Below are 115,343 nucleotides of genomic sequence, written 5' to 3' on the forward strand. Positions count from 1 at the left end.
CCGGGGTCGTTCTCCCAAACCACAGGCGTGCGTTGCACCCAAGTTTTCAGTTCAGTCTGGATGGCCGTATCACCGACCTTGCGCTCGATCTTCTCGACTTTGCCATTTTCCCATTTCAGATTGCCCGTGCCTTGCGAGCCATAACCCGTGCAGCGGCGATATTCGGCATTGATGGCTTTGAAATAATGCTTTTCCCAGAGCAACAGTGGGCCAGTGGCAGAACCTTGGTGCGCTTCAACAGTAGCCCCGCTGTATTTCCAGACAACATCTACGTTCGTGCCATCCGTCAGAATGCGGCGCTCCCTGACCGGGCCAGGAATTTCAGCCCCAAATGGCGAGGGCACATTCTCACACCAAAAATTCAATGGCTCGAAATCGTAATCAATCTGTGATTTTCCTCCATCGGGATAAACGATCTCAGCCAGTTCTGCATAGATATTATATCGAAAGCGAAAACCGCGCCCATCCGGGAAATTGAGTTGTGTCGGGGCTAATAAATCGTCAATCAAGATTGGCGCTTCGCCATGTGTAAATAGGTCGGTGTGTGGCTGTGGTTGCGTATGTTCAATTATCCCTGTCGTGGTACCGTCCATGTATTTGTAATAGTCGCCGGAATAGATTGGCCTTTGAACATTATGATAATCGGCACGTAAATTAATTGGGTTGTTCCCACTTTCCACCATGTGTCCTGTCACCACACTAATCGTTCGATCTGCCACACCTTGATAGCCTTTGATAGTGACTGACGCTCCACTTGTTCCACCTTGCAAAATGTATTGCCGCCCTAGTTGATCAGTGTAAGTTACGGCTCCGTCACTGGGCGTGTTGTAGGCAATACTGATCCGGTTGCCATTGCGATCAATAATCTCGGTACATCTTCCGTTGTCCATCCTGAATTTGGTTCCATCGGCCAAAAGCACCCAGCCAGTCAGTTGTCCGTTTACCACACCATTAGCAGCGTCGGTAATATAAGTGATGGCCGAGCCATCCACGCTGCGCCAGACCTTACCTCGGTCACGATCATTACCACTGAACCCACAACCAATGCTTGTTGCATAGGGTGCTCCCTTTGTTTCGACATCTCGTAACTCAATCTCCGAGCCATCCGGCATCAATAACCAAATCCTGGTGAATACAAAGCCAGCACAACTAAAGACATCCGATTCCAGCTTCTTCCATTTAATGGCTGGCCCTTTTGAGATAAACCAGCCACTGCCAAGCATAATCACATTCGGAGTCGTGCCAATGGCGAGCAAATTGTTTGGTTGAAAGTGTTCGATAACGACTGGAGGCTGACCTGACACTGGGCCAACAAAGGTTTCGTGATAACTCGACCAGACTTTACCGCGATAAGAGAGCGCGATGGGGAAAGCCGCGCCACCGCGTCCGCCAACAGTCACCAGCGGAATCTGCACGTTAAAATTGCCGTTCGCCAAATTGACAGTCTCGATCTTGTCAGGCGCGTAAGAAGAAGTGTTTAACACCCCAGCTTTAGCCGCCGCCGGTGTGCCGCGATCATAGGCACTCTGAGCTAAAGACACATCGAAAGAAAACAGGATAACCAGTGCCGGGAACAGGTAATTCGCAGCTTTCATAAATGGCATGATTTTGTGCATGGCAATTTTTCCTTTCCAAATAAGCCCGCTTAAACGTCCGGCAAACGATGAGTCCGAAGGGGTGGTTAGCGTGCGACAACAATTAAGCGTCCTTTGAGTTGCGGTAACACGGCAGAGAAATACACGTATTCGCCCGGTTGCAAAACCACTTCCTGGCTGGCGCGTTTTGCTTTGTTGACCGTCCGAATGCTCGCCTGCGGCGTGTTGGCCTGGTTCTGATTAAGGCGTTCAACCAAAAGCTCAATATCACCACCGGTCTCGTTCTCTGCGCGCAGCAAAGCTCTGCCCGGCCTGGCATAAATCAAATCCGGCATGATTTCATTTCTGTGTACCCAGACCTGGAAAAACTGGCTTGGCCCTTGTGGTTGTGCCTGAGGTTTTGACGGCAAGGACGTAACAGGAGTTCGCTTCGGTAAAACCCAACTGCGCGTGCTCAAAGTTAGCGCAGCGGCCACAACGCTCGTGCAGACAATCGCCGCACCTAACATGAAAACGGATGAGGACCTGGATTTAGGCATATAAGGTGTACCTCCGTTGATGCGTTCAACAAAGCATTTAGACTGCTTAACTGTTAGTGTCCCAAATGTTGCGGATGACTTCTATCACTGTTTCAGCAAAATACCTTGCGCGTCTCGCGCCAACCACGCGTACTGCGTCAAATGCGCGAAATGCGTGTTCATTCTTTTTCCCGCAATCAAACACACCTCTTCCCACCCACCACAGTCAGCATCTGCTGCGGGCGTCTACCATCATCTTCCTGTCGTCATTCAAGCAGGCAGCCGCGTCAGATCACTCGCGCTGCTGGGCGCACCGTTGTAGGTACGCCGCAACCGAAGGCGCGTCTACGTGATACTTTTTGCCGACCTTGACGGCGGCGATCAGACCGTTGCTGATCCAGTCTTGCACGGTACGTTGGGCGATGCCGTATTGGGTGGCGATGTCTGCCGTGCTGAAAAAACGCTGCTGGCGTTGCCGGGGCGGGAGCGCGCAATAAACCGTTATGAGGTCTGTGGGTGTGGCTTCAGGCTTGCAGGGGGGGGGCAAAGATGATTGCGTGGAGAGAAGTGGTGCGTGGGTTTGCTGAACGATCATCGGGAAACTCCTCCGGACGAAAAGCTGGGCTGTCTTTTGCGGGGCCGACAGGGCAAGCTGTCGGCCTTTGGGTGTAACGAACGCCGGATTGCCGTTATCCGGCGCGGAATAACGGGTTGATTGAATCACGCGTGGTGCGTTGGCTTGGGTCTGGCGGAATGCAATCAACCGGCGCAACCTTAAACCAGGAGCTACGAACAGACAATGGATGCGCGCGTTCAGCAAATTAAGAACCAGCGCTTGCCAAACGCCCCCTGGCGCGCGGTGCTCTTCGATTTCAACGGCGTCATCATTGACGATGAGCCATTGCATTTGGAATTGATTCAGCGCGTTTTGGGTGAAGAGGGCGTGCGCCTCAGCAAGGCCGAGTGCCGCAACAAATGCCTGGGCGTGCCCGACCGCGCCGGGTTTAAGGCGCTATTACACGAAGCTGGTCGTCAGGTAACCGAGGCTGCAGTAACAGCGCTGATTGCTCGCAAAGCAGATTACTACCTGCAAGCTATCCGTGAACGCGATTTGTTGTTTCCCGGTGTGGGGGCGTTGGTGCAACGGCTGGCGGCGCAGTTTCCGCTGGCGCTGGTTTCGGGCGCGTTGCGGCCAGAGGTGGATTTCACGCTCGGACGTGCTGGTTTGCATGAGCATTTCAACGTCATCGTAACGGCGGAAGATGTGAGCGCAGGCAAGCCGCATCCGGCTGGCTTCCTGAAAGCGCTGGCATGTTTGAACGAAACACAGCCGCAGCTTATTCAACCACACGAATGCCTGGTGATCGAAGACTCGATTGCGGGTGTGGAAGCGGCCAAACGGGCGGGGATGTTTTGTGTGGCCGTCACCAACAGCTTTGCGGCTGAGGCATTGCAAGAGGCCGACTTGGTGGTGGCGAACCTGGCTGAGCGCGAGTTCGAACAATGCCTCATCAGTAATTAACCCGCGTGCCGATCAGGCCGTCTTCCAACGCTTCTTTGAGCAAATCCAAAGCGCCGATGGTCTTTTCACGGTCTACGGTGGGGTAATCTTTGAGGAAATCGTCGAGCGTTTCACCGGTCGCCATGTAATCGAGCAAAACGCTCACGGGCACACGACTAAGCCCGATGACGGGCGTGCCGCCTTGGCGTTCTGGATTGATCGTAATGGCAGGAGCATCAGGGGCATGGCTGCGAATCGCTTCGATTTCGCGTTGCAAATCGGGATTGAGTTGAACAACCGCTGTTGGCATAACGTCACCTCCGCGCAGGAGTTTATCACACAAGAGTGTCGCGCTTAGGTTTACAAAACCTTGATCGCCACAAGCGTCAGATCGTCTTGCAACTCTTCGCTGCCAGTGAAGTCGCGCACCTGTTTGACAGCGGCATCAACGATTACCGAAGCCTTCTGATGCCGGTTGGCGACGAGGAAATCCACCAGCCGTTGCTCGCCGAATTCGTGGCGGTCGTGGCGGCGCGCTTCATTCAAACCGTCGGTGAAAAAGAAAAGCAGGTCGCCTTTTTCCAGTTGCAGCGTTTCGGTTTTGTATTGCTGTTTGTCAAAGACGCCGACCAGCAGGCCGCCGACTTTGAGCGGCTTCCATTTGCCAGAGGCGCGCACCAGATAGGGCGGATTGTGGCCGGCATTGCAGTATTGAAAGGTCTTTTCCTCAATGTCGAGCACGCCGTAAATCAGCGTCAGCAAGAGATTGCCTTTGAGGTCGCGGTGCAGGCGCGTGTTGGCGTCGCGCAAGACGCGCGAGGGGCCGCCGCCCCGCCGGGCGGCGCTGCGCAAATGGCTGCGCGAGGCGGCCATGCCCATCGCGGCGCGCACGCCTTTGCCTGCGACATCGCCGAGCAGGATGCCGATGCGGGTGTCGGTCAGCGGGATGTAATCGTAAAAATCGCCGCTCAGGTTCAAGGCCGGTTCCAGCCGCGCGGCAATTTCAAAGCCTTTCAAATTCAGCGGATCAGGAATCATCGCGCGTTGCACATCGCGCGCCATCAGCATTTCGTTTTCCAGGCTCTTCTCGTGGGCGACGTGCTGGGCGTAAAGCTTGGCGTTGACCAACGCGATGGCGAGCGGGTTGGCGATGTTTTCCAGAATGCGGGCCTGGTATTCGTTAAAGGCGCCGGTGCGGCTGTGTTCGAGCGCGACGACGCCGATGACTTTCTCTTCGTAAATCAGCGGCACGGCGATTTCGGAACGCTGCCCTTGATCGCGCCAAAGATCAGTCACGAAATAATCGGGATCGCGCAGCACGTCGCAAACGATCTGCGTGCGGCGTTCACGCACGGCGCGCCCAACGACACCTTGTGCCAGTGGCGAACGGCTGGCGCGCTCGCGTTTCGGCACGCCGTAACCGTATTCGACATGCCAGACAAATTCCTGGCGCTCTTCGTCAATCAGGCCGACCAACAAAAATTCGTAGTTGATGACGCGATCCAGAAGCGGCGCGATGGATTTCAGCAAGCGATCCAGATCGAGGATCGAAGTAATCTCGTGGCCGATTTCGATCAACGTGCGCAATTCGCGCGTGCGCTGGCGCAATTCGTCATAGACGCGCGCGTGTTCCAGGGCGATGGCAAGGTGATTGCCCAGCACGCCCAAGACGCGTTCGTGTTCGCGCGTGAAATAGTCGGGTTCGGCGCTCTCGATAGTCAGCACGCCGACGATTTTGCTTTCGCGCGCGACGGTCAGCGGGACGGCAATTTCAGAGCGCGGCACATCATCGCCGTCAATGGCGACCTGCAAATAACGGGCGTCGCGTTGCACATCGCCGACGTTGATGGTTTGGCCTTCGCGCCAGGCGGCAGAGGCGATGCTGCGGTCAAAGGGAATGACCTGATAACGCTCGACGGCGTCGGGGTGATAGCCGATGGCCTTTTTCCAAACCAGCCCGCCGCGCACTTCGTCCACCAAAAAGAGGTTGAAAAATTTGTAGTCAATGACTTCTTTCAAGCGCTGCGCCACGCGTTCGATCAAATCATCGAGATCGAGGATCGAGATGAATTCGATGCTCAACTCCTTGATGAGTTGTTGCAGGCGTTGGGCGGAACTGGCGTCGTCTGTGCCGGAGGCGGTCGGTTCAATGGTTGCGTACATGTCAGTGGACATAAAACTTGGATGCGTGATGAGCCGCGCCGCTTATTGCATCACGGCGTTGATGGCCGCCAGCACTTCGTCATCGGTCGGGCGGAAGATGGGCAAAACGGTCTGGCGATAACGAATGACGCCCGCGCGATCAATGACGATGACGCCGCGTTTGGTGCCGAACAGGTTTTTCATGTCGTAAGCGCGCACGACACTGCCCTCGGCATCGGAAAGCAGCCGTAAGGGCAAGGCGTGGTGCGCGGCGAACCGCTCGTGCTTTTCGACCGAGTCGGTGTTGAGGCCGACGACTTCGGCGCCCGCCGCGCGATACCGTTCCCAGTTGTCGCGCACGCTGCACATCTGTTTGGTGCACACGGGCGTTTCATCCGCCGGATAAAACAGCAAGACAACGACTTTGCCGCGCTGGTCTTGCAAACGCCAGCGCTGGCCGTGTTGATCGGGCAAATCAATCGGCGGCGCGGGCTGTCCTGTTTGTGCTCCGGTGTTGGTCATGACGGATCATTCGCTCTCTTTTTCGCTATTTTTGAGGATGCTAGTGCGAGACGGACTTTAGCTCAAATCCACGGCTAGCCTGGTACAGCAGACTGCCAGTCTGCTGTGGTCTCGGCAAAAGGGCGACTGGCAATGATTACAGCAGACTGGCAGTCTGCTGTGCCAGCATGCCATTGCACCCCACAGGTGCAGCGCCAAGCTGATGAAACAATCTGCTAGGCTTGGTCAAAACTGCGATTTCACCGGCTTAACCGTGGATTTAGGCTTTAGTCTGTCCGCCAGGATGAAACAGACTAAAGTCCGTCTCACCCTCATCAAGTGACTTCAAATCAAGTCACGCATTCTGCAATAGCAACCTTGATTTTGCCAGCGCCGGTTTCTGGCAGCTTTTTAACGCGGGAAATCCCTGCGCCGGATTGCACGCTTTGTCTTTTTTGACGTTCCATGCCGAGACGTTTGCAGGCGCGGCTTGGGTTCCGGCCCGCACGCCAATGTGACGAAAGGCAACGCAACGCATATACTCTCCGTCAAAGGCCAGCTTTTTTTGACGGACTTACGCGGGATTCTGAAGGGAGATAATAGCGATGAAACGATTTGTTTTGGCTTTGACCATAGTAATGGGCCTGGTTTGGCTGGCAGCGCGCGGCACGGCGCTGGCCCAGACACAAAGCAAACCGGCGGCGAATAAAGCGCTCACGCCGGACGAGGTCATCAAGCAATTCACGCAACGGGAAAGCGAGTTGTTTGAGACCTGGAAAGATTACGCCTACAAACAGGAATCCCGGATGCAGGTGCTGGGACCGGCCAATACCGTGTCCGGCGAGTTTTACCAGGTTTCGGAATTTGTCTTTAACGATTCAGGCAAACGCATCGAACGCATTCTCAAAGCGCCGCCGTCCACGCTCGACCAAGCCGGTCTGACGATGACCGCCGAAGACAAAAACGCGCTCGTCAATTTGCAGCCTTTCGCGCTGACGGCGCAAGAATTGCCGAACTACACCATCACCTATGTCGGCAAGGAAAAGGTGGATGACTTGAACGCGTATGTCTTCGATGTGATGCCCAAAGTGCTGGGCAATCAGAGCGAGTTGCGCCGGCTGAAATCGCAGAAGATCGAAGGCAAATACTTCCAGGGGCGCATCTGGGTGGATGACCAGGACCTGCAAGTCGTCAAATCGCAAGGCAAGGTCGTGCCCGAATTCAAACAACGCTTCCCGAAGTTCGAGACCTATCGCGAAAACATTGACGGGCGGTATTGGTTTCCGACCTACACCTACAGCGATGACACGCTGTATTTCGAGGAAGGCGGCTCGGCGCACGTGCGCATGGTGGTCAAATACAAAGACTATCGCCAGTTCCAATCTGACGTGAAAATCACCGGCGTCGAAGAGGTCAAAGACGAGCCGAAAGCCGAAGTCAATAAGGCCGGTGACAAGGCGACGGACAAAACAGGCAGCAAGCCTGCGGACAAAAAGGACGAAAAGAAACCGGAAGAGCCTGCGGCTAAACCGAAACGTCCGCGGCCTTAGGCGGCGCGGCTCGCTGGCGACGCCAGCGCTCCCAAACGATCAGACACAACAACCCCAGGGCGGTCGTGAGCGTCACGACTGCCCCGTTTTTCACCATCTGGGGTTGATAGACAAATTCAACACGGTGCTTCCCTGTCGCCACTGGCACACCACACAGGATGTAATTCACGCGCTGCCATTCGACTTCCTGCCCATCCACGCGCGCGTGCCAACCGGGATAAGCCATCTCGCTCAGCACCAGGAGCGTCTCCGCCTTGGCTTCCGTTTCAATCAGCAACCGATCATGTGAACGCTCAATAATGCGCGCTGTGCCCGTGCCGCCGTTCGCCCGTGTCAGTTGTTGTGCCCACGGCTGCGCTGCCGCGCCTGGTTCAAGCAAGGCCGTTTGGAGCGGATCGAAAGCTTTGCCTTGCGCAGCTTTCAACTCGCCGCGAATCAGCCGCAATTGGTCGTATTCAGTCGCCACCACTTGCGCCTGACCGACCAGCCACGCACGCGGCTGGGCGCGCAGGTTTTCATAAACCTTCATGTCTTTGTACCAATTGACGGTGCTGTCGTTGGGCACTTCGCGCCAGTGCGCGGGATCGCTCAAGCCAACTGTGGCGGCAGTCGCGGGCGGCGTCAGGAAGTTGGGCGCGACGAGGATATAGCGCACGTTGAGCAAATCCAGCGTGCGGTCTTGCGGCTGTAGCAGCGTCGGCAAGTAGCTGCGCCCGGCTTCGTCAATGCCGCTGAAAGTCTTGTAGCGCGTATTCAGAATCGGATCGTAACCGCTCGCCAATTCGTGGCCGTAAAGCCAAAACGGATTGAACTCGCCCGTCGTGGGATTCAACATCTGCTGGTAACGAAACGGTTCCAACACGCTTTCTTGCGCGGCCAATGACGGCGGCATGGCGCGTCCTATACGTCGCTCCAAGTGCGGTTCATCGTTATTGATCGGCCCGAAATAGGCGTACAAGTGATAATCGCCGAGCATGGCCACAAACAGCATCACGAACCAGCGCCCACGTTGCGGCGCGCGCAGAAAGAGCAACAGCGCCGCGCACAGCACAACCGCCGTCAGCATCGGTACATAAAATTCCGGCCCGCCCTTTTGAAAAAAGCCCGGCGGCACCCAATTCATATCGCGCAAGGGCAAGAGCAGCCGTTCCGCCGCCGTGCGGTTCCACAGCACGAACCCGCCGACCGTCGCGCACAACAGCGTCAACGACACGGCCAGAAGTTGCGCCACTTGCGCCAATCGCTTTTGCTGAACGACATCATCTGCGCGCAACAACAAGTCAACGGCGAATCCTGCTAACACGGCAACGGCAAAAACGACTTCCATCCAATGACGATTGGGGCTGCGAAAATGGCCGATGATGGGGATGGGGTGAAGCAGTCGCGCCAACGGCTCTATGTAACGGCCCAGAGAAAGCAGCACGCCCACCACAGCTACCATGCTCCAAAAGCGGGCGACATTCCACGGGTGCAACCGTCCGCGCCAAGCGGCATAAGCGCCCGCACCTGCCAATGACATTGCCACTACGCCCAGATAAATCTGCGCTTCGTAATGGTGCCAATAGGCGCCCCAATAGCCCATCGCATAAATCCCGCGCCCCTGCCCGTGCCAAAACGGAAAGAGCGTCACCAACAGCGACGCCGGATGCAGCGAATTGAGCGTGAACAATTCAAAGGGCCAATCCTGCCGCACCGATTGCCGCGCCGTTTCCGCCGCCGGCAACACTTGGATTGCCGCCAACGCCACGCCGCCCAGATAAACCAAAGCGCTTTGGCGCAAAAACAAGAAGGCAGCTTGCCGATTATGAATTGTGGGTTGAACGTCCGTAGTCCGCAATCCGCAATCCGCAATCCGCAATCGGAAGAGCGCATACGCGCCCGCCAGCAGCGCGCCGTAAGCGAACGGTTGCGGATGCGCGGCGAAAAGCTGCCAGGCCACCAACACTGCGCCGAGCGCCGCCATACGCCAGGAAGGGCGTTGCCGCAGGTCTTCGATGACATAAAGCACCCAGGGCGTGAGCGCGAAAATGTGCAGGAAGCCGGGATAGATGACGCGGGCCACCGCGAAGCCGCTGAGTGCATAAATGACGGCGGCCATGACGCAGGCGCGCCGCTTCAGCCCCAGGCAGCGCGTGTAACGAAACATTCCCAATAGGCCGACGGCGTAAGCCAACTCCTGCACGATGGTCATCATCCGCGAAGTCACCCCAAACGGCAGAAAGAGCCAGTTCAACGGGTCGAATACGCCCGCCTGCCACTGGGCAAAGAGCGGCGTGCCGCTATACATAAACGGATTCCACAGCGGCAGTTTGCCCGCGCGCAGTTGTTCGGCGACGAATTGATAGGCGGGATAGAACCAGAAGAGCGCATCACCATCCGACAAGGTTTTCCAGCCCAGCGTTTCGCGCCAGAAAAAAAGCGCAGGTAAGCAGAAGAGAAAAAGTTGCGCCAGGCGTTCTTGCGCACGGTCATCGTATCGGAGGGATTGGAGCCAATGCGGCTGCGGATCGTCGGGGCTTTGCATTGAAGAGATTCAACTAGATCGGTTTCACTTCGGTTTACGGGAAAAGCCGCGCAGCGCGCGCGGTACCGCGCGCGTCAGCAAGCGGAGTCTGTGCGACTCGGCCAAGTGCGGAAGCTTGACGCGCCACTTGCTGACGCGCGCGGTACCGTCCCGGCACAAGCCGCTCCCATAAACGCGATTGCAAACTGCTCTAAAACAACGGCGGAGCACACAGGCAGGCAAATTGAAAGGCAGAACAAAGTTTGGTACGACCAGCCGCAGATCAACGCGGAGCACGCAGATCAATCCAAATAAGCCAATTCGGTCGGGGGGTTAATCAGCGTTTTCAGCGTTCCTCTGCGGCCACATGTCTTTTCTTTCAGCTACTACTCAAAGCTTTTGGGGTTTGCTCAACTCTTTGCACGCGCTCAATGCGCCGCTGGCGTTGCAGGCACGGTCGCGCCCCAAGCCGGGCGGTTCGTGGGATCACCCAAATCAAGCACGCGGAAACTCATGCCGCTGCGTGACTGGTAAATGGTTTTGTAATTCGCCTCCGCCGGATCAGGCGGCTCCGGATAAATCGAAGCCTGCACCATATACCGCACACCGACCTTATTCCAGTTCTCCCAACTCAGGGCGGGCGCATCGAGCGCCACCGTTTTATGACCCGTGTACAGATAAAGTAGCGGCGGATTTGACGTCGTGATGATGCCCTCATCAGGCCCGGTGCGTGGTACGGATTGTTTGATCCAGGTCATCATTCTTTCGGCTTCGTCAAAGATTTGCAACCACTGCGGGCGCTCCAGCGGCGAGGCGCTGTTGGCGTTGATGATGTAATGCGTGTGCCCCACCAAACTGATCGCGGCCAGCAACAACGCGCAGCCTGTCATCACTTTGGTTTGCGCGGCGCTGGAAGCCGCCCGCGCCAGACGCTGAAACAGCCACCCCACGCCCAGCGCAAAATAAAACGCAATGAACGCCACCAGCGGCAACACGAAGCGATAGGTTTCCCACGGCCACAACAAGGTAATGCCCAATGAACAAACCACGACCACCTCAGCCAGCGTCAGACGTTCGCGCGCGGCGCTGATAAAGCCGAGCAACACAATGGCACTGAGCAAGAACGAGAAAAACCAATTGCTCCCGTGACTCGCGCCGTACTTGACTTCGCTTTTTTGCGCCTCTTTGTACGGATCAATCAACGACTCGAAAATCGGCGTTACCAGAATGCGCCCGATGTCACGCCCGATGATGTCTTGCGCATTCCACGCAATCCGCGCGGGCAAGCCGCCGATGCCGATGGTGCCGAGTTCGGGCACGCTGGCGCGCTTCTGCCAGAATTGCGTGGTGTAACTGAGCGTGACATGTCCGCCCTGTTCGGCGCGTTGCGCCGGTGTCGGCACGTGCAAGTGCGTGTAAAGCAACCACGGCGCAATCAGCAACACGACGGTGAGGCTGAATAAGACAGCCTGTCGCCACAAGCGCGCATTGAGCAAGTACAGCACGATGGCCGCAATGATCGAAATCGCAATCGCGCGAATCAAAAAACCGAAGCTCGCCAGCATTGCGCCAAGCAGAATGAATTTGAGCGCGTGTCGTTTGGCGTTGCTGTTTTCTTTAGCAGCTCGCACGCCGCTTTCGATCACCAAGATGGTCGCCAACAAGTTGCAGGTAAACACCGCTTCGGCCATCACCGTCGAAGTCGCCAACATCACCAGCGACGGACAAAGCAGCGTCACGGCAGTAATGCTCAGGGCGACGGCCGTCGGCGTCTGGCGCACCTGCGTGAAAAAGCGGTACACCAGCGCGCCCGCACCTAGCAGCGCCGCGATGGAAAGCGCTTTGAAGAGCCAAACATTTTCGGGAAACTGCGGGTAAAGGCGGTACAGCAGCGAGAGCAAAAACGGAAAACCCGGCGGATAAAGCGGCAGGATGCCCGGCGAAGGTGAGTTGATCAACGTGTAGCCTTGCCCGGTCGCCAGGGCCTTCGCCAGCATGATGTACCAGCCGTCATCAACAAACAGACCCGCCACACGATCCAGTCGCAAAAGATAAATTGCCAGGCTGAGCAAAAATACTCCTGCCCCAGCGATCCTTATGCTCCGCGCTGTTTTCTGTTCAGTAGTTTCCACCGCTTTGACGCTGGTGTTGATGCGCGCATTCGGCTGCTCTCCTAGAAATTGGCTAACAGGAAGGGGATGGCTTTGATCTAACATAGGTACAACTCGATCGGTATGCAGGGCAAGTTCATGCCACCTGCGGTTACGGCTACGGCAATTTCAAAACAAGTTGAAGAACTTCAATTTCGGGGCAATAACTTGCTGTAGTGATGTAACAAGTGCTGGCGCAACTTCCGCAGGCTTTCTGGCAGTCACGCGCGTTCTCAGCAGGAAAACAATCTCAACTCCATTGATGCACTTGCGGCGGTAAGATACGCATTCGGACCTGGCTGTTGCCTCTTTAGCTTGGCAGGCGGAATTTTAATGTGCCGAGTGGCGCAAACTAGGCGGAAAAGCAGATGGCGCGGTCACGGGGTAAGCGTAACGATCCAGATTTGATGCGGGTAACGGCGCGATTGATAAACTACGCGATAACCAGTCTGCGTGGGGTCATCGCCACGCTCAAAGAGATTGACATTCATGATGTAGCGAATGCCCAGTTGCTTCCATAACCCTTCCACCTTTGACGACTCGCCCACCCCAATCGTTTTGTGACCCGTGAAGAGGAACGTCAGTGGCGGATTGGCGGAAGCGACGACCTCGCCCGGCTTCAGTTGCCGGTTCAGAAATTTGAACTGGTTTTCTACTTCAGTGAAGATGCCGGGCAAGCCTCCGCTGGCGACGACAGAGGTGTCGTACTGTTTTGCGAGATAGCTGAGGTTGCCAAAAAATCCGAGCGCCACAAAAACCGCGAGCGCGCCATTCATCACCCAGGCCTGCCGTGGTGAGCCTGCGGCCAAAGAGTCGCCGTCAACCGACGGCGCGGGAAAAAACCGCTGGGCAAGTTGGCGCAACCCCAGCAGGAAATAGTAATACCAGAATGGCAGCAACGGCAGAATCAGTCTGAACGGGGGCCAAGGCCATAAAACAATCACGAAGATCAAACATGGTACGAGCAATTCCGCATACGTCACTTTGTTGCGGCAAGCGCTTGCATAACCCAACAGCGTGAGCGCCGTCAGCAACAACGAGAGCAATAGCATGCTCCACGGCGTGGCGGTGGCGCCTTCGGGGTCAGCCTGCCCATAAAAGAGTTCGACCAAGGGCGCCGCCATGCTGCGCAGTAAATCCACGCGCGCAATCAGGCCCAGGTTCCGGGCCATGCGTCCGGGCAAATCGCGCCACGTCTCTTCGCCGGAATCCACATCGCCCGCGCGCTTTTGCCAAAATTGTTTGAGATAGGGTTGAACGATATGACCCTGTTCTTGCGTTTCCTGGGTCAAGGCGGGCGCGTGCGCATTGGAATAGAGCACCCACGGCCCGCAAATCAGGGCCACCGTCAAGGTGAAGACCGACGCAGCACGCGGCAACCGTTCTTTGAGCAAATAGAAAAAGGCGGCGGCCAACGCTCCCAGCGCAATCGAGCGCGTCAAAAACGTAACCGAAGCCGCCAGCCCGGCCAAAACAGCCCAACGCCACTGTTGTTGCGGCTCCGCCTCCCGGCAGCGTTCAACCAGCCAAACGGTCAGCAAGAGCGCGCAGGTAAAAAAGCATTCCGACATCAAAGTCGAAGTCGCCAGAAACACCAACGGCGGCGCGACCACGGTGGCGACCGCAATGCCCAAGGCGGCGTAAGGCGTCAGACTTTTCACCTTGACGAAGTAGCGAAAGGTCAGCACGCCAGCCCCTAGCATTGCGCTGATCGAAACCGCTTTCAGCAGCCACAAATTCTCAGGGAAAGTCGGCGAGAGGCGATAAACCAGCGACAGAAAAAACGGAAAGGCGGGCGGATAAAGCGGCAGTAATCCTGGTGTCGGGCAATTGATTAGCGAATAGCCCTGTCCGGTCGCCAGGGCTTGGGCCAGCACCACATACCAGGCATCATCCACAAAGGTCCCAACCACCCGATCCAGCCGCAAGACGTAAACGACCAAACAGGCGATCAGGCTAACCAGACCGATGAGGGCAAACTGGCGTTGTGCGGCCAATGGCTGTGCCGCTCCGCTGGCGGCAGGAGTTGACGGTTGCACCGCCGCGCCTGTCACTGCGACATCCAGATCGTCGAGTTCTTCAGACATAACTGTTCAACTCCCGTCTTCGACTTCCGACTTCAACTCCCGTCACGGACTACTGATTCGCCAGAAAAGGCGGTGATTGATGTGTGCAGGCTGAATCGCGAGAACCCTTTGGCCAAAGGCGGGGTGAACCAGAGTCAAGCAAACCCTGGTTCACCCCACAGGACACTTATTTTTTGCCAGCCCCAGCGGCATGGGTACGCGTATCGCGCTCGCGGATGCGAGCCGCTTTGCCACGCAATTCGCGCAGGAAATACAGCTTGGCGCGGCGCACACGGCCCCGTTTCACCACGTCAATATGGTCAACGATGGTCGCGTGCAGCGGAAAGATGCGTTCGACGCCAATGCCGAACGAAGTCTTGCGCACGGTGATGGTTTCGCGAATGCCGAAGCCCTTGCGCGCGATGACCACGCCTTCAAAAGCCTGCAACCGTTCCTTGGTTTCGCTTTCCTTGATGCGCACGTGGACGCGGACGGTATCGCCGGGAATGAATTCGGGGATAGTGGTCTTGATCTGCGCCGCATCGAATTGATCTAAAGTATTCATGATTCGTTCACCTCTTCAATAATTTGGCAACCTCGCGGTTTGCCCGGCCTCAACGTGCCTGTCGTTTTGTTTTGCTTAGCCTCGAATTTTCAGGCTCAAACTCATTGCGCCGTGTCTGACGCTTGTTCCGCCAGCCAGCGCCGTTCCTGGTCGGTCAACTCGGCTTGGTCAAGTAATTCAGGCCGCCGTTGCCAGGTTTTCAGCAGCGCCGCGCGCCGCCGCCATTTCGCCACTTCGCCGTGATGGCCGCCAATCAAAACGTCTGGCACCTGCCAGCCACGAAACTCTGCCGGGCGCGTGTAATGCGGATAATCCAGCAGACCAGCAACAAATGAATCATGCACGGCGGATGTTTCACTGCCCAGCACATGCGGCAGCAGCCGCGTCACGGCATCCACCACCACCATCGCCGGGATTTCACCGCCCGTCAGCACGTAATCGCCAATCGAAATTTCATCGGTGACCAGATGCTCAACCACGCGTTCGTCTACGCCTTCGTAGCGGCCACACAACAAAATCAAGCGGTCGCACTCATCCGCCAAGCGCTGCGCTTCGTGTTGATTGAACACGCGGCCTTGGGGCGACATCAGCACGATGGCGGTGCGTTTGGCTTCGACGGCTGTGTCAGTTGGTGCGCTACCCGCCAACAAACTTTCGACCGCGCGAAAGAGCGGTTCCGGCTTCAGTACCATCCCGTCGCCGCCGCCAAACGGGCGATCATCCACGATGTGGTGTTTGTCGAATGTAAAAGAACGAAGATCGTGGACAGCGATTTCGATCTGCCCTTGCTGTTGCGCCCGGCGCAGGATGCCGTGTTCAAACGGCCCGGTAAAAAACTCCGGGAAGATGGTCAGCAGGTCGAAGCGCATTTTCAGACCTCAGACTTCAGACCACAGACCTCAGACTTTGCCTGGTCTGAAGTCTGAGGTCTGTGGTCTGAAGTCTGTGTTCATAAATCCAACAAGCCTTCCGGCGGCTCGATCACAATCCGTTTCCTGGCGACATCAACCTCGGTGCAAATGCTGCTGGCGAGCGGAATCAGCCGCTCTCGTTGCTCGTCATCTCTCACCACCAACAGCGGCGCCGCACCGAAATTCTGAACGCCGACGACTTTGCCAATGACCAACCCGGCAGCCGTGCTGACCACGCAATCCACCAAATCAAAATCGTAATAGCTATCCGCAGGCAAGGCGACCAATTGCTCGCGCATCACCAGCACACGCACATCCCGCAGAGTTTCAGCCGCGTCGCGCGAATCGTAGCCTTTGAGCTTCAGCAGGATGCGACCCAAATGTGGCCTGGCTCGTTCCAATCCGATGATGGCAGCTTTGCCGTTCGGCCAGCCTAAACGCAACTCCGTAAGCTTGGCGAAGCGTTCCGGGAAATCGGTCAGCAGATCAGCGATCACTTCGCCGCGAATCCCCTGCGGACGGGCGATGCGCGCGATGGTGATCAGATCATCTAACGGTTCAGCCACTGCCGTGCCTCGCCCTGCCCACGGGCTGTTCGTTGCCGGACTATTCAAGGATTTCCAGCACGAAGCGCCGCTTCAGCTTGATGCCCGAAGCATTGAGAATCGTGCGGATGGCGCGGGCCGTGCGGCCTTGCTTGCCGATGATCTTGCCCAGATCGCCGTCGGCCACGCGCAATTCGATGACGTTCGCCTGGTGCCCTTCGATCTCTTTGACTTTGACCTGTTCAGGATGGTCAACCAAGGCAGCCGCGATCAGTTCGACAAGTTCTTTCATGGCTCCTCGCCCTTTCTTAATTAAGCCGCGACCGGTTGTTCTGCCGCCGCTGCTGCCGCCGCTTCGCTCTTGCGAATCAGCGAACGCACCGTGTCGGACGGTTGCGCGCCGCACTTAATCCAGTGATTGACGCGGTCATGATCGAGTTTGATCTGCGCCGGATTCGAGAGCGGGTTGTAATGCCCAACGATTTCCACAAATTTGCCATCGCGCTTGCTGCGCTTTTCGGTCACGATCACGCGATAGAACGGTTTCTTCTTCGCGCCCATTCTGGTCAATCTGATTGTTAACAAGGTTCGCTACCTCCGACAAAGGCAGTTGGCAGTTGGCAGTTGGCAGTTGGCAGTGTTGATTGCGCGTTTGCAACTAAGCACTAACCCCTAGCCCCTAGCCCCTAGCCTCACCGCCGTTTCTTTTTCTTCTGTTTCGGTTTCTGTTTCTTGCGCCCGCCGCCAACGCCTGTCAGCTTGCGCACCACTTTGTTGCGAATGCCGCCGAACATGCCGCCGCCACCGCCAAACGGGTCGCCGCCAGCGCCGCCCATCAACTGCTGCATCATCATCTTCATCTCGACGTACTGTTTGATCAGCGCTTTGACATCGGTGACGGTCGTGCCGCTGCCTTTGGCGATGCGCATCTGGCGCGAAGCATTGATGATGATGTGATTTTCGCGTTCGGCCTGCGTCATCGAATTGATGATCGCCTCGGTTTTCTTCAGTTCGCCTTCCATCTGCGCGGTCATCTCCGGCGTCAATTTCGGCATCATGCCGCCGAACATATCGCCGGGCAGCATCTCAAAGATGTTTTGCAGCGAACCGATTTTCTTGACCTGCCCCAGTTGGTCGCGGAAATCTTCGAGCGTAAACGAATTGCGCGCCAGCTTTTCTTCCAGTTCCGCTGCCTTCTCTTCGTCCACTTCAGTCTGGACTTTTTCGATCAGCGACATCACATCGCCCATGCCCAGAATGCGCGAGACAATGCGATCCGGATAAAACGGATCAAGCGCATCGTACTTTTCGCCCACGCCGACGAACTTGATTGGCTGGCCGATGACTTCCTTGATCGAGAGCGCCGCGCCGCCGCGCGCATCGCCATCCATCTTGGTCAGGATGACGCCGCTGATGCCGATGCGTTTGTGGAATTCCTGCGCGCTCTTGACCGCGTCCTGGCCCGTCATCGCGTCGGCCACAAACAGCGTTTCAATCGGCTGCATCTCAGCCTTGATGCGCTGCAATTCATCCATCAACGCATCATCAATGTGCAGCCGGCCCGCCGTGTCAATCATCAGCGTGTCGAAGCCGATCTGCTCGCAATGCAAGCGCGCCGCCCGGCACAATTCCAACGGATCATTGATGCCCGCGCCGTCAAAAACCGGAATGCCGATCGCCTTGCCAATGACAGCCAACTGGTCGCGCGCCGCCGGGCGATAAACGTCCACCGACAGCAACAGCGGATTGCGATTCTGATTGGCCGCCAGCCACTTCGACAGCTTGCCCGTCGAAGTCGTCTTGCCCGACCCTTGTAAGCCCACGATCATCACCGCATTGGGCCGCCGCGAAGTGAACAACAAACGGCTGGACGTGCCGCCCAGCATCTCGACCATCTCGTCATTGACGATCTTGATGACCTGCTGCCCCGGCGTCAGCGAACCAATCACTTCCGCTCCGACGGCTTTGGCCTTGACCCGCTCGATGAAGTCTTTGACGACCTTGAAATTGACGTCGGCTTCGAGCAAGGCAATACGAATCTCACGCATCGCCAAATCAAGATGCTCCGGCGTCAGACGGCCCTGGCCGCGCAAGTCCTTGAGGACTTTCTTCAGTTTGTCGGAAAGTGCTTCAAACATGGGGTTTCGGTCACACTAGCAGCGTCTGGACGCCAAACGCAAAGCGTGCAGGATACGGACAGGCGTAGGGCGTGTCAAGACGAAGCTGCCCGCTGTATGGTCGCCCCGCAAATTTGCTCGCGCTGCTGCCCTGTTCCAGCGCCCAGTTCTCCTCACGAAATTCCGTCTGTGTCTACCCAGGCTTCGTCGTCTCATCCTGCCTGTCGAAACTGCGGTCAATCGAAAACCGAACCTCATCCGTGATCGCCTGAATATGCGGCGGCCGACCGGTAAGGTGGCGAGATAAATTACAGGAGCACATATCAGCGGCTGCCTGGTTGCTGCGGTTGTGCCGGGCTTTGATAAAGAAAGCGCTGGAAGCTGGTGAAGACCTTGCGAATCTGCCGCGCCTCGCCCAAATCGTTGACGGCATAAGGGATGGAGTTGTTGTATTTCAGCCTGAGCAACGGCGTCAGCTTTTCCGGCGCGAGTTCCTCCACACCGACGCTCACGTAATGTGAAAGCACGAAATCCAGAAAGACCTGCTGCTTGGTGGTAAAGCGCGTGCTGATTTCGACGCGGGCTTTTTCTGACCGTTCAGCGCGGGTGAGTGGCGCCAGCGCATAGGCCACATGTGCCAGCACGTCGAACAAATCGCTTTTTTCAGCGTCAATCACCTTTTGCATTTCGGCCATTTGCTCTGGGCCGAATCCCTTTTCGGCCAAACCTTCCAGCAAGCGAGCGCGGGTTTCCGGCTCGCTCCAAATCTCGCGCAACTCCTGTTCGTTTTTGAAGTATTCAGGCAGTCTGCCATACAGCATTTCCAGGAATTGCTGCGCCGACATCGGCGTGCCATCGGGATGCCAGAAACTCGTGACCATCATGTGCTGGATGTTGCGCTCTTTGCCGTCGGCCAGCCTGACCTTGATCTTGGGTGGACGCGGACGAGGTTCGCCATCGCCGCCGTCTGATGGCTGGCGCTCTCCGCCACGCGGACGCTCGCCGATTTCCCCTTCGTCTTCGCCTTCAATCGTGTTGTCTTCCGGTTCGCCATCCCATTCCGGATCGCTGAAATGCTGGTGCGCCCGCACAAAGTCATAAATCGTAAAATAAGCCTTGCCGTCAAAGAGCCGCGTGCCGCGTCCGATGATCTGCTTGAATTCGATCATCGAATTGATCGGACGCAGCAGCACGATGTTGCGAATGTTGCGCGCATCCACGCCGGTCGAGAGTTTTTGCGAAGTCGTCAAAATCGTCGGAATGGTTTTCTCGTTGTCCTGAAAATCGCGCAGGTGCTGTTCGCCCAATGCGCCGTCGTTCGCCGTCACGCGATGGCAATAGTTCGGGTCTTTGCTGGTTTTGAGCTGCCGAATCTGATTGATGTAATCGCGCACGGCCAGCGCGTGGTCTTGCGTAGCGCAAAAGACCAGCGTCTTTTCCTGCTGGTTGATCTGCTCCATGAAAATCTGGATGCGTTTCTTTTCGCGTTCGGGGATTTCGATGACGCGGTTGAAATCGCTTTCGACAAAGCGCCGCCCGGTTTCGATCTCGCCTTCGATCAAGCGGTCGTCCGGCGTGTAAACGTATTCGTCCAGCGTGGTCGAAATCTGTTTGACCTTGAACGGCGTCAGAAAGCCGTCGTTGATGCCATCTTTCAGCGAATAGACATAAACCGGCTCGCCGAAATAAGCATAGGTGTCAATGTTGTCCTTGCGTTTGGGCGTCGCCGTCAAACCAAGCTGCACCGCCGGGGCGAAGTAAGTCAGGATGTCGCGCCACGTGCTTTCGTCGTTCGCGCCGCCGCGATGGCATTCGTCAATGACGATGAAGTCGAAAAAGTCCGGCGGGTATTCGCCAAAATACGGCGAAGGCTGCCCATCAACTATCGGCCCGCTCATGAAGGTTTGAAAGATCGTGAAGAAGAGACTGCCGTTTTTGGGTACGCGACCTTTCTTTTTGATGTCGCTCGGTTCGATACGCACCAGCGCGTCTTCGGGAAAAGCCGAGAAAGCGTTGTATGCCTGATTCGCCAGAATGTTGCGGTCAGCCAGAAACAGAATGCGCGGACGGCGCGACGCTTCGCGGCTCAAGTTCCAGCGGCTGTGAAAGAGCTTCCACGCCAGTTGAAAGGCGATGAAAGTTTTGCCCGTGCCCGTCGCCAGCGTCAGCAAGATGCGTTCGCGATTGTCGCTGACGGCTTCCAGCACGCGCTCGACGGCGATGTCCTGATAATAGCGCCCCTGAAAATATCCGCCGCGATCTTCAAACGGAACCGCTGCGAACCGATCGCGCCAGTTGTTTTCGGTGGCAAAGGTCATCTGCCACAACTCTTCCGGCGTCGGGTAATGCGGCTGCTCGCCTTCTGTCCCCTCGTGCATGTCTACGGCGTAAATGCCCTGGCCGTTGGTCGCGTAGCTGAACCGGACAGCCAGTTTGCCCGCGTAATCTTTGGCCTGGGCGACGCCTTCGGTCAGCAACGAGTCCCAGGCTTTGGCTTCGATAACGGCCAGTTTGTGGTTGCGGAATTCCAGCACGTAATCGGCACAAAGCGCTTTGCCGCGCCGCCCGTGGCCTTCGATACGACCCAGCGTGATGGGGTATTCGCGGCGAATGCGGCTGCCCGCGACAACGCCCCAACCGGCAGTTTTCAGCGCCGGGTCAATGTGTTCGGCTCTGGTTTCGGCTTCGTTCATAACGTCTTTGAGTTATGTTCCAACGGGGCATTGGCACATGGGTTCAGCGCGCAGATTGCGCCACGTCTTCATTCAAAGCTCCAACGGGGCAAGAGCCAATAGCCAGGGGCAGAGGCACAGCCGCCGCCCCCGAAAACAAGAGTCGTTATCCCGCCAAGCCCTGAAAGGGCGCAAGCGCAAGCCAATGGATGTGGCTCAAGCCCCTTCAGGGCTAGGTATATTTCTCGCCCTGTTTCCCAGGGCTTCGCTTTGCTTCGCCCTGGGCTATAGGCTTGTCGCCCCGTTGGGGCTTGACTCCAGGCTGTTAGCTTGTCGCTCCGGCCTTGCCAACCAACACGCGCGGTTCAATCCCAAACATACCGCTCATCAATCTCAATGCCGTGTTTCTGGCACAACAACCGGTACTCATCCTGAAACGCTGTTTGGCCGTGATGTTGTTTCTGGTTGGCAATATAACTTTTCACTTTCTCAAGTCCGGATTGGCTTACCGAAAACGCGCCATATCCCGCCTGCCATTGAAAGGCTTGCCACGCCGCGCCTTTGGTCTTGATCCATTTTGACGAACTGCTTTTCACATCTTCGACAATACTGGCAACGGTTTTGGTGCGCGACAGAACAACCAAAGCATGAATGTGATCCGCTGTTCCGCCAATTAACAGCGAAGGGCATTCACAGCGCCGAAAAATGCCACCCAGGTAATCGTGCAAATCCAGTTCAATGTCCGCCGTAATGAATGGTTCACGATGCTTCGTGCTGAACACCAGATGAATCAGAATCGAAGACAAGGATTGTGGCATGTCTGCTCCTTCGTGAAAGGATTCTTGTTTGGTGATGAGGGGCGGGCGCAGAATAACACAAGTTCCAACACCTCAACCGTCCCAAAGTCCCAATGCCCCAACCAACGCCCCAACCAACGCCCCCACCGTCCCAGAATTCCAATGCCCCAACCAACGCCTCCACCGTCCCAGAATTCCAATGCCCCAACGAACGCCCCCGTCGTCCCAGAATTCCAATGCCCCAACGGGGCATCAGCCAACAGCCAGGGGCAAAGGCGAAGCCGACGCCCCTGGGGAAGGCCAACAAAATTCCCTCAAGCCCTGAAAGGGCGCAAGCCTACCGTTGTGCTGACGCCCTTTCAGGGCTTGGCGTTCGCATTCGCCGATGTCCCAGGGCTACGCGTTGCTCCGCCCTGGGCTGTAGGCTGTGGCCCCGTTGGGGCAGGCAGCGTAGTTTCAAAGCTGCCCCGTGAACGCTTGATGCAGCGCGATCTTTTCAATTCGTCCAGCGCCGCGAGCTTTTGTTGGTAGATGGATTCAAGGTGTATGCCACGCATCCACGCCACGACTGTTCTGCCCCAACGGGGCACCAGCCAATAGCCAGGGGCAAAGGCGAAGCCGACGCCCCTGGAAAGAAAACCAACGAAATTCCCCAAGCCCTGAAAGGGCGCAAGCGCAAGCCAACGGTTGTGCTGACGCCCTTTCAGGGCTTTGTCTGTCGCTCTGCCATGTCCCAGGGCTGCGCGTTGCTCCGCCCTGGGCTGTAGGCTGGTCGCCCCGTTGGGGCTTTACAACTGCCCCGTGAACGCCTGATGCAGCAGCGATTTTTTCAACGCGTCCAGCGCCGCGAGTTTTTGTTGGTAGATGGATTCGAAGCAGTGGCAACGCCATCCACGTTAGCACTTCTTTGCCCCAACGGGGCCTGAGCTAATAGCCAGGGGCGGAGCAACGCGTAGCCCCTGGCATGACGACGCCTCATTTACCCAAGCCCTGAAAGGGCGCAAGCCTACGGTTGTGCTGACGCCCTTGCAGGGCTTGGCGTTCTCTTTCGCCGCTCCGCTGTCCCAGGGCTTCGCATCCGCTCCGCCCTGGGCTGTAGGCTGTGGCCCCGTTGGGGCGGGGAGCGTGGCCTTCATAGTTCCCCCGTGAAGGCTTGATGCAATAACGATTTTTTCAATTCGTCCAGCGCCGCGAGCTTTTGCTGGTAGATAGATTCGAGGCGTTGGGTTTCTTCGCGTAGAGCGTCAAGTTTAGCGACAACATCTCTCTGGGCTGGAAGTGGTGGCAAGGGCACGGTGAGTTGCGAGAAGAAGCCAAGACTTAAATTGGCTCTTGCACTATCAACCTCGTTGTCATGCAGAATATCCCGAAAGACCGGAGAATTTAACAAATAGGTCAGATAGAAGTTGCTGAGCAACATCGGTTCACAACGAATCAGGCAAACCGCTTGATTGATATTAGCGATTTCCTCCAAATCAAAGATTGCCGTTCGTCCTATAGACGCGCCAACGATGTTGGTTAGGACGTCGCCTTTTTGAAGAATTGACTTTTTATCCTTCGCATTGAACTTCTCTTCAACATACTTTGGCTTGGTCATCAGCAATTGATACTCACCGACGTTCTCACTGGTGACAAACAGCACGCCGGGCTTTTCGACGTAATCTATTCCTTGCCATTTTGGCGATGAACCTTTGGTGATGCGTTCGCACAAGTCTCCCAATCGTTTCTCCACCCATCCCTCACCGCGCATCGTGAAGACGGATTGCAGGTGGCTTTCAAACAGCGCACGCGCGTTCTGGCGGTTCTGTTCGGCATTGGCTTTGGCGGTGCCGATGCCGTCAAACGCTTCGTCGAGGATGCCGACAATCCGCTGCTGTTCGGAGAGTGGCGGAAGCGGTATCTCAAACTGACTCAGTGTCTCGCCGGTGAAGTGCTGAATGCCTGCGCCATTGAAATGCTGCTTCAACGTTCCATCAAGATCGCAAGCGTACAGGTAGTAAAGCATCCACTTGCTGTGCTCAGCCTGATAGAAGCGAACTCGATGGAGCGCCTTTTGAAAGTAGATCGGCTCATCCTGATCCCAAATCGCCGCGCGTCCCGGATAGCCGCCTTCGCAAATCAGCAAATCGCCTTTGATGGCGGTGTATTTGGCTGTTTCTTCGGGCAAGAAACGCATCTCAGACACATCCGATAGATCAAACCCAAACCAGCGGACATTGAGGTTTCGCAGATACGGCTTTGGCTCACCTTTGTTCTTCGCTTTGTCGAGCATCTTGCCAAGTGAGTGCTGGGCGATTTCGCTGACCTTCTTACGTTGCCAACCCGCTTTCATAACAACCCCCGAATCGTTTCCAACACTTCCGCACTCTCCACATCCAATGCTGCAATCTCATCCATAATTTCCTGCGGGCTGCGGTGCGCGACTGCTTCGCCGCCGTTGGGGCTCTTGACCGAAAGATCAAAGGTCGCCGAGTCAATGCTGGCGGCGTCCACGCTCCACGATTTGGGCGAATCGGCAAAGCTCTGTTGCAGCGCGACGAATTCCTGCAAATCGTCATCATTAAGCGGATTGGTCTTGCCCAGATTGCGGCCCGGTTCAAGCTGATAAAACCAGACCTTGCGCGTCGGTGCGCCTTTCTCAAAAAACAGCACGACGGTTTTGACGCCTGCGCCCTGGAACGTGCCGCCGGGGCAATCCAGCACCGTGTGCAGGTGGCAGCTTTCCAGCAGCAGCTTGCGCAAGCTGACCGAAGCGTTGTCCGTATTCGACAGAAAGGTGTTTTTGATGACGATGCCGCCGCGTCCGCCCGCGCGCAAAATCTTGATGAAATGTTGCAGGAAGAGGAACGCCGTTTCGCCCGTGCGGATGGGGAAGTTCTGCTGCACTTCCTTGCGCTCTTTGCCGCCGAAGGGCGGATTGGCCAGCACCACGTCGTAGCGGTCTTTTTCCTGAATGTCGGCGATGTTTTCGGTCAGCGTGTTGGTGTGGATGATGTTGGGCGCTTCGATGCCGTGCAGGATCATGTTCATGATCGCAATGACATACGCCAGCGACTTTTTCTCTTTGCCGAAAAAGGTGTTGGTTTGCAGCGTTTCCAACTCGCTGGTTTTCAGGTTCGGCTTGGCTTTCAGGTAATCAAAGGCTTCGCACAAAAAGCCCGCCGAACCGCACGCGCCGTCATAAATGCGTTCGCCGAGGCGCGGCTGTGTCACCTGAATCATCGCGCGAATCAGCGGACGCGGCGTGTAATATTCGCCGCCATTGCGTCCGGCGTTGCCCATGTTTTTGATCTTGGCTTCATAGAGGTGCGACAGTTCGTGTTTTTCGGTCTGCGAACGAAAGCGCAATTCGTCAATGTGATCAATGATCTCGCGCAGGTTGTACCCGCTCTGAATCTTGTTTTTGATCTCGCCGAAAATCTCGCCGATCTTGTATTCCAGCGTGTTCGGCCCGGTGGCTTTCTGCTTGAAGCCGTGCAGGTACGGGAACAGCTTCAGGTTGACGAAATCGCGCAAATCATCGCCTGACAATGCCGCGTTGTGATCGAGCTTGCCGCTGGCATCTTTCGGTGCAGCCCAACTTTCCCAACGATAGGCATCGTCGAGGATGAAGCTGTAAGGCTTGCCTTCCAGTTCGGCTTCGGTGGCTTTGTCCTGTTCCAGCCCGTCCAGATATTTCAGGAACAGCAGCCACGAGGTCTGTTCGGTGTAATCAAGTTCGGTGGTGCAACCCGCTTCTTTGCGCAGGGTATCGTCAATGTTTTTGAATGCTTGTTCGAACATGAGTTGTAGAGTTCAGCCTCTTATTTTCAAGGCATGACTTGGGTGCCGCTGATTTTGAAACCAAACGTGTGCGGGCTTGTTCCCGTGAAAGGGTTTGGGATTACGCTTGGCTAACGCCGATCAAGTTGAGCAGCAGCGCTTCCGTCGCCAATTGCCGGTTGACGTTGAAGCGCAACCGCGCGCGCAATTCGTTGAACTGCTCCGCCCAGTTCGTCAGCTTGGGAATCCCGGTCGCGGCGGCCAGTGGCTCCAGCTTGTCGGCAACATCTATGTTGACGATGGTATCGCGGGCGCTGCCTGCCGCCAGCAGGAAGAGGTCGCGCAGCAGGCGGTTAAGCAAATCCAGTTCGCGCTCGAACTCTTCGCGCTCTTTTTTGCCGAGGTATTCCGCCGCTTTCATCAGCCGGAAGCGGTTCTCGCCCGTTGCCAGCAGTTCCAACAGGTTGATGAGCACGTTGCGTTCCTGGCGATAAACTCCCAAATCAAAGGCCGTGGCCTGGCCGATGCGCCCTTCGGTCAGACGCGCGAGCAAGAGCGTGTCGGGTTTGGGGCGGCGGAAGTTGGCGGTCAGGTATTCTTCCATTTCTGCTGTCGTCAGTGGAGCGAAGTTGATGCGTTGGGCGCGCGAGCGGATGGTTTGCAGCAAGGCATGCGGTTTGGCGGTCAGCAAAATCAGCGTCGAGGTCGGCGGCGGTTCTTCCAGCGTTTTGAGCAACGAATTGGCGGCCTCATCGCGCAAGCGGTCGGCGTCGTCAATGAGGAAGAAGCGCTGCTTGCCTTCGCGCGGGCGGTACTGCACTTCGTGGGCGATTTGGCGGGTCTGGACGATTTTGATGAATTGGCCGTCGGGTTTGATCGTCGTCACGTCGCCGTACACGCCTGCATTAATGCGCTGGCAGACCGGGCAAGTGTCGCAGCTATCGTAACGGCCCTGGGCGGCGTCAATCACCGGCTGATGGCAATTGAGCGCCTTCGCCATCGCTAAGGCGAATTGGCGTTTGCCGATGCCATCAGGCCCGGCAAAGATCAGCGTCGCGCCAATACGTCCGCCCAACAGCAAACGCTGCAAGACGGCTTTGTTGCGTTCGTTGCCGATCAGCTTGGCGAAAGACATGGTTATTGCAGATGGTAGATTGCGGATTGCGGATTTAGGAGTTTTGTAACTTCGACGAGGGTGAGCGCCGCGACTTCTTCGATGGAACCAGCGGCGGGGATGATATGAAACCGTTCCGGTTCGCGCGCCGCCAGCAGGTGATAGCCGCGCCGCACGCGCTCGTGAAATTCCAGCGGTTCCAGGTCTAAACGGTCGGGCTGTTCGGCGACGGTTGGGTTGAGGTCAACAGAAGCCGGCGCTTTGCCGCGACCATGCACACGGCTCAAACCGAGTTGCACCTCCAGGTCAAACAGCAGGGTCGCATCGGGTTTCAAGCCGCCCGTCGCCAAATCCATCAAGTGTTCGACCATCGGCAAGTCAAAGCCGCGCCCATAGCCTTGATAGGCAATCGTAGCGTCGGCATAACGGTCGCTCAGCACGATCATGCCGGCGGCCAGCGCGGGCATGATCAATTGCCGCACGTGCTGGGCGCGATCTGCGGCATAGAGCAACAGCTCGGTCAACGGCTCGACCGGCGCGTCCTGTTCGGCGGGCACATCGAGCAGGACGGCGCGAATGCGTTTGCCAATAGCGGTGCCGCCCGGTTCGCGGGTGGCAAGGCAAGGAATGCCCTGCTCCGCCAAATGGCGAGCGAGCAACGGCAATTGTGTCGTCTTGCCGCAACCGTCAATGCCTTCGAAGGTGATGAATTTGCCGCGTTGCATGAAATGGCGTAGGCGGCGCGCTCCGCTTTACCAGCCAAGCGCGCCTGCCAGAGCGACGCGTTTAATCGCCTGAAGGAGCGGCGCCACCAGAGGGAGCCGGTTCTCTAGGGGCTTCTCTGGTAACCAGCGGAGGACGCTCAGCACTCACAGGCCGATCTCCCAGAGGAGGTCTGTCAGCGCCGACTCTGTCAGCCCCAACGCTTGGGGTGTGATGATCGCGCGTGTGCGTCATGCTGCCGCGCGGCACTGAGATCGTGGAAATGGCGTGCTTGAAAATCAGTTGCTCTAGATTTCCCGATTCCAGCACCACCGAGAACTTATCGAAGCTACGAATCTTACCCGTCAGTTTGACACCGCCGACCAAATAGATCGTCACATTGATGCGATCCCGGCGGAGAGTATTGAGGAAGCCGTCTTGTACGTTTTGACTATTTTGCGTTTCCATATTTCCCAAATCGGTAACCCGAATTGCCCCTCTCTGAAAATTTATTTGTTGTTGTTGTTATTGGCTTGTTCAGCCAGGGTCTAACCAGCGGCAATACTAACCGAAACGGCACGCCCTTGCCAGATCAAATCTTGTCGGAAACATATTGCCGCAACTTCTCGCAGCCAGGGTTGCTCTCAGCCATTCAATGTTGGTAGAAGGCTACAAGCACATCGTCACCGCTTTTCCAGGAGCTTCCGGAGGAAATTCAGAATGCCGTTTCAACGCCGTCACCACCATTCGTTCCGCACTTTTTTCAGTCTCGCGCTGCTGTTGCTCGCCGCCGCCAGCGCTAGCGCACAAAGCAAGGTCGAATACGAGATCGCCTTTCCCAACGCCGTGCACCACGAGGCCGAAGTCACTGTGACTTTCACAGGCGTGCCGGCCAACAAACCGCTCGAAGCCCGCATGAGCCGCTCGTCGCCGGGCCGCTATGCGTTGCAAGAGTTTTCCAAGAACGTATACAACGTGCGCGCCACCGATGACAAAGGCGCGCCGCTCGCCTTCACGCGGCCCAACTCAACCCAATGGAACGTCGTCAGTAAGGGCGGCAAGGTGCGCATCAGTTACACGCTGTTTGGCGATCTGGGTTCGGGCACCTTCACCGGCATTGATCACACGATGGCGCACCTGAGCATACCCGCGACGTTTATGTGGGCGCGCGGGTTTGAAAACGCGCCGATCACGGTGCGTTGCCGCCGTCCCAATCCGAATTGGAAGATCGCCACGCAACTGGCGCCGACCGCCGATGCCGAAGTCTTCACCGCGCCGCACATGCAATACTTCATGGATTCGCCAACCATGCTGGGCGACTTGAAATTCCGTGAATGGCCGGTGCAATCGAACGGCAAGACCTACACCATACGCCTCGCGCTCAATGACAACTGCGAAGAAAAGGATGTGGACGAGTTCGCTGAGATGATCAAAAAAGTCGTCAACGAACAGATCGCCGTCTTTGGCGAGACACCCGATTTCGATTTCGGCACTTATACCTTCATCGCCAATTATGTGCCGCAAATCGGCGGCGATGGCATGGAGCATCGCAACTCGACCAGCCTGACCGCGCCGCGTTCGATCAGAGGGAATCCACGCGCCAATCTGGGCACCGTCTCGCACGAGTTCTTTCATTGCTGGAATGTCGAACGGTTGCGCCCGCGCACGCTCGAACCGTTCAGTTTTGAAGACGCCAATGTCGCGGATGGTCTTTGGGTAGGTGAAGGCTTCACGCAGTATTACGGCAACCTGCTGATGAAACGCGCGGGCTTCGGCGGTGACGATGCCAACTTTGGGCGCGGCCTTGGCTTCACAATTAACGCGGTCGTCAATTCGCCTGGCCGCCGCTTGCATGGCCCCATCGAAATGAGCCAGCAGGCTGTGCACGAAGACGGCGCTAACAGTGACTTCCCGACCAACAGCCGCAATCTGTTCGTGTCGTATTACACCTATGGCGCGGCGGTCGCCCTCGGCCTTGACTTGACGCTGCGCACCAAATTCCCCGGCAAGACGCTAGACAGTTACATGCCCGAACTTTGGCAAAGTTACGGCAAGCATCAGAAAAACTATAATCCCGCTAAACCCTACACCATTGCCGATCTGAAAGCTGCGCTCGCCAGGCTGACCGGCGATGCGGCGTTTGCCAATGACTACTTCGCCCGTTATATCGAAGGCCGCGACGTGGTGGATTATGGCCCGCTGCTCGCCCAAGCCGGGTTTGTATACCGCCAGGCGCGCCCTGGCAAAGTCTGGCTCGATGCGCAATTGCGCGAACAGAACGGCGCGTTGACGATTGGCGGGCCGACATTGACGACGGGGCCGCTGTATCAAGCTGGTTTGGATCGCGGCGACAAGATTTTGAGCTTTGACGGTCAGGCGGTGAAAACGCCTTCGGATGTGCAAGCAATTCTCGAAAAGCACAAACCCGGCGACACCATCGCTATCGAAGCCGACCAGCGCGGCGTCAAACGCACCGTGCAATTGACCTTCACCGAAGACCCGAATGTCGAAGTCGTGTCATACGAAAGCCTCAACAAAGAGGTCACACCCGCAATGAAGAAGTTGCGGGCCGAATGGCTCGGTTCACAACGTTAAAGAACCGCCCACTAAGACACACGAAGGAGCACGAAGAAGATTCAATTGGGTTGGCTTTCTTCGTGCCCCTTCGTGTGTCTTAGTGGGCGGCCTTGGTCACTCGCACGCCTGGCATAGCGCGGCACCCCACGTAAACCCAGCCCCAAACGCCAGCACCAACACATACTCACCCGCCGCAAAGCGCTTTTCTTCCTGCGCCTGTTGCAACGCCAGAAAAGCCGACGCGCCGCTGGTGTTGCCGTAACGGTCAAGGTTGATGACGATGCGCTCCGGCGCAAGGCCCAGCCGTTTGCCCAGCGCTTGCAGCAGATTCAAATTGGCTTGATGCGGCACGACGAGATCAATCTGTGCCAGTGTGAGACCGTTGCGCGCGGTGATTTCCAGCGCGGCTTCGCTGAGTTTGCGCACCGCCTGCAAGATCACCGTGCGCCCGTTCATTACACCAAAGAGAGATTGCGTTTCGTCAAACCAGCGCGCGCCATTCGCCGTACCCGGCGCGCGCACAATCAGGTCTTCGGCATAATTGCCATCCGTGGCGATGAGCACGTCCAACAGCCGCAATGACAGTCCGTCAGGTTTTGGCGCGCGGCTGACGATCACCGCGCCCGCACCATCGCCAAACAACATGCTCAGTTCGGCGGCGCGCGGGTGTATGTCCAAGCCCTTCGATTGCGCCTCAGCGCCAAAGCAGGCGATGTGCTGCGCCGTGCCCGCCGCCAGCAAGCCTTGCGCGACTTGCAGACTGTAGAGAATCGCCGCGCACGCCGCGCGCACATCCAACGCCGGTACTGGGCGGCAACCCACCAGGCGGTGTTGCACCAACGGCGCGATGCCCGGCACCTGGTAATCGGGCGACAGCGTGCCGCCGATCAGATAATCGAGTTGTGCGGCCTCCAAGCCAGCATCGCGCAAGGCGGCCTGCACCGCGTCCGCCGCCAGTTCAGAAGCGGACTGGTCAGTATTCGCCCAGCGTCGCGCACGTATGCCGGAACTAGCTTCGATCCATTCCGAGGTGACGCCGAGTTGCGGCGCAAGTTCGGCATTGGTCACTTCACGTTCGGGCAGCGCCGCGCCAAAGCCAGTCAGGTAACAAGTCATCACTTCACCTCATACGTTGCTGGGCAAGGCCATAAGGTTTGCAAAACGGTACCGCGCGCGTCAGCCAGCGGCGCGTCAGGTCTGACGGATGGGTGCAGCAGCGCAAGTCTCCGCTTGCTCACGCGCGCGGTACCGCAGCAGTGCATTCTTACCGCGCCAGTTGCAAGCTGCGCAGCACCTGTTCAAAGGCCGCTTTGTAAACCTGCTGTTCGTCTTCCGGCGCGATGGTGATCAGATAAAACAGCCGTCCATCCGCCGTCACCGTTGTGTAAGTCACATCCACTTCGGCCACGCCCGTGTTGGCGGAAGGCCCGGCGATGGCGGCGACGTAGCCTTGCTGGCCGCCGAAATTGATGGGCTGGGGCTGTTTGACGATTTGGAAATCGGGATTGTCATTGATCTGTTGCTGGATTAACGCGCTCGTCGCACGGCCCAAATCGCCGCCTTGCGGATTCAGCACGCCGACGAACACGCCGTGCGTGACGATGAAGGACTCGTTGAATTTTCCATAGCCGCCGTGCGGCGCAAAGATCAGCGTCGAAGCGCCGCCTTCGATGGCGTCCCAATTCGCGGGCACCTGCACGGCGAACGAGCCGTCTTTGGCCTGTTGGGCTTTGAGCTGACCGGAGGGGCGCGGCGGACGCTGGCCCATTTCCATGTTCGTGGGGTCTTTCGGCCCGACACGTTTCAACTGGCTGTTCTCGGCCAATGGCTGCGGCGCGCGTCCGGTCAACCGCGCTTTGACGGCCTGGAACTCAGGGCTATCGTGTTTGGGGCTGGAAGACACGTGCAATTGCTGCGTAGCTTCGAGAATGTACTTGATGCGATTGCCGGGGTCGGGATGATCGCTGAGCAATTCGGGCGCGCGTTGGCCGCCTTCGGACTCCAGCGTTTTGAAGAAATTCGCCATATCGCGCGGATCGTAGCCCGCCTCGGCCAGTATGCGCGCGCCTTCCAGGTCGGCTTGTTTCTCAGCGGTGCGCCCGAATTTCAGGAAGAGCATATTTGCGCCAAAACCGCCCACCTGGCTGATGATCTGGCCGAGTTCGGGCCGTTCGCCCGCGCCTGCGATCACGCCCAAGATACCCAAACCACCCTCGGCCAGTTTGGCTTTGGAAGCTTGGGCTGTACCGTGGCGCAAGGTGGCGTGCGAAATCTCGTGCGCCATCACGCCCGCCAGTTCGCCTTCGTTTTTGGCGGCGGCAATCGCGCCCGCGTTGACAAAGAGAAAGCCGCCGGGCAGCGCAAAGGCGTTGATCTCTTTGGTCGCCACGACCCAGGACTGGAAATTGAACCGTTCGCCTTCGGCTTTGGTGGCAAGTTTCTGCGTGAGTTGCTGCACGTAATTGACGATCTGCGCGTCTTTCACCATCGGCGTTTCGTGCATGACCTGCTCGGCGGATTGGCGGCCCAGTTGCACGTCCTGCTCCGGACTGAACAAGTTAAAGGCGGCGGGTTTGAAATGCGGCCCTGGCCCGCCGGACGTTTGCACGGAATCGCCGCCACCGCCGCGACAAGCCAATTGTCCGGCCAAGGCTGCCAACAAAACCCAACTCGCCAATTTCTTTTTGCGCATCAATATCTCTCTAGTACTCCATCAAGCTGAAAATGAGGGATGTAGGGCGGGATTTAATCCCGCCCTACATCCCGGATGCGCTCTCAGCATCCATCACTTACAGCTTGATGGAGTACTAGCTCCTTCATTAGATCGGTTTTCACTTCGATGTATGGGAAAACCGCGCAGCGGGACAATACCGCGCGCGTGAGCAAGCGGCGCGTCGGCAGTTCAGCCAAGGGGGCAAGCTTGACACGCCGCTTGCTCACACGCGCGGTACTGTCCCAGCATCAACTGACTTCTGTAAACGCACTTGCAACCCGCCCTAGTCGTATACGCGGCTAAAGGTCGGGCCACGGACACGTATTTAATCACGAATCGCAAACTGCTTAAACAACCGCTCTGCCGCGCTAACCGCCGTTTTGCGCGAGGCGAGGCGTTCGAGTTGTACCATCAGCTTATTATTCCAGCCCGTCACAACGTGGCTGCGGCCTTCTGCCAGCGCGTCCAAAGCCTCGGCCACGACTTCTTCCGCCGTTTGCACCTTGCCGCGCAGCTTGCGCTTTGAAGTCCCGGCGACGGCCTGAAAGTTCGATTCGGTCGCGCCCGGACAGAGCGCCGACACACGCACGCCCTGGTCGCGGCATTCGGCCCAGAGGGCTTCGCTAAAAATGAGGATGAAACTTTTGGTGGCGGAATAGACGGCAAAATACGGCACGCCTTGAAAGGCCGCGGTCGAACTAACGTTGAGAATCGCGCCTGCCCGGCGTTGCAACATCGGTTGCACAAACAGATGCGCCAGGGCGACCAGCGCCGTTACGTTGACCTGGATCATTTCCAACTGCCGGTCGAGCGACAGCTTGGCGAAATCGCCCGCCGCGCCAAACCCCGCGTTGTTGATGAGCACGTCAACGCGCAAGCCTTGCCGTTGCACTTCGTCAAAGATTAATTGCGGGGCTTCGTGCTGGGCGAGGTCGGCTTCGATCGAAGTGACGTGGATGCCGTATTGGCGGCGCAATTCATCCGCCAGCGCTTCCAAACGGTCGCGCGAACGCGCCGTCAAAATCAGATGCGCGCCGTCCGCCGCCAACTTGTGTGCAAACGCCGTCCCGATGCCATACGACGCGCCGGTCACCAGCGCTGTTTGGCCTTGCCATTCTGCCATCGCCGTTTCCTTTCGTGTTCACCGATGATGTGGTGGGGTGGCGGTCACGATAGACGAAGGGGAAAGAGAAAGCAAAAACCCTGGGTACGCACGCTTCCCAGCGTGCGGCTTGGCATGAGACGGATAGATGCTGAAAGGAAACCCCACCGGCATTTGTCTGTCTCATGCCAAGCCGCACGCTGGGAAGCGTGCGTACCCAGGCTATGCCAGGCTATTTCGGATAGTAGCCAAAGCGCGTGGCGGTCTGGCAATTGGGGCGTTTGACCTTGACGCGAATCGCGCGGTATTTGCCATCACGTTCGGCGCGGGTGGGCGAATAGAAAATCACATATTGGCTGCGCAATTCTTCGGCGACTTGCTGATAAGCGGCGCCTAGATCATCGAACTGTTCCGGCAAAAAGATGCGCCCGCCGGTTTCTTCGGCGATGTGAGTCAGATTTTGCTCGCTCTCAGAGAGTGTTTTCAGGTGCAGCTTGATGCCGTCGAGGCGGATTTTGTTGAGCGAATTATTGCCCTCGCGTTGATAAAATTCCAAGTCCTCGCGCTCTTTGTTCGCATCCAGCCGCGTCTTGCTGACGACGTAGGTGGCGACCTCGGCTTCCTGCAGGGCACGGAAGGCGCGTTCGTTGGTGATGCGCCCGAAGCCGCTGTCAATGCCGTCGGTCAGCACGATGATGGCTTTGCGGCCCTTGATCTTGTCGAGTTGTTCGTTGGCCGCCAGCCAGAGGGCTTCGTTGAAGCGCGTGAACATGCCCGATTGCAACCGGTTGAGCGCGCGTTTGAGCAACAGGCGGTTGGCCGTCCAATCCTGAATCAATTCGACTTTGTCGTGAAAGCTGATGAGCGAGATTTGATCGGCGGGGTCGAGTTGCGAGATGAAGTTATAGGCGACCGTTCTGAAGCTCTCCAATTCGTGGGCCGCGCTGCTGCTCGTGTCTACCAACAGGACGACGTGCACGGGCAGCCGCTTGAGCGCGAAGGAACTGATCGGCTGCGGCTGGCCGTCTTCATACACGAGAAAATCGTCGGCCTTGAGATCGGTGACGAATTGGCCGCTCGTGCGGTCGCGCACGGTGACGGGCAAGAGCACTTCGAGCGTGTCAATCGAGATGGTCGAACCGGGGTCAGGCTCAGGTGGGCGCTGTTTATCCTGTTTGTCGCGGGTTTGAGCGGCCAGTGGCGCAGTGGCGAGCAAACAAACAAGCGAAAGAAAAAAAACGCGAAAAGCTGGATTGCACATCTTGATCACGGCGGGAGGCATGTTTGTAATTCCGCTTTCAGGCGGTCGTTGGGCAAACTGAAACCCGCCCAAAGGCGGAACTACAAACGGCTACTTCATTTCGATCCCCATCGCTTCAGCCATCGCTTTGATGACGGACTCGCTGACGCGGTTCTTGCGCAACTCGGCCAGCGCTTTGGTCGAAACATCGAAATCCACCTGCGAGCTTTCGATCTTGCGCAGGATGCTGCCTTCCGAAAAACCCGCCTCGATTAAATCCAGAATCGCTTTGTTGTCGAGTTTGGGCGCGCGCTCCAACTTCGGCGCGCTGGGGCCGCCATTTTCGCTGGGCGGGCGAATAATTCTGACCGAGGCCGAACCCAAGGTTTCGCCTTCATTCGAGGCGCTGCCATTGGGGCCGCCCAAGCCCCGCGAGCGGCTCTGACTCTTGCCGCCAGAGCGCGAACCGAAGATCGGATTTTCGGATTCATCCATGCGGGAATCGCCGCGCGGATTGATTTGCGGGGGCGCTTCTTTTTGGCCTGGGTTATTGGATGAATTCGGATTGGCGCCGCGAAAGAAAGCGTCATCGTCCTGTTTGAAAAACTCATCGTCGGCCAGCGAACCGCCGCCCAGCCCGCCGCCCAACGTCTGGCGTTCGATCATGGCGGTGATGATCTTTTCGCTGACGTTATTCTTTTTGAGCGTGACCAGTTTGGCGGTGGTGATGTCGAACGAGACGGGCGAGGTGCGAATGAGCGCAATGATCGTGTTCTCTTTGAAGCCGGCTTTGGCTAGATTGATGATCGAATCGTTGGAAAGCACTTCGCGCACGGGCGCGCCCTGGGCGCGGGTGGTTTGAACCAAACCGCTGGTGAGCAAGAGTGCAAGAACGACTGGGATGAACGCTTTCATAACAAACCTCCTCTGCTTAACTGACATTCCGGCAAGGAAGGCGATCTCGTGGATGGTCGCGTTGAGTTGTGCGGCGCGGGGATTTTCGGCGAAGCGGGCGGCAAACTCAAGCGGGAGAGTTGGACAAGAACGTGTTTGCCATTCGACCTCAGCGATTCGCCGTCGTCACGCGCCGCTGTTTTGACTTCAGTTTCGGCGGTGTCTGTTGCGCCAGCATTTGCCGCTGCAACTCCGCGGGCGTCACAACCAGCCCCTGCGCCACGGCGCGCCGGTACGCGACGTTGATGCTGTACACGTAATTTTGCGTCTCGCGATAGGGCGGCACGCGATAGCCGTAGCGGATCACCGCGTTCTCGCCGGCGTTGTAGCCCGCCAGCGCAAGGTTCACGTCGCCGTTGAACATCTGAATTAAGGTCTTCAAGTAGCGCGTGCCCGCGTCTACGTTTTCTATCGGATCATTGATGTTGCGCACGCCCAGCCGCAGTGCTGTTTCCGGCATCAATTGCATCAGGCCGCGCGCGCCCACCGGCGAGATAGCGCGATGATTGAAGTTCGATTCCTGCTTCATCAACAGGTAAATCAGCAGCGGGTTGACATCATATCGGATCGCGTTATGCACGATCAGTTGATCCAGCCCGCGATGCCCGGTGGTGAATTTCATGTCGGGCAGTTGCAAATCGGGCAGCGGCTCATCCTCAGCGATGTCATAGAGAATTTTCTCAACCGCCAGGCGATCTACAAACGTTTGAATCTTGCCCAGCCGATAGCCGATGCGCGCTGGCTCTTCCCAAACAGCATCTGCGTCAATTTTGACGCCGCCTTTGAGCATGATGCGCGTAATTTTGGGCGCGGGTTCTTCAGGCTTGGTGTCGGCTTTATTGGCGGAGACGTTGGCGGATTTGATTTCAGCGGCGGCTTCTACTTTTTTGGCGGCGACGGTCTCGGCGCGTTTGGTTTCGGCCTTCTTGACTGCGTCTTTCTTAATCGCGGTGATGGTACCGGGAATGCTGCTGTAACCCGGCTGGCGCGCACGCAAACGGGCGGCTTCGGCTTGGGCGGCTTCGGCGTCGAGTTGGGCTTTGACTTCTTCAGGGGTGCCGTGAATCACGCGCGCGACGTTATCTTTGCGCAAAGCGTGCATCACCTTCCCTTGCCGGTACCAAAGATCATCGCCGACTTCCCACACCTCATCGGCCTCGAAGGTGCGCCCGTCTTTTAAGCGTACCTGGTCGGCATAAACAGCGACGCCCGCCAGGATGTGACATGCCATCGCGACGAGCACTCCGAACGAAACGGATTTTTTACGGAAGTTCATCCGCAGGGTTGTCCCCATGATCATTGGTTGGCACCAAACCTTTCCCTGACTAATTGTGAATTGCGGATGGGCCAGTTCAATCCGCATTCCACAATCTGCAATCCGCAAGCACTTTACACGTGCGCCATACCGAAGTAATTGCTCCAGGCAATATCCAGCAAATCGGGCGTCAGATGCGGCGCCAGACTTTGGTAGGTGCAAATATCAATGAACCGGTTGAGCAAATCGCGCGGTTCGCAGGATTTCATCACCTTGCTCTCGACGCGATACTTGGCGATCAGATAATCGAGCACCGAATTTTCGTAACTGATGCCCAGCACATCGGCCCGCTTCTCAAAAATCTTGCGATAGGTCTTCTCGTTCGGCGGTTCGATCATCACGCGGTAACCGAGGCGGCGCAGGAACGCTTCGTCCACCAGGTCTTTCGGATTGATGTTGGTTGAGAAAACCACCAACTGCTCAAAGGGCACGGCAATCTTTTTGCCGGTGTGCAGCGTCAGGAAGTCCACTTTGCGTTCGAGCGGGACGATCCAGCGGTTGAGCAATTCTTCCGGCTCGACGCGTTGACGGCCAAAGTCGTCAATCACCAGCGTGCCGCAATTGGCTTTGACCTGGAACGGCGCTTCGTAATAACGCGAGGCGCGGTTGTAAATCAGATCGGTCGTTTCCAGCGTCATTTCGCCGCCGACGATGATCAACGGGCGCATGATGCGCAACCAGCGCCGGTCATAAGAATCATAGCCGTCTTCGTCAAACGTGCGTTCGTGGTTGTGCGCGTCATAGATGTTGATGACGTGTTCGTCCACCGCGACTGAATAGGGAATCCACACCGGTTTCGGCAAGGCGTTGTTCATGCGTTCGGCGACCGCCGTTTTGCCCAAGCCCGGCAAGCCCGACAGAAATAGACTGCGCCGCGAATTGAGCGCAAACCCGATGGTTTGCAACAGCGAATCCGGCAGCACGAGATCGTGAAACGCATCGGCGACGGCGGGCGGCCCAATGACTTCTTCGGGCTTGGCTTGCGAACGCACCATTGCGCTGTAGGCGGCCAACGAAACCGGCGCGGGGCCGACATAGCCGGAAATTTCCGCCAGGCGTTTGATCTGATCCCAGCCGCGATCCAGCACCGCATAGCGGTTGTTGTTGAAACTCACGCGCCCGCGCACCTCGACCAGCTTTTCACGGTAAAGATGCTGCATCAGGTCTTCGGCAATATGCAGCGGCAGACAAATGCGTTCGGAAACCGCCAGCGTGGTCATGCTACTTTCGGTGCCTGCTGTCTTGAGCGCCAGATCAGCCAGAAATTGAAAGGACATGCCGGTGGCTTCGACGGTTTCCGGCATCGGCGGGATAAAATCCTGCTCGACCATCACATCTTCATACATCATCGCGTTCCACTCCTCACACCCGTCCAAATGCGGAAAATGGAAGGCGGGGTACGAACTAAAAATGCCAAGCGTTTTCTTCCGTACTCCGCCTTCCGCATTTCTATTGATCCACCGTGGTCGCTTCTTTTGACTGATTGGTCACGGCCAATTTCTTGTACTGCTCGTTGAGCGAAGCAGCCTCGCGCGCCCGGCCCGTGCGTTCATAAAGCTGGGCCAGATTGCTCAGCGCGGGCAACGAAGAGGGCTGTGTTTGCAGCGCGGCTTCATACGCCTGTATCGCCTGCTCATATTTGCCGTGCTGGCTAAACACATAACCCAGATTCAAATAGGCGCCAAATTCACCCACGGCTTGCGTGAAATGATAGCGCGCCTTCTCGAACTCGCCTTTGCGCCCGTAGGCCAAGCCAATGTTGTTGTGCAGGCGTTTGTCTTCAGGCGAGACCTGTAAGCCTTTGCCGTACCATTTGACCGATTCGCCGTAATTCCCCGCCAGATAAAACGAATAACCGAGATTGTTCAGGAAGCGCGTATTGTTGGGTTCCACACGCAGCGCTTTTTTGTACTCATTCTGCGCGTTCTTGTACTGGCCTTTCTCGTCGTAACAGACGGCCAGCATGTTGTACGCCTCGGAATTATTCGGATCGAGCACCAGCGAGCCGACCAATTTCTCGATGGCCGAATCAACCCGCCCTTTGCTGTGCTGTTCCATGGCGTCGTCGTAAAGCTTCGCCGCCGCCGCCGCCACCGAACTGGCCTCGACATTGAGCGGCGCGGTTTCTGTTGGAACACTATTGGCTGTGCGGTTCACCGGGGTGATCTTCACTTTCTGCGCATCTTTCTCTTTGGCCCGTGCGACATCTTCATTCGCCCCATCGCCACCCCGGAAAATGCGCGCCACCAACCGCACGGGCGCGCTGATGATTTTTTTGAACGTGCCCGGCTTGCCCGCAGTCGTCGTCGTCGGTTTGACATTGCCGGGCGTATCATCTCCGTAGCCATACAGGAAGATTTCGGTCGCCGTCAGGTGATCGGCCAGGCGCAGCCGCACACCGGGCATGGCCACCAAAAAACCGAGCACCAAGGCCATCGTTAACGCCGCGGCGACGGCGGGTTCTTTCAACCAGCGCCGCCAACCGGGTGCGGTCTGTTTGTTATTTTGCGGGTTGATCAATCGTTCGTCTGTCATTGGGTCTCACCTTTCAATGCGCTGACGCTTGCGAGAGTCCGAGGGAGGAATGACGGGGGTTTGAACCCGCACCGTCAAACATTCGGAAGAGCCTCGCCAGGCCGCGCTGAATCGGGTTGATTTGGGGCACCGACCATTTCAACCAATCGCTTCACCAACACCATTACTCCCAAGAAAAGCTGTCACCTGCGAAGGGAATCGGTAAATCGTAAGTTCGTAATCGTCTCGTTATGTTGCGCCAGTCCGGCAGAACCGAAGTGGGGAAAATCTATTCGGCGGACAGGCCGCCGTGTGGTGTCACACGCCTGGGGCGGGCAACGCGCCGCAAACTAATTTTCAAACTCTTATCAAATCATCATTAACCCATTGAGTAACCCATTGAGAGGGTACGTCCAGCACCTGTCATCTATGGATACTTTTTACGGGGATGCCACAGCGGGCTTCTGCGGGGCAACGCGGCGGCGCTGAAACAAATTGCGCGGCCTGTTCAGAAGAAGTGGGCGGCGATAACCTGAGAGAGCAGCCTTGGGGCGGTTACGCCGGGGCGATTGTCATCTCCTCGGCGCTACTTTTCAACTAAAAAGATCACATTCTGCAATTTGCGGGGTTAAAGATCCCATTCTTCATCGCGTTCGCGCACCCGGCGCTTTCCCACCACCACGCTTAAAAAAGCGACAATCACCAATAAAACGACAATGATGATGTAATTGAGGGTCAAATCAGGCCGTGGCTCGTCTTCCATCTGCAAGAGCCGTCCGGCCCACAAAATCATCGAATTGAGAAAAATCATGGGGCATTACTCCTAAACGCTGCGCATCAACCAAGCGGCAGGCAAGCGGCGGGAGCCACTTGGTCAATTCGAATTCAGCGTACCAGCACCGCCAACAAAACGGCCACCAGCGGCGTGCTCATTCCGCCCAGTGTCATGGCTAAAGCCACCAGACCCGAACCTGAAAAGAGCAACGCCACTATCCCGGCCACCAAACCGACCGACAGGCTCACCAGCACGAACCGATTGATCACCAACCGCATTTCCGCCTGCCGTAAAAACCGCTGCAAATGCGTCAACACCTCCAAGCGACTCACCAGCCGCTGTAAAACTGGCAACCCCGGCTTTAGGTGCAGCGCCGTTCCTTGTCCGGCGCCCGCTTGCGCGATCTCATTCAAGCGCCGGTCAATGACACGCCGGTAACGCGCCGTCTCGCGCGTCAGAAAGAAATAAACCGCCGCCGTACCGCACAGCAACGTCAACCAAAGCGACAAATAAACTAACGTCATAACACCGGCGGCTTGCAGCCTCGTGATGTTTCAGCCGCAATCCGCATCCTCCCTTACACCGACACCGTGAAATCAATATGCTTCGAATAGATGCGCGGGCATGCGGAAGCCATACGCTTCCAGTTTGTCTGAACAACGCGGGCGGATGCCGGTCGCTTTGAACGAACCCAGCACTTCGCCTTTCGGCCCCATGCCAGTGCGCGTGAACTTGAAAATATCCTGCATGGTGATGATCTCGCCTTCCATACCGATGATCTCGGTCACGTGCGTGATCTTGCGCGAACCGTCGTTCAAGCGCGCGCACTGCACGATCAGGTTGATGGCCGAACTGATCTGCTGGCGCATGGCTTTTTCGCCCAGGCGCAGGTTGCCCATCGCAATCAGGGTTTCGAGACGCGACAGCGAATCGCGCGGCGTGTTGGCGTGGATGGTCGCCAGCGCGCCGTCGTGACCGGTGTTCATGGCCTGCAACATATCCATCGCTTCATCGGAACGCACTTCGCCGATGATGATGCGTTCGGGGCGCATACGCAGCGAGTTTTTGACCAGATTGCGGATGGTGATTTCGCCCTTGCCTTCGATGTTGGGCGGGCGCGTTTCCAAGCGGACGACGTGCGGCTGTTGGATCGTCAATTCAGCCGAGTCCTCAATCGTCACGATACGTTCATCGTGTGGAATGAACCCGGAGAGGCAATTCAACATCGTCGTCTTACCGGCACCGGTACCGCCGGACACGAGGATGTTCAAACGCGATTTGACGCAGGCTTCGAGAAATTGGGCCAGGGCCGGGGTCAGGGCTTTGAACTCAATCAGATCGCTGATCTTGAGCGGGTCTTTGCCGAAGCGGCGGATCGAGAGCGAGGGGCCGTCAATCGCCAGCGGCGGGATGATCGCATTGACGCGCGAACCGTCGGGCAAGCGAGCGTCGCAGAGCGGCGTCGTTTCGTCCACGCGGCGGCCAATGCGCGAAACGATGCGGTCAATGATGGACATCAGGTGCGCGTCATCACGGAAAACAATGTCGGTCAGTTCCAGCTTGCCACGCCGCTCGACATAAACCTGTTTGGAGCCGTTGACCAAAATGTCAGAGACCGTTTTGTCTTCGAGCAAGGGTTCCAGCGGCCCCAGGCCGAACAACTCATTGATGACGTCGGTTTGGACACGCTCGCGTTCGAGGCCGGAGATCGGGATATTCTCTTCATCCAAAATGCGATCCACCGCGCGCCGCACGTCGGCTTGCATCAGCATGGGATCCATCTTTTCCAGCTTCGACATGTCGAGCCGGTTGACGAGAATGCGCCCGATGCGCAAGCGCAATTCCTGCATCTCTGCCGTATTCTCGCGCAAACCGCCCGTTGTCGGCGGCATCGCTCCGGGACGATAGGATGGCGTGCCAAATTGATTGCCGGTGGCGTCGCCATACTGCCCGCCATTCGCGGGCGGCTGCGCCCCACCGGGACGAAACGTCGTGGCCTGCTCCAATCTGGTTCTTAAATCCGACATAGAGGAATCTTCCTTTCCGAGGTCATGTTGCTTAACTGATGTCCGGCCTTTGCCAGCGTTTGTCTGCGTTCTGCCAGCGGTTCTGCCAGCGGTTCTGCCAGCGGCGCCTCTAGTTCGAATACGGCAGGGCGCACTGCCACGAACTGTGAGGAACATGTTCAATACGCGGCCAACGAAGTTCCTTGCTGGTTGCGACCTCACCTTGTAGTAACGAATTTATTCGTTACGTCCCACGCGTAACGAATAAATTCGTTACTACAAGGTGAGGCTCAAACCGCCAAAGAACCTGGGTGCCGGTGTAGTCAACGGCGTCCGAATAAAAACCAACTGCTATGACCGCTGCGCGCGGCCTGTGCGTTGTGCTCCGGCAGCAGCTCTTTACCGCTCAACCGGCCCGCCAACTGATAAAAATCCTGGGTCAGGAGCGGCTGGGTTTTGCTCAACACCAGCGGTTCACCCATGTTGATCGAAGCGATGGCCGCCGGGTAATCATTTGCCAGCGTCGCATAAATCCTGGTCTCCAAGACTTTCTCGACCTGCTTCAGATCGAATTCCGGCGCTTTCTCGTAGCGGTTGACCACCAGCTTGATGCGTTCGCGGTCATAACCCAGCCGCTTGAAAAGATCGAGCGCACGTTTGGCGCTGCGAATCGTGGGGATGTCAAAGGTCAAAAGCAAAACCCGTTCATCGGCGCTGTCCAGCGCGCCGATGGTGGTTTCATCCAAGCCGCGCGGCAAATCCAGGACAACGTATTCCATGCGTGATCGAAGCAGATTCAGCACGCGCATTACGTGAGCCACTTTCACTTCCTCTTCGCGCCCACTCTCAGTGGGGGCAGCCAGTAAGGAAAGCCGGTCGGTGCGCGGCGTCAGGTACTTTGCCAGCAATTGCTCATCCAGCCGGTCAAAGTTCTGCACCACGTCGGACAACGTCGCCACCGGCTCCAGGCCCAGATAAAGCGGTTGGTCGCCGGCTTGCAGATTCAAATCCACCAAACAAGTGCGCGCTTGCGCCACGCGCGCCAGACTCGCCGCGAGATTGGCCGCGACGAATGTCGTGCCGCAGCCGCCTTTGCTCGAATAAACCGCAATCACTTTGCCGGGCCGGGCTTCGGGGGGACGCTGGAATTGCTGTTCGAGTTTGGCGAAAGCCGCCATGACTTCTTCCAAATTGAGCGGCTGACTCAAACACTCCAACGCACCCGCGCGCAACGTTTTCACAATCACTTCTGCCGAGGCGTTCTCGCTCGCACAGAGCACGGCGGCGTCAGGCAATTCCTGATGTAGGCGTCCGACCAGCCGGAACGACTGTTGCAACTCAGCGTCGAGAAATAGCAAGACGGCTTGCGGACACAGCCGCTGCAACTCTTCAAAGATCTGGGTGGGCGTCAATGTGGCGCGAGGCAATTCCGCCAGAATCACCAGCGGCGTTTGGCAGGCATTGCGCAGCAACACGCGCTCCTGCAAATTCAGGGTGCGCCCGACCACAACAACGGAGAGGGTCTTTAACACAGGCTCCTCGGCTCAAACTGTGACGACAAAGGGATACGCGAACTGTCTGTTCAATCAACGGCCCTCACGCGGCTCCGTTCCTGTCTCCGGGTCTAAACCTGTGGCCTTTACCGTTGGCCTTCTTAATGGGATGCTCTGCGAGCTTTTTCCTCTCAGCAGGTGGGATGCGCGGGCGGCACTTTGGATAATCACGTTCGGGAGACTACTACTGAAAAACTGCGGGCTGGATTATATGCGCATCCAGCGCCAAACTCCATTGAAAATTTCACCCGCACCCATCACCTGCGCCTAGCTTTCGCTAGCACATCTCACTTTTCCGGCGCCTTCGCGCTGGCGTGGAGGTATCACGGTTTATCTTTTTTCGGTGGTTTGGGGGGCGCTTTTTCCGTCTTCGTTTCCGGTTTGTCTTCTGGCTTGCCTTCCGATTTGCTTGGCCCGCTCACGCCCGCTTGCACCAAAATTTCCGGCCCCTGTTTGCCGGAAAGCGCATGCCCGGCCTGTCCTTCGATACTTTCCACCGGCAGTTTAGACACCTCGGGTTTGGTAGCGGCGACCTGCGGCAATTGATCGGCATTGAGCGCCGCGACGGTTTTGACCGTCACGATAAAGATCAATTCCGTTTCGTGGCGCTGGAAACTGCGGCTCTTGAATAACTCGCCTAAAATCGGGACCTGGCTCAAGACCGGGACTTTCGCCAAATTGGCTTGCTCGACACTATCAATCAACCCGGCCAGCACAAAGCTTTGCCCATCGCGTAATTCCAGCGTCGTCTTGGCGCGGCGAATGCGCAGCCCCGGAATCACCAGCCCCTGCACGGTTACGCCCGCACTGAAATCCAGACTCGAAACCTCGGGTTCCAGCGCCAACCGGATATGATTCTCGTCCAAAATGGTCGGCTGGAAATTGAGCTTGATGCCAAACTCTTTGAACAGCACCGTGATGGGCGGCGCGCCTGTTGGTCCGGCAGGTTGTAACACCGGCACCGGGAATTCGCCGCCCGCTTGAAAGCTCGCCTGCTGCCTGTCCAAGGCAATCAGCGTCGGCTCAGCCAATTCACGCAACGCGCCACGCGCCCGCAAGGTGCGGATAAACGCCGGTGCCCCTGCCGTACCCAGACCGCTCAACCAAACATTGACCGACGAATTGGCCAGCCCAAACCCTTGCGGGCGCTTCGGATCAACGCCACCGCCCAGCCCTGACCCGCTGGGGCCGCCTGCGGCGCGCGTATTCACGATGGCCGGCACGGTGTTACTGACCAGCCCATTGGCGACGCCCAAATCGCGCACCAAGCGGCGCTCCACTTCGACGATGCGCAATTGCAATTGCACTTGGGCCGTATCCAGCACAGGCGCTTTGAGCAGGTTGTTGACCTTCAGGCCGGTCGCCTCAACGATCTTTTGCACCTGCTCCGCCATTTCGGGTTTGCTCACGCTGCCGGAAAGCACCACGCCGTTGGGCACCTGGCTGAGTTGGATGTTTTCGTTGGGAAAGAGCAGCCGAATTTGATTGTCAATGAGCGTCAGATTGACCTGCACATACACATCGAAAATCAACAAGCGCGCGGGTTCACCCGCCTGCGCTTCGGTAGCTGGGCGCTTGGCCCAAGCCACGACATTGACCTGACCGAAGGCCAGTCCATTGAGCAGAAATTGCTTTTCCGAAACCGGCACGACTTCAGCAATGTTGCTGTCCGAAACCGCCACACGTTCATAAGGCTGATCAAAATCCACCACGCGCGTTTGCCCGACCAGCACATCCAGTTTCAGCGGCAACGCATTGTTGGCAAAGGATGCCTGCAAGGTCAGGCGTTCTTGTGCCTGCGCCTGCACGGCATTCCGCCCAACCAGCAAGACCAGCAGCAGCCAAAGCAGCCGGGCGACCTGTCTGTTTTTTTGGTGCTGAAATTTCATAACGCTACCTATTGAATCGCGACGCGCGTGCGCTTGCGGCCTTCGATCAGTTCAATGGAAGGGCCTTTCTTTTCGCCGGGCGTCCCGCTGTCGGAAGCAGCCGGAGCAGGCGTCGCTGCCGGCAGAGTATGCCGCTGAGAAAGGGGACGCAATCCTGCCGGTTTCCGCAACAAATCATTGGCGGCGCGCGCTTCGAGCGCCGCATCTGCCAGCACATCGCGCCGTGTCGCGCCGGGCGTCGTTTCCACCAGCCGGTCGGTGGCGTTGCGTATCGAAAGCTGCAAGCGGCCCTCAGCTTCGGCCAATTTCAATTTTTCGGCCTGCGACGGCGTAACCTCCAACCAAACCACCTTGCCCCAAACTGTTTTGCGCGTTTGCGCAACGTCGCCGCCCGCCAGCACGCGGATGTTTTGCAGGATCACTTTTGAGACCGGCTTCGCGTTCTCAAGGGGCGGCGGCATAATCGCAATCACGTCCACATAACTGCCCAGATAATCATTCGTCTTGGTTGATTCGCTATTGCCACTGGTTTCATCCACGCGCACGGCCACGGCGCGCAAGCCTGGTTTCAATAAGCCACTTAAGCCAACCGGCGTGCCCAGCGCAGCCAATTGGCGTTTGAGCACAGGCGTCAGCGCAGGAATCTCAGTCAAAGCGACGCGGTGAACCACGGCGTGGCGCTCAAATACCGATTCAGGCGAGAGCAGGCTTTTTGGATATTTCGCCAAACCTATTTGTTGCGGATTGATTTCACTGCCCAACGGAATGTCCGACAACGCGACAACAACTTCAGTCAATTCTTCGGCACTGCGGGCTTGAATGCTGGTTTGCAAGTAACGCCGGACTGCTTGCGTCAGAAGCAATCCAAAGCACAGCGCACCGATCACTGCAATCCAAAACCGTCTATCCATCACCACTTGCTCCTCACCTCGGATGCCGCGCATCCGAAACCAAACGCCGCAGGCCTTGCTGGAACACCGGCCTGCGTGGGCACACGCACGAAGCCCAAGTTCGCGCCAATTTAAGGATGCTGTGCGTCTGTAAATTCCTGGCAAGGGGATGTGCGAACGATCGGCCGATCTACCAAGTTCGCTGTGTTTGGGACGTATTCAGGGGATGATATTTTGGCGCGTTTCCGGTTTGAATGCTTGTCGCTGATGCAACCCTTAATCTTTTTGCCAACGCGAAAGCACTGGATGACGCGGGGCATTCTATGCATGCCCTGCCAGCCAAGCAACATAAAAATTTTGACCCGTCGTGCGCAAGACTCCGTCAAGCATCTTTTTGCTACCGGCCACGCGCGCGCTTGTGGTAAGAAATGCGCCCGTAGTTTCCTAGCATCCCACCATATCTTTCGCGCATCCCCGCGAGGTTTCCCGCATGTCCGAATCCATCTCCCTGCCGCTCGCAAAGGCTGGCGCCAGTTTCAGTGCGCAACGTTTGAAAGAAGGGCTGACGCTGGTTTGCTTCTTTCTGCTCGTTGCCGTTTGGGTGTCGTATGCGCGGTTGAACAATCCGACCTTTGGCGCGCAAGGCGATCTGCCCGCGCATTACCAACTCACCCGCGCCTATGCCCAAAGCCTGGCCGAAGGCGCTTGGCTGCCACGCTGGGCTGGCATTCTGGATGGCGGACGCGGCGATGCGTTTTTCACGTTCTATCCGCCGCTCTTTTATGGACTGACCGCGCTGGCGGCGAAGCTGCTGCAAACCGATTTCATCAATGCGCTGAAAGTCAGCACGCTGGTTTGTCTGCTGCTGGCGCAAATCAATGCCTATTTGTTGGCGCGCAACTTCTTTCCCAAAACGGCGAGCGTGCTGGCAGCGGCGCTCTATGTGCTGTTGCCCGCGTATGCGCTGCTGACCTTGCACCGCGCCTTTTTGCCAAATGGCCTGGCGCTGGCGTTCGTGCCGCTGGCCTTGCTGGCCACACACCGTTTGTTGCTGGGCGAGCAAGTCAAACACGCCACGGCGCTCTTCGCCTTCAGCCTCAGCCTGATTGTCTTGACGCACGTCATCACCACGTTTCTGTGCGCCATCGCCGTGGGCTTGCTGGCGCTGTGTTATTTGCCTGAAGCGGGTTGGCGCGGCTGGAAAAACCTGCTGCTGGCCGGGCTGCTGGCCCTGGCGTTGACCGTCTTCTTCCTGCTGCCGCAACAACTGGAAATGAGTTGGGTGCAGGTGAAACTGCAAACCGCACAGCAAGATTTTCGCAATTACTTTCTGTTCGCCGCCGCGCCAGATAGCCAACAGTTTCACCAAGCCTGGGCCGAACTCAATAGGGCGGCGAGTTGGATCACCGTGCTGCAAACGGCGCTGATTGCAATCATTGGATTGGCCTTCTGGCGCAAGTCCCAACCACAGCCGCAACGCTTGCTGCTGCGGTTTTGCCTCGCGCTCGCGGCCTTTGGGTTACTGATTTCCCTGCCCGTTTCGTTGCTGCTTTGGGAACGTTTGCCCGGACTCGCATACATCCAATTCCCCTGGCGCTTGCAACCCATCGTCGGTTTATGCGGCGGTTTATTGCTGGCCGCTTTCCTCGCCTGCCGCACGGAGTTTTCTGCCAACAGCCGCAAGCTGCTAACGGGCGCGCTGGCCCTGTTGCTGCTCGGCAATTTCCTCTTTACCTACGTCATTGCCAAACACACCAAGGCCGAAATCGCGCGCGCCGAATTGATCAAGCACCTGGAAAATCCAGCCCGCCCGCCCATCACCATCGAACAATTGCGCGAACTGGAATATCAGGAAGAGTTCACCTATCTGGCTGCTCTCGCCAACCAAATCTATTTCCGCCCGCTCAGCGCCGATGCGTTGTTGTATGCGGCCAGCAAAGAATATGGCGGACTGAGCTTCGTCAACGGGCGCGGGCAGATCGTGGCGCAACAGTTGACCAATCAACACCGCGAATTCCGTTTGGACAATACCGAGCCTGTGCGCGTGCGGCTCAACACATACGCCTATCCGCATTGGGCCGCGCGGCTGGATGGCAACGCCGTCACACTCAACACCGAAACCGGCAGCGGCTTGCTGCTGCTTGATCTGCCCGCCGGACAACACACGCTGACGCTCGCTTACGAAATCCGCCAGCCTGCGCAAGTTTGGGCGCGGCGCATTTCGGCTGTGGCCTGGCTCCTATTCGTCGTTTGGGTGTTGTGGCTTGTCACCCTACGCCTAAAGTCCGGCGCGGGCCGCGTGCTATACTCGCCATCGGCATGACAGACCTTGCGGGCATCTACATTCACATTCCGTTTTGCGCCGCGCGCTGCCATTACTGCAACTTCGCCACCGGTGGCTATGAAGCAGAATTGGCCGAGCGTTACGTCCAAGCCTTGTTGGCTGAAATCAGCAACACCGATTTCAGCCGGCGCGCCGCAATGCGCGCCGCAGACACGCTCTATTTCGGCGGCGGCACACCCACCACACTCGGCATCGAACAGTTCGACCGTCTCATCACACGCTGCCGCACGCAATTCGACCTCGCGCCCAACACCGAAATCACTGCCGAAGCCAACCCCGGTTCCGTTTCGCTCGAATACCTGCAAGACCTGCGCGCGCTCGGCGTCAATCGTCTGAGCTTCGGCGTGCAATCGTTTGCCGATGACGAATTGCAAATGATCGGGCGCATCCACGATGCGCAGGCGGCGCGTGACGCGATTCAACTGGCGCGCCAAGCCGGTTTCGACAACGTCAGCCTGGATTTGATCGCGGGATTGCCCGAACAACAGGCCGCCACCTGGCAGCGTAATTTGCAGGAAGCCTTTGCCATCGCGCCCGACCACCTGTCGGTCTATCTGCTAGAACTCTATCAAGACGCACCGCTGCTGCATCGCATCAAGCGTGGCGAGTTGCGCGCGATTGACGAAGATTTGACCGTGGCGATGTATTACGCGCTGCTGGATGAGGCCGAAAAACACGGCTTCGCGCATTACGAACTTTCGAACTGGGCGCGGCCCGGGCGCGAATCGCGGCACAACCTGAAATACTGGACAGGCGCGCCGTACTGGGCCTTCGGCGTTTCGGCGGCGGGCTACGACGGCCAATCGCGCTGGTCGAACACGCGCAACATCCACGAATATCTGGCGAAGCTGGAAAGCGGCGCGTCACCCGTGGCTGAAACCAGCGTGCTCAATGATGAAGACCGGCAGAGCGAACATCTTTTCCTGCGGCTGCGCTTGCAAGACGGCGTCAACCTGCGCGAGCATCAGCAACGCTTCGGCGTGAATGCGCGCGAACGTTATCGCGAAGACCTGGCCCGGCTGGATGAAGCCGGGTTGATCGAATGGCAAGCCGACACGCTGAAGATTTCACGCAAAGGCAAGGTGCTGGCGAACGAAGTCTTTGCGGCATTTGTTTAAGCAGCGCGCAACATTGCCAACCACGGGGCGCACCGGGATCACGGGGACATTGATTGACCGGTGATTTTCCCCGTGTCCCACGTGCGCCCCGTGGTTTCAACGGCTTGATTCGATTTAACTCAATCTCAAATTCCAAATCTCAAATCCACCATGATTGATTTACGCAGCGACACCGTCACCAAACCCACTCCCGCCATGCGCCGCGCGATGACCGACGCCGCAGTCGGCGACGACGTTTACGGCGAAGACCCGACCGTCAACCGCTTGCAAGAACGCGCGGCGGAACTGCTGGGCAAAGAGGCCGCGCTCTTTGTCCCCTCCGGCACGATGGGCAATCAGATTTGCGTCCGGCTGCACACGCGCCCCGGCAGCGAAGTCGTGCTGGAAGAGCGCAGCCACATTTTCAATTACGAAATGGGCGCGGCGGCCGTGCTCTCAGGCGTCATCCTGCGCCCGGTGCGCGGCGAGGAAGGCTTGCTTAATTGGGATTTGATAAGCACTGCGATTCATCACAGCGCGCCCTATTACGTCACGCCGACATCGTTGGTCGCGCTCGAAAACACGCACAACATGGCCGGCGGCGCGCCGCTTTCGCTCAATGCCAGCCGCGCGATTTGTGACGGCGCGCACGCGCTGGGCTTGCCCGTGCATCTGGATGGCGCGCGCATATTCAACGCGGCGCTGGCGCTGAATACGACTGTCGCTGAGATTGCGCAGCCTTTCGATTCGGTGATGTTCTGTTTGTCAAAAGGCCTGGGCGCGCCGGTCGGCTCGCTGATTGCCGGCAGCCAGGCGTTTATCAAAGAAGCCGTCAGCGTGCGCAAACTGCTCGGCGGCGGCATGCGGCAGGTCGGCGTGTTGGCGGCGGCAGGATTGCTGGCGCTGGAAGAATCACCCAAGCTTTTGATCGAAGATCACGCCAACGCCAAACGGCTGGCGCAAGGCTTGGCCGAACTGCCCAGCGTCGCGCTCGACCCAGAACGCGTGCAGACCAACATCGTGATCTTCGACATCAGCGGCACCGGCCTGACAACGGCGCAATGCACACAGGAACTGAAAGCGCGCGGCGTGCTGGCCAATGGCATTAACGCGCGCGAGATGCGCATGGTCACGCATTACGACGTGAGCCGCGCCGACATTGAACAGACGCTGACATTCGCGCGCGAAATTTTGAGTGCGTGAGCTGAAAGAGAGATTACGGAACAGACTGAAATAACGGAACAGACTGAAAAGAGGGGCTGGGTTAAGGATTTTTTCCGTGTGTTCCGTTATTTCCGTCTGTTCCGTAATCTCTTTCCCCATTCGTGACCAAATTTTTCCAACCATCAATGACTGACCGCAAACTCATCATCGCCATTGACGGCCCGGCAGGCGCGGGCAAAAGCACGATTGCCAAAGAACTGGCGCGCCGCCTGGATTATCTCTTCATCAATACGGGCTCGATGTACCGCGCCGTGGCCTGGAAAGCCTTGCAGCAAGGTCTCTCACCTGAAGACGCTGAGCGCGTCGGCCCGCTGGCCCAAACCGCGCGCATCGAATTAACTGGTGCCGTAGACGCCATGCGCGTGCGCTTGGACGGACGTGACATCACTGCCGAAATCGCCGCGCCGGAAATCAGCCAGGCGGCCTCGCAGGTCTCAACCATCCCGGCAGTGCGCCGCGCGCTGGTCGCGCAACAACAGGCGCTGGGCCGCGCGGGCGGCGTCGTGATGGAAGGGCGCGACATCGGCACCCAGGTTTTCCCCAACGCCGAAATCAAAATCTATCTGGACGCCAGTGCCGCAGCACGCGCCGAGCGGCGCTACACCGACGAGCTGGCAAAAGGCTTCGACACCGGCCCGCTTGCCGTGACGCAAGCTGAGATCGAAGCGCGCGACCACCGTGACAAAACGCGCGCCGATTCGCCGTTGGCGCAGGCGGCGGATGCGATCTACATTGATTCGTCAGGACTGACGATTGAGGAAGTAGTCGAAAAGATTTTGGCGCTCATCGCAACGAAAGCTGAACGCTGATTGTTATGTTCACGGGCATTGTCGAAGAACTCGGACACATCCGCCGCCTCGCGCACAGCCCCAACGGCGCGCGGCTCGAAATCGCCGCGCAAGCTGTGCTGACCGGCGCCAAACTCGGCGACAGCATCGCTATCAATGGCGTCTGCCTGACCGTCGTCGAACAAGGCGCGGATTGGTTCGCCGCTGATTTGTCGGCGGAAACGCTGAACCGCACCAGCTTGCAACAGGCACGCACCGGCACGCGCGTGAATCTGGAACGCGCGTTGTTGCCGACGACGCGGCTGGGCGGCCACCTGATGCAAGGCCACGTGGACGGCACGGGCCGCTTCAGCGAAGCCCAGCCCGTTGGCGCAGGCTGGACGGTACGCATCGGCTTCCCTGCCGAACTGGCGCGTTACATCGTCGAGAAAGGCTCAATTGCGGTGGACGGCATTAGCCTGACTGTGGCGGCGCTCGGTGATGACTGGTTCGAGATTGCGGTGATTCCGCATACGTGGAAGATGACGAACCTGAGCGCACTCGAACGCGGCGCGCTGGTAAATCTGGAAGTGGACGTCATCGCCAAATACGTTGAAAAAATGCTGCAACCACACTCACCGCAACGCAAAGAAACCTTGACGCTGGAAAAGCTGACCGAACTTGGCTACTGAACCAGCTCGCGGTTGAGCATGCGCAGAGAACCAACTGCCAACTGCCAACTGCCAACTGCACTATGCCTTTCGCACCTATCGCACAAGCTATCGAAGAGTTCCGCGCCGGACGCCTCGTCATCATCGTGGATGACGAAGACCGCGAGAATGAAGGCGACCTGTGTTGCGCCGCCGAAAAGGTCACGCCCGAAATCATCAACTACATGGCGCGCGAAGGGCGCGGCTTGATCTGTTTGCCGCTGACCGAAGCGCGTTGCGATTTCCTGAATTTGCCGTTGCAAGTTTCGGAAGCTGAGAACGGCACCGGCTTCGGTACGGCGTTCACGGTTTCGATTGAGGCACGCACCGGCGTGACAACCGGCATCTCGGCGGCGGATCGCGCGCGCACGATTTTGACGGCGGTTGATCCGGCGTCAAAACCTGCGGACATCGTGCGGCCCGGCCACGTTTTTCCGCTGCGCGCGCGCAATGGCGGCGTGTTGATGCGGCCAGGCCAAACCGAGGCCAGCGTAGATTTGGCGCGGCTGGCGGGGCTGACGCCAGCGGGCGTTATCTGCGAAATCATGAATGATGACGGCACGATGGCGCGCTTGCCCGAGTTGGAAGTCTTCGCGGCTAAACACGGCCTGAGCATTATTTCGGTCGCCGATTTGATTCGCTATCGGATGAGCAACGAGGTCTGCGTGCGCCGCGTCGCCGCGGCCCGTGTGCCAACGATTCACGGGCAATTCAACGCGGTCGCCTTTGAAAACATGCTCAACGGCGAAGTGCATCTGGCGATGGTCTTGGGCGAGATCAAACCTGATGAGCCGACGCTGGTGCGTGTGCATACGCAATCAGTGTTAGGCGATGTGTTTGGCAGTTTGCGCGACGATTACGGCGCGCAGTTGCAAACGGCGCTGCAACACATCCGCGCGGCGGGTTGCGGCGTGGTGCTCTATTTGAAACAGGAAATGCGCGGCGTCGGGCTGGCCGATCAATTGCGCGGCTATCAGGCGTTGGATGAAGCGGGCGAGCCGACAATAGCCCGCCGCGACCCGCTGCGCGAGGTGCGCGATTACGGCACGGGCGCACAGATTTTGCACGAACTGGGCATTCGGAAATTAAAGCTGTTGTCGAATCGTCCGCCGAAACTGCACGCGTTGGAAGGCTTCGATCTGGAGATAGTCGGGCACGTGCCGCTGACGCAATGACGTTCACGCGGGCTTGGCCTCTTGCGTTTCAAAACGCTTCGTCTCGTCTTCAACTACGCTGATTGGCTGTTTGGCCGCCGGAATCGAATTGGCGTCGCGTTCGAGTTCGTTGGTTGAAATGACGCTGGGCGTTTCGACGGCGGATGGCATCGCTGACGGTTGTGGCTGATAGTTGAAACTCGATGCTTGATACTCTTGCCATTGCGGCTCCGGCGCTTCCTGTAACTCCTCTGGCTTGGGCGCGAAAAAGACGCCGTTGATCACATGCGCCACGCCTTTCGCCACCGGGATCAGACCCAGCACCCACAAACTCGCCAAGACCTGCGGAATCCCGACCACCGGAAAATGCACATTGCCGCTGGTATTGATGGCCGTTTCAATGTTGTTGAGGAAACCGGAAAGCAGCGCCCTTTGCAGTATTTCATGCCAGGCAAACATCAACGCCCCGCCGCCAAAAATCGAAAGCATGCCTTGTTGCAAACTGTGTTTGCGCGTGTTGGCGAGTTTGACCTTGTTGTACATCCGCCGCAGGTCTTTGAGCGTCTTGCGCATTTCGCGGACGACTTGAGGCGGGAGAGTAGCCGCTGGCGCTGTGGGCGTCGCTGGCGTTGCGGCAGTCGCAAGCGAAACAGGCGGTTGCGCTTGCCCCGCAACCCACCAATTCTGCTGCCCGCTTTGGTTAGGCTGGTTGAGTTTGTTCGTCTGTGCTTTGAGATTCTCTTTGACTTGCTTATACCCTACGCTCAAATTCTTACCCAATTCCTTCAAATCGGCCTTGAGCGTCTCGAAATCAATCTGCCCGCCTTTGCCTTCCATCGCATCCACAATCGCGCCTAAGTTGGCGCCGCAACTGCGGCAATAACGCTGGCCGGGCACGGCTTTGGTCGAACAGTTCGGACAATACATAACGGGTCGCTCGCTTTCGTTGGGGTTTTGAATGCGGTCGTGACTACGTCTTGCCGCGCCGTTTTGTTCCGCCGAGCTTGACGTATGCGGCGCGCACGACGGTCTTGATGTTGCCGCGCACGTGAAAATCGCCTTCGATGTGGCATTCGAGCGGGTCACAGGCGGCAACGAAATCGGCCAGGATTTTATTGACCACGTGCTCGTGGAAGATTTTCACTTCGCGGAACGAATTGATGTAGAGCTTCAGCGATTTCAATTCGAGGCAGCGCAGGTTCGGCACATACGTCAGTTGAATCGTTGCAAAGTCCGGGAAGTCTGAGAACGGACAAATCGCCGTGAATTCCGGCATGGTGAATTCGATCTCGATGCGCTTGCCGGGATATTCGTAGGCAAACGTGTCGAGCGGTACCAGATTCATCTCGGCTTCCGGCGTCGAGCGGATTTCGAGATGCTGTTCGGGCGAAATCTCGCGCAAGGGCAGCAGTGATCTCTGGTCTTTTGCTTTCTTTTTAGCCAACTCAATTACTCCTCAATAACAAACATCATGAGGAGCGTAAGCAAGTGAGCTTCAAGCCCTGAAAGGGCGACATTCAATAGCCCAGGGCAACGCCCTGGGTTCCGTTTACCAAATAATTCAAGCCCTGAAAGGGCGTAATTCATACGCCTATTTCGCCCTTTCAGGGCTTGAGAAATTCCGGCTCTCCTCACCAGGGGCGTTGCCCCTGGTTATTAAATTTCGCCCCGTTGGGGCTTTTCAGCATGACACGATGCCACTTGCTCACACTCTCTATGCTGATTACTTCTGCAACTCTTCCACAATCCCCGCCGCAATCGTCCGCGCCTCTTCCAACTGCTCCGGCGCGAGCGAGATGGCGGCGACAACCGCGTGGCCGCCGCCGCCGTAGCGTTCGCAAATCGCGGCCAGGTCGTGCGTGCGCGGGCGCGGCGCCCAGGGACTCGATCCGACCGAAATCTTTGAGCGAAACACCGACTGGCTAACGCTCACGCTGTAGGTCACTTCGGGGTGCAAATAATACGGGATGAATTTGCTGTAGCCTTCCATGTCGTAGCCGGCTACGTCGAAAAACACGACCGGGCCGATGACGCGCGCATGCTCGGCAATGATCTTTTGCGCGAGCAAGTGGCGTTCATAGAGCGGTTCGATGCGCGCGACGACATAAGACAACCGCACGACTTCGCTTATGGGCCGCACCTGCAAGTCGCGGATGATCTGTTCGGCCAGCGCGGTGTCACGGTCGTTCTCGATGACCAACCCCAGCCGCAGCGCGTCCTCTTTCATTTCGACCGGCACGGCGGGACTGTCATACAACGCGCCGTCAATGATGTTGGCCCAGTGGATCAGTTCGCCGACGGGCGTGGGATCAAACCCGAATTTCTGTTGTGCGGTGTCGGCGATGAATTTGGTGCACGATTTATAACTGGCGTCCACAAATTTTTTGCCGCTCGTGTCGGCGCGAAACTGGGCTTCGTCGGCGGGCGTCAGGAAGGCGCTTTTGTGATGATCGAACCACCAGGTGAGGCGCGCCGAGTTGCTGAATTTGAAATCCACGATGGCGTTTTCGTCGCCGTCAAACCCGGCTTCGTCAAACAGCGCACCGGCGCGGTGCATCATGGGCATGAAGGTCTGCGCCCAATCCGGGTGAATCTTTTCGCGGTAAAAGCGGCCAAAGACGGCAGCGGATGAGACTCCGTCAAAGCAGTTGCCGTGGTAACAAATCTTGAGCGTTTTCATGGGTAGTGTCTGCAAATTCCTTTTTGTTTGGGCCTGTGGCTGGTCTCGGAAGTATGCGACAGCTTACGCGCTGGCAACCGCTGGATGCAAGCGCTACTGCTCTACGGCGCGTTCCTCACCAGGGCTTTTGCATCGTCGCCAGCGCGAGAGCACGTGAACGGCTTGACCGAATCCTGACCCCTGATTCCCGATGCCTGCCAGCCTGAAAATACCGGCTGATTTTCAATTTGTCAGGAATCAGGAGTCGGGAGTCAGGATTCGGCGCAATGTCTTTAGCTGGTGATTTGAGGACTTTGCAAAAACCTACTTTCCTCACGCAGCGTTTGCAACGAGGCGCGGATGCGTTGCTGCGTTTTCTCGCCCAGGCGCGGCACACTGTCGAGGCCGCCACCCGCGACAAATTTGGCGAAGTCCGCCAGGTTGGTGAGCTGAAATTGGTGATAGAGGATTTGCAGCGTCTTCATGCCGACGCCATCAACCTGCAACAAATCAAGCACGCTGGCGGGAATCTCGCGTTTGACCTCTTCGTAGGCTTTGAACGTGCCGGTCGTGAGCAGGTCAACGATTTTTTGGCTGATGGCCGCGCCGATGCCGGGCAATTCGCGCAGGCGGGCCACACCGCTCGCCGCATACAAATCAGCGAGCGGCGTGACCAGGTCGGCGATCAGGTCAGCGGCGTTGCGGTAAGCGCGCAACTTGAATTCGTTGTCGCCGCGCAATTCCAGCAAATCAGCCAGACGGCGAAAGACATTGGCAATCTCAGCATTGGTCATCGCGGAACTGTCAGTTACCCCATCATACTGGCGAAGAATGAACCCACCAGCGCCGCTAAAACATACAACACAACATGCGGGATCGCCGCTGTACCCGCCTTCATCTTGTGCGTCACCGCCGCACAGCCAATCGCCAGCAAGACGATGCGCCAGATGCTGAACACGTCAATGAACGACGCCAGCCCGGTGACGAATTTCGGCAAACCCGCGCCCGCCATCGTCAAAATCGCGCCCAGATTCGAAGCGACCGGGTTCATTACATCAATGTCTTCGGGGCTTTTCAGATAAATTGAAATCAGGGTCACGACCAAATGCACAAGCCCCACCGCGAGATAAGCAAAACATACGGCAGAAAGCACGCCTTTGAACGTATTGCTGGCGCCCATAATGGCCGTGAAAAGTTTGAACACGCCCGCGACGATCAAGACCATCACCAGAAAACCGAAAGCCGCGCCCGCCGCGCCACGCACTTTGCCGCGCGTGACGTTTTCCGGCTTGAGTTGCGCCTCAGCTTGTTTCTTGGCCTCTTCGATCCGGTCTTCCGGCACATTCATCTTCTGCATGATCTCGCCTTGCATCTCGATCTGCTTCTTGACGATGTTTTCGTAACCGAAACGGTTTGTGACCGAAAACTGGATCACCCCGCCTAAAATCGCCAGGCAAATCAGCGGAATCAAAACACGCGGCGCGCGGCCAATCTCGGCAAAGGTTTCGCCCGGCGAAAACAGCACGCCGGTCAAGCGTGCAAAGAAATTTTGGGGTTTGGGTTCAGTTTCGGGCGCGGCTGCGCCTGCCACAGGTGAAGCGAGGTTCTGTCCGGCTTCCATAAATCCTCCTCGGATAGGGCAATGAAAAGGGGTTGTTTCAGAGGCTTCGCGCACGCGCCCAACTACACGCGCGCGTAAAGCGGACTGGATTGTTGGTGGACTGCTTCAAGTACGCTGTCAGTCTTGGCCGGGTTCGTGGAGAAAGCAAGCCGTCCAGTGTCCAGACTCAATTTGGACAAAGGCGGGTTCTTCAAGTTTGCAACGTTCCGTGGCGTGCGGACAGCGCGTGTGAAAGCGGCAACCGGGCGGCGGCGCGAGCGGCGTGGGCACGTCGCCGGTTAAACGCGGCGCGCTGGCTGAACGCGCGGCGGGGTCAGGTTGCGGAATGGCGGCGAGCAAGGCTTGCGTGTACGGGTGCAGCGGCTTGGCGTAAATCGCGTCGGCGGGCGCAAGTTCGACCAGCTTGCCCAGATACATCACGCCCACGCGCGTCGAGATGTGTTCGACCACCGCCAAGCCGTGCGAGATGAACAGGTATGTCAGGCCGAATTGCTCCTGCAAATCCTGCAACAGATTGACGACTTGCGCCTGCACCGAGACGTCCAGCGCCGAAACGGGTTCATCGGCGACGATGAAATCAGGGTTGAGCGCCAGCGCCCGCGCGATGCCGATGCGCTGGCGTTGACCGCCGCTGAATTGATGCGGATAGCGGTTGGCGTAATCAGGATCAAGCCCAACGACGCGCAACAATTCGGCCACGCGGGCGCGGCGTTCCGGCTTAGTGCCGAGGCCGTGGATTTCGAGCGGTTCGCCGACGATGCTGCCAACCGTTAGGCGCGGATTGAGTGACGAATACGGGTCTTGAAAAATGATTTGCATGCGCCGCCGCAAGCCGCGCAATTCGCGTTTGCCGAGTTCGGTCAATTCCTGCCCGTCGAATTTCACCGAGCCTTCTGTCGGTTCAAGCAAGCGCAACAAACAGCGCCCGACTGTCGTTTTGCCGCAGCCCGATTCACCCACCAACCCCAATGTTTCGCCGCGTTCGATGGTGAACGAAACGCCATCCACCGCGCGCACGAGTTGTTTGCCAGCGGCGGGGAAATGTTTTTTGAGGCCGGTGATTTCGACGAGGGTCATCGTGTTTTGCGCGGCAGAGTCTGACAGATTTCGGCGACCGAAGGCGTAAAGCCCGGCAGCACTTGCGAGACGACGCGCTCCTGGCCTGTGAAGGATTGTCCGCTGTTGTAGGCGCGCGGTTGCCCTGTGCGGCGGGGTTTCAGGTTGCGCACTTCGATGAGGTTATTGGCTGGGTCTACCAGCCACAACTCGCGCACGCCGAGCGCGGCGTAAGTGTCGGCTTTGGTGTTGCGGTCATAGATCGCGGTGCCCGGCGAAATGATCTCCACCACTAAATCAGCAGTGGCGGGATGTTGCAAGTCGAGCTTTTTCAGCAAGCGCGCTGAAACATAAAACAGGTCTGGCTCGATGTAAGTATCGGGGTTGAGCCAAAGCGCGGCGCGGGGCGCAAAGATCACGCCCGCGTCCCCGATTTTAGATAGATGCAGGATGAACAATTGATTGAGCGTGGCCCAGGCCAGATTGTGCAGCGCGGTTGGCGGAGGACTCATATACAAAACCCCCGCGATCAACTCGAACCTGGAGCTGTCCTTTGGCGCGGGCAAGCTCCAGAACTCTTCGAGCGTGTACCTTTTAATCAGTGGCGAAGTTGACAACATAACAGCCTCACAATAACAGCCTCACAAACTTGTTTTCGGAATGCGCTGTGATTCTACGGCTGACGGCTAATTTTGGCTATTGATAAAGCTCATGCACACGCACACAGCGCGAGGCGTGATTCGCGCTTACTTCTTCCAACGCAATCTCGCCCACAGTGCATTGCGCTTGCTCGTGCGGACAGCGCGGCGCGAAACGGCAGCCCGGCGGCAAGTCGAGCGGATTGGGCACGACGCCTTCGATGGTTTGCAAACGCGCGTGCCCGGCTTGCCTGCTACCCAGCTTCGGCACCGCGCGCAACAAACCTTCAGCGTAAGGATGACGCGGGTTGGCGAACAATTCGCGCACAGGAGCTTCTTCGACAATCTGGCCCGCATACATCACGGCGACGCGATCCGCCGTTTCGGCCACGACGCCGAGGTCGTGCGTGATGAGTAACAGCGCCAGCTTACGGCGTTCGCGCAATTCGTTTAGCAAATCCAGTATCTGCGCCTGAATCGTCACGTCCAGCGCGGTCGTCGGCTCGTCGGCAATCAACAGTTTCGGATCACAGGCCAGCGCCATTGCGATCATCACGCGCTGGCGCATGCCGCCGGACATTTCGTGCGGATAGGTTTTGGCGCGCGCTTCAGGCGCGGGGATGGCGACGTCGCGCATGCCTTCGACGGCCTGGTTCCAGGCTTCGCGTTTCGAGACGCCGCGATGCAAGCGGATGGCTTCGGCAATCTGTTCGCCGACCGTGAAAACTGGGTTGAGCGAAGTCAGCGGGTCTTGAAAGATCATGGCGATGTCATCGCCGCGCATGGCGCGCATTTCAGCCTCGCGAAGCTTCAACAAGTCGCGCCCCTCGAACCGGATTTCGCCGCCAATAATGCGCCCCGGCGCCGCGATCAGCCGCAAGACCGAGAGCGCCGTCACCGATTTGCCGCAACCCGATTCGCCGACCAGACACAGGACTTCGCCCGCCCGCAAACTGAAGCTCACGTCATCCACCGCGCGCACCTCGCCCCGCTCGGTCGAGAAATGCGTTTGCAGATGACTGACCGCCAGCAGCGGCGCGGTTTGATCCGGTTGCATAGCGGCCTTATTTGACAGGCTTTTTCGGCGCGAGCAGGAACGGTTTGAGCGCCGCGTAGGTCTCATCCACCGCCGCCGAAATCTGATCGAGGTTGGCGTTGAATTCCTGCTGGTCAACGACGCGCAAGCTCAGATCAATGCGCACAAAGATGTCGCCGTCTTTGTTGTCCAGCCCGACTTTGACGCGGTCGAGGTCGTCATTGAGGGTCAACAATTTTTGCAGCAGTTCCGGCGAAGTCTTGATCTCAGCCTTTTCCGCCGCCGTCGAAACGAAGATGAGCATGCCCTGCGAATAAATGGTGACGACCGAAATTTCGGGCAATTGATTGCCTTTGAATTTCACCACCCAAACGCCCTCTTTGGCCTTGGCATAGGCCTGACCAGAGGCTTCGAGCAGTTGCACGACTTTGGCTTGCGCAGCCTTGTCCGCTGCTGTGGCAGTTGCAGTTTGCGAGTTGGTTTGCGCTGGCACGGCGACAGCACAAACCAACGTCAGCAGTAAGGCGAGTGAGAGGGAACCTGTTTTTTTCATCAAGGCGACTCCTAAAAGATGATCTTGCTGGATTAGTTCAACAAGTTGACAGAGTAAGCGGAAAACACCGGATCAACGCTGACCAATGTCAAGTTTTCGGCGATTGCTTGTGCAATCAGCAGCCGGTCAAACGGGTCTTTGTGATGAAACGGCAAATTTTCCAGGGCGAGAACGTTGGGTAATTGAATCGGCAAAAGCTGTAAGCGATTGGTTTGTTGCTGGCTCGCCAGCAACAGCGGCAACGGGTTCTGTAAATGTAGCTTGCCAATTTGCGTTTTGATCTGCAACTCCCAAACGCTGGCGATGCTCAACACCCATTGATTCAGGCCGGGCTGTAAAACCGCTCGCAAATGGCCGGGAATGCGCTGGGGTTGTTCGTCCGCCCAGATCAGGATTTGCGTGTCTAACAGCAGTTTCATGCTTCTCCTAACCAGAACTCGTCCGGCAACGGAGCATTGAAATCCTCGCTCATCCAACTCTGGCCGTTCTGATGAAGTCCCAGAATGTGCGCGGGCGGCTCACCATTTTTGGCTGGTGCTTCCTCAAGCATCGGCACTAACCGCGCCACTGGCTTGTCGGCTTCCGTCAGAATGATCTCTTCGCCATTCCGCGCCAAAGCGAGTAAGGCGCTCAATTGCGTTTGTGCTTCTTGTACGTTGATCGTGCGCGTCATTTTCGCCACCTCACTTGGTTGAAAATTTCTGCAACATCTGCGGAAAAATCTGAATGCCTTTCGGCGTGCGCGCTTTGCCTTCGAGCAACACCTCGCGCGTGCTCACTTGCTTGCCATAAACCTCTTCATTCGCCTGCTTGTCGGGCGCGATGACCGCGCCTTTGAGTTCCAAACCGGCAAACAGCCCACGGCTGCGCGAATACGAGAGAATCTGTGCGCGCAACAGTGCATCGGTCGAGGCCGAGGCGTTGCGTCCCACCGGCCCCGCCGAAGCCGCCGCGCCCGCACCAATTTCAAATTTGTCTTTGAGCAGGCCTTCGACGCCGCCCTGATTCATAATCACCAGCACCAAATCCACCGCCTGCCCGCCAATTTGCAAGCCGAAGCTGCCCCCGCCGATGGTGAAAAACACGGGCGCGCCCCACGAACCGCCGTCGTCGCGCCGGCAACTAATCAGGCCTTTGCCGTACTGGCCGCCGATGACGAAGCCGGCCTTTTTGACCGAGGGGAAAACAGCGACGCATTTGGCACGTTCGAGAATTTCATAAGGGATGGCTTGATCGGGCGCGGACATGATTTCCTGAAACGCCTTGGCGGCTTTTTGCGTGCGTTCGCGTTCCTCATAGGTTGAGAGTTGCGCCAACGCCGTGGCCGTGCTGAGTGAAACGCCAAGCAAAATGACGAGCAAATAGACGATTCGGTTCAAGTGCATAAATCCTCCGCCAAGGCTTCCTGCGCCTTGCGTCACGAAACAGCCAACGTTTGGGAGCGCGCCCTTTCTACCTTGCAGCAGGTTGATTTTCAAGCACCGCTTCGTTTTCCCAAGCGCGGGTTGCGGGATGTGCGTTAGCAGATCAACGCGAATTTGGCTAAGATGCGCGCGAGCACTTCGGCTCATCACCACGGCAATGAAACAAGTAAAAGGGCGGGCGCATGGCGGCAGTCTTGACTCCCCAGACACAACACTTCGACCAGACCCAGGCGGCGCGCACCGCTACCGCATCTGAAGACCGTCTGCACGCCTTTGAGCAGTTCACGCTCGTGCCCATGACCGCTGGCGACATCATTGATCGCGCCGTGCGGCTGTACCGGCAACATTTTCTGGTCTTCCTGCGCATCGTGTTGGCGCCTAGCCTGATCGCCTATGCGGGCGGCATTCTGTGGGCCATCGGCCTGCGCAATTTTTCGTTTGAACGCGGCGACCAGCGCATTTTGTTGTCGCTGGCGCTGCTCGGCGGCGGCGGCGTATTGTGGCTGATTGGCAAGGCGCTGTTTCTGATGTTGCTAGGCGGCGCTTCGCGGATCTTGGTTTGGCACTTTTTTGACGGAACGCCGTTGCGCGCACGCGACGCTTTTCAGGCGGTGCGCGAACGCCGCTGGAGCCTGTTGGGCGCGACGGTGCTGGTGGCGATCTTGCTGCTGACGGTGCTGATGCTGGTTTACACGGTGGGTTCGTTCGCGCTGTTCTTTTACATCATGTTCGCGCTGTGGCTGCTCAGCGGCTTGCCGCAGTGGGTGCAGGGTGTCTTTCATTTTCTGTTCGGCACCGTGATCGTGGCGGGCGGTGTGCTGCTGCTGTTGCTGACTTACGCGCGCGTGGTTTGCGTGCCGCAAGCGATGATGGTCGAGGGCAAGAACGTTTTCGCCGCCATCACGCGCAGCTTTCAACTGGCGGGCGGCGAAACCAAACGCATCGCCGCGCTCGTGTTGTTTCAGTTTTGCGTGGCGGCTTCGTTGTACTGGCTGCTAATGATTCCACTGGGCTGGTATGGCTATTGGCACGGCGTGGAAATCAGCCTATTCAACGCGCACGCGCCGCTCTGGTTCAGCATCGCGCAGCAGACGCTGGCACAAGTGGGCGAAATCCTCATCGCGCCGATTGTCCTGCTGGGCTTCACGCTGTTGTATCTGGACACGCGCGTGCGCAAGGAAGGTTTTGATGTCGAACTGCTGGCCAATCGCGTGTTGCCAGCGGCGGACTACACGCCCAAGCCGGTGCCCGTGACTGAACATCAGGTGCGGGAAATCACCTGGGACGAAACACTGCCAGTGACCGAACCACCGTTGGCGACGGAAAGCGCGTTTGACTACCCGTCAGGCGAATTTGCCGAAGTCGTACCACTGACCAACGCGCTGGGCGAAGCCCTGGCCCAGCCTGTTTCCGTGGTGGCAGAAGAACCGCGCGGGCTGCGTTTCTGCCCAGCCTGTGGCACACCGGCTGAGCCGCAACGGTTGTTCTGTTCAAGTTGTGGCATACGTTTTTGAAGCGATGCATCCTTTGACCCGAAAACTACAACGCATCACGGCTTGGCTGGTTTGCCTCTGTGCACTTTCACTGTTGACGCACGCCAACACGCCGTTGACTGACTACCGCCAGCGTGTCGCCCGCGCCGCTGAACTTGCCCAGACCATCGCCAAGCAGGCGCCCGCCACCGACGCACAGCTCGCGCAGTTGCAAACGCTCAAACAATGGCTGCCCGCGCAGGAAGAGATCGAAGCGTCCGGCCAATCCGTGCGCGTGGACAACGCCTGGGTGCACGCAGCGCTGAACACGCTGCGCACGGAACCCGCCGCGCAAGCCGCGCAACTGGCCGAACTGGCTGACCGGCTGGCGGCCTTGCAACAACGCCTGGCCGATCCCGACAGCGGCGGCAACCTTGCTGCCCAAGCACCGCACGACCGGCTCACCCGCATCCTGTCGCAACCGGAATACCGGCAGGAACAGCAGCAGCAGGAATCCACGATCAAACAATGGATTACCAAGATATTGCGCAAAGTACAGGCGTGGTTCCGCAAACTGTTCAGCGCCAGCCCCAAAGCACAGCCGAGCCAGTTCACGCTCAACCTGACGCGGCTGCTGATCGGCGGTCTATTTTTGTTGGCCTTGCTTTATGCCCTGTACAAATTCTTCCGCTGGTTCGGCACGCGCAAACGCCGCCAAGCGACCGAATCCAGCCCGCGCGAAATTCTGGGCGAAGTGATCGGCGAAACCGCGACCACCGAAGATTTGCTGGACGCGGCCCGCGCCCTGGCCGCGCAAGGCGATTATCGCGGCGCGATTCGGCGCGCTTACATCGCGCTGCTGTTCGAACTGGAACAGCGCGGCAAGCTGCGGCTGCACCGTGCCCACACCAATCGCGACTACCTCGACGCGCTGCGCTACGAAGCGTTGCTTTATCCCACCTTCGTCGCGCTCACGCGCATGTTCGAGCGCATCTGGTACGGCCACGCCAACGCCACCGAATTCGATTTTGAAGGCTTCCTGACAGGTTATCGGGAAGCGGTTGGGGGAGAGTAGTCAGCAGTCAGTAGTCAGTAGTCGGTAATTCGGACTAACCGCTCAGACTAACTGCCCGCTACACACTGCTTACTAGCTTCCGGCTACTGACTACTGACTACTGACTACTGACTACTGACTACTGTTTCCTATGCGTCAATATCTAAGCTTGATTCTCACGTTCGGCTTGGTGCTGCTGGTGCTCATTGGCTTGAGCGCGGCGGGCAGCCTGGAATTCGACCGCCAGGATGAGAACGAGCTGGCGCCGGTGCGTTCCAGTTACAACCCCGGCCCGACGGGGACGCGGGCGTTGTATCAGTTGCTCGAAGAAACGAATTACCCGGTGGCGCGTTGGCGCGAACGGTTCGGCGAATTGAAGCACAAGGCTGCTGGCGGGTTGCTGATTCTGGTGGGGCCATTTGCGGCGGCGGATGAATTGGAAGAACCTGAAGTGAAAGCGTTGCAAGCCTGGCTGAACGCGGGCGGACGCACGCTGGTCATCAGCCGCGCACCGGCGGAGCAGTTCGGCGATTACACCATCCAGGCGAAGATGCCGGACAAATTGCCTGCCGCCAGCGCGCCGCCCGAACAGATCGTCAATCCCAAGAGCGATGAATTGATCACGCAACCAACCGCATTGACGCGCGACTTGCACGGCCTGGCCCTGTCGGAATTTGCCGCGCGCCTGAAATTCCACGCGCCTGACAATCAGCCTGACAATCAGCCTGACAATCAGCCTGACAACCAGAAGGACGAACAAGCTGTGCCGGAAAGCACGCCGAAAAAGGCTGCCCAGGCTGAAACCAAAACGGAAGAAGATCAGATTGCGGAAAAACGTATGGCCGAGCTAAAGGCCGTGCATTTCAACGGCAGGCTACGGGCGCCCGTCATTCACTTGGGCGACAAAGAGGGCGCGCTGTTGGCCGATTTCAATTACGGCGCGGGGCGCGTCGTGTTTTTGTCCGATCCTTTCGTCGTCGCCAATCACGGGCTGGCGCGCGGGGCGAATCTGCAACTGGCGCTCAACCTGATCAACGCGCTGCGCCAGGCCGGCCGCCCGATCCTGTTTGACGAATATCACCACGGCTATCGCAGCGAAGAGAATGCACTGGTGCGCTACTTTCACGGCACGCCGTTCTGGTGGGTGCTGGGGCAGTTGCTGCTGTTGGGCTTGCTGCTGGTTTACAGCCAAGGCAAGCGCTTTGCCCGCCCGCTGCCCTTGCCGCAAGTAGACCGTCATTCGCCGCTCGAATTTGTCGGCTCGATGGCCAGCTTGCAGCAGGCTGCGCAGGCCCGCGATCTGGCGATTGAAAACATCTACCCGCGTTTCAAAACGCGTTTGTGCCGCCGCCTGGGTTTGTCCGGCAAAGCCGGGCCGACCGAAATTGCCGCAGCCATGCGCGAGCGCCCCCAATTCGCCGCCGTGGCCAATGAGTTGGAACTGGCGTTGCGCGAGAGCGAATACGTGTTGCAGGGCGACCGCATTGACGATCAGCGGCTGGTGGAATTAGTGGCGACGTTGCGGCGGGTTGGCGCTGAGTTGGCGCGATAGCAGCGGGCATAAATTGCCGCAACAACCCGTCCGCAGCCTTCGTATCCTGAGTTCGCATCAACGAACTTTCACTCATCATCAACGGAGACGCTTATGTTTTGTCCAGGCTGTGCCATTCCAGTTACCGACGAGACGAAATTCTGCAAAAGCTGCGGCGCAAACTTGCGCGGCGTGCGCGAAGCGATGACGGGGCGCGACGAGCCATTCGACTGGTCGAAAACCTGGGTCGCCGAGATTTTCATGACCGAAGAAGAGCGGGCGCGGCGGCGCGGCGTCACGCCTGAACAAAAACGCCTGAATGAAATCAAGGCCGGGGTTATCACGACACTGGCCGGTGTTGGGGCGATGATCTTTTTGTATTTTTTTCTGGGCGCAGTGGCGAACCATGAACCGGACAAAGACGCCGAAATCGTCCGCCGCATCTGGCTGGCGGGCGTCGTTCCCTTCCTCGTCGGCATCGGCCTGCTCATTAACGGCATCTTCCTGACCAAGCACCCAGTGCGGCAGGCAACGTCACCGCCGCTGCCCACGCCACTGCCAGCACCTACGACCAATCAACTCGAAGCGCCGCGCACGAATGCCAGCGTCGTCGAACACACCACCGCCCATTTGCCCGAACGGCGCGCAGCCGTTTCAGCAGTGCGCGGTGAAGATGGGCGCTGAAATGGATTGCCACAGAGGCACAGAGCGAGGGCTTTGGGGACTGGCAACCCAATGCTATTACTCTATGCCTCTGTGGCTCTGTGGCAAAGCTTCCGTTTATTTCTTCGGCTTCGCGCCCTCTTCAAATACAACCTCGCCATTCACCACGGTCAACGCACAGCGCGTTTTCAAAATTTCAGATTCGGGAATCGTCATGATGTCCGCCGACAGCACCGTCAAATCAGCCAGCTTGCCAATTTCAATCGTGCCGCGCGACTTCTCTTCAAAGGCCGCAAAGGCCGCCCAGAGCGTGAACATTTTCAACGCCTGTTCGCGTGTGACTTTTTCTTCGGGATGCCAGCCTGCGCCCGAAAAGCCCTTGGCGTCCTTGCGCGCGACCGCCGCATAAAACTCGATCATGGGTTCGCCGCGTTCAACCGGCGCATCCGAACCGCCCGCGATGACGTTGCCCTGTTTCAGAAACGTCTGCCAGGCATACGCGCCCTTCAACCGTTCCATCCCCAGCCGCGCCGGCGCGAAGTGCAAATCGCCGATGGCGTGCGAGGGTTGCATCGAAGGGATGATTTTCAGTTTGGCAAAGCGTGGGATGTCATCGGGATGCACGATCTGGGCGTGTTCGATGCGCCAGCGCGGATCGTCGCGCGTGGTGCGTTCGATGGGCGCGACCTCGTTGAAGGCGCGTTCGTACCAATCCAGGATCGTGCGATTGGCGCGGTCGCCGATGGCGTGGACTTCGACTTGAATGCCTTTCTTCAACGCCTCGCGCAACAGCGGCATGACCTGCTCTTCTTTCTGCGTTAGGAAGCCGTTGGTGTCGTGATCGGCGTAATTTTCGAGCAGCGCCGCGCCTTTGGAACCGAGCGCGCCGTCAATGCTGATCTTGATCGTGCGCACTGTCAGCCGTTGGTCGTAGAGGCCAAGCTGCGGCCCTTCTTTCAACAAGCGCTGCGCATCGGCGCTCGGCCCGCGAATGGCTTCATACAGGCGAATCTTCAACTTCCCTTCCCCGTACAGCCGCTTGGCCATTTCGACTTGATCGTAGCCGACACCCGCGTCGTGCACCTGCGTCCAACCGAGCGCGAGGCTGCGCTGATCGGCCAGGATGAGCGCGCGTTCGTTATCTTCTTTGGTTGGGCCGGGAATCAGGCGTTGCACCAAACCCTGCGCGCGGTCGAGCAGCATGCCGTTGGGTTCGCCGGTTTGCTTGTCCTTCATGATTTCGCCGCCAAACGGGCTGGCCGTCGTTTTATCAATGTTCGCAAGTTTGAGCGCCGCGCTATTGACGACGGAACCGTGTCCATCAGCGCGCGTCAAAACGACCGGATTGTTTGGCGCGATCTTGTCGAGGTCTTGGCGCGTCGGAAACGCTTGCGGTTGCCAGAACGTCTCGATCCAGCCGCGCCCCGTCACCCATTCGCCGGGCTTGGCCTTGTCCACGCGCGCTTTCACTTTGGCGAGGAAATCGGCCAGGCTGGTCGTGCCTTCCAGATTCAAATTCATTTCGCGGAAACCGACGCCGCTGAAATGATAGTGCGCGTCGGCGAAGCCCGGATAGACGGCCTTGCCCTTCAAATCAACCACGCGAGTCGTCTTGGCCTCGAACTTTTTCACGTCGGCGGTCGAGCCGATAAAGACGATGTGGCCGTAGCGTATGGCGACGGCTTCGGCCTTGGGTTGCGCGTCGTTGACGGTGTAAACGACGCCGTTTTTCAGGACGAGTTCAGCGGGTTCGGGTTTTTCAGGTTGTTGCGCCGTGCCGTGCGTGAAGGCGGCAAACGCCGTCAGCGTGATGAGCAGAAACAGGGCCGTGATTCTCATTGCGATTCTCCGGTGGAAGTGGTTGTTGAGTGTTGACGTGGCCGTGATTGTAGCCGGTTGGTGTGACAATCCAAAATTCGCCGTCACAGATTGGGGCACATTTGGTAGGCCTATGCGAAATTCACGGTTTGTGGCTTCAACGGGTTTAGCGCCAGCGGTGCGGCATGTTTATAGGTTTGATGCGCCAACATTTCTAAGCTCCAGAGGAGCGACATCTGACACATTTCGCTCCTCTGGAGCTTTGGGAAATCACTGCACGGATACTATAAACATTAGGCTCCTACGGAGCCGGGATTGCCGCTGCTGAAAGCGGTCTTGTGCGGCTTTTCAAGCCAGCATTTTCGCCCTCAGCATTCCGAAATCGAGCGGCTTGGTAAAGTAATCGTCGCAGCCATACGCCACCGCGCGTTGCTGGTATTCGGCGCTGCCATACGCCGTAATCATAAACACGCGCAGGTGTTGGTGTTTCGCTTTGATCGCTTTCAGCAAGTCCAGCCCGTTCATGCCCGGCATATTGATGTCTGACAGAATGAGCGAAACATCGCCCACCACTTGTTCCAACAAAGCGAGCGCCTCTTCCGCCGACAGCGCAAAGTAAAACGCAATCTGCCCCGCGCGCACTTCGCGGCGAAAGCGTTGCTCGAATAACAAGCGCACGTCAGCTTCGTCGTCTACGACCATGACTTTCATTGTGCGTTCCTCCCGTTGCGCGGCAGGCGCACGATGAATTCGGTGAACTCGCCCGGCTCGGTTTCCACTTCCAATTGTCCGTTGTGTTGCTGCACCACGATGTCGTGGCTGATCGAAAGACCCAAGCCCGTTCCCTGCCCGGTCGGTTTCGTGGTGAAAAACGGATTGAAAATCTTCTCGCGCACTTCGGGCGGAATGCCCATCCCGTTGTCGCGGATGCGAATTTCCACCGCATCGCCGAGATTCACCGTACTCACGCGCAGTTTCGGCACAAAGCCTGCGCCGTTCTTTTTCGCTTTGTCGTTCACGGCATAACAGGCGTTGTTCAGCAGGTTGAGAAACACTCGGCTCAGGTCTTGCGGGATGGCTTCGACCGTTCCGGCATCGCTCGCCAGGGCGCGTTCGATGGTGACGTTGAAGGACGAATCCTGCGCGCGCATGCCGTGATAGGTCAGGTTCACGTATTCATCCAGCATCGCGTTGATGTCGGTCGCCTGGCGCTCGCCCGCCTGTCCGCGCGAATGCAGCAGCATGCTGCGCACAATGCCGTCGGCGCGTTTGCCGTGTTCGTTGATCTTTTTGGCATTACCGGTCAGATCGTCGAGCAGGTCTTCGATGTTTTCGAAATCTTTCTCAGGAATCGCGGCTTTGTGTTTGTTGATGTCTTCGCGCAATTCGTCCATCAGTTCCACCGACAGGTCGGCGAAGTTGTTGACGAAGTTCAGCGGATTCTTGATCTCGTGCGCGATGCCTGCGGTTAAGGCTCCGAGCGAAGCCAGTTTTTCCTGCACCACTAACTGGTCTTGTGTCGCCTTGAGATGGTGATAAGCATCGGCGTTGTCGAGCGCAATCGAAGTATAAGCCGCGAGGTTTTCGAGCAGATCGAGGTGGTAATTGGTGTAAGCGTTCGGCTTGAAACTTTGCACCGTGATGACGCCCAGCACGCGATCTTTCATCATCAGCGGCAGGTACATCATCGAAGCGGGCGCAGTCGAAATCCCGCCGCCTTCCAGATTCCGGCGCGGCTCTTCGTAATGCGTAAGGTATTTGGAATACTCCGTCGCTACGTCGTTGATGAACACGGGCTGACGATGCTCAAGGCACCAGACGGGAAACTGGTTGCGGTCGTGCGTATCGCGGGTATAAGGCGCGTAACGTTTCCCGCTTTCCATCGCCAGCCGGTAATCAATCTCGTGGCGTTCGGGATGGTAAAGGCCGACGCCGAAGATGGTCGCGTCTACCAACTGATTTACGTGTTCATAGAGCCGCAGGAAGATCGTGTCCAGATCGAGCGAAGAGGTCAGGTCTTTGCCGATTTCGCTGAGCAGTTCGACGTTCTTGTTGCGTTCGTTTTCGGCTTGCAGCGTTTTGGCTTGTGCCGCAGCGGTTTCGGCGCGCAACTGGGCTTCGCGCAACGCGGATTTCTCACGTTCACGCGCCACGACGCGACGACGGATCAACCGTGTAACCGCATATCCCAAACCCGCCAGCGCCAACGCATAAGCGCAATACGCCCACCAGGTGCGATACCAGGGCGGCAGAATCGTCAGGCGGTATTCGGCTTCGGTGCCTGCCTGCCCCAGCGCATTCAGCGCCTTGACGCGAAAGCGATAGCTGCCCGGCGGCAGGTTCGTGTAATCGCGCCGCGTTTCCAACGTCCAGGCTGACCAGTCGCGGTCAAAGCCTTCGAGCATGGTTTGAAATTGATTGCGCGTCGGGTCTTCCAGACTCGCCGCCGCATACTCAAAGCGCAAGGAGTTCTCGCCATACGCAACCGGCGACACACCCTGCGCCGCCGCGTTGCCGCCACCACCGGCATACAGCAATGTCTTGGCTTGTTCGCCTGCTGTCACGCGCCGCACCAGCACCGGAAAGCCTTCGTTGCTGTTCCGAACCTGTGCCGGATCGTAGCGGTAGACGCGATCCTGCCCCCCCAGCCACAACACGCCGTCCTCGTCTGTATGCAGCCAGATTACACGACCATCGCCGATGCGCTGCAAGATTCGCTCATTCATTTTGAAGCTGCCGTCGCTTTGCCGTTGAAGCAGCACCGGGCGCACGCCGAAGTTGACCCAAAGGCTTCCGTCCGGCGCTGTCGCTAGGGTGTATTCTTCAGGAGAACCGCCCGTCGGAACCGCACCAAAGAGTTTAGATTCCACGAACCGTCCGGTTGCGGCGTCGAACTCGCGGACGCCGTTGCGAGAAGCAAAAATGACGCGCCCGGCTGCTCCATGCACACTGACGCCGCCATCTGTCGGCAGCCCATCGGCCTTGCCGAAGCGCTTCACTTCCGGGTTCAACAAGGAATCGCCCTGCAAGCGCACGCGCACCACGCCCTGAGATTCCGTGCCCAGCCACAACAATCCCGGTTCCGGCTCTACGATAGATCGGACTATCGGCATTTTTGCCACCAGCCCCTCATCTACCCAGCGCCCCGCAACGTCCCATCGAAAGGACGCCAGTCCTTCGCCAGTGGCGAGCCAGATGCGATTGGCATTCTGCCGAGCATGGGCCATTGCATAGGAACCAGCATCAATAGCTTCATTGTGAAGAAATGGTGTCGCGGTATTCCCCGTTATCTGCAAGATGCCATCACGACTGCCTGAGGCAAGCAGCCTGTCGCCATGCACCAGCAAGCCAAACGTCGCTTGCGACTCAGAACCCGGCACAGGCCGGAACATACCGGTCGCGGAGTCCAGACGGCCAATGCCGGATGTGGTTGCTGCGTACAAATCGCCGCGATACCGAACGAGGTCATTGATGAATGCCGACATGCCCGCCACCGCGCCAAATTCGGTCAGCGGAGACGCGACCTCGACTTTCGCTATCCCGTTCTGCAACCCCAGCCAGAGCGTACCCACCCGGTCAATAAAGACACCCAGTACGCCGTCAGATGGAAGGACTGCGACACGATCCAGATAGCGTCGGGTCTTGCCGTTGTGTTCCAGAATCAGAAAACCGCCCGTGAGTGTGCCTAAGCCCAAAGCGCCATCACTAAGAATCGCACCTCGGTAAAGTTTCTGCTTGAGCAATAGCGGCGCGGCTTCCGTCACAAAGGGCGTGAGAACGGGGCGGCTGCCGCTATCGTCCAACAAGAAGAGTTGGCCACTGCGCAGCCCCAATAAACTTTGTTGTGCGTTCTGAGCGCCAGCCTCTTCATGCGGCAGCATCACTCTGATTGCACTATCGCCGGTTTGCTCTTTCAGTTCGGGCAGTGGCAGCGGCTTCAGTGTATCGCCCGCCAACTGCTGTAACCCCTCCCCAATCGCGGTGACATAGAGCTTTCCGAACATGTAAAACGCCCGGATAAAGCCTGTCGCAGGTTTCCAACTTTTGACGCGCCATCCTTGCCCGTCCGGTGTCAGCCGGAAGAGACGCTCGCGCGCCAGGAAGTAAACGCCTTCCGGTGTCGTCTGAACCGCTTGCACATCCTGAAAAGCACGATCTGCCTGCGGCACGAACTCCAACAGCGAAACGAACTTCATCGCGCCAGTCTTGTCCGGTTGCAGATAGCCGAAATCCCCTGTTTCGCCTACGAAAATGCGCCCGTCCGATCCCTTGTCCAGCGCACGAACAATAGCGCTGTGCGGTGTCGCTATAGTGCGCCAGGACGTTCCATCGTATTCCAGGACTCCGTTGCCGCTACCGGCGTAGAGAATCCCCCGGTCATCTTGCGCGAACGACCAGATTTGCGGGGTTCCGCGATAATCCTGCGGGCTGAACCAGGTGACGAAGGGCAAGCCCGTCTCGGCGCGTTGGCGGTCGGGCGGAACGGTGGGTTTTTGTCCCTGCCCCTCTGGCGGAAATGCCAGCAACAGGCCAAGCAAGAAGGCGATGGTTAAGGTTGTGTGTTTCATCGTTTTCATCCAGATCATTATTCGCGCACCGTGTGGGGCAGGATTTAATCCTGCCCTACATCTCAACCGTGTGGGGCAGGATTAAATCCTGCCCCACAGCCCTACAGCCCTACAGCCCTACAGCCCTACAGGTCTGCGCGCCGCCAGCTCCAGGGCCACGCCTGCCATTCTTTCACCAGTCCCGCTTTGACGGGGTTATTAAGAACGTAACGAATCGTGCGCTGCCATTCTTCGTGGTTGCGACTGTAACGGTCATAACTTTCTTCCTGCCAAAATGCGCCCGTGCGTCCGAGCAAAAGATTGGCTTCGCGGGCGGAATACCGTTTGATCGAATGCATGATCGAAGCCAGCGAATGAAACGTGACGGCGACAAATTGCCGTTGCCCGTCTTCATCTGTTGTCAGATAGCCCGGCTTGCGGTCACGATCTTCCACCAGTTTGTGGTTCAAACATGCGGTCTTTCCGGCTTCCGTATCAGGCAGCGGCATGAGTACGGTGTGTACGTGATTCGACATCACACAGTAAGCGTCGAGCCGGTAACGTTCGCCATCCAGATGGTGAAAGGCTCCTTTGACGAGCGCGGCAATACGGTCATCTTTGAGCCAATGCGGGCCTTCGCTGGTGTTGTGCAAATAGTCTTCGAATCTTTGAAACCAGCGCTGCTCACGCGCCAACGCCTGCTCATCTTCGCTGGCTTCTGCCAGGTCTTCATAGATCGAATCCAATTCTTCACGCAGTGTCAGCCAGACTTCGTGCGGAATCGAATCGGCCAACCGGAACGTGAGAAAGAACGTGGCGCCAGGCGGTTGAAGGTGCGGCAGGCGGCGGCGGTATTGTTGTTTGTACTTCAACGTATTCATACGTTTTCCGCGCGATGTGGGGCAGGATTCAATCCTGCCCCACATATCATTCCGGTTCATAAGTCTTCCGCGCGGTGTAGGGCAGGATTTAATCCTGCCCTACACCTCTACTGATACCGCACGCCCAGCACCGTCATATCATCCGAAGCCGGAGCGCCTTCGGCGAACGCGGTCGCTGCTTGCGTCACCGCCTGCACCAATTCCTCGACGCTCAAGGACGAACTGCGTTCACTGAGCAATCGCACCAGCCGCTCTTCGCCGTATTCTTCCTGTCGCGGATTCATCGCTTCGGTGATGCCGTCGGTGAACAGCAACAGCGTGTCGCCCGCCGCAAGCTGCACCGTCGCCGTGTCGTACTTGACCGTCCTGAGCATCCCCAACGGCAATCCGCTCGCGGCGTTCAGCGTTTGCACCTGATCGCCCCGCACCAGATACGGCGGATTGTGTCCGGCGCGGCTGTATTCCAATTGTCCGGTCGCCAGATCGAGGATGCCGTAAAAACAGGTGACGAAGTGCGATGTAGCGCGACGCTCGCCGTACAGAAACTGATGGGCTTCGTGCAAGCATTCGCGCGGCGACAAGCCTTTGCTCGCCGCTACGCGCAACACCGTGCGGCTGACGGCCATAAACAGCGCCGCCGCGATGCCCTTGCCCGACACATCGCCGATGGTGAACGCCAGCCGCTGGTCATCAAGCAGGAAGCAATCAAACAAATCGCCGCCGACCTCTGCCGCTGGAATCATCGCGCCATAGACCGACAGGCGTTCGTGGTTTGGGAAGACATGCGGGACGAGCGCAGACTGAATGCTGCGCGCCAGTTCCAGTTCGCGTCCAAGGCCGAGCAGGCGGTCACGATCCTGCGCCGCCTGTTTGCGTTCGACGGCTTCGGCAATGGCGCGGTCGAGCGTGATTTCCAAATCCTGAAAATCAATCGGCTTGGTGATGAAATCAAACGCGCCGCGATTGAGCGCCGTGCGGATGTTCGGCATATCGCCATACGCCGAAACAATCACGGAACGCAGCAGCGGATGCGCTTCACGCAAGCGCGACAGCAGCGTCAGCCCATCCATCACGGGCATATTGATGTCGGTGAGCACGACGTCAACCAGATGGTCGGCTTGTAATATGGCGAGCGCCTCTGCGCCGTTGCTGGCGAATTGAAAGGTGAGCAAATCCGCGCGAATGCGTTTGCGGAAGCGTTGCGTGATGAGAATTTCGAGGTCGGGTTCGTCGTCTACGACAAGGATTTTGTGTGGCATGTTGTGTCCAAGTTCCCATTCCGTACTGCTGAATTGTTGGCGCGCCACCAAGCGGGCCGTGTTGGCCTTCCTGGTTTTGGGGATAGTACAACAGCCGCGAATGTGCTCAATAGCAGCCGCCGCGAAACCGCGAATAATGTTCGCTCCGGCGTTGTCACTGATTTTTTTTCAGCACCGGGAAGAATCCAACGCCCTGTGCCGTCTAAACGTTTGTGAGCAGTTGCAGGCGGGCAGACAACGCGCCTCGTCAAAACAGCGGAGTGAGTACAGAATTGCGTGGAGCTAGTCGTTGAACAATTGAGCATGGAGAAACGCGCCGCGATGAGTGAGCAACACAGCAGGGCCAGCGAGCAATGCCTGATCGCCGCCTGCCAGACGGGCGACCGCGAGGCGTTCCGCCAATTGTTCGAGGCCTATCAAGAGCGCGTCTGGGCCATTGCCATTCATTACACCGGCGAAGAACAGGCGGCGCGCGACATCACGCAGCAGGTCTTTTTGAAACTCTTCGCCGCGCTCAACCAGTTCCGCCATGAGGCCAATTTCACGACCTGGCTGTACCGGCTGGTCGCCAACGTTTGCCTGGATGAACAGCGCAAACAGCGGCGTTTTCTCTCATTCGATTTTTGGCGGCGCGCTGATGATGACGAAGAGTTGAATCCCGCCGATTGGCAACAAGCGCGGCAGTTTCAGGATGGGTTGCAGGAGCAGCGCTGCACGCAAGTGGAAATGGCGGCGGCGGTGCGGGCGGCGATCAAAGAGTTGAGTCCGCCGCTGCGCATCGCCATTTTGCTGAAGTATTTTGAAGATATGTCATACGAAGAAATGGCGCGCGCGCTCGACTGTTCGCCGGGCACGGTAGCGTCGCGTTTGAATCGGGGGCACAAGGCGTTGGCCGCGCGGCTGGCGCATTTGCGGCAATGAACGATGTTTAGCAAGCACGTCGGTAAAAAACTTTCGGCCTATCACCACGGCGAACTCGTGGCGGCTAAGCGGCAACGCATCGCGGCGCATTTGGCCCTGTGCGCGCGCTGTCAGGCCGAATACGAGCAAGTCGCGTTCGGCGCACAGATGGTCGCGCAGATGGCCGGGCAGCCCGAACAGATAAAGGCGCCCGCGCGGCTGTGGGATGACCTGAATGCGCAACTGCCACGCGAACTCGAAGCCGAGAGCACGCGGCTGGCGGAAGCGGCGCGGCAACGCGGGCCTATACCGCCGCGTTTGAAATTCGCGTTGGCCGCCGCGTGTGCGTTGTTCTTGTTGGTGGCCGGTACGGTGTCATGGCGGCTCTATCGCAAGGCCACCGCGCCCGCGTGGGAAGTCGAAACACTCGCCGGGCTGCCGCGCATCGGCCAGCAGCTTATTCAAAAAGCCGGCAAACTGCGCGTGGGCGAATGGCTGGAGACCGATCAAACGGCCAGCGCGCGTATTAACGTTGGGGCGATTGGGCAAGTCGAAATCGAGCCGAATTCGCAAGTGCAACTCGTGACCGCCCGCGCGACCGAGCACCGGCTGACGCTGCAACGCGGCAAGCTAACGGCCATCATCACCGCGCCGCCGCGCGTCTTTTTCGTCAACACCCCCTCGGCGACGGCGGTGGATTTGGGCTGCGCCTACACGCTGGAAGTCGCGGAAAACGGCGCAGGCACCTTGCGCGTGATCGCCGGCTGGGTGGCGTATGAAGCGCACGGTATCGAATCCTTCGTGCCCGAAGAAGCGATGTGCATCACGCGGCCCGTGTTCGGCCCGGGCACGCCGTATTACGAGGATGCGTCGGCGGCGTTGCAAGCCGCGGTGGCGCGCTTTGACATCGCACCACCGGGCGAACGCAATGCGGCCTTGACCGCAGTCTTGCACGAAGCGCGGCCACGCGATGGCCTGACGCTCTGGCATTTGCTGGCACGCACCAACACGGACGAGCGTAAACAGGTCTTTGCTCGTTTCGCAACGCTGATCCCGCCGCCACAGGAAGTCACGCTGGAAGGCATTCAACGCGGGGATCACACAATGCTGGATGCCTGGTGGGAAAAACTCGAACTGGGCAGCCCGAGCTGGTGGCGGATGTGGAAAGCGCCGCTGCCTTCAATGAAATAACTGGGAAATAACCGGCCTACGCCTTTTACTCCACCCTAACCAATTAACCGCATCGGAGCACGCAACGCTCTGGGCAGGAGGATGTGTATGTTGAAACCGTTGTTGAAAGGACTCGTGGCCGCGTTGGCCGTCGCGTTTATCGGCTTGCAATTCATGCGGCCCAACCAAGCCAATCCGCCGGTTGATCCCGCGCAAACTTTGCAGGCGCACGCGCGCTTGAACGCCGAAGTCGAAACCATCTTTAACCGCGCCTGCCGCGATTGTCATTCCAACGAAACAGACTGGCCGTGGTACAGCCAGATTGCGCCCGTCTCGTGGCTGGTGGCGGACGATGTGCGCGTAGGCCGCCGCCAATTGAACTTTTCGGAATGGGGCCGCTACAACGCGCGCCAGGCCGAACACAAGCTCGAAGAGATTTGCGCTGTGGTGGAAGCGGGCGCGATGCCGCCACGCAGTTACACCATCGCGCACAAGCAAGCCCAACTCTCTGCCGAGGATGTCAAAACCATTTGCGGGTGGTCAGTGGCTACGCAGCAGCAATTGAATGAGCAGGCGAAACAGTAGAAAGCAAAAATCAAAGGGCAAAAATCGAAAGGCAAAAGGCCGGCACTGCTCCGTTTTCCATTTTTGATTTTTGCCTTTTACCTTTTGCCTTTTGCTTTTCCGCTGATTTGCGTTTGGTTGCCTCGCCGCTATAATCAGCCCCTCGCACGCAAGCAAAAGTTTTCTCTCCAACGACGTTATGAATGTCTGTCAACTCACGCGCGAACTGATCGAGATCGAATCGGTATCGTGGAATGAAGGCGCGGTCGGGCGCTATTTGCGCGATTATCTGAGCGACGCCGGGTTCGCGGTGATGACGCAACCGGTCAGCGAGGGGCGCTTCAACGTCTACGCCAAAGCGGGCGACCCGTTGGTGACGCTTTCGACGCACATGGACACGGTGCCGCCTTTCATCGCGTCGCGTGAAGACGAGGCGAACATTTATGGACGTGGGGCTTGCGATGCGAAAGGCTTGATCGCCGCACAGATTTTCGCGGCAAAACAGTTGCTGGCAGCGGGCGCGAACAATCTGGGCCTGCTCTTTGTCGTCGGCGAAGAAGACGGCAGCGACGGCGCGCGCGTGGCGAATGCGATCCCCAATCGCAACAAGTTTTTGATCAATGGCGAGCCGACCGAGAGCACGCAGGCGCTGGCGACCAAAGGCGCGGTGCGCGTCATCATCGAAACGCACGGCCGCCCGGCGCATTCGGCTTATCCCGAATTGGGCGAATCGGCGATTGAAAAGCTGCTCGACATCTTGCAGGACATTCGCCAGGCCGACTGGCCTGTGGATGAGAAGCTGGGACCGACCACCTGCAACATCGGCACGCTGTCAGGCGGACGCAAACCCAACGTCGTCCCCGACCAGGCCGCCAGCGAACTGATGTTCCGCACCGTGATCGAAGCCGAAGCGATGTTTCAGCGTATCGAACAGCTTGTCGGCGACCGCGCCACCGTCAAACGCGGCTTCCATCTGCCGCCGATTCATTTGAAGACGGTGGACGCGCTGGCCCACGTGCCGACCAGTGTGGTGCGTTTCGGCACCGATATTCCGTGTCTGACAAACTGGGGCCAGCCGCTGCTGTTTGGTCCCGGCTCGATTCACGATGCGCATACGGCGCATGAATTCATTATCAAACAGGATTTGCTGAACGCGGTTGACACGTATGCGCAATTGGCGCGGATGTTGTTGGCAGCGGCGGCGTGAAACAAACGAGGCAGTACCAGGAGCGGTAGCAACTGGGTTGCGTCGGAGATCATAACCTAAAAACACCCGGTCGCTACCGCTCCTGGTACCGCACCAAGCTTTCATACGGAGACTGAACCCAATATGCCAACTGCAAAATTCACCCACGAACCCGGCAGCCCGGAGTATCAAGCGTCGGAATGGCTGATGACGATCCACAACGCCTACCGCGAAATTGACCACGCCATCGAGGCCGCGCCCGATTCGGCGGAATTCATCGAACGCTTGCGAGAGCGCCTGCGCCGTGATTACGAGCAAAACCGCGAACAGATGGGCTGGACGGAACGCTCGCGCGACGTCGCGATGAAGGCGCTGGAGTATGCGTTGAAGACACGCACCTAACGTGGCGGGAAAAGCGAATTGAAAAGCGTGGGTGAACGGCTGGGCTGTTTGTTCGCGCTTTTGCTTTTTCGGCTGGCTAGTTTTTCTGAAAAAAAGAAGGCTCGTCAGCCAAAGCGGTAAGCTTGGTTGAGTGAATCAGCGTACTTTCATCCGGCGCAACCATCAGGAAACCGCCCGTGCGCAATGCGCTACTAAGATTCGAGACCAGTTGACGCGCGGCTGTTCCGCTCAACATCGTCAACAGGTTTGCGCAAAGGATCAGATCAAACCGACCCGCCACGCCACGCCAGAACATCCGATCAAAAAGATTCAAGCGGCGAAACACCACCAAACGCCGGGCCATTTGCGCGACTTGATAAGTGTCGCCGGTGCCGCTGACAGGCTCAAAAAATTGCGCGCGCGTGGCTTCGTCAACCGCCACCAAGGCCGTCGCCGGATAGCGAGCGCGGCTGGCTTCGAGCAAGGCGCGATTGCGCACGTCGGTGGCTAGAATTTCCACGTGGTCTTGCGGGGTTTGCGGTTGAACCTGATTGACGGTGAGCGCCAGCGAATAGGCTTCCTCACCAGTCGAACAGGCGGCGCTCCACAAACGCAATTGCCGGGCGGGCGGGCATTGCCGCAACAACGCCGGCAAGATGAACAGCCGTAAAAACGCGAATTGCCGCGGCTCGCGAAAGAAGCTTGTGGCACCGATGGCAGTCTCTTCAACCAAGGCGAGTAACTCACTGGGGTTGGCGGCGAGTTGGCAATAATCCTCGGCGGCGACGCCCAACCGCTGCGCTTTGTTTATCACGGCGTCATTGATGACGGCGTGATTGGCGGCGTTGATCGCCCACCCGAACTCTTCGGCCAAGGCTTCTTCCAAGCGTTTTTGGGCTGGTGTTGGTTCCACGTCAGGGTTTAACTCGCCTCAGCGACTTCAGTGGGCCGGCGCCATGCGCCCGAATGCCCGCCGCTTTTGCGTTCCAGCCGGATGTCCGAGATCACCATCAGGCGGTCAAGCGCTTTGCACATATCGTAAAGCGTCAGGGCCGCGACCGAGACGGCGGTGAGGGCTTCCATTTCGACGCCGGTTTGCGCGCTGGTCGTCGCGGTGGCGGTCAGTTGCGCGCCTGCGTCCGTCAGCGTGATTTGCACATCGGCGTGTGAAAGGGCCAGCGAATGACAAAGCGGGATCAACTCGGCGGTACGTTTGGCGGCCATGATACCCGCCAGCCGCGCCGTTTCGAGCGGATCGCCTTTGGGCGTGCGGCGTTCACGAATCGCTGTGACCGTGGCGGGTGCCATGTGGACGAACCCGCTCGCTTCCGCTGTGCGCGTCGTAACGGCTTTCGCGCCGACATCCACCATCGTGATGCGCCCTTCGGCGTCCAGGTGCGTAAGTTGTGGCGGCATTTCTTGCGACATCTATTTTGGCAGTTGAATGACTTCGGCCAATTCACCGGCGCTCAAGCTCGCCCGGTCTTCAGGAACGACAATCAAGGCGTCGGCTTGCATAAACGCAACCAGATCAGATGAACCGCCCCATTTGAGCGGTTCGGCTTCGGCGCATCCGTCACGAATCAGCAAGCGCGCCGGTTGATGGCTGCGGCGCGGCGGCGCGCCTTTGATCGTGCGGGTCACGTGCGCCCGCCAACGTGGCAGATGAATCTCATGTGCGCCTTGCATTCTGAGCAACACCGGACGTGCGAACACATGAAACGAGACAGCCACCGAAACAGGGTTGCCGGGCAAACCGAAAATCACCTTGTCCTCCAACTTGGCAAATACGGTCGGTTTGCCGGGATGCATGGCGACTTTTTCAACCAATATCTCCGCGCCCAAAGCGAGCAGCGCGGGTTTGACCAAGTCATAATCGCCCATCGAAACGCCGCCTGACAGCATCACGACGTCGGCTTGAGCGAGTGCATCAGCAATGGCGGTGCGCGTAACCTCGAAATCATCGCACACGATTGCTGCGTGTATGACCTCGGCTCCGGCCTGCGTGGCATAGCCCGCCAGCGAATACGTATTGGAATTGCGAATCTGTGCGCCTTGCGGTGTCTCGTGCACCTCGACCAGTTCGCTGCCGGTCGAAAGCAGCGCCAGGCGTGGACGGTGCGACACGATCACATCGGCATAGCCGAAACTCGCCAACACGGCTGCCGTCGCAGGTGTAATGCGTTCGCCCGCATTGACGACAACCTCTCCTTTACGCGCTTCGCTGGCACGTGGAGTGATGAACTGCCCGGCAGCCACCAATTCGGTCAGTTCAATGAAACCATCGTCATTGACCTGGATGACTTCAATTTTCTGCACAGCATCTGCACCAGCGGGAATGGGCGCACCGGTCATAATCCGCACCGCCTGTCCGGCCGCGACCTCACCACCAAACGTGAACCCGGCAGCGGCTTCGCCAATCGCCTGCAACCGCACGGGCGGCTTTTGTGTGTCCGCCGACCGCACGGCATAACCATCCATGCGCGCCCGGTCGAAGGGCGGCAAATCCAAATCGGAGAAAGCCGGTTGTCGCAACACTCGACCGACTATGTCAGACAAAGCCACTGTTTCGTCCGGCAACACGGGCGTGTGATCGAGCATGAGTTGCAGAGCGTCTTCGATGCGCAACATAGGGTCGGATCCGGAACCAAAAACAGAAAAGCCGCTCGCTTGCACGAACGGCTTGGGAATTGTTGGTGATGAAATGAGTGCTTAAATTTGAATGGCGGAGCCGACGGGACTCGAACCCGCGACCTCCGACGTGACAGGCCGGCGTTCTAACCAACTGAACTACGACTCCGCATTGTCAAACTCGCCGTTCGCGCTCTTGACGGCTTCCCTGATAGGCACGGTGGGACTCGAACCCACAACCTTCACCTTGTAAGGGTGACCGTCTACCATTGACTGTACGTGCCTGCGCACTTGTTGCGAACGAGGGGGCATCTTACTGACCACTCCCAACTCTGTCAACCTTTGCCGCAAATTTATCTCAGGCTATACTGCGTGCGCTCCTACACCGTTTGCCTCACTGGATTGGTTGATTTGATCGGAGAAATTTTCATGCCGAATTTGGGCCGCCGTTATCTTCCCGGATCGTTTTTGCTCTTTGTTTTCTGTCTTAATTCTTATGGCTGGTTGCGGGTCTCGGCACAAGATAAAGCCCCGCCGCCAAATCCCAAAGAAGAACAGACGAATGTTTTCCGCATGGATACCGACCTGGTTTCGATTGACGTACAAGTAACAGATCGTCAAGGTGCGCAGTACGGCACCAAGCTTTCCCCGGAAGACTTTGTCGTTTATGAAGACGGTGTGCGGCAAAAGATCAGTAATTTCTCGGCCACCGAAGTGCCTTTCAATTTGGTGTTGCTGCTGGACACCTCCGGCAGCACGCGCGATGAGCTGTCCCTGATGCAAAAGGCCGCGCGGCGCTTCCTGACTGAATTGCGACCGCACGACCGCGTAGCAATTATCCAATTCAATCAGCAGGTCGAACTTATCAAGGACCTAACCGCCGATCGTGGCAAGCTGGAAAAAGCTTTGGGTCAATTGACCGGCGGCAGCGGGACTTCGTTTTACGATGCCGTGCAATTGGCACTGGATGAGGTTTTGCGCAAAGCCACGGGCCGCAAAGCGATTGTGGCGCTGACGGATGGTGTGGATTCGTTTGGCTTCGGCACCTATGAGAAATTGTTGCCCAAGCTGGAAAGCGCCAGAGCGGCGCTCTATTTTCTCAAGCTGGATACCGAGGAATATACCGAAGCGCGGATGTTGCGCGATTGCCGTGATAGCAGCCATTTCAAATTTTCGCGCAAGCAGTTAAAGAAGTATTTCGATGAGTTCATCAAAGAGGGCGACCCCAGCCAGTACGAAGATCATTGCAAGCTAGAGCGCATGGAAAAGATTCGGATCAACCGGCGTTTATACGAAGCGGCGGGCGACGAATTGGAGGAGATGTCCAGTAAGACCGGCGGGCATGTCTATCCGGTTGAATCGTTGCAACAACTCGCTCCGAAGTTTACACAGATTGCGGCGGAGTTACGCACGCAATACTCCCTGGCGTACTACCCCAGCAATGAAAAGCACGATGGCAAATGGCGCGGCGTGCGCATCGAAATCAAAAAGCCCGGCCTGACGGTGCAAGCGCGGCCTGGCTACCGCGCGCCGCTGGATTAGTCCCATTCGCGTTCTGCTTCCCTGCCCTGTTAAATACGCCAACGTAGCCCTGTCATGAAGCTGCTCGAGTTAAACGACCTGCATTTCGGTTATGCGCAACCCGTGCTGACGGGCGTGACGCTGGAAGTGCAAGCGGGTGAAGTCGTCGCGTTGCTCGGAGCCAATGGCGCGGGCAAATCCACTTTGCTCAGTCTGACGCATGGGTTGTTGCAACCGCAGCGCGGCGAAGTGCGCCTGAGCGAAAAGCCCTTGGCGCAATGGTCGCGGCGTGAAATCGCGCGCCAACTGGCGCTGGTGGCGCAACAGAGCGAGGTGCGCTTTCCGCTAACGGCGTTGGAATACGTCTTGACGGGCCGGTTCGCACACGCGCGCGGGTTCGGATTCGAGACGGAGCGCGACGTGGAAGCTGCCCTTGCGGCGTTGCGCGCAACCGATGCCGAGCAATTCGCGGCCCGCCGTTTTAACGAGTTGTCGAGCGGCGAAAAACAACGTGTAGTGCTGGCCCGCGCGCTGGCGCAGGAACCGCGCGCCTTGCTGTTGGACGAACCCACAGCGAATGCCGACTTGGCACATCAATTCTCGTTGCTGGAACTGGTGCAGCGGTTGACACGCGAACGCGCTTTCGGGGTGTTGCTGGTGACGCACGAGATCAATCTGGCCGCTGAGTTTGCTGATCGTATCGCGCTGCTCAAAGAGGGGCGCTTGCTCGCGTGCGGAAAACCGCATGAAGTTTTGACAGAAGAACGGTTGAACGAAACCTTCAGCACTTCTTTGCTGGTAGCCGCTCACCCGCAAACTGGGAACCCGCATATTTTTTGGCGCAGCAACTGAGTTCAGGCCAATTCAGCACAGCCTGGCAATTCACTCTGCCCTGCCAGCTAAAGCATCGAAAATGCCCAATGAATCAGCGGGCTAGTCAGGTTATCAAGCAAGCCGGAGGCGCTAACGGCGATCAGGATAATCAACCCGAACGGACGGATTTGCTCAAACACTTCGGCCATGCGGGGCGGCAAGAGTGTCTCCAACATGTGCCCGCCATCCAGCGGCGGAATCGGCAGGAAATTCAGCACCATCAAAAAAAGATTCATCCACACCATCGTGACCAGCAAAAAGGCGACCGCTTCGGCGTATTCACCAAGTGAACCGCCTAAGGACAAGCGCACGGCTTTGAGCACAATCAGGCTGATGATCGCCAGACCCAGATTGGTCAAAGGGCCGGCGGCCGACGTCCAAAAATCGCCCCACTTCGGATCGCGCATTTGCGATTTGTCTACAGGCGTGCTGGCCCAGCCCATAATGCCGCTGCCGCCTGTCATAAACAGCACCATCAGCGGCAGCAGCAAGGTGCCGATAGGATCAATGTGCGGAATCGGATTGAGCGTCACGCGGCCCAAATCTTTGGCCGTCGAATCGCCCCATTTCCAGGCCGTCCAGGCGTGCGCAGCTTCGTGGCAGGCTGTCGAGAAGAGAAACACCACGAACATAATGGCGATCTTGCCGATATTCACATCACCCACAGTCAATGCTCCTTTTTGCGCGCGTCATCGTTTCCCTTGCCAGCGGCGCGCTACCAGCGGAGCCAACAAGTCCAACTCATCAGGCGGCAACAACCGCCCGAAGCCGCGCGGCGTCAGGCGAATGGCACGTTGCACCAATTCGCGCGAAGTGACCAGTTGGGCGCCGACGTGCAACGCAAATTCGTATTCCGGATCGGTCAGGTCGAAATGGATAATGGATTTGGCCTGCACCCATTCCCGTTTTAAGCGCAACTCCACCGCAAAGTCGAACAACTCAAGCAGCGAATCGTCCGAGGTCAAATGCCCGCAGCGCCGATTCCAAAACCGGCGCGGGCCACGCTCCGGGTTGAAAAACGAATCCAGCAAGATCGCCATTGCCTCTCATTGCCCTAGTTGGTTGCCCTACTTGGTTGCTTTTGCTTTGGCCGGGGCTTTAGCACTGGCGCTTGCTTGAGCCGCCGCTGGCGGAGCGGCAACTTTGGGTTTGGCGGCTTTTTGGTTCAGCGCTTTGTCTTTGCCGTTACCGGAGACTTTTGCGGGCTTCGCCGGTTTCGCTGATTTCGCGGGCTTGGCCGGTGCTTCTTTCAGACGGTCGCGCAATTCGGTCAGGAAGCCGATGGTGCGTTGCAGCTCTTTCTCGAACTTCTCTTCGCCCAGCTTGCGCCGTGATTTCTTCACTACTTTGCGAACGCGGCCAACCAACTCGTCTTTGTCTTTCTCGTCTTTCGAATCTTTGTTTTGTGATTTTGCCATGTGGGGTCTCCTCAAAATTTCCGAGTCAACATTTATGCGTTATGGGGGGCGTCATCCTCGTCTTCAGGGCCATCGGGCCATCAGGTTTCGTGGAACTCCCTGCGCCGCGCGGCAGTATACGGCACTCCGCCGCCCTTGTCAGGGCCAAGCTGCGACCAAGGCCGCGCTCCGTCATAGCCAGCGATAATCCGGACAGACCGCCTCAAAGCCTTGAAGATCGGCCACGCGCTCTAACTCCTCGACCTGCGCTTGCCACTGCGCGCGCTCATTTTCCAGGCGGGCCCGTTCCGTTTCCGGCAAGTCATTCAATTGCGCGCGCCGCCAGAGTTCACTTTGGACAGCCCGCAAATACAACCGTGCGCGTTGCAAATCAGGTTCTTCGATAAAGCCGAATTGTTGATGCCAGCGGCGGCTGGCGTCATTGCCGATGTGGTAGCGGCTCATCAAGCGGCGCTCGCCATAGCAATGCAATTGGTTGACAGCATCAGCGACTAACGCGGTAGCGAGGCGGCGACCCTGCCAGCCGGGATGTACGAAGAGCAAATCCAACCGCGCGCTTTCACGTCCGGTGAAAAGCAGAGCCGCGCCGACCAGGCGCTTGTCGCGGTGCGGGTCAACGGCTACGCGCGAGGCCGAGAGCGGGTTGCCGCGTTCGCCAGAGAAATGTTCGTGCAAGGCGCGCGCGGCAGCGTTGCGCATGGCCTCAGCGGTGTAATCGCAGTACTCAATGGTCACGCCAAAGGAAGCAACGTAGGTAGCAGCCAATTCCGCAGCGTCAGCGGCTGTGGCCGGACGAATCAAGCAGGGGGCGGTGAAAGCGCGCAAGCCAACTTGAAGCATGGTGACCACGGGATGATAGCGCGGCGTAAAGTGTGCCTGTCCGTCATAGTATTCGCATTGCCAGCCAGGCTCAAACGGCAACAGTTCATACTCTGCGACTGTCATTGGGACATGGCGGCTGTGCATCGGCATAGGGATTACTGCTCGGCGAGCAATTCAATTTCCAGCGCACGTAGGCCTTTGTCATTCTCGGCGCGCGCCAGTTTGAATTCGAAAATGTAACGGCGGCTGGGCAGGTCGTTAGTGTTAAAGCCAACGGGCAAAGTGGTGTCGTGAAACCAGGCGGTGCCGTAGGGCGAATCGGGATGCTTGGGGTCAGTGATCCAGAGGTTGGTGTCAATGTGCTTGAGATAGCGCAGAAAGCCAAAGTCGTTCTTGTGGTAGTAACAAATGCCGCGCACGCGCTGATTGAGTTCGCCCCACTGGTTGGCCTCGCCGTTGGAAGCCTCAACCGGCAGCAGGTTGGGAATTAAGTACCCGGACAGAAAAAGATCGGCTTCGCGGCGCAATTCGTTTGAGACATTTTTGAAAGCCACGACTTCGACGCGGCAGCCCTTGTTCTGCAACGCGCGCACGACCTGGACGAAATCGCCGTCACCGGTAACCAACAGCACGCGATCCAGGTTTTCTGATTGCAGCAAGGCGTCCACGGCCAGATCGAGGTCGGCGTTGGCTTTGGCGACGCGATTGCCGTCTTCGTCCGTGAACCACTTGACCTCTTTCTGGATCACCTTGTAACCGAAATCGCGCAGCACCGAATAAAAGCTGTTGGTGCGATTGCGATAGTAACTGTCGCGGCGCGCTTTTTCAGCGTCGTAGCTGACATAGGCGTTGAGCCGCATCGCCTCGGCCTGATCGCGGCAGGCGAACTCGCGCAGGATGTCGTAGCCCATGCCGAATCCGCCATTGCGATTGATGTTGGCGACGTCCACGTAAACGCCGACGCGCGTGGTTGATCTCATAGCTTTCGTAGTTATTTGCTGGCCGCCAGCCGTGCCAAACTTTCGGTGTAAGGTGCGCGCGCCACGCCGCATTCGGTAATGATCGCGGCGACGTAGCGGTTAGGCGTCACGTCAAACGCCGGGTTGGCGATTTGGATGCCCGTGGGCGCGAGTTGAACGTCTTTGACATGGGTCACTTCCAACGGCGTGCGTTCTTCGATGGGAATCTGCTCGCCGGAAGGGGTACTCAAGTCCAGCGTGGAAATGGGCGCGGCAACGTAGAAGGGAACGTTGTTTTCCTTCGCCAATACGGCAACGGAATAAGTGCCGATTTTATTGGCGACATCGCCATTGGCCGCGATCCGATCAGCGCCGACAACAATGCAATCTATACGGCCCGCTTTCATGAAATGACCAGCCATGTTGTCAGTAATCAGCGTGACCGGGATGTTGTCTTTGTGCAATTCCCAGGCGGTCAGCCGGGCGCCCTGTAAAAAGGGGCGCGTTTCGTCAGCAAAAACGGCAACGCGCTTGCCGGCTTCGACAGCAGCGCGAATGACGCCCAGCGCGGTGCCATAACCGGCGGTCGCCAGCGCGCCGGCATTGCAATGCGTCAGCACGGTCGCGCCATCCGGAATCAAGGCTGCACCGTGGCGGCCCATCGCCTGATTAGCCGTGATGTCTTCGGCGTGCATACGCTGGGCCTCTTCGATTAACCGCGCGCGAATGTCAGCGAGCGACACAGCAGAACTTTTCAGTTCCGTATACAGCTTGCGCATGCGTTCAATCGCCCAAAACAGGTTGACGGCTGTCGGGCGGGTCGCGCCCAACACCTCACAGATTCGATTGAAGGCGTGCTCGAATTCCTGCGTGTCGTTTGTAGCGGTATCACGCGCACCCAAAGCAATGCCCATCGCGGCGGCGACCCCGATGGCCGGCGCGCCACGTACAACCATCTCCTTGATCGCCCCAGCGACTTCCTCGTAGGTGCGGAAAACAGGATAGAGTTCTTCGGTGGGTAAGCGTCGCTGGTCAATCATGACGACGCCCGTTTCAGTCCATTCCAGAGTTTTGATCATAAAGCGAAAGCAGGTTACCTGCCGGGAAGACGCGCAAGCTTCTCACCGGCCCGTCAACTATACAGGAAATTGATGTTTTTGATTTTCAGAAATTGAGCTTGCGAAGGCTAACCATGCAAGTGTAGTTAGTCTACTGCAAGTTCCGGCATTCGGGAATGGACTGAAAGAAAGCGTCACGCCACAGACAAAGAAAAAGCGTCGTAAAACAACGGCGCATCTGCAAACACGCCCATTGCACTACGACGCTCAATGCGCATCGGCAAGGCCGATTGCGCCAGTTTCGGTCAGCGATTGCTGAGTAGACAGGCTGTAGCAGGGCTGACCGATAATGGCTAGGACTCCTTTTTTTGCGGCTGTTGAGTCCACCCCTAATTTCTTGCCCAAATCAACTTCAACCTGTGAAAGCGGTTCCAATTGGAAGGGCTATCTCCTTAAGCTTGGCTTTGCGACCAAACCCAAATTGAATAGCCCTACCAATCAAAAAGCGAGACGTTAGGTCCAAAACTATTGTCGGGACTTGCTGCCTGCGCCATCACCCAATGGCTGAAGCGATAAGCGAATAACTGGATATAAGTACGGCTCATCTGGTGAGCACTGAATTACATAGGCTAAAGACCGGAATCGGAGAAGAATGTTTAGGGGAAGCGAAAATATTTTTTTGTTTCCCACCAGAAGCCTGCCGGTAGCCACGAATGCAGCGGGTGTTTATAATTGCATCCCGTGAACCTGGCTCCGGATTTAACTGTCATTATTCAAGCGTTAAAGCAGGAAGTAGACGTCGTGGAGAATTATGAAAAACTCCATCGGCGTTATTACTCACAGCTCTACCTTTTTTTTATCCGAAAAAAAATTTCAGCCGAGGACGCAAAAGATCTCACCCAAAATACGTTTTTTTCGGTCTTTAAGAATTTGAAGAGCTTGCGGCAGGATGAGCAATTTGAAAGCTGGCTTTTTCAGATCGCCCGACGCGAGCTTTCTCACGCTTATGAGCGGCAACAGACATCAAAGCGTAAAGGTCATACCGTCCCGTTTGAAAATATCAGCACTGCTGAGTCTGAAGAGAAAGCTTCCCCCTTGGCAAGACTCAATGCTTCAGGCCCCAACCCGCACGAGTTGTTGATTGAAAAAGAGTCATTGCAGCAAGTTCGCGAGGCCTTGGAGCAATTGCCAGAGCAAATGCGGCGCGTGACCGAGTTGCGGGTTCAGGGTCTGGAATATCATGAAATCGCCCAACGTTTGGACATCTCCATCAACACGGTTAAATCGCAGCTTTTCCAAGCTCGCGAGCGTTTGCGAAAACGGTTAGGAAAGTATTTCGGCGAGTTAAATTTATAAGCTTAACTTATAGGCTTAACTTGGAGCTACTCCTCACCCACGCGCAATAGCCGGCAAAAAACAATGTACCAGATCGTCAAGGTTCTAACCTAATGACTAGCGTACCAAGGCACAGCGGATAGGAATTTTATGAGTACCATCAGCCAGTTTGATAATGATAAAGCTGAGCAGCATCTCAGCGAGGCAGAAGTGCTGACTTTCTTACGACAAGGACTAACACCTGCGCAAAACACTCGGCTGCAACAACATCTGCTTGATTGCTGGCAATGCCAAGAGCTTTATCAGGATGCCAATGATTTTTGCCAACCACGGCGGGCCGCTGAAGCGTTTGTGAGCGAAGCGCAAATCCAGGAGAGTTGGAGCCAGTTGAAACAGTTCGTGCAGCAGGCCGAACCGCAGGTCATGGCTGCGACAGCGCCACGCCCGCTGGCGAGGGCCGCCGCCGCAACAAGCCGTCGCTGGGTCTTACCACTAGCCGCTGTTTTCTTCCTGTTACTGACCGCCACAGCGGTGACGTTTTGGCGTAGTCGGCAAACCGCCACTTTCTTCGGGACAGCCACAGTGAAAACTCCGGACGCCCTTTCTAACTCACCTATCAACCAGCCAACTCCGCCCCTAAGCCAACAAGAATCTGCCAATTCTCAGGCCACGAACCCAAAACTGCGGACAACAACCAAACCGTCGGCAAAAGTGGACGATAAGACCGCCCCGGCAATTTATGAGGTAGCCCAACTCATGCTTTCTTCTGGCGAAAAGAGCGCGGCGGAGGTCAGCGCGGCAAAGGTAATTCAAGTTCCCGCCAGCGCCCAGCAATTGCGCTTTAGACTGGTCAGATATGAACCCCGCGAATTCCCTGCGTATCAAGTTGAGTTATTGGACGCGGCAGGAACCGTCAGGCAAGCCGTTACTGGCAAGCTCGCAAAGGGCAACCTGATTGAAGCAATTTTCCAGCAAGCCGAGCTGACAGATGGAGAGTATCAGTTGCGCGTGACAGGTAAAGGAGGCCAGCGCCAAGACCTGACGCCGCAGACGACCCTGGCGGTGAACCTATCATTCAAAACTCCCTAAACTGGCAAAACTCCCTAAACGTGTTTATGTTAAGGATGTCCAGCCAGCACAAAGGGCGCCCAATAATACGGTGCATTGCCTGCCTTGATCGCGTCGAGTTGGGCGGCTTGTAAAGCTTCGGCTTTATTGAGGCTGATGCGCCTTCCATCCTTGAGCTTTTTTCCCCGCAACAAGTACTCATAAAAATGCACCATCAATTCGGCCGTGGCCCGCTCATCCACTTTCCACAGACTCACCGCAACCGCAGGCGTCCCCGCATAGATAAACGCGCGCATCATCCCCATTAGCCCTTCGCCGTTGATCTGTTTGCCCAGGCCGGTTTCACAGGCCGAGAGTGAAACCAACTCTGCATTCAGCCGTAAATTCATAATTTCAGCGGCAGTCAAAATGCCGTCTTCCTGACTCAAGCCATTGGGCGTCGTCCCGCTATTCAACGAGGGTGAAAGTAACAAACCGGAAAACCTGGGGTTCGCTTCGTTGACATTGGCGTGCAGCGAAAAGTGCACAAAGCGATATTGATTCAATACCCCGGCGCTTTTGACAGCAGCTTCGTTGGCTTGTGCGCCCAGATAAAGAGTCGCCGGGTTGTCTTTGCCAAAGAGCGCCCCGATTCGTTCTACTTCGCCTTGGCTATACCTCAAAGGGCTGAGCGTGGCCCCACCCAATAAAGAAGCGAACGAACCTTGCGTTTCTGGCGGATAAAGCGGGTTGCCAAATGCAATGAACGCTTTTGGCGCTTTGGTGTAATGCGCCACTCGGTGATGAAGTTGCGCCCAAATGCTGACCGAGGGCGCATAGCTGATCGAGAAGTCCTTAATTAGATACGGCCAGTCCGCCGGATCAGCCGCGGCCCCTTTCCTGACTGGCGCTCTCAACAAGACCTCGAAGGGCAAGCGTTGTAACAACCCATCAGACACAATGATCAAGTGCTTCTTGCCTATGAGTAAGGCACGCGCGGGCGCCAGCAGTTTATCGTATAGAGCGCTGGCTTCTTGCCGATAGTCGTCGGGCGAAACCTGTGTTTTATCCACCAGCGCGTTGAGCAATTTGGTGAGGCATGCGTTCAGGTCGGCTTCCCCGTCGAGTTGATAGACGGCGGAACTATTGTGGCTGATGCCAAACAGCAGCGAGGACTTTTGGTCGAGCGAATAGGCAAGCACCACGGTCTGTTCATCGAGCAACTGTTGCGTTTCGGCCAACCCAAGCGGACGGTGTAGCGCGTCATCCAAATTCCCCGCCGTAGACCTCAAACTGGATTCAACCAGCAGGTCTAAAAACGCGCGGGCACGCCACTGCTCAGCCAATTGAAACAGCTTGGCGTTGAGCGCCGCATTCACCGGTAAAACTGTACGCTTGCTCGCCATCTGATTTGCTCGTGCAGGCGGCAACAAGAGAGAAATCAGGTCTTTATAAAGTTTGACCTTATCCTGCCAGAAACCGACCTTATCGCTGTCTTCCCGCAGTTTGCTGCGCGTGGTTTCCTGCACTTCAATGGCGCGCCGATATTGTTGTTCGGCCTGCTCAAACTGCCCGAGTTGGCGATAACTGGCAGCCATCCCGCGCTGCGCTAACCAAACGGCGCGCACGTAATTGTTTTGCCTGCCAATTTGCGCAGCCTGCGCGTGCACTTGCAAAGCGGCTTTCCAATTGCCTTGCTTGGCATACACCAAGCCCAGCGAATTGAGCGAACGGGCGACCTGCTCTTTGTCATCCATCCCTTCGGCAAGCTGCTTGGCCGCTAGTTGGCTCGCCAAGGCGTTTGCGTAATCACCACTTTCGTCATAAAGCCTGCCCAAACTGGCTAGTGCCGCGCTTTTGCGTTGCAAGTCATTTTGTTGGACTGCCAATTTCAGAGCCTCGTTCAGCAATTTCTGTGAATCATCAAAATGTTTGAGTTCAGCTTCGACCTCACCCAAATTGGTGAGCATGCGCATTTGCTGGGCCACATTGTTTTTCCGCCTCGCCAACTCCAGCGCTTTGGAATAGTAATTTTTGCCGCTTGGGGTGTCGCCCAAACGTCGGTAAACAAGCCCCAGATTACCCAAGTTGTATTCCGTAACTTTTGATGAGGTGAGCAACAACCCGCGACGGCAAGCCGCAATACTGTTGGCATAGTCTTCACTCGCGGTATGGGTGTTACATAAAACCGCGAGCAGATAATCTTGTAAAAACAATTCTCCCGTGAGTTCAGCGATGCGCAATCCCTCGCGATACGTTTGCACAGCTTCCCGAGGCTGGTTTGATTGATTATGCGCATAGCCAATTATTTTTAGCCCCTTAATTTGGTATTCAAGGTTGGCTTCGGCTTGTGCTGTTTGCAAAAGTTGCGTCCCGAGTTTGAGCGCGATCTGATTATTATTGTTGCTTCTATCTAGCAACAACACCGCGCCTTTTTCGTGCAATGCTTCAAGGAAATTTGGGGCAAGTATAAACGCTTCATTCAACTGCTCCACGCTTTCGGCATACTGACCTTTTACTTTATAAAAGTACCCCAGACCATAATGCGCGGCAGCCTTTGCTGGCAGCAGCAAATCTAGCGCTGCGGTCAGATATTTCTGCAACGACTCTTCTTGGTGAAGGGCAATTTGGGCTTCAACTAAAAGTGGATAAGGCCGAAAGAAATCTTGCTTGAACGAGAGACTTTGTAAGCAGTGCTCAACCGCTCGGCGGTAACTGGCGTCGTTGGGAAACTGCCGCGGGAAATAAACTGCGGCGAGGCCATAATGTTTCAGCGCTTGTTGTGTCGGTGATTGGTTGGGAAGCCGCTGTATAAATTGCGCGGCTTCTTCTATGCGGCCCGTTTCAATTGCCAGCTCGGCATACCGCAAATAGGCGGACTCCATGGCGGGAGCTATTTCAAGCAGCCGTTGGCACTCCGCGAAGGCTGCGGGGTAAGCCTGCCGCTGCATCTGTAAGAGAACCGCTTGATACTGTTTTTCAGTTGAGAGTTGCGCGGCGGAGTGCCGCAGCGCAGCGCTGGAAGAGGGGCGGAAAGTAATCAATAAAACCAGGGCAGCCACAACCGCTGCTGCCCTGCTCAGTACAATGCTTCCATCGAAACATCCGCGGATTGCGCACAATGAAAGCCGCGCTTGTCTAGTCATAACATCCGAGCCTTGCCTGCCGACCCGGCCCGTCAGTTAGGGGGAACCCGAGTCAACTGTTTTATGGATTGCCGGGTGGCGGCGGATCACCGCCTTCACCAGAACCATCACCCGGTGGCGGCGGATCACCGCCTTCACCGGAACCGTCACCTGGAGGTGGTGGATCGCCCCCTTCGCCCGAATCACCCGAATTTTGGGGCGTGATTGTAGTTTGGAATCCATAACCAACACCAGCTACGGCAGACATGGATTTCAGGATTTCTTCCTGCTCACGCATTTTGGCCGCTCCTTTCACTAGAGGGAAAATCTTATCCGCACTGAGTTCGACTCAGCGCCAAACAGGATTTCTGATTGTGAGATGGGATTCTGACGGTGACTGCTCTGTCAGAACGCTTGCGAATGTTGTTTCAGGTGTGGGGCCTTAACACAACAGCAAGAGAGAGCGGTTTTTTGTTGGATTGTTCAGTTTGGCAGTCCTGACAGGTAAAAATCACGAGCTTGTTTTGGCAGTTGGCAGAGACGCCTTGTGCTGCACACGTGGCGCACTGATCAGTTGCATCCCCATCAAGAGGAGCAAGAGCAGCAAAACTTCAGAGTCGCCAAAGTTGTAGTTGGCCAGCGCACTAAGTGAAAACCCAAGCGCGGCGCCAAAGGTGCCGAGTGACAAGCCAGCCGACCAAGCGGTGTTGGCGGCAAGAGGCTGGCTGCGCTGTTGGTAATAACCGCGCCAGGCGGAACGCAAGATAGTCGCCAGCAGCCAAATGAAACACAGCAAAGCGGGAATCCCACGATCCAGCGCAATCTGAATTGGCGTCGAATGAGTATGCGTTACGTAATCGCCCGGGAAACCCCATTCCCGCCAGTGTAACTTATGCGCGTCCTGCCCCACGCCCAACCAAGGATGGCGCGGAATCAACTTCAGCCCGGCACGCATGTAGTTTAAGCGCCGCAGAGAACTGTCATCCCTGAAACTGAGGGCGCCGGTTTGCCGGGCGGTCAAGATAACATAAACTGATAGCCCTCCCAGCAATACGATGAAAACCAACGCCGCAACCCGGATGCGCCTGCCTCCCACAGCCAGTGAAACCAGCAACAGAGCCACTAGAAACGTCATAATGACGGCCCGCGAAGCAGTCATGGCCAGCGTCAGCGAAAAAACCAAAAAGAGCATACCCCACAGCCACGTCTGCGCTGGCCTGCGCCGCCTTTGGCCGCTGAGCAAGACGCTCAATAACAAGCCATAACAAAGCAGGGCCAGCATCTGCATTTGTTCGGCATAGGTCAGAAATTGGCGCGTAAAACCGGACACCCTAAACTGTCGCGTGCGGCCAGCAGTTGTAATGCCGAGCGGGTTCTCGCTTTGTTTCAAGGCTTGCGTGACGATCAGCTTAACCGGCAAGGGATCACCCGCGTGTAGCGTTTCAACTTCTAGTTGCTCCCCCACCTGACGACCGCGAATGATCTGTGCGGCCTCAGCCACCGAGGAAACACGACGTTTGGCAATCATCCAAATGACATCGCCGGGCAAGACCTGCGCGCCTGGCATTTGGACTTGCAAGGGGCTATCGGCAGCAATGGAAGCGATGACCATGCCGCGCCCATAGACTTTTTCAAACAGACTGAATCCCGCGCCCGCCAGACTTGAACAAAGCAGTATGCCTAACAGCCAGCGCGCCGCCGCAGGCTGTAGATTGGTGGCCAGCAGGTAAAGCACGCCGAAAAGCAATAAGGATTTCAGCTTGTGCAGGCTCACGGCTGGTTCCACCGAAAAGATTGCCGAAAGTACGGTCAGCCCGGCAAACCAAAGCAAAGGCCAATCAAACAGCGTGCGGCGAAAATGTAACTTGTGCAGCGCCAAGTCCCGGATGATCCAGGCGAGCAGGCTCAGATTGAGGCCCAGGTTCGCCGCAAAAATTGAGTGCGGAACGGCGAGGGCAAAAAGGAAGAGACCAAATAATACGAGACGATTGGCCCACCGCGGCGCCGGTCGAGTCGCCTGTATCACGGCCAAGTCGTCTAGCTTTCCGAACCAATGCCCCGCCTTATTTCCCCCTGCTAGTGGGGATGATGCGCTGGGGGTCACGGCAGGGTGAAGTGTCATTGGTTTGGTCGTGTTTCACTTTGGGGAGGATCAAAAGATTAGCTCGTGACGCTGTGTCAACAGCCGCCTACATTATCCGGTCAACCCAGGCACGGCTCAAGGCCTAGAGGGCAAATGCCAAGCAACTGCTTTTGTCCGGGGTGTGACGTGAACGCGATCTCGCCTGACTGAGGGTTCGACGGCGGCGCAAGTTGCCGGCTGAAGTTTGTCGAGAACTTGCAAGCTGGCCTGTTGGCTTAAGGAGGGAGTTGCCAACAGGCACAGCGTTGCGGCGCTTTGCAATGAGTTGGAAACCTGCTGAGTTACCAGCATGAGCGATCACGCAAGTTACTCAACGCCTTCCAGCAGTTGCTTTTTTTCTTGATAGAGATTGCGCATCATCAATTGATGCGCTTGATCGTTTGGATTGGCCTTTAAGGCCTGGCGGCAATTCTGCAAGGAATCTTCGATCCGGCTCAACTTCTGCTCGAAATCAGCCCGGCGTTGCGGATTCCAATTGCTCATGCGCGCCTGGACGGCAACCATTTTGCGATCCAGCTCGAGCTTGAGTTGCGACTCTTCCGCAAACAGCGCTGTTTGCATCCCGCGCATCGTCAGGACCGAGTTGTATTGCCGGTAAAAGCTGACCGAGCTAAACGCGGCCAGCGCCAACGCTAACGCTCCGGCGCCGGCCAGTTGCGGCAGTGTAAAAGTAAAGCTCTTGGCTCTCAGCCGTTCCAGCAACCCGGGCTTGGGCAGCGCGTTGGTGGTCAGCGTCTTTTTGGCGGCCAACTCTGCTTCGATTTCGTTGCTGATGCGCGTCCACAAAGCGCGGGGTGGCGTGTGCAACGGCAACTCGCGCGCGGCGGTGCGCAATTGGTCTAACTCAAGTCGAACCGTTTTACAGGGGGTACAAGAATTGAGGTGGCCTTCGATGCGGCCCGCTTCGTTATCCGAGAGAAATCCGTCGAGGTATTCAGACAACGAATCAACTACGTTACGGCATTCCATACTACTTTTCCTCTCTGACTTACCCTTGAATTTGTGAGGTTGGCTAAACGGTCATTGGCCGTTCAGCTTTTTTTTGTTGAGAAACTCGCGCAGCCGCATCCTTGCTTTGTGCAGTTGCGATTTCGAGGTTCCAGTACTCACGCCCAGCATCTTGCCAATCTCTTCGTGCTCGAAGCCCTCCACATCGTGCAAAACGAAGACGGTGCGATAACCCGGCGGCAATTCCGAAATTGCTTTGTCCAGCGCGATTCGATCTACAAAACGGGGGCGTTCACCCACGCCTTGAATTAAATCTTGAATCTCGCCGATTTCGCCTTCTTCGGTCGTCTTTTCGAGTTTGACGCCCTTCTTGCGGAAGTGCATCAGCACATGATTGACAGTCAGGCGATGCAACCAAGTGGTGAATGCCGATTCGCCACGAAAGCTGCCGAGCTTGCGGAAGAGTTGAATGAAGACTTCCTGCGCCAGATCCTCCGCTTCGGTTGAGTTCGCAACCATCCGCAGACAGAGGCTGTAGACGCGCCTATGATGGCGTTCGTACAACGTCTCGAACGCCGCCATATCTCCTTGCGACGAAGCTTGAGCCAAATCGTAATCCGATGTGACCTGTTTGCTTGTATTCGCTATCACGCTCGTTGCCTGCTCCTGCTGGGAACGGGCATCATTGGGCAGAGAGGAAGTTCTCGTGACACACTGTCGCGGTACAACTTAAAGAACTTTTGTGTGTCACTGCCGCCTGTGATGCCGCGCTTTCAAATGTGGGTTGCTCTTGCCTTAAGATTTTTAATCCTGCTGTTTGCGTACTACTGCTTCAAAGGTGCGCCATCATAGCCTAGAGGATTGAAAAGCCGCAACCACGTGCCCGACACCTATTTCCGGTTGGTAAACGGGGCTTCGGACAGGGTAGAATCCGCTGGCAATCACACATTCACCGCCCCTGCGAAACCGTTTTCCACAACAAAACTATGCCGCGCATCGGAATTGAGCTAAACAACGTCTGCAATCTGGATTGCACCCACTGCTTCCGCAGCATCTATCGTGGAGATGAGCGCGGCACAGGCGACAAGAGTGCCCTCTTCTTCCCACTCGACACCCTTGAAAAAATCCTAATCGAAGGCAAAGCGCTCGGCTACCGTCATATCGCCATCACCGGCGGCGAACCGCCCATGCATCCGCGTTTCGGCGAGGCCTTGGACATGATCGCTGACCACGCTTTCACCTACCACTTCCTGACCAACGCCCGCAATTTTCAGAAGACCTTCAAGACCGTCAACACGCCGTTGCGCCGTTCCAAGCTGAATGGCATCACCTTCAGCCTGGATGGCGCGACCGAGGCCACGCACGACGGCATTCGCGGCAAAGGCTCTTACCGCGAAGTCGTCACCGCCATCGCCATGTGCCAGGCCGCCGGCATTCAAGCCAACATCATCACGACCGTCAATAAAGCCAATCGCCACGAGATTGACCAATTGGCCCTGCTCGGCGCACACCTCAAGGTCAAATATCAGGTCTTCGGCCACCAGATGCCGACCGAACACAACATGGGCGCCGACCTAATTTTGCCGCTCAGCGAATGGCGCGCCGTCGAGCGCGACGTAGCTCGCGTAATCACCGAATTCCGGCATGAGATTTCGATGGCCGTGGGCTTTTACACGGATTACTACCTGCCGCGCTGTGCGCCGTTGATGCTGGATGATTTGAATGTGGATTATCGCGGGCGTTTAACACTCTGCTGCCAACTGTCCAATTACCGCGATGATGACGGTGATGGCGAAGATGTCATCGGCGATCTCAAAAAAGAGAGTTTGTCCGCCGCCCTAAGTAAACTGATGGATTTGGTGACGCGCGTACAGCGGGAGCGGCTGGACATGGCGAAGAGCGGGCAATACGAAGAGAAGTTACATTACCCCTGTCTGGCCTGCATTGATCGGTTCAGAAAAACCAGCGAACAGCCCATGCTGGTGCAGATCGGACAGGTAAAGGGCGCGGCTTAAATCGCCCTTTACCTGAAAAAAAACTATTGCGCGCTGACGGTCACGGGGACCTCAATCAAAGGAATGTCTTTGTTATTCGTTTCGATCTTGATCGTCCCGGCATGCTTGCCGACAGGCGGTTTTTCGCTAAAGCCAATGCGCAACAGGTAGGTTTGTTTGTTGTTATCCACCGACTCGACTTTGACTTTGAGAAACGGCAGGTCGGAAGTCATGTTTTTGATCTCCAAGCCGCCACTGCGCGTCACGGTCACCCAGGTGAACTTGCTCAGCCCGCTAATGTCATAATCAGCCAACGACACCGGGATATTCTCAAACGCCAGTTTGCCAGGGTTGACATTCACCGGCGGCACCACGCGTAAATCCAAATCAAACGCCAGTTCCGGTGTTTCTTTGCTATCCGTCGTCAGCTTGATGGTTTGGTGATAAACCCCAAGCGGCAGCCCTTCTTTCCCGACAAAATTGACGGCAAAGCGCTTGCCCTCTTCCAACGTATTGAGCGTAACGTTGAAGGTGTCGCCACCCGCTTCAAGCTTGGTGATTTTCAGCGGCTGCGGGCTATCTTGATAAAGACTGAACAGGCCGCTTACCGGAAAACCGGTTGGCGCCTGTGCGCTCCAGCGATCCACCGGGCTGACGACGATAGAGCCGATGCGCTTGCCATTGGGCAACCCGTCCGGCACAACGATGACCATGCTCATCTGTAGCGTAAATTGCGGACGGGCCGGATCGTTGGTAAACACCTCAGCGGTTTTGGTGATTGCGCCTTGATAACTTTCGGTGTGAACTGACAACGAGATTTTGCCCTCCTGACCAGGAGGCACGGCGCGCGTAAATTCGCTCGCCGTACACCCTCAGCTTGGCGCCACGCTATTGATTGTCAGTTCCGCCGTGCCTTCATTTTTGAATTTGAAGTCATATTGCGCCAGCACGCCTTTTTTCAATTCGCCGAAATCATGCTGCGTTTTGGCTATCACCAATTTCGGCCCATCCGTGGGTGGCTCGATCACGTTCATGCTCAGGGCCAAGACAAATTGCGAACTCCCAGGGTCATTGGTAAAGACCTGCGCTGATTTGGTAATCGCGCCCATGAACCCATCCGTATGCACCGCCAGCGTAACTTTCCCTTCTTTGCCGGGCAGCACGCTTTTGGTGAAATCACTCGTCGTGCAGCCGCAGCCGGGTTGGACATTGCTGATGACCAACTCCGCATTGCCTTCATTTTTGAATGTGAAGCCATATTCGGCGAGCGTTCCTTTTTTGATGTCGCCCAAATTATGCTGCAATTCTTTAATGGTCAGCTTCGGCGCGTTTTTCGTGTCCGCCTTCTGCGGCTCGACGGTTTGCCCGAATGATGCGGCGCTTAGCCCTAACACGAGGATGAGCAAAATAGCTGATATTTTCATTGGAAGTTACTCCTTCAGGAAATAGGTTCAGGGCAAGACCGGCGAATCGAGACGTAGCAGCAAACAAAAACGGCCACCAATCAGCGGTGACCGCTTCAGGGTTGCCATTGGATAGCGCGTACGGGACTCGAACCCGTGCTCTCCGCCTTGAGAGGGCAAAACTAGCATTTTGTACGGTTTGAGCGCAAGGCGTATCCATTGGTATGAAGCCCGTCTTTTCAGTCAAACGCGCATAAATCACATTAGTCTTGATTGGCATGCTTTGGTGCCTCTTTGTGTGCTCGTTCGTTACCATAGCGTTACCGCCTTTCATGCGGCCCGCCTTTCGAGTGTGTCGAGCCGTTGGGCAATCTCGACGCGGTTACGCCGTTCGCGGTCTATGTCCTCACACATCACGCGCAGATCGTTCCGCATATCGTGTACATCGCTAGCCAAGGTTTGGAATGTCTCCACGAAATTCGGCGGCAGCAAGGGGTTGGTATCGCAGCCCTCAAAACGCGCCTCAAGACCATCAAACCGTGTCTCCAACGTGCCCAGCCTGCGCACGATCATCAGCAATAATTCGCGTTCAGAGAGTTTTTCGGTTAAGTCTTTCGTGTCGTCGTGTTCGTTGCTCATTAGTTTCCTGCCTTTTTAATAGTGCGCTTCTTTGCCGCTGGCTTCGTCTCTGCTACAAGCGCGTCTATCAACCCGTCTTCACAGCGTGACGTGGCGGCTTCGTTTTCAACCTGTCCCTCTTGCTCATCGGGTAAGGGCCGGAAAAGAATTTGCGCCAGATCAACCAAAGCCACGCGCTGTACTGGTCCAATTTGCTCCCAAGGAATGTGATGAATCACTACTTCGACAGGTGGATGCGAGAGCTTGGTTTTGCGCTTCAGTGCGAGCTTTTGTGTCTGCATCCTTCCTACCTTCCTTTTTTGGTCTTAGCCACGCCCTTCCCTGTCGCTGCCGCCTTCGGCTTCGATGCCGCCTTCTTTGCACCAAGCTTGGTTGCCCCATTGGGCTCCGGCTGCTCTGCCGTCTCGCCTTCTGCCACACCCTTTGGCTTCGGCCCTCGCTGTGTAACAGGCTTCGGCGCATCAGCCGGAATAAGGTAATAGTGCCCTCCTGTTGGCAGCGGATGCTTTTCTGCATTCGGGATAAGACCTTGTCTCAGCCAGAGCATAACTGTTTGATACTTCACCCCTGAGTTTTCTGCATATTCCTTCGGAGCAATCATTCGCGGCGATTCCTTTTTTGTAGCCATAGCAGGGTAAATCTAGCCCCTTTAGTAACTACAGGCAAGAACGAGTCGAAAGACAAGATATTTCTAAAGGGGCTTTATTATTTTCTTGACTAATTCCAAGAAGCTTTACGTGATTGACGACGCTCACACGTACGAAGCGCGCACGACCTGCAAACACAAAGTCGCGCGCCACCTGATGCAACGTTACACCGAAGCCCTCGGTGTAACGGAAGCCGAAGGCAAGCGCGTTGTGGATCCTGCGCCGATGGGTTGGTCCGCGAGTGGCGAACAAACCGCAATGGGCTGGAAGGCGCGCGACGAAGAGCCAGCGCCACCAGCGCCCAAGATGCAATGGGGAACGGATGTTTTTCGCGGCCAGCCGCGCGGTGTGGCTCGCAAGCAGCGTTGGGATTGGCGCAGAGAGTTTTAAGGCTGTGTCCACTCCCGCGCGCGGGCGGGTTCATTCTTGAGGCGAGCGCCGCGCCGCTCGCCGATTTCTTGGGGCAAACGTGAATAAGCTGAACGAATCGAAAAACAATCTAGCGGACGCGCTGTCAGAAGCGCTTCGCAACTACGTAGACGCTGAGATTGTGCAGCGCTTGGGCGAGATCGAAATCAGACCACGCGACCCGCGCGAGATCGTGCCGACAAAAGTCTATCGCTACGTCGAAGCGGCTAAGGCTTGCCAGATGTCGCGGGACACCTTGGCCCGTGCCGTAAAGAGCAACGATTTGAAGATTCACTACAAAGGAGCCACGCCCTATTTTCCAGGCTCCGATTTATTGATGTGGCTTGAGAGAGACAACTGATTTATCTAGGTTTTCACTTAACCACTTTTCAATACGAAAGGACTCTTCACTATGAAAGAAACGCGAAAGACAGCACCGCAGACGCCTGCAACGTACTTTGCGCCAGAGATCGAGGCCCGTCGCCCTGATTACGAGCGCCTGGCCGAAGCCTTCATCACGCTGGGTGAGTTGCACGCTGACCGCCCTTTTCCTGGCCGCTTGGAAGTTTCGACGGATGGCGAGATTTCGCCCTGTCTCACAACCGCGCTGGATACGCACATCAGTGAATTGGTGCAAGGGTTGGATTGGTTCGACGCGCGGGTGTGGCGTCGTTTCTATGTGGAAATGCGGCTGATGCTCGATCAGCTCGAACTGGAACGCTCTCTCAACCGGCGCGCCGTCTAGGTGCGCAGTCTAAAGGAAGGAAGCTATGCCCAACGATCTCAATCAGGATTTCGTCACCTTACGCGCCAGCAACCGCACGGTTGAACCTTTGGCAACGGTCCAGGAGCGCCTGGCGCACGCCTTGAACGAGTACATCTTGCATCCGGATGTTTCTACGGTCGCGGCTAAGCGGATGGCCGAAATCGTGATGTACATACTTGAATCCCCTGAGGAGTAAAGCAAAGGGCTTTTCAAGTGCGCTAACACTTGAAAAGCCCCAACAACACCACACGCCGAAGCGCGCAGATGCTGCCTTGCAACGCCATCCTACCGCTTCGGCCTTTCCCATTGAAAGGATCCGATGGAAGAAGCTGCCACCAAAGCAACCGCGCCCCTGCCCGGTGTCGCGCCCGTCAACGCCGCCAGGATGGCTGCGGCCAACGTCTACGAAGGCATCAACTCCAGCGACGACTACCGTCGCAATGATGCCAGTCTGAAGCTCATTCAATTCTGCGTGGTGACGGTCTCTGCCCTGGCCACCGGCTTCGTCAATTCGTTCGCCCACAAAGAGCGCATCGGCTGGCTGGCTGCTGGCGTGCTGGCCATCTTGATCATGGGCTTTGTCGAGAAGTTCTTTTTCACCCTCCGCCACGGCCTTACCACGACCTACAAGGCGGGCAAGCAGCGCACCTATGCCCAGCTCTGCTGCCGCACCATTCAAGCCACGATGATCCTGAACGCGGCCGTGCTCTGCGCGTGGATCGTCAACACGCCCCTGCCGCGTGAATTGGGCTGGTGGTATCGCTGGTCTATCGCGGTGCACGTTGCCCTCGCCTTGGTCGGTGTGACGCTCGTTCGTGACGCCGATGCAGTCGTCGAAAACCGCATGCTCGAGCTCAAAGCCGCGACGGCCCGGCAAGACATCATCACGACCCGCAAGGCGGCCGCCATCGGGAACGCAATGGTCCTCGTCTCGGCGAAGGTCCGCGGTTTCTTCGATGCCTTCGGTCTGGCCTGGGGGCTGCTGTGGAAAAAAGACAGCTTTGCCAAAAACACCCTCGCGCAACTCGACGCGATCGCGCGCGAACAGTTCGCCCACATTGACGGTCCGGCCGCCAGACGTGGCGAGGTTTGGCCGGATGATTTGGGTGAGGTGTCCGGCCCAAAAGAACGGTGCCGCTGACAGGCTGGTCGGTGATCGAGCCTCACGACGATCATAGATCAGCGGCGCAGAACAGAAGGTCTAAACCGAACCCGCCTCCGGAGCATCGTTTAGCGCCAACAGAAGGTTTTTTACCGGAACTTCCGCGCATCCGCTGGGAACCTAACCGGAGTGGCGGTTGGGAAGCTTGGCACGTGCCGCCCGGAGCACAGCGGCGCAAGGGCTGTACCTATCTGGGCTACGTAGGCAAGAAGCTCCTGGCAGAGTGGGAAGCATTGCCGGCCACACAGCGCCGTGCTGCCGTGGTCACCTGGATTCAGCAAAAACGATTAGAGAAGGGAGGTGCGCAGTGATCAAAGAATTAACCGTTAATCGCCAGATGATGAATGACCCAACGGTCAAACCGCCACGGATCAGCAGCGACATTGAGTGGTCACCCAAAAGCTGTGGCTGGGATTGCCGCTTTGTTTATTACGAAGACAAGCGCCGTCGACGTCGTCACTTAGGCCATCTGACCAGCCGTAAGCTGGAAGCGATTCCAGAAACGGAGCGTCAGACGGTGGTCACATCTTGGGTTCAGGAGAAAAAACTAGCGAAGGGGGTGAGCCTATAGCAACGTAAACCAATCCAGTATCGGGGTAAAGAAAAGGCCAGCGGCTTCGGTTGCTGGCTTTTTTGCGTTTAGAAGCCCGTGGCTGCATTGCCTATGTTGTGCATCCTGTGATCAATCGTGCAAGGACGGCGGCAACCGCGGGCAGGGCAGGGGTCAGAATCCGAGACGAGACGAAGGCGTGCGCAGTTGCTGGCCTTGCTCACATCACCGTGCCGGGTTAGGCCGCCGCTTTTTCAGCGCCGTAGATGACGCGCAGTGTTACGACAGGCAATCCACACCAACACGGCTCAGGTTCCAGCGCATCTTTTACGGGCGTGTTTGTTGGAGTGCTGTCATCCGGCCCATAAACGACACTCATTGGTTGATGTGGGCACCAAGCGCCCTTCGTCGGGTTTTCCAGTTTGTCTAATCGTGCTTTGGTACTCATGCAACCCTCGCAAGAAACAGCGCGCACAACTGAGCGTCACTCAGGTTGGTTAGATTCATCCCGGGCACATAGGCAGGAACATCTTTAACCCTGCTGGCCAATGCTCGCGCTTGCTGCCAATCCGCTGGCGTGAATGCCTGGCCTAATCGCTTAAGCAACTCGGCATCGCTCAGGCTCGACAGATCGGCAGGGCAGACCTGCTGCTCGATTCGGTTCAATCTCGCCTTGATGTTTAACGCCATGCTGTTTTTCCTCGTGTGTCTTCCTGTGTTGCCAGTCGGCTTTCCAGTTTGCGCAACCGTTCCTCGACTTCCAGCACTTCGCGCGCCTTCAGGCTGAATTCCAGCACCGTTCGCGCGGCACTCACCGTTGCGCCGTGGTTCGCGTTCGGGTCAGCCATCACGTCACGCAACGTGCTAACCGCCTCGCCGCTGGCGGCCTGCAACGCCGTCAACGTGCTTTCGAGCAACTTGCCGCGCGCTTCCCGCTACCGCTCCGCAAAGACCGGCTCATTCAACCAGGCGAACAAAGTGCGTTCACCAATGCCGGTGACTTTGGCTGCATCGCGCAAGGTGGATTCGCGCAAGAGCGCCGCCAGCCCGCGTTCTTGCCGGGCTGTCAAAGCGGCGGATTGTCTGCCGTTTTCTGCCATAATCTGCAATCCTTTCAACTTCCCAGCTTGGCGCGCAGCTCATTCCAAGCGCGCCGTCGTTTCTTACCAGGCTTGCGCTTGCCCGCCGGTGTCGGATGGATGCGTAGCGGTGGATCCGGATGGCGACAATAGCCTTTGCCCAAACGATGAATGAACTTATACGCGGAACAAGTGCAGGTAGGTGCGGCGCGGCGTTTCTTGACCGGCGGATCGGTGCCGCGCTCAGCTTGTGTCCGCCGTTTCGTGTGCAGATGGCTGGCGCATTTCTGTTCGGGCGCATCCCAAACTGCATAACCTTTGCAGCGCGTGCCTGCCTTCGTCGTTTCCACGCAACGGCGTGCGGCTTCGTAGGTGGCTTCCGTTCCCGCTCCGCTTTGCAGATATGCTCGCAAGTCGGCAGTGAGTTCCGCGCGTTGGGTTGGTGTGAATTTGAACCGCATAGCAATTGGCAACGTCCAGTACGAACTTTATCGAACTTTGGCAAACCAGGTCTGAAGCATCGGGCCCGGTTCGAGAGCGGTTAATCGGAAAGGGAAGCACAGCGGCCGCCCTTTGTTTACCAGGTTGCAAATTTTGCGAAGCCTGTCGGGTGCGAACGTTCGCACTGGTCGCCGTTCGTTCGAGCCCCGTGACGGTGTACTTCGGCGCAAGCGCGCGGACTCGCTCGACGATCTGGCGGGCGGTCGCTTCGTCCACGCCACGCATCTCAATCCACGGCCAGTTCGACATCACTAGGTAAGCTTTCGGCCGCAAGCCTTCGACGAAGGCGCGCAGTTCACTCGCTTCGCCGTTGGTGAGTTGGCGGCCGCGCAGGTCAATCAAGATGTTCGTCTTTCATACCGCCTGATTCGCGGCTTTGGCCGCCTGGCGCCTCTCTTTGCGCTTTTGGGCAACCCTCAATTTCTTGGTCTTTTCGTCTTCGATCCGCCCTGCCTCGCGCTTGGCAACCAGCTCCGGTGACAGCGTCGGCATTGGATGATTCAAGCTCTGCACGAACAATCCGCACTTGCTGCAATGCCCAGCGCCACCTGCCAACAGGTGGGTCAGTCGAATCAAATGCGTGGGGCAAAGATGCTCTGCCATCGTGTCTGGTGTTTCGTTCATAAGTTCCAAATGAAAAGCGCCGACATCGAAGCCAGCGGGGCTATCCAAGCTGGTCAGCAATGTCGGCGCGACACTCTCGTAAGAGCCGAAGCCTTATGTAGTTGTTCACTGCATCAGTCGCAAGGCTGATGCAGCTTTCGCGTGCGCTCGGTGGCCAAACCAAGCGTCAATTCGACGGCTGTTAAATCAGCCAATAAACGCCGCCGAAGATCCAACAGGGAAGCGCGGTACCGCGCGGCCGCATTCATCTGCTCAGATGCCGGTTGTGCATCACGTTTGATGTGACGCGCTGTTCGTGCCGTTGTCGCTACGGATTCAGGTGTCTGTGTTCCCATAACAAGTATCTCGCCTAGTACTCCATCAAGCTGAAAATGAGGGATGTAGGGCGGGATTTAATCCCGCCCTACATCCCGGATGCGCTCTCAGCATCCATCACTTACAGCTTGATGGAGTACTAGAACGGAATCTCGTCATCATTGACGGGTGAATCGTTAAGCGGAGCTTGAGCCATCAGCGCCGCACGGGCCAACGCCTTGTTCGCGCCGGCGGGTTGCTTTTGCAGTGTTGCTGGTTCCGGCTGGTCGCTCTCGTCTCCGCCTTCGCCCTTCGTCCCCAGGAATTGAATATCTGAAGCCGTGACTTCCAACGACGTCCGGCGGTTGCCGTCGCGGTCGGTGTATTCGACCTGGCGCAAGCGGCCTTCGACGTAAACCTGCTTACCTTTGCTCAAATACTGGTTCGCGATTTCCGCTTGCCGGCCGCATCCGCTACCTGCAACCTACGGAGCTGCGGGCGCTGCGGGAAGAATGCTCCGCCTGGTTGCGCCCCATCGTGGCGCTCGCCTTCTGTACGGGGATGCGTCGCGGCGAGATTGTCGGCTTGCGCTGGCTCGATCTTGATTTGTTGAATCAGCGCATCCTATTGCCTCAGACGAAGAACGGCGAGGGCCGCATTGTGTATTTGAATCAATTGGCCATGACAGTGGTGACTTCCCTGCCCTGCCGGGATGCAGCCAACCCTACAGTCAAGCTCTTTAGCGAGATCACACCCGACCGGGTTACGGCGGGGTTTAGCAAGGTTTGCGGAAAGCTGAAGATCGAAGATTTTCGTTTCCACGATCTGCGCCACACCGCCGCGAGTTGGCTGCGGATGTCCGGTGCAGACATTCACACGGTTGCCCAGCTTCTCGGCCACAAGGACGGCTCGCTACCAACACTTGAGCCCGGGCTTTTTGGCGGAGGCGGTAGGCAAGCTGGACGGCGTTTTTGGGGAGTTTCGTTACCCAGACGTTACCAACGAAAAAGCACTTACCAGCGGAAACCCGGTAAGTGCTTTGGATTCTTGATAGCGCGTACGGGACTCGAACCCGTGCTCTCCGCCTTGAGAGGGCGGCGTGCTCTCCGCCTTGAGAGGGCGGCGTGTTAACCAGTTACACCAACGCGCCAAAGAACCGCCGTAAAACCGAGCGAATGTATAGCACCTCCCCGCTTTGTTTGGCAAGCATGCCGCCTGTTTGACGCTGTCGAAACAAAGGTGCTATAGAACCGCTTTCGTCAATACGGGCATTGCGCGCCTGCTGTCACCACATAAAGGAATTGATCCAAATGCCGCTTTCACTTGCTGACGCCATCAAACATCATCTGCTCACTCAAGTGCGCGAGCAGTTCAACCTGGAACTTGCAGACCTCGCCACCGAGATTCCGCCCAAGACTGAACTGGGTGATCTGGCCTTCCCGCTCGCCTTCGATTTAGCCAAACGCCTGAAAGCCGCCACCGGCGCGAAACAGAACCCGCGCGAATTGGCGGCCAAGCTGGCCGCAGGCTTGCGCGCCCTGCCCGGCGTCGCCCGCGTCGAAATCGCTGGCCCCGGCTATCTCAACGTCTTCATTGACCGCGCCCAGATGTTCAGCGAACTCGCGCTGCACAATCCGGAAGCTGACCTGCGCCACGCGCCCTCGGCCAAGATCATCGTCGAGCATACTTCAATCAATCCGAACAAGGCCGCGCATATCGGCCATGTGCGCAATGCGGTGCTTGGCGACACGACAGCGCGCATCTTGAAAGCCGTCGGCGAAACCGTCGAAGTACACAATTACATTGACAACACCGGCGTCCAGGTTGCCGACGTGGTAGTAGGCTTCATTCACCTCGAACAGAAATCGCTCGACCAGATTCGCGAGATTGCTGAGCGCACGCAGACCAAGCGTGAAGACAACTTTGATTATTACTGCTGGGATTTATACGCCCGCGTCGGCGGCTGGTACGAAGAAGACAAGACGCGGTTGCCAGTGCGCGCGCAAACGCTGCACGAGATCGAAGCGGGCAACAACGCGACGGCAGAGATCGGCGAATACATCTCGCACAAGATCGTCAATTGCCATTTGAATACGCTGGCGCGGCTCGACATCAGCTACGACCTGCTGGCGCGCGAGAGCGAGATTCTGCACCTGCATTTCTGGGCGCACGCCTTTGAGAAACTCAAAGCACGCGGCGTGATCGTGTTTGAAAACGAAGGCCGCAACAAAGGCTGCTGGGTGATGCGTGCCGAGGAGGACGGCGCGGCAGGGGGACGAGGCGAACCGGAAAGCGAGCACGACGCTGACAAGATCATCGTGCGCTCGAATGACACGGTGACTTACACGGGCAAAGACATCGCCTATCACTTGTGGAAGCTGGGCAAGCTCGGCTTGGATTTCAACTATCAGTTGTTGCGGCACGATCACCACGGACAGCCGGTCTGGATAACAACGGGCGGCACTGGCACGAGCGAACATCCACCTTTTGGCAATGGCACCGCCTTTCTCAACGTGATTGACGTAGGCCAGTCTTATCCGCAAGCCAACGTCAAACGCGCCGTTTTGCAGATGGCTGAATCCGAAGAGCAACGCGCCAAAGTCGCCCGCAGCGCTCATCTGGCTTATGAAAAAGTCACGCTCAGCGCCGACGCTGCGAAAGAACTCGGTGTGGATTCCGAAGGTTCCGTTTCGATGTCAGGCCGCAAAGGACTCGGCGTCAAAGCCGATGACCTGATTGATCGCCTGACCGCCAACGCGCTCAGCGAAGTGCAAGCGCGCCACGCCGACTTGTCCTTTGAAGCCCAACTCAAGATCGCACAGCAAATTGCCGTCGCCGCGCTGCGCTATTTCATTCTCAAATTCACGCGCACCTCGATCATCGCGTTTGATTTCACCGAAGCGCTCAAATTCCGCGGCGAGACCGGGCCGTATTTGCAATACACCGTGCGCCGTTTGAGCAACATCTTTAGCGAACTGGGCCGCCCGGCGGCGGTCGTGCAAGCCGAATTCAATCAACTCACGTCTGAAGAAATCGCCGCACCTTTCACGGGCGAAGCGGGCGATCTGCTTTGGTCGCTGGTCTATTTCGCCGCGCGCCTGGACGAAGTCGTGCAACAGGCGGCCACTTCCTTTGAGCCTACGTTGGTCGCCAAATACGCCTATCAACTGGCCGATCAATTCAACACGTTCTATCAAGACAAACGCTTTCACATCCTGAAAGAGCCGGACGAGAAACGAAAGGTCGTCTTGCTGATGGCCGCTGAAATCGTGCGCCGCAATCTGGCGGAGGCGCTGTCACTGTTGGGCATTGAAGTGCCGGAAAAGATGTAAGCAGGCACGCGCCTACTTACATCGTTCGGCCAACCATTTACAAGGGAGAGCAAAATGTCAGTAAAAACGATTGCGAAAGCCTTGGAAGAAGCGCTCTTGCACGACGGCCAAATGGCCCAGGCGCTGTATGAATTTGAATTTGAAGAAGAGTTGGACGACCTGAAAGCTTCGCTGCTCGAAGACGATGATGATTACCTGTTTTCCATCACCGAAAACAACGGCGACATCGCGATGGTCTTGCTCGAAAAAGCGGGCGACGTGCTGATCAACGAGCAGGCCCGCGAAAAGCTGAAAGAGTTCTGGCGCGACAATTACACCAAGAACATCGAGCTAATCATCCCCGATCTCGCAGAGCAATTGGACGCCGATGAACTGCCTATCACGGGTGTAAAGCTGGCGCGTTGAACCTGCGCCAACAGTACGGGGAGGGTGACCGACCTGAGCCTCGGTGGCGGACGTGCTGAATGCCGTCCGAGTAATTGTCGAGGCTCGGCCCACTCACGCTCCCCGTACTGTCCCCATTCCGACCCGCCTTCAAAGTTTGGAGAAGACTATGAATCGAATCCGCCGCAACTTCATCCTGCTCTTCACCCTGCTCATTGCCGCACCGCTCTTGGCGCAACAGGCCCAACCCGCGCGCCAGGCCGATGCCAGCGTACTCACGCTCGATACGATTTTCAGCTACAGCCCGCGTGGACTCGGCTGGCACCAATGGCAGGCGGATGGACGCGGTTACTTGATGCTGGAGCCTTCAGCAGCAGGCAAAGGCGGGATGGACATCACGCGTTATGACGCGACAACAGGCGCAAAGACGGTGCTCGTCTCGGCGGACAAACTCATTCCGCCCGGCGTGACTTCGCCACTCAATATCGAAGAGTTCACACTCAGCGACAACGGGCAGCGGCTGTTGATTTTCACCAACTCCGAACGTGTCTGGCGGTCGAATACGCGCGGCGATTATTGGGTTGTTGATCTGGCGAGCGCGAAGCTGCAAAAGCTGGGCGGCGCTGCAAAACCGTCTTCGCTGATGTTCGCCAAGTTCTCGCCCGATGCGACGCGCGTGGCGTATGTGCGCGAGAACAACATCTACGTCGAAAATCTCAGCGACGGGCGCATCACGCAACTGACTTCGGACGGCACGCAATACATCGTCAACGGCACCTTTGATTGGGTCTATGAAGAAGAACTCTTTTGCCGCGACGGCTTCCGCTGGTCGCCCGACGGTAAGCAGATCGCCTATTGGCAGCTTGATGCGAGCGGCGTCAAAGAGTTCAAGCTGATCAACAACACGGCTGAGCTTTATCCGAAGATCATCTCGTTTCCCTACCCCAAAGCTGGCGAAATGAATTCCGCCGCGCGCGTCGGCGTCGTCAATTCAAGCGGCGGAAAGACCCAATGGTTCGACGTGCCGGGTGATGCGCGCAACAACTATTTGCCGCGTATGGAATGGGCGGCGAATTCCAGCGAAGTCGTCATTCAACAGCTCAACCGGTTGCAAAATATCAACGTCGTGATGATCGGCGATGCGCGCACCGGCAAGGTACGTCAGATCATGACCGAGAAAGACGACGCCTGGGTAGACATCGCGTGGGGTTCGATTGGCTGGGACAAAACGGGCTTGGCCTTCGGCGATGCCGAATGGATTGATGGCGGCAAACGCTTCCTCTGGACGAGCGAACGCGACGGCTGGCGGCACATTTATTCCGTTTCGCGCGATGGCCACGACGTCAAATGCATCACGCCCGGCAATTACGATTTAATCAGCGTCGAACGCGCCGACACCGCTGGCGGCTGGTTGTATTTCTCAGCCTCGCCCGACAACGCGACGCAAAAATATCTCTATCGCGTCAAGCTCGACGGCAGCAGCGCCAACCCTGAACGCCTTTCGCCCGCCAATCAAGCGGGCACGCACAATTACGACATCGCGCCGCGCGGCGAATTGGCGATTCATACGTTCTCAAACGCGAACACAGTGCCGGTCACGGAAATCGTGCGCCTCGCACCACACACCAACGTGCGCACGCTTTACGACAACCGCGAATTGCAGGAACGGCTCGGCAAGCTCAAGCCTACGCCGCAAGAGTTTTTCAAAATAGACATCGGCGAAGGCGTACAACTGGACGGCTGGCTGATCAAGCCGCCCGATTTTGACGCATCGAAACGCTATCCGGTGCTCTTTTTCGTTTACGGCGAACCGTGGGGCCAAACCGTACTCGACCAATGGAGCGGCGGCCAGATGATGTGGCATCGCCTGCTGGCGCAGCAGGGTTATATCATCGCCAGCGTAGACAATCGTGGCACGCCAGCCCCGCGTGGCCGGGGCTGGCGCAAATCCATCTATCGCCAGATGGGCATCCGCAATTCCCTAGACCAAGCCAATGCCGCCCGCGCCATCGCCAAATGGCCTTTCGTAGACGCGACACGCATCGGCATCTGGGGCTGGAGCGGCGGCGGCTCTTCGACCTTGAACGCCATGTTCCGTTACCCCGACGTTTACCAAATGGGCATGTCGGTCGCGCCCGTGCCAGACATTCGCTATTACGATTCGATCTATCAGGAACGCTACTGCGGGCTGCCGCAAGAGCACCCCGACGAATACAAGCAAAGCTCGCCGCTGACGTTTGCGGGTCAGTTACAAGGCAACCTGCTGCTCGTCCACGGCACGGGCGACGACAACGTCCATTACCAAGGCAGCGAAGCCCTCATCAACGCCCTGATCACCGCCAACAAGCAATTCACGATGATGTCCTATCCCAACCGCTCGCACGGCATTTATGAAGGGCCGGGCACGACGCGGCATTTGTATGGGTTATTGACGCGGTATTTGAATGAGAAGCTGCCAGCGGGCGGGCGGTAACCAAGATACGGTACCGCGCGCGTGAGCAAGCGGAGGCTCAGACTAAGAGCCACTTATGCAAGATTGACGCGCCGCTTGCTCACGCGCGCGGTACTGTACTGACGCCGCGTTGTGTATCAAACCCTCTTGCAGACTGTGTTTGACGCTCTGCTCTCGTCTTGAGAGACTCGGTTTGATGAAAGGAACGCCGCTTTGCACGTCATCAGTAAGAAAAAGCTGCGTGATTTTTGGGCGCGAACCCCTGAAGCGCAACTACCGC

Annotated in this window: 112 protein-coding genes, 4 tRNA genes and 1 pseudogene (1 of these 117 running past the window's edge); 34 read left to right on the top strand and 83 right to left on the bottom strand. The window is 57.3% G+C overall.

All coding sequences use genetic code 11. The features are described 5' to 3' along the window. From HY011_08235 to HY011_08245, 3 genes are all read right to left on the bottom strand, one after another. Positions 1-1,616: hypothetical protein (locus tag HY011_08235; GenBank protein ID MBI3422915.1), on the bottom strand; the 1,616-nt coding region annotated here is incomplete at its 3' end. A 65-nt stretch (positions 1,617-1,681) separates the two neighbouring features. Next, on the bottom strand, positions 1,682-2,134 hold the full coding sequence (locus HY011_08240) for a hypothetical protein (protein MBI3422916.1): 453 nt from the start codon (positions 2,132-2,134) through the stop codon (positions 1,682-1,684). A 271-nt stretch (positions 2,135-2,405) separates the two neighbouring features. Continuing rightward, on the bottom strand, positions 2,406-2,660 hold the full coding sequence (locus tag HY011_08245; GenBank protein ID MBI3422917.1) for a helix-turn-helix domain-containing protein: 255 nt from the start codon (positions 2,658-2,660) through the stop codon (positions 2,406-2,408). A 252-nt stretch (positions 2,661-2,912) separates the two neighbouring features. Between HY011_08245 and HY011_08250 the strand changes: the two genes are divergently transcribed. Then, the gene (locus HY011_08250) at positions 2,913-3,635 is read left to right on the top strand and encodes an HAD family phosphatase (protein ID MBI3422918.1); all 723 of its coding nucleotides are present in this window, start codon (positions 2,913-2,915) and stop codon (positions 3,633-3,635) included. Here HY011_08250 and HY011_08255 read toward each other — a convergent pair. The 3 genes from HY011_08255 to HY011_08265 are packed head-to-tail and all read right to left on the bottom strand — an operon-like array spanning position 3,625 to position 6,278. Next, positions 3,625-3,924: a DUF433 domain-containing protein gene (locus HY011_08255; protein ID MBI3422919.1), complete on the bottom strand. Its 300-nt coding sequence runs from the start codon at positions 3,922-3,924 to the stop codon at positions 3,625-3,627. The two genes, HY011_08250 and HY011_08255, sit on opposite strands and share 11 nt — an antisense overlap. A gap of 50 nt (positions 3,925-3,974) precedes the next feature. Further along, complete coding sequence (locus HY011_08260; protein MBI3422920.1) at positions 3,975-5,789, bottom strand: SpoIIE family protein phosphatase; 1,815 nt, start codon at positions 5,787-5,789, stop codon at positions 3,975-3,977. A 30-nt stretch (positions 5,790-5,819) separates the two neighbouring features. Then, complete coding sequence (locus tag HY011_08265) at positions 5,820-6,278, bottom strand: peroxiredoxin (GenBank protein MBI3422921.1); 459 nt, start codon at positions 6,276-6,278, stop codon at positions 5,820-5,822. A 584-nt stretch (positions 6,279-6,862) separates the two neighbouring features. On the opposite strand from HY011_08265, the gene HY011_08270 reads away from it, so the two are divergent. Next, positions 6,863-7,807, top strand: a complete 945-nt coding sequence (locus HY011_08270) for a hypothetical protein (GenBank protein MBI3422922.1) — start codon at positions 6,863-6,865, stop codon at positions 7,805-7,807. On the opposite strand, the gene HY011_08275 is transcribed toward HY011_08270, so the two are convergent. The 16 genes from HY011_08275 to hfq all read right to left on the bottom strand — a co-directional run bounded on the left by HY011_08275 (position 7,782) and on the right by hfq (position 28,179). Next, positions 7,782-10,331, bottom strand: coding sequence for a YfhO family protein (locus tag HY011_08275; GenBank protein ID MBI3422923.1), 2,550 nt, complete (start codon positions 10,329-10,331; stop codon positions 7,782-7,784). The genes HY011_08270 and HY011_08275 overlap by 26 nt on opposite strands. A gap of 407 nt (positions 10,332-10,738) precedes the next feature. After that, positions 10,739-12,382, bottom strand: coding sequence for a hypothetical protein (locus HY011_08280; protein ID MBI3422924.1), 1,644 nt, complete (start codon positions 12,380-12,382; stop codon positions 10,739-10,741). Positions 12,383-12,837: 455 nt separating this feature from the next. Then, entirely contained in the window at positions 12,838-14,547 is a 1,710-nt protein-coding gene (locus HY011_08285) for a hypothetical protein (GenBank protein MBI3422925.1), read from the bottom strand. 166 nt (positions 14,548-14,713) lie between these two features. Continuing rightward, on the bottom strand, positions 14,714-15,091 hold the full coding sequence (gene rplS / locus HY011_08290; GenBank protein ID MBI3422926.1) for a 50S ribosomal protein L19: 378 nt from the start codon (positions 15,089-15,091) through the stop codon (positions 14,714-14,716). Positions 15,092-15,192: 101 nt separating this feature from the next. Further along, entirely contained in the window at positions 15,193-15,960 is a 768-nt protein-coding gene (trmD, locus tag HY011_08295; GenBank protein MBI3422927.1) for a tRNA (guanosine(37)-N1)-methyltransferase TrmD, read from the bottom strand. An 80-nt stretch (positions 15,961-16,040) separates the two neighbouring features. Next, positions 16,041-16,568, bottom strand: coding sequence for a 16S rRNA processing protein RimM (rimM, locus tag HY011_08300; GenBank protein MBI3422928.1), 528 nt, complete (start codon positions 16,566-16,568; stop codon positions 16,041-16,043). Positions 16,569-16,608: 40 nt separating this feature from the next. Further along, the gene (locus tag HY011_08305) at positions 16,609-16,839 is read right to left on the bottom strand and encodes a KH domain-containing protein (GenBank protein ID MBI3422929.1); all 231 of its coding nucleotides are present in this window, start codon (positions 16,837-16,839) and stop codon (positions 16,609-16,611) included. Positions 16,840-16,859: 20 nt separating this feature from the next. Beyond that, positions 16,860-17,132 (bottom strand): 30S ribosomal protein S16, encoded by a 273-nt coding sequence (gene rpsP, locus HY011_08310; GenBank protein ID MBI3422930.1) that lies wholly within the window; start codon positions 17,130-17,132, stop codon positions 16,860-16,862. 107 nt (positions 17,133-17,239) lie between these two features. After that, the gene (ffh, locus tag HY011_08315) at positions 17,240-18,685 is read right to left on the bottom strand and encodes a signal recognition particle protein (protein ID MBI3422931.1); all 1,446 of its coding nucleotides are present in this window, start codon (positions 18,683-18,685) and stop codon (positions 17,240-17,242) included. A gap of 302 nt (positions 18,686-18,987) precedes the next feature. Then, on the bottom strand, positions 18,988-21,357 hold the full coding sequence (locus HY011_08320; GenBank protein MBI3422932.1) for a DEAD/DEAH box helicase family protein: 2,370 nt from the start codon (positions 21,355-21,357) through the stop codon (positions 18,988-18,990). Positions 21,358-21,701: 344 nt separating this feature from the next. Further along, a complete protein-coding gene (tnpA, locus tag HY011_08325) occupies positions 21,702-22,154 on the bottom strand; it encodes an IS200/IS605 family transposase (GenBank protein ID MBI3422933.1) in 453 nt (150 codons plus the stop codon). 1,111 nt (positions 22,155-23,265) lie between these two features. Next, the gene (locus tag HY011_08330) at positions 23,266-24,465 is read right to left on the bottom strand and encodes a restriction endonuclease subunit S (GenBank protein ID MBI3422934.1); all 1,200 of its coding nucleotides are present in this window, start codon (positions 24,463-24,465) and stop codon (positions 23,266-23,268) included. Beyond that, positions 24,462-25,916, bottom strand: coding sequence for an N-6 DNA methylase (locus HY011_08335; GenBank protein ID MBI3422935.1), 1,455 nt, complete (start codon positions 25,914-25,916; stop codon positions 24,462-24,464). The genes HY011_08330 and HY011_08335 overlap by 4 nt, the downstream gene beginning before the upstream one ends. A gap of 100 nt (positions 25,917-26,016) precedes the next feature. Continuing rightward, the gene (gene holB, locus HY011_08340; protein ID MBI3422936.1) at positions 26,017-27,030 is read right to left on the bottom strand and encodes a DNA polymerase III subunit delta'; all 1,014 of its coding nucleotides are present in this window, start codon (positions 27,028-27,030) and stop codon (positions 26,017-26,019) included. A 2-nt stretch (positions 27,031-27,032) separates the two neighbouring features. Further along, positions 27,033-27,734 (bottom strand): dTMP kinase, encoded by a 702-nt coding sequence (locus tag HY011_08345; GenBank protein MBI3422937.1) that lies wholly within the window; start codon positions 27,732-27,734, stop codon positions 27,033-27,035. A gap of 61 nt (positions 27,735-27,795) precedes the next feature. Then, on the bottom strand, positions 27,796-28,179 hold the full coding sequence (gene hfq, locus HY011_08350; GenBank protein MBI3422938.1) for an RNA chaperone Hfq: 384 nt from the start codon (positions 28,177-28,179) through the stop codon (positions 27,796-27,798). 252 nt (positions 28,180-28,431) lie between these two features. Here hfq and HY011_08355 point away from each other — a divergent pair, with 252 nt between their 5' ends. Beyond that, the gene (locus HY011_08355) at positions 28,432-30,306 is read left to right on the top strand and encodes a M61 family metallopeptidase (protein MBI3422939.1); all 1,875 of its coding nucleotides are present in this window, start codon (positions 28,432-28,434) and stop codon (positions 30,304-30,306) included. Between the two features lie 96 nt (positions 30,307-30,402). On the opposite strand, the gene HY011_08360 is transcribed toward HY011_08355, so the two are convergent. The 14 genes from HY011_08360 to cpaB form a co-directional block, all read right to left on the bottom strand. Next, the gene (locus HY011_08360; protein MBI3422940.1) at positions 30,403-31,404 is read right to left on the bottom strand and encodes a ketoacyl-ACP synthase III; all 1,002 of its coding nucleotides are present in this window, start codon (positions 31,402-31,404) and stop codon (positions 30,403-30,405) included. 148 nt (positions 31,405-31,552) lie between these two features. Beyond that, positions 31,553-32,980 carry a M48 family metalloprotease gene (locus HY011_08365; GenBank protein MBI3422941.1) on the bottom strand — a complete coding sequence of 476 codons (1,428 nt, stop codon included), beginning with the start codon at positions 32,978-32,980 and terminating at the stop codon, positions 31,553-31,555. A gap of 346 nt (positions 32,981-33,326) precedes the next feature. Beyond that, on the bottom strand, positions 33,327-34,124 hold the full coding sequence (locus tag HY011_08370; GenBank protein MBI3422942.1) for an SDR family oxidoreductase: 798 nt from the start codon (positions 34,122-34,124) through the stop codon (positions 33,327-33,329). A gap of 211 nt (positions 34,125-34,335) precedes the next feature. Then, the gene (locus HY011_08375; protein ID MBI3422943.1) at positions 34,336-35,385 is read right to left on the bottom strand and encodes a VWA domain-containing protein; all 1,050 of its coding nucleotides are present in this window, start codon (positions 35,383-35,385) and stop codon (positions 34,336-34,338) included. Positions 35,386-35,454: 69 nt separating this feature from the next. Beyond that, a complete protein-coding gene (locus tag HY011_08380; GenBank protein ID MBI3422944.1) occupies positions 35,455-36,258 on the bottom strand; it encodes a hypothetical protein in 804 nt (267 codons plus the stop codon). 148 nt (positions 36,259-36,406) lie between these two features. Then, the gene (locus HY011_08385) at positions 36,407-37,528 is read right to left on the bottom strand and encodes a lytic transglycosylase domain-containing protein (GenBank protein ID MBI3422945.1); all 1,122 of its coding nucleotides are present in this window, start codon (positions 37,526-37,528) and stop codon (positions 36,407-36,409) included. 158 nt (positions 37,529-37,686) lie between these two features. Continuing rightward, positions 37,687-38,961 carry an ATP-binding protein gene (locus HY011_08390; protein ID MBI3422946.1) on the bottom strand — a complete coding sequence of 425 codons (1,275 nt, stop codon included), beginning with the start codon at positions 38,959-38,961 and terminating at the stop codon, positions 37,687-37,689. 100 nt (positions 38,962-39,061) lie between these two features. Beyond that, complete coding sequence (locus HY011_08395) at positions 39,062-40,147, bottom strand: tetratricopeptide repeat protein (protein ID MBI3422947.1); 1,086 nt, start codon at positions 40,145-40,147, stop codon at positions 39,062-39,064. A 607-nt stretch (positions 40,148-40,754) separates the two neighbouring features. Then, positions 40,755-40,937 (bottom strand): hypothetical protein, encoded by a 183-nt coding sequence (locus HY011_08400; GenBank protein MBI3422948.1) that lies wholly within the window; start codon positions 40,935-40,937, stop codon positions 40,755-40,757. Between the two features lie 74 nt (positions 40,938-41,011). Next, positions 41,012-41,425, bottom strand: coding sequence for a hypothetical protein (locus tag HY011_08405; GenBank protein MBI3422949.1), 414 nt, complete (start codon positions 41,423-41,425; stop codon positions 41,012-41,014). Between the two features lie 72 nt (positions 41,426-41,497). Beyond that, positions 41,498-42,793, bottom strand: coding sequence for a CpaF family protein (locus tag HY011_08410; GenBank protein MBI3422950.1), 1,296 nt, complete (start codon positions 42,791-42,793; stop codon positions 41,498-41,500). Positions 42,794-43,230: 437 nt separating this feature from the next. Further along, positions 43,231-44,439 (bottom strand): AAA family ATPase, encoded by a 1,209-nt coding sequence (locus HY011_08415; protein ID MBI3422951.1) that lies wholly within the window; start codon positions 44,437-44,439, stop codon positions 43,231-43,233. 344 nt (positions 44,440-44,783) lie between these two features. Then, on the bottom strand, positions 44,784-46,349 hold the full coding sequence (locus tag HY011_08420; GenBank protein ID MBI3422952.1) for a pilus assembly protein N-terminal domain-containing protein: 1,566 nt from the start codon (positions 46,347-46,349) through the stop codon (positions 44,784-44,786). A gap of 8 nt (positions 46,350-46,357) precedes the next feature. Next, positions 46,358-47,260: a Flp pilus assembly protein CpaB gene (cpaB, locus tag HY011_08425; protein MBI3422953.1), complete on the bottom strand. Its 903-nt coding sequence runs from the start codon at positions 47,258-47,260 to the stop codon at positions 46,358-46,360. A 469-nt stretch (positions 47,261-47,729) separates the two neighbouring features. Here cpaB and HY011_08430 point away from each other — a divergent pair, with 469 nt between their 5' ends. The 6 genes from HY011_08430 to ribB all read left to right on the top strand — a co-directional run bounded on the left by HY011_08430 (position 47,730) and on the right by ribB (position 54,556). Beyond that, a complete protein-coding gene (locus HY011_08430; GenBank protein ID MBI3422954.1) occupies positions 47,730-49,562 on the top strand; it encodes a hypothetical protein in 1,833 nt (610 codons plus the stop codon). After that, positions 49,559-50,701: a radical SAM family heme chaperone HemW gene (gene hemW, locus HY011_08435; GenBank protein MBI3422955.1), complete on the top strand. Its 1,143-nt coding sequence runs from the start codon at positions 49,559-49,561 to the stop codon at positions 50,699-50,701. The genes HY011_08430 and hemW overlap by 4 nt, the downstream gene beginning before the upstream one ends. A 150-nt stretch (positions 50,702-50,851) precedes the next feature. Beyond that, positions 50,852-51,883, top strand: a complete 1,032-nt coding sequence (locus HY011_08440) for an aminotransferase class I/II-fold pyridoxal phosphate-dependent enzyme (GenBank protein ID MBI3422956.1) — start codon at positions 50,852-50,854, stop codon at positions 51,881-51,883. Between the two features lie 146 nt (positions 51,884-52,029). Continuing rightward, entirely contained in the window at positions 52,030-52,713 is a 684-nt protein-coding gene (locus HY011_08445; GenBank protein ID MBI3422957.1) for a (d)CMP kinase, read from the top strand. Positions 52,714-52,718: 5 nt separating this feature from the next. Continuing rightward, positions 52,719-53,363 carry a riboflavin synthase gene (locus HY011_08450; GenBank protein ID MBI3422958.1) on the top strand — a complete coding sequence of 215 codons (645 nt, stop codon included), beginning with the start codon at positions 52,719-52,721 and terminating at the stop codon, positions 53,361-53,363. Positions 53,364-53,425: 62 nt separating this feature from the next. Next, positions 53,426-54,556: a 3,4-dihydroxy-2-butanone-4-phosphate synthase gene (gene ribB, locus HY011_08455; GenBank protein ID MBI3422959.1), complete on the top strand. Its 1,131-nt coding sequence runs from the start codon at positions 53,426-53,428 to the stop codon at positions 54,554-54,556. Between the two features lie 3 nt (positions 54,557-54,559). Here the strand turns inward: ribB and HY011_08460 are convergent, their stop codons facing one another. From HY011_08460 to HY011_08515, 12 genes are all read right to left on the bottom strand, one after another. Then, on the bottom strand, positions 54,560-55,462 hold the full coding sequence (locus tag HY011_08460; protein ID MBI3422960.1) for a zinc ribbon domain-containing protein: 903 nt from the start codon (positions 55,460-55,462) through the stop codon (positions 54,560-54,562). Positions 55,463-55,505: 43 nt separating this feature from the next. Next, positions 55,506-55,880, bottom strand: coding sequence for an NADPH-dependent 7-cyano-7-deazaguanine reductase QueF (gene queF, locus HY011_08465; protein ID MBI3422961.1), 375 nt, complete (start codon positions 55,878-55,880; stop codon positions 55,506-55,508). Between the two features lie 378 nt (positions 55,881-56,258). After that, positions 56,259-57,215 (bottom strand): phosphoesterase, encoded by a 957-nt coding sequence (locus HY011_08470; protein ID MBI3422962.1) that lies wholly within the window; start codon positions 57,213-57,215, stop codon positions 56,259-56,261. A gap of 272 nt (positions 57,216-57,487) precedes the next feature. Then, a complete protein-coding gene (locus HY011_08475; protein MBI3422963.1) occupies positions 57,488-57,988 on the bottom strand; it encodes a hypothetical protein in 501 nt (166 codons plus the stop codon). A gap of 14 nt (positions 57,989-58,002) precedes the next feature. Next, positions 58,003-58,815 (bottom strand): YIP1 family protein, encoded by an 813-nt coding sequence (locus HY011_08480; protein MBI3422964.1) that lies wholly within the window; start codon positions 58,813-58,815, stop codon positions 58,003-58,005. 117 nt (positions 58,816-58,932) lie between these two features. Next, positions 58,933-59,892, bottom strand: coding sequence for a dipeptide ABC transporter ATP-binding protein (locus HY011_08485; protein MBI3422965.1), 960 nt, complete (start codon positions 59,890-59,892; stop codon positions 58,933-58,935). Next, positions 59,889-60,491, bottom strand: coding sequence for a Uma2 family endonuclease (locus HY011_08490; protein ID MBI3422966.1), 603 nt, complete (start codon positions 60,489-60,491; stop codon positions 59,889-59,891). Before HY011_08490 ends, HY011_08485 begins: the two co-directional genes overlap by 4 nt. A gap of 76 nt (positions 60,492-60,567) precedes the next feature. Further along, positions 60,568-61,566, bottom strand: coding sequence for an ABC transporter ATP-binding protein (locus tag HY011_08495; protein ID MBI3422967.1), 999 nt, complete (start codon positions 61,564-61,566; stop codon positions 60,568-60,570). 7 nt (positions 61,567-61,573) lie between these two features. Then, positions 61,574-62,098: a YbjN domain-containing protein gene (locus tag HY011_08500; protein ID MBI3422968.1), complete on the bottom strand. Its 525-nt coding sequence runs from the start codon at positions 62,096-62,098 to the stop codon at positions 61,574-61,576. 32 nt (positions 62,099-62,130) lie between these two features. Further along, complete coding sequence (locus HY011_08505) at positions 62,131-62,517, bottom strand: type II toxin-antitoxin system VapC family toxin (GenBank protein MBI3422969.1); 387 nt, start codon at positions 62,515-62,517, stop codon at positions 62,131-62,133. Further along, a complete protein-coding gene (locus HY011_08510; protein MBI3422970.1) occupies positions 62,514-62,771 on the bottom strand; it encodes a type II toxin-antitoxin system Phd/YefM family antitoxin in 258 nt (85 codons plus the stop codon). Before HY011_08510 ends, HY011_08505 begins: the two co-directional genes overlap by 4 nt. Positions 62,772-62,781: 10 nt before the next feature. Continuing rightward, positions 62,782-63,483 (bottom strand): lipid-binding SYLF domain-containing protein, encoded by a 702-nt coding sequence (locus HY011_08515; GenBank protein MBI3422971.1) that lies wholly within the window; start codon positions 63,481-63,483, stop codon positions 62,782-62,784. Between the two features lie 221 nt (positions 63,484-63,704). Here HY011_08515 and HY011_08520 point away from each other — a divergent pair, with 221 nt between their 5' ends. The 4 genes from HY011_08520 (at position 63,705) to HY011_08535 (ending at position 68,263) form a co-directional block, all read left to right on the top strand. Beyond that, the gene (locus HY011_08520; GenBank protein ID MBI3422972.1) at positions 63,705-65,036 is read left to right on the top strand and encodes a zinc ribbon domain-containing protein; all 1,332 of its coding nucleotides are present in this window, start codon (positions 63,705-63,707) and stop codon (positions 65,034-65,036) included. A 13-nt stretch (positions 65,037-65,049) separates the two neighbouring features. After that, complete coding sequence (locus HY011_08525; GenBank protein MBI3422973.1) at positions 65,050-66,069, top strand: DUF4129 domain-containing protein; 1,020 nt, start codon at positions 65,050-65,052, stop codon at positions 66,067-66,069. 130 nt (positions 66,070-66,199) lie between these two features. Continuing rightward, positions 66,200-67,600 carry a DUF4350 domain-containing protein gene (locus tag HY011_08530; GenBank protein MBI3422974.1) on the top strand — a complete coding sequence of 467 codons (1,401 nt, stop codon included), beginning with the start codon at positions 66,200-66,202 and terminating at the stop codon, positions 67,598-67,600. A gap of 93 nt (positions 67,601-67,693) precedes the next feature. Next, complete coding sequence (locus HY011_08535) at positions 67,694-68,263, top strand: zinc ribbon domain-containing protein (GenBank protein ID MBI3422975.1); 570 nt, start codon at positions 67,694-67,696, stop codon at positions 68,261-68,263. Positions 68,264-68,359: 96 nt separating this feature from the next. Here HY011_08535 and HY011_08540 read toward each other — a convergent pair whose 3' ends face one another. The 5 genes from HY011_08540 to HY011_08560 form a co-directional block, all read right to left on the bottom strand. Then, positions 68,360-70,081: an amidohydrolase gene (locus HY011_08540; protein ID MBI3422976.1), complete on the bottom strand. Its 1,722-nt coding sequence runs from the start codon at positions 70,079-70,081 to the stop codon at positions 68,360-68,362. Positions 70,082-70,408: 327 nt separating this feature from the next. Beyond that, complete coding sequence (locus HY011_08545) at positions 70,409-70,771, bottom strand: response regulator (GenBank protein MBI3422977.1); 363 nt, start codon at positions 70,769-70,771, stop codon at positions 70,409-70,411. Next, positions 70,768-74,628, bottom strand: a complete 3,861-nt coding sequence (locus tag HY011_08550) for a GAF domain-containing protein (protein ID MBI3422978.1) — start codon at positions 74,626-74,628, stop codon at positions 70,768-70,770. Before HY011_08550 ends, HY011_08545 begins: the two co-directional genes overlap by 4 nt. 125 nt (positions 74,629-74,753) lie before the next feature. Beyond that, entirely contained in the window at positions 74,754-75,488 is a 735-nt protein-coding gene (locus HY011_08555; GenBank protein MBI3422979.1) for a hypothetical protein, read from the bottom strand. A 107-nt stretch (positions 75,489-75,595) separates the two neighbouring features. Continuing rightward, positions 75,596-76,747 (bottom strand): SpoIIE family protein phosphatase, encoded by a 1,152-nt coding sequence (locus HY011_08560; GenBank protein ID MBI3422980.1) that lies wholly within the window; start codon positions 76,745-76,747, stop codon positions 75,596-75,598. Positions 76,748-77,068: 321 nt separating this feature from the next. Between HY011_08560 and HY011_08565 the strand changes: the two genes are divergently transcribed. The 5 genes from HY011_08565 (at position 77,069) to HY011_08585 (ending at position 80,969) form a co-directional block, all read left to right on the top strand. Continuing rightward, positions 77,069-77,668 (top strand): sigma-70 family RNA polymerase sigma factor, encoded by a 600-nt coding sequence (locus HY011_08565; protein MBI3422981.1) that lies wholly within the window; start codon positions 77,069-77,071, stop codon positions 77,666-77,668. Positions 77,669-77,671: 3 nt separating this feature from the next. Then, positions 77,672-78,838 carry a FecR domain-containing protein gene (locus tag HY011_08570; GenBank protein ID MBI3422982.1) on the top strand — a complete coding sequence of 389 codons (1,167 nt, stop codon included), beginning with the start codon at positions 77,672-77,674 and terminating at the stop codon, positions 78,836-78,838. An 87-nt stretch (positions 78,839-78,925) separates the two neighbouring features. Continuing rightward, positions 78,926-79,402 (top strand): heme-binding domain-containing protein, encoded by a 477-nt coding sequence (locus HY011_08575; protein ID MBI3422983.1) that lies wholly within the window; start codon positions 78,926-78,928, stop codon positions 79,400-79,402. A 178-nt stretch (positions 79,403-79,580) separates the two neighbouring features. After that, positions 79,581-80,588 (top strand): M20/M25/M40 family metallo-hydrolase, encoded by a 1,008-nt coding sequence (locus HY011_08580; protein ID MBI3422984.1) that lies wholly within the window; start codon positions 79,581-79,583, stop codon positions 80,586-80,588. Between the two features lie 123 nt (positions 80,589-80,711). Next, the gene (locus HY011_08585; protein ID MBI3422985.1) at positions 80,712-80,969 is read left to right on the top strand and encodes a hypothetical protein; all 258 of its coding nucleotides are present in this window, start codon (positions 80,712-80,714) and stop codon (positions 80,967-80,969) included. A gap of 76 nt (positions 80,970-81,045) precedes the next feature. On the opposite strand, the gene HY011_08590 is transcribed toward HY011_08585, so the two are convergent. From HY011_08590 to HY011_08610, 5 genes are all read right to left on the bottom strand, one after another. Next, entirely contained in the window at positions 81,046-81,861 is an 816-nt protein-coding gene (locus HY011_08590) for a hypothetical protein (GenBank protein MBI3422986.1), read from the bottom strand. 8 nt (positions 81,862-81,869) lie between these two features. Next, positions 81,870-82,364, bottom strand: coding sequence for a cyclic pyranopterin monophosphate synthase MoaC (moaC, locus tag HY011_08595; protein ID MBI3422987.1), 495 nt, complete (start codon positions 82,362-82,364; stop codon positions 81,870-81,872). Positions 82,365-82,376: 12 nt separating this feature from the next. Further along, the gene (locus tag HY011_08600) at positions 82,377-83,579 is read right to left on the bottom strand and encodes a molybdopterin molybdotransferase MoeA (protein MBI3422988.1); all 1,203 of its coding nucleotides are present in this window, start codon (positions 83,577-83,579) and stop codon (positions 82,377-82,379) included. 92 nt (positions 83,580-83,671) lie between these two features. Next, positions 83,672-83,748 (bottom strand) — tRNA-Asp (locus HY011_08605). A 43-nt stretch (positions 83,749-83,791) separates the two neighbouring features. After that, positions 83,792-83,864 (bottom strand) — tRNA-Val (locus HY011_08610). A 144-nt stretch (positions 83,865-84,008) separates the two neighbouring features. Between HY011_08610 and HY011_08615 the strand changes: the two genes are divergently transcribed. Then, a complete protein-coding gene (locus HY011_08615) occupies positions 84,009-85,121 on the top strand; it encodes a VWA domain-containing protein (protein ID MBI3422989.1) in 1,113 nt (370 codons plus the stop codon). Between the two features lie 54 nt (positions 85,122-85,175). Then, entirely contained in the window at positions 85,176-85,952 is a 777-nt protein-coding gene (locus HY011_08620; GenBank protein ID MBI3422990.1) for an ABC transporter ATP-binding protein, read from the top strand. Positions 85,953-85,999: 47 nt separating this feature from the next. On the opposite strand, the gene HY011_08625 is transcribed toward HY011_08620, so the two are convergent. From HY011_08625 to HY011_08655, 7 genes are all read right to left on the bottom strand, one after another. Then, entirely contained in the window at positions 86,000-86,638 is a 639-nt protein-coding gene (locus HY011_08625) for a site-2 protease family protein (GenBank protein ID MBI3422991.1), read from the bottom strand. 24 nt (positions 86,639-86,662) lie between these two features. Beyond that, positions 86,663-87,013: a DUF4031 domain-containing protein gene (locus HY011_08630; protein MBI3422992.1), complete on the bottom strand. Its 351-nt coding sequence runs from the start codon at positions 87,011-87,013 to the stop codon at positions 86,663-86,665. 27 nt (positions 87,014-87,040) lie between these two features. Next, on the bottom strand, positions 87,041-87,391 hold the full coding sequence (locus tag HY011_08635) for a hypothetical protein (protein ID MBI3422993.1): 351 nt from the start codon (positions 87,389-87,391) through the stop codon (positions 87,041-87,043). A 171-nt stretch (positions 87,392-87,562) separates the two neighbouring features. Then, a complete protein-coding gene (locus tag HY011_08640) occupies positions 87,563-88,336 on the bottom strand; it encodes a GNAT family N-acetyltransferase (protein MBI3422994.1) in 774 nt (257 codons plus the stop codon). A 32-nt stretch (positions 88,337-88,368) separates the two neighbouring features. Then, complete coding sequence (locus HY011_08645) at positions 88,369-89,193, bottom strand: NYN domain-containing protein (protein MBI3422995.1); 825 nt, start codon at positions 89,191-89,193, stop codon at positions 88,369-88,371. An 11-nt stretch (positions 89,194-89,204) separates the two neighbouring features. Further along, on the bottom strand, positions 89,205-90,251 hold the full coding sequence (gene mtnA, locus HY011_08650) for an S-methyl-5-thioribose-1-phosphate isomerase (GenBank protein MBI3422996.1): 1,047 nt from the start codon (positions 90,249-90,251) through the stop codon (positions 89,205-89,207). A 246-nt stretch (positions 90,252-90,497) separates the two neighbouring features. Continuing rightward, entirely contained in the window at positions 90,498-90,665 is a 168-nt protein-coding gene (locus HY011_08655) for a hypothetical protein (protein MBI3422997.1), read from the bottom strand. A 297-nt stretch (positions 90,666-90,962) separates the two neighbouring features. Here HY011_08655 and HY011_08660 point away from each other — a divergent pair, with 297 nt between their 5' ends. Beyond that, entirely contained in the window at positions 90,963-91,586 is a 624-nt protein-coding gene (locus tag HY011_08660) for a sigma-70 family RNA polymerase sigma factor (GenBank protein ID MBI3422998.1), read from the top strand. Between the two features lie 129 nt (positions 91,587-91,715). Beyond that, complete coding sequence (locus HY011_08665) at positions 91,716-92,654, top strand: hypothetical protein (protein ID MBI3422999.1); 939 nt, start codon at positions 91,716-91,718, stop codon at positions 92,652-92,654. Between the two features lie 29 nt (positions 92,655-92,683). On the opposite strand, the gene HY011_08670 is transcribed toward HY011_08665, so the two are convergent. The 5 genes from HY011_08670 to HY011_08690 all read right to left on the bottom strand — a co-directional run bounded on the left by HY011_08670 (position 92,684) and on the right by HY011_08690 (position 99,410). Next, positions 92,684-95,674, bottom strand: coding sequence for a CHAT domain-containing protein (locus HY011_08670; protein MBI3423000.1), 2,991 nt, complete (start codon positions 95,672-95,674; stop codon positions 92,684-92,686). Between the two features lie 120 nt (positions 95,675-95,794). Then, a complete protein-coding gene (locus HY011_08675) occupies positions 95,795-95,980 on the bottom strand; it encodes a hypothetical protein (GenBank protein ID MBI3423001.1) in 186 nt (61 codons plus the stop codon). A gap of 268 nt (positions 95,981-96,248) precedes the next feature. Next, on the bottom strand, positions 96,249-97,616 hold the full coding sequence (locus tag HY011_08680) for an O-antigen ligase family protein (protein MBI3423002.1): 1,368 nt from the start codon (positions 97,614-97,616) through the stop codon (positions 96,249-96,251). A gap of 570 nt (positions 97,617-98,186) precedes the next feature. Next, on the bottom strand, positions 98,187-98,849 hold the full coding sequence (locus tag HY011_08685; GenBank protein ID MBI3423003.1) for a zf-HC2 domain-containing protein: 663 nt from the start codon (positions 98,847-98,849) through the stop codon (positions 98,187-98,189). Positions 98,850-98,900: 51 nt separating this feature from the next. After that, a complete protein-coding gene (locus HY011_08690; protein MBI3423004.1) occupies positions 98,901-99,410 on the bottom strand; it encodes an RNA polymerase sigma factor in 510 nt (169 codons plus the stop codon). A 404-nt stretch (positions 99,411-99,814) separates the two neighbouring features. Between HY011_08690 and HY011_08695 the strand changes: the two genes are divergently transcribed. After that, a complete protein-coding gene (locus tag HY011_08695; GenBank protein ID MBI3423005.1) occupies positions 99,815-100,843 on the top strand; it encodes a radical SAM protein in 1,029 nt (342 codons plus the stop codon). 23 nt (positions 100,844-100,866) lie between these two features. On the opposite strand, the gene HY011_08700 is transcribed toward HY011_08695, so the two are convergent. The 6 genes from HY011_08700 to HY011_08725 all read right to left on the bottom strand — a co-directional run bounded on the left by HY011_08700 (position 100,867) and on the right by HY011_08725 (position 103,465). Further along, positions 100,867-101,634 carry a hypothetical protein gene (locus tag HY011_08700; GenBank protein MBI3423006.1) on the bottom strand — a complete coding sequence of 256 codons (768 nt, stop codon included), beginning with the start codon at positions 101,632-101,634 and terminating at the stop codon, positions 100,867-100,869. Positions 101,635-101,694: 60 nt separating this feature from the next. Further along, on the bottom strand, positions 101,695-102,246 hold the full coding sequence (locus HY011_08705) for a DUF1573 domain-containing protein (protein ID MBI3423007.1): 552 nt from the start codon (positions 102,244-102,246) through the stop codon (positions 101,695-101,697). 108 nt (positions 102,247-102,354) lie between these two features. Further along, positions 102,355-102,479: transfer RNA gene (locus tag HY011_08710), tRNA-Glu, on the bottom strand. 76 nt (positions 102,480-102,555) lie between these two features. After that, complete coding sequence (locus tag HY011_08715; GenBank protein ID MBI3423008.1) at positions 102,556-102,864, bottom strand: hypothetical protein; 309 nt, start codon at positions 102,862-102,864, stop codon at positions 102,556-102,558. Beyond that, entirely contained in the window at positions 102,864-103,145 is a 282-nt protein-coding gene (locus HY011_08720; GenBank protein MBI3423009.1) for a hypothetical protein, read from the bottom strand. Before HY011_08720 ends, HY011_08715 begins: the two co-directional genes overlap by 1 nt. A gap of 5 nt (positions 103,146-103,150) precedes the next feature. After that, positions 103,151-103,465 carry a hypothetical protein gene (locus HY011_08725; protein MBI3423010.1) on the bottom strand — a complete coding sequence of 105 codons (315 nt, stop codon included), beginning with the start codon at positions 103,463-103,465 and terminating at the stop codon, positions 103,151-103,153. Positions 103,466-103,577: 112 nt separating this feature from the next. Here HY011_08725 and HY011_08730 point away from each other — a divergent pair, with 112 nt between their 5' ends. The 6 genes from HY011_08730 to HY011_08755 all read left to right on the top strand — a co-directional run bounded on the left by HY011_08730 (position 103,578) and on the right by HY011_08755 (position 106,418). Further along, a complete protein-coding gene (locus HY011_08730) occupies positions 103,578-103,901 on the top strand; it encodes a hypothetical protein (GenBank protein ID MBI3423011.1) in 324 nt (107 codons plus the stop codon). Positions 103,902-103,980: 79 nt separating this feature from the next. Further along, positions 103,981-104,280: a helix-turn-helix domain-containing protein gene (locus HY011_08735; GenBank protein ID MBI3423012.1), complete on the top strand. Its 300-nt coding sequence runs from the start codon at positions 103,981-103,983 to the stop codon at positions 104,278-104,280. A gap of 51 nt (positions 104,281-104,331) precedes the next feature. Continuing rightward, the gene (locus HY011_08740) at positions 104,332-104,664 is read left to right on the top strand and encodes a hypothetical protein (protein MBI3423013.1); all 333 of its coding nucleotides are present in this window, start codon (positions 104,332-104,334) and stop codon (positions 104,662-104,664) included. A gap of 25 nt (positions 104,665-104,689) precedes the next feature. Further along, the gene (locus HY011_08745) at positions 104,690-104,881 is read left to right on the top strand and encodes a hypothetical protein (GenBank protein MBI3423014.1); all 192 of its coding nucleotides are present in this window, start codon (positions 104,690-104,692) and stop codon (positions 104,879-104,881) included. A gap of 123 nt (positions 104,882-105,004) precedes the next feature. Continuing rightward, a complete protein-coding gene (locus HY011_08750; protein MBI3423015.1) occupies positions 105,005-105,826 on the top strand; it encodes a hypothetical protein in 822 nt (273 codons plus the stop codon). 328 nt (positions 105,827-106,154) lie between these two features. Continuing rightward, positions 106,155-106,418 carry a hypothetical protein gene (locus HY011_08755; GenBank protein MBI3423016.1) on the top strand — a complete coding sequence of 88 codons (264 nt, stop codon included), beginning with the start codon at positions 106,155-106,157 and terminating at the stop codon, positions 106,416-106,418. Between the two features lie 423 nt (positions 106,419-106,841). Here the strand turns inward: HY011_08755 and HY011_08760 are convergent, their stop codons facing one another. From HY011_08760 to HY011_08785, 6 genes are all read right to left on the bottom strand, one after another. Continuing rightward, complete coding sequence (locus tag HY011_08760) at positions 106,842-107,087, bottom strand: hypothetical protein (GenBank protein MBI3423017.1); 246 nt, start codon at positions 107,085-107,087, stop codon at positions 106,842-106,844. Then, the gene (locus tag HY011_08765; protein MBI3423018.1) at positions 107,078-107,314 is read right to left on the bottom strand and encodes a hypothetical protein; all 237 of its coding nucleotides are present in this window, start codon (positions 107,312-107,314) and stop codon (positions 107,078-107,080) included. Before HY011_08765 ends, HY011_08760 begins: the two co-directional genes overlap by 10 nt. Before the next feature lie 18 nt (positions 107,315-107,332). After that, positions 107,333-107,497, bottom strand: a complete 165-nt coding sequence (locus HY011_08770) for a hypothetical protein (protein ID MBI3423019.1) — start codon at positions 107,495-107,497, stop codon at positions 107,333-107,335. A gap of 14 nt (positions 107,498-107,511) precedes the next feature. Further along, complete coding sequence (locus HY011_08775; GenBank protein ID MBI3423020.1) at positions 107,512-107,937, bottom strand: hypothetical protein; 426 nt, start codon at positions 107,935-107,937, stop codon at positions 107,512-107,514. A gap of 394 nt (positions 107,938-108,331) precedes the next feature. Continuing rightward, positions 108,332-108,601, bottom strand: coding sequence for a hypothetical protein (locus HY011_08780; GenBank protein MBI3423021.1), 270 nt, complete (start codon positions 108,599-108,601; stop codon positions 108,332-108,334). A gap of 454 nt (positions 108,602-109,055) precedes the next feature. Next, a complete protein-coding gene (locus tag HY011_08785) occupies positions 109,056-109,331 on the bottom strand; it encodes a single-stranded DNA-binding protein (GenBank protein MBI3423022.1) in 276 nt (91 codons plus the stop codon). On the opposite strand from HY011_08785, the pseudogene HY011_08790 reads away from it, so the two are divergent. Then, a pseudogene (locus HY011_08790) lies at positions 109,280-109,807 on the top strand (site-specific integrase). The gene HY011_08785 and the pseudogene HY011_08790 sit on opposite strands and share 52 nt — an antisense overlap. Before the next feature lie 139 nt (positions 109,808-109,946). Here HY011_08790 and HY011_08795 read toward each other — a convergent pair. Continuing rightward, positions 109,947-110,045 (bottom strand) — tRNA-OTHER (locus HY011_08795). Between the two features lie 160 nt (positions 110,046-110,205). Here HY011_08795 and argS point away from each other — a divergent pair. The 4 genes from argS to HY011_08815 form a co-directional block, all read left to right on the top strand. Next, positions 110,206-112,227 carry an arginine--tRNA ligase gene (gene argS / locus HY011_08800; protein ID MBI3423023.1) on the top strand — a complete coding sequence of 674 codons (2,022 nt, stop codon included), beginning with the start codon at positions 110,206-110,208 and terminating at the stop codon, positions 112,225-112,227. Between the two features lie 54 nt (positions 112,228-112,281). After that, positions 112,282-112,632 (top strand): hypothetical protein, encoded by a 351-nt coding sequence (locus HY011_08805; GenBank protein MBI3423024.1) that lies wholly within the window; start codon positions 112,282-112,284, stop codon positions 112,630-112,632. Positions 112,633-112,780: 148 nt separating this feature from the next. Next, a complete protein-coding gene (locus HY011_08810) occupies positions 112,781-115,084 on the top strand; it encodes a S9 family peptidase (protein ID MBI3423025.1) in 2,304 nt (767 codons plus the stop codon). Between the two features lie 192 nt (positions 115,085-115,276). Continuing rightward, positions 115,277-115,343 carry the 5' portion of a type II toxin-antitoxin system HigB family toxin gene (locus HY011_08815; GenBank protein ID MBI3423026.1) on the top strand. The gene runs 233 nt beyond the window's last position, so only the first 67 of its 300 coding nucleotides appear in the window; the start codon lies at positions 115,277-115,279; its stop codon lies beyond the right edge, outside the window.

The sequence above is a fragment of the Acidobacteriota bacterium genome (genome assembly GCA_016196035.1).
Lineage (GTDB): Bacteria > Acidobacteriota > Blastocatellia > RBC074 > RBC074 > JACPYM01.

Bases quoted from the DNA above. Each gene is read 5' to 3' on its own strand.
- HY011_08240 (MBI3422916.1), bottom strand. From the start codon at position 2,134: ATGCCTAAATCCAGGTCCTCATCCGTTTTCATGTTAGGTGCGGCGATT.
- HY011_08250 (MBI3422918.1), top strand. From the start codon at position 2,913: ATGGATGCGCGCGTTCAGCAAATTAAGAACCAGCGCTTGCCAAACGCC.
- HY011_08255 (MBI3422919.1), bottom strand. From the start codon at position 3,924: ATGCCAACAGCGGTTGTTCAACTCAATCCCGATTTGCAACGCGAAATC.
- HY011_08260 (MBI3422920.1), bottom strand. From the start codon at position 5,789: ATGTCCACTGACATGTACGCAACCATTGAACCGACCGCCTCCGGCACA.
- HY011_08265 (MBI3422921.1), bottom strand. From the start codon at position 6,278: ATGACCAACACCGGAGCACAAACAGGACAGCCCGCGCCGCCGATTGAT.
- HY011_08270 (MBI3422922.1), top strand. From the start codon at position 6,863: ATGAAACGATTTGTTTTGGCTTTGACCATAGTAATGGGCCTGGTTTGG.
- HY011_08275 (MBI3422923.1), bottom strand. From the start codon at position 10,331: ATGCAAAGCCCCGACGATCCGCAGCCGCATTGGCTCCAATCCCTCCGA.
- HY011_08285 (MBI3422925.1), bottom strand. From the start codon at position 14,547: ATGTCTGAAGAACTCGACGATCTGGATGTCGCAGTGACAGGCGCGGCG.
- rplS (MBI3422926.1), bottom strand. From the start codon at position 15,091: ATGAATACTTTAGATCAATTCGATGCGGCGCAGATCAAGACCACTATC.
- trmD (MBI3422927.1), bottom strand. From the start codon at position 15,960: ATGCGCTTCGACCTGCTGACCATCTTCCCGGAGTTTTTTACCGGGCCG.
- HY011_08305 (MBI3422929.1), bottom strand. From the start codon at position 16,839: ATGAAAGAACTTGTCGAACTGATCGCGGCTGCCTTGGTTGACCATCCT.
- ffh (MBI3422931.1), bottom strand. From the start codon at position 18,685: ATGTTTGAAGCACTTTCCGACAAACTGAAGAAAGTCCTCAAGGACTTG.
- HY011_08320 (MBI3422932.1), bottom strand. From the start codon at position 21,357: ATGAACGAAGCCGAAACCAGAGCCGAACACATTGACCCGGCGCTGAAA.
- tnpA (MBI3422933.1), bottom strand. From the start codon at position 22,154: ATGCCACAATCCTTGTCTTCGATTCTGATTCATCTGGTGTTCAGCACG.
- HY011_08330 (MBI3422934.1), bottom strand. From the start codon at position 24,465: ATGAAAGCGGGTTGGCAACGTAAGAAGGTCAGCGAAATCGCCCAGCAC.
- HY011_08335 (MBI3422935.1), bottom strand. From the start codon at position 25,916: ATGTTCGAACAAGCATTCAAAAACATTGACGATACCCTGCGCAAAGAA.
- holB (MBI3422936.1), bottom strand. From the start codon at position 27,030: ATGTCTTTCGCCAAGCTGATCGGCAACGAACGCAACAAAGCCGTCTTG.
- HY011_08345 (MBI3422937.1), bottom strand. From the start codon at position 27,734: ATGCAACGCGGCAAATTCATCACCTTCGAAGGCATTGACGGTTGCGGC.
- hfq (MBI3422938.1), bottom strand. From the start codon at position 28,179: ATGGAAACGCAAAATAGTCAAAACGTACAAGACGGCTTCCTCAATACT.
- HY011_08355 (MBI3422939.1), top strand. From the start codon at position 28,432: ATGCCGTTTCAACGCCGTCACCACCATTCGTTCCGCACTTTTTTCAGT.
- HY011_08360 (MBI3422940.1), bottom strand. From the start codon at position 31,404: ATGACTTGTTACCTGACTGGCTTTGGCGCGGCGCTGCCCGAACGTGAA.
- HY011_08365 (MBI3422941.1), bottom strand. From the start codon at position 32,980: ATGCGCAAAAAGAAATTGGCGAGTTGGGTTTTGTTGGCAGCCTTGGCC.
- HY011_08370 (MBI3422942.1), bottom strand. From the start codon at position 34,124: ATGGCAGAATGGCAAGGCCAAACAGCGCTGGTGACCGGCGCGTCGTAT.
- HY011_08375 (MBI3422943.1), bottom strand. From the start codon at position 35,385: ATGCCTCCCGCCGTGATCAAGATGTGCAATCCAGCTTTTCGCGTTTTT.
- HY011_08380 (MBI3422944.1), bottom strand. From the start codon at position 36,258: ATGAAAGCGTTCATCCCAGTCGTTCTTGCACTCTTGCTCACCAGCGGT.
- HY011_08385 (MBI3422945.1), bottom strand. From the start codon at position 37,528: ATGGCATGTCACATCCTGGCGGGCGTCGCTGTTTATGCCGACCAGGTA.
- HY011_08390 (MBI3422946.1), bottom strand. From the start codon at position 38,961: ATGATGTATGAAGATGTGATGGTCGAGCAGGATTTTATCCCGCCGATG.
- HY011_08395 (MBI3422947.1), bottom strand. From the start codon at position 40,147: ATGACAGACGAACGATTGATCAACCCGCAAAATAACAAACAGACCGCA.
- HY011_08400 (MBI3422948.1), bottom strand. From the start codon at position 40,937: ATGATTTTTCTCAATTCGATGATTTTGTGGGCCGGACGGCTCTTGCAG.
- HY011_08405 (MBI3422949.1), bottom strand. From the start codon at position 41,425: ATGACGTTAGTTTATTTGTCGCTTTGGTTGACGTTGCTGTGCGGTACG.
- HY011_08410 (MBI3422950.1), bottom strand. From the start codon at position 42,793: ATGCCGCCGACAACGGGCGGTTTGCGCGAGAATACGGCAGAGATGCAG.
- HY011_08420 (MBI3422952.1), bottom strand. From the start codon at position 46,349: ATGAAATTTCAGCACCAAAAAAACAGACAGGTCGCCCGGCTGCTTTGG.
- cpaB (MBI3422953.1), bottom strand. From the start codon at position 47,260: ATGGATAGACGGTTTTGGATTGCAGTGATCGGTGCGCTGTGCTTTGGA.
- HY011_08430 (MBI3422954.1), top strand. From the start codon at position 47,730: ATGTCCGAATCCATCTCCCTGCCGCTCGCAAAGGCTGGCGCCAGTTTC.
- hemW (MBI3422955.1), top strand. From the start codon at position 49,559: ATGACAGACCTTGCGGGCATCTACATTCACATTCCGTTTTGCGCCGCG.
- HY011_08440 (MBI3422956.1), top strand. From the start codon at position 50,852: ATGATTGATTTACGCAGCGACACCGTCACCAAACCCACTCCCGCCATG.
- HY011_08445 (MBI3422957.1), top strand. From the start codon at position 52,030: ATGACTGACCGCAAACTCATCATCGCCATTGACGGCCCGGCAGGCGCG.
- HY011_08450 (MBI3422958.1), top strand. From the start codon at position 52,719: ATGTTCACGGGCATTGTCGAAGAACTCGGACACATCCGCCGCCTCGCG.
- ribB (MBI3422959.1), top strand. From the start codon at position 53,426: ATGCCTTTCGCACCTATCGCACAAGCTATCGAAGAGTTCCGCGCCGGA.
- HY011_08460 (MBI3422960.1), bottom strand. From the start codon at position 55,462: ATGTATTGTCCGAACTGTTCGACCAAAGCCGTGCCCGGCCAGCGTTAT.
- queF (MBI3422961.1), bottom strand. From the start codon at position 55,880: ATGAATCTGGTACCGCTCGACACGTTTGCCTACGAATATCCCGGCAAG.
- HY011_08470 (MBI3422962.1), bottom strand. From the start codon at position 57,215: ATGAAAACGCTCAAGATTTGTTACCACGGCAACTGCTTTGACGGAGTC.
- HY011_08475 (MBI3422963.1), bottom strand. From the start codon at position 57,988: ATGACCAATGCTGAGATTGCCAATGTCTTTCGCCGTCTGGCTGATTTG.
- HY011_08480 (MBI3422964.1), bottom strand. From the start codon at position 58,815: ATGGAAGCCGGACAGAACCTCGCTTCACCTGTGGCAGGCGCAGCCGCG.
- HY011_08485 (MBI3422965.1), bottom strand. From the start codon at position 59,892: ATGACCCTCGTCGAAATCACCGGCCTCAAAAAACATTTCCCCGCCGCT.
- HY011_08490 (MBI3422966.1), bottom strand. From the start codon at position 60,491: ATGTTGTCAACTTCGCCACTGATTAAAAGGTACACGCTCGAAGAGTTC.
- HY011_08495 (MBI3422967.1), bottom strand. From the start codon at position 61,566: ATGCAACCGGATCAAACCGCGCCGCTGCTGGCGGTCAGTCATCTGCAA.
- HY011_08500 (MBI3422968.1), bottom strand. From the start codon at position 62,098: ATGAAAAAAACAGGTTCCCTCTCACTCGCCTTACTGCTGACGTTGGTT.
- HY011_08505 (MBI3422969.1), bottom strand. From the start codon at position 62,517: ATGAAACTGCTGTTAGACACGCAAATCCTGATCTGGGCGGACGAACAA.
- HY011_08510 (MBI3422970.1), bottom strand. From the start codon at position 62,771: ATGACGCGCACGATCAACGTACAAGAAGCACAAACGCAATTGAGCGCC.
- HY011_08515 (MBI3422971.1), bottom strand. From the start codon at position 63,483: ATGCACTTGAACCGAATCGTCTATTTGCTCGTCATTTTGCTTGGCGTT.
- HY011_08520 (MBI3422972.1), top strand. From the start codon at position 63,705: ATGGCGGCAGTCTTGACTCCCCAGACACAACACTTCGACCAGACCCAG.
- HY011_08530 (MBI3422974.1), top strand. From the start codon at position 66,200: ATGCGTCAATATCTAAGCTTGATTCTCACGTTCGGCTTGGTGCTGCTG.
- HY011_08535 (MBI3422975.1), top strand. From the start codon at position 67,694: ATGTTTTGTCCAGGCTGTGCCATTCCAGTTACCGACGAGACGAAATTC.
- HY011_08540 (MBI3422976.1), bottom strand. From the start codon at position 70,081: ATGAGAATCACGGCCCTGTTTCTGCTCATCACGCTGACGGCGTTTGCC.
- HY011_08545 (MBI3422977.1), bottom strand. From the start codon at position 70,771: ATGAAAGTCATGGTCGTAGACGACGAAGCTGACGTGCGCTTGTTATTC.
- HY011_08550 (MBI3422978.1), bottom strand. From the start codon at position 74,628: ATGAAACACACAACCTTAACCATCGCCTTCTTGCTTGGCCTGTTGCTG.
- HY011_08555 (MBI3422979.1), bottom strand. From the start codon at position 75,488: ATGAATACGTTGAAGTACAAACAACAATACCGCCGCCGCCTGCCGCAC.
- HY011_08560 (MBI3422980.1), bottom strand. From the start codon at position 76,747: ATGCCACACAAAATCCTTGTCGTAGACGACGAACCCGACCTCGAAATT.
- HY011_08565 (MBI3422981.1), top strand. From the start codon at position 77,069: ATGAGTGAGCAACACAGCAGGGCCAGCGAGCAATGCCTGATCGCCGCC.
- HY011_08570 (MBI3422982.1), top strand. From the start codon at position 77,672: ATGTTTAGCAAGCACGTCGGTAAAAAACTTTCGGCCTATCACCACGGC.
- HY011_08575 (MBI3422983.1), top strand. From the start codon at position 78,926: ATGTTGAAACCGTTGTTGAAAGGACTCGTGGCCGCGTTGGCCGTCGCG.
- HY011_08580 (MBI3422984.1), top strand. From the start codon at position 79,581: ATGAATGTCTGTCAACTCACGCGCGAACTGATCGAGATCGAATCGGTA.
- HY011_08585 (MBI3422985.1), top strand. From the start codon at position 80,712: ATGCCAACTGCAAAATTCACCCACGAACCCGGCAGCCCGGAGTATCAA.
- moaC (MBI3422987.1), bottom strand. From the start codon at position 82,364: ATGCCGCCACAACTTACGCACCTGGACGCCGAAGGGCGCATCACGATG.
- HY011_08600 (MBI3422988.1), bottom strand. From the start codon at position 83,579: ATGTTGCGCATCGAAGACGCTCTGCAACTCATGCTCGATCACACGCCC.
- HY011_08615 (MBI3422989.1), top strand. From the start codon at position 84,009: ATGCCGAATTTGGGCCGCCGTTATCTTCCCGGATCGTTTTTGCTCTTT.
- HY011_08620 (MBI3422990.1), top strand. From the start codon at position 85,176: ATGAAGCTGCTCGAGTTAAACGACCTGCATTTCGGTTATGCGCAACCC.
- HY011_08630 (MBI3422992.1), bottom strand. From the start codon at position 87,013: ATGGCGATCTTGCTGGATTCGTTTTTCAACCCGGAGCGTGGCCCGCGC.
- HY011_08635 (MBI3422993.1), bottom strand. From the start codon at position 87,391: ATGGCAAAATCACAAAACAAAGATTCGAAAGACGAGAAAGACAAAGAC.
- HY011_08640 (MBI3422994.1), bottom strand. From the start codon at position 88,336: ATGACAGTCGCAGAGTATGAACTGTTGCCGTTTGAGCCTGGCTGGCAA.
- HY011_08645 (MBI3422995.1), bottom strand. From the start codon at position 89,193: ATGAGATCAACCACGCGCGTCGGCGTTTACGTGGACGTCGCCAACATC.
- mtnA (MBI3422996.1), bottom strand. From the start codon at position 90,251: ATGATCAAAACTCTGGAATGGACTGAAACGGGCGTCGTCATGATTGAC.
- HY011_08665 (MBI3422999.1), top strand. From the start codon at position 91,716: ATGAGTACCATCAGCCAGTTTGATAATGATAAAGCTGAGCAGCATCTC.
- HY011_08675 (MBI3423001.1), bottom strand. From the start codon at position 95,980: ATGGATTCCAAACTACAATCACGCCCCAAAATTCGGGTGATTCGGGCG.
- HY011_08685 (MBI3423003.1), bottom strand. From the start codon at position 98,849: ATGGAATGCCGTAACGTAGTTGATTCGTTGTCTGAATACCTCGACGGA.
- HY011_08690 (MBI3423004.1), bottom strand. From the start codon at position 99,410: ATGGCGGCGTTCGAGACGTTGTACGAACGCCATCATAGGCGCGTCTAC.
- HY011_08695 (MBI3423005.1), top strand. From the start codon at position 99,815: ATGCCGCGCATCGGAATTGAGCTAAACAACGTCTGCAATCTGGATTGC.
- HY011_08705 (MBI3423007.1), bottom strand. From the start codon at position 102,246: ATGAAAATATCAGCTATTTTGCTCATCCTCGTGTTAGGGCTAAGCGCC.
- HY011_08715 (MBI3423008.1), bottom strand. From the start codon at position 102,864: ATGAGCAACGAACACGACGACACGAAAGACTTAACCGAAAAACTCTCT.
- HY011_08720 (MBI3423009.1), bottom strand. From the start codon at position 103,145: ATGCAGACACAAAAGCTCGCACTGAAGCGCAAAACCAAGCTCTCGCAT.
- HY011_08725 (MBI3423010.1), bottom strand. From the start codon at position 103,465: ATGATTGCTCCGAAGGAATATGCAGAAAACTCAGGGGTGAAGTATCAA.
- HY011_08740 (MBI3423013.1), top strand. From the start codon at position 104,332: ATGAAAGAAACGCGAAAGACAGCACCGCAGACGCCTGCAACGTACTTT.
- HY011_08745 (MBI3423014.1), top strand. From the start codon at position 104,690: ATGCCCAACGATCTCAATCAGGATTTCGTCACCTTACGCGCCAGCAAC.
- HY011_08750 (MBI3423015.1), top strand. From the start codon at position 105,005: ATGGAAGAAGCTGCCACCAAAGCAACCGCGCCCCTGCCCGGTGTCGCG.
- HY011_08760 (MBI3423017.1), bottom strand. From the start codon at position 107,087: ATGGCGTTAAACATCAAGGCGAGATTGAACCGAATCGAGCAGCAGGTC.
- HY011_08770 (MBI3423019.1), bottom strand. From the start codon at position 107,497: ATGGCAGAAAACGGCAGACAATCCGCCGCTTTGACAGCCCGGCAAGAA.
- HY011_08775 (MBI3423020.1), bottom strand. From the start codon at position 107,937: ATGCGGTTCAAATTCACACCAACCCAACGCGCGGAACTCACTGCCGAC.
- HY011_08780 (MBI3423021.1), bottom strand. From the start codon at position 108,601: ATGAACGAAACACCAGACACGATGGCAGAGCATCTTTGCCCCACGCAT.
- argS (MBI3423023.1), top strand. From the start codon at position 110,206: ATGCCGCTTTCACTTGCTGACGCCATCAAACATCATCTGCTCACTCAA.
- HY011_08805 (MBI3423024.1), top strand. From the start codon at position 112,282: ATGTCAGTAAAAACGATTGCGAAAGCCTTGGAAGAAGCGCTCTTGCAC.
- HY011_08810 (MBI3423025.1), top strand. From the start codon at position 112,781: ATGAATCGAATCCGCCGCAACTTCATCCTGCTCTTCACCCTGCTCATT.